Below are 111,516 nucleotides of genomic sequence, written 5' to 3' on the forward strand. Positions count from 1 at the left end.
CTTCCCGGCCGGCGCCGCAGGCGTCCGGCAGGGACCGGGTGACGGGTGTCACGGCCGCATGCGCCCGCGGGTTCTCATCGGTGCCGGATACCATCGGGCACCGATGGACACCGCAGCCCAGCGATCGGAACGCGACCGTTCCCCCCACCGACCGGCCACCGGACCCGTTCCGGAGCCGGAGGACCCGGGGGAGCGGTCGCGTTCCGTTTCCCCCGAACCCGTCGACCCCCCGGGTGCTCCCGCCCCAGAGGCCGAAGGGACAGGACCCGGCGACCGCCGCCCACCGCTCGCCGAGTGGCTGCCCGGCGGCCGGCTCACCCTCGCCGTGCTGATCCTGTTGGCCCTCCTGCTGCTGGTCACCACCTTCGTCCTGAAGCCCTTCGCGATCCCCAGCTCCTCCATGGAGCCCGGATTGCGCTCCGGGGACCGCGTCCTCGTCAACAAGTTGGCCTACCTGGGCTCGGAGCCGCAGCGCGGGGACGTGGTCGTCTTCGACGGCACCGGGTACTTCGGCGACGCCGACTACATCAAGCGGGTCATCGGCACCGGGGGCGACCGCGTCGTCTGCTGCGACCGGACGGGTCGGATCGAGGTCAACGGCCGGGCCGTGGACGAGCCCTACCTCCGTCCCGGCGACCGCCCCTCCCGGGTCCCCTTCGACGTGGTCGTGCCGCCCGAGCGGCTCTTCCTGCTCGGTGACCACCGCTCGGCCTCCAGCGACTCCCGCGACCACCTCGGGCGCCCCGGCGGCGGCATGGTCCCGCAGGACGCGGTGATCGGGCGGGCCGAGTGGATCACCTGGCCGTTCGACCGGCTCACCGGAATCGACCGCCCGGACGGTTTCGCCCGGGTGCCCGCCCCGGCCGGCGACGGCCATGGGTAGACGGGGCCGCCCCCGCCGCGGCCCGGACGGCGACCCCCCGATACCCACCGGGCCGGGGGCGCCCGGCCCCGGCCGCGCCGAGCGGCGCCGGCTCGCCCGCAAGGTGCAGCGCCGTCGCCGTCGCTCCGCCCTCCGGGAGATACCGCTGCTGCTGGGGGCGGCGGCGTTGATCGCCCTGGTCCTGAAGACCTTCCTGGTCCAGGCGTTCGTCATCCCGTCCGGTTCCATGGAGCAGACCATCCGGATCGGGGACCGGGTGCTGGTCGACAAACTGACGCCCTGGTTCGGCGGCACCCCCGAACGCGGGGACGTCGTCGTGTTCGAGGACCCCGGGGGCTGGTTGGCCGACGAGGCGCCGCCCCCGGACGACGACCCGGTCGTCGTCAAACAGGTCAAGCGGGCCCTCGGCTGGATCGGACTGCTGCCCTCCAGCGACCAACAGGACCTGATCAAGCGGGTGGTCGCCATCGGAGGGGACACGGTGGTGTGCTGCGACGCGGACGGTCGGATCACCGTCAACGGCGCACCGCTCGACGAGCCCTATGTGAAGCCGGGGAACAAACCCTCCGAAATGACGTTCGAAGTGAAGGTTCCGCCGGGACGCCTGTGGGTCATGGGCGACCACCGCGCCAACTCCGCGGACTCCCGCTACCACCGTGCCGGCCCCGGCGACGGCACGATCCCGCAGGAGAGCGTGGTGGGTCGTGCCCTGGTCATCGCCTGGCCGGTCGGCAACTGGCGACGCCTGGCCGAACCGGGCGCCTTCGCCTCGGTGCCCGATCCGCCCGCGGCCTCCGGCGGCGACCGGGCCGGCGGCGGCACGGTGCCCGTACAGCCCGCGTCGCATAGGGTGTCCACCGCGGATCACAACGGAATGATCCCCCTCCCGACCCCTGCGGAACTCCCGCTCGTTATGGGAGTGATGGGCCTGCACCACGGATGGGGCGGGCACCGGTACGGACTGAGGAGTGGATGTGGGGGATGTGGCGGTCGGCGCACGTTCCGGTCACGGGGGCCCCGAGGAGCGCCCCGAGCGCTCGGGCGGACTCCCGCCGGCGGGCGCCCCGGGAGCTGAACCCACGGCGCAGCAGGACGGCGGGCCCGAGGGCGAGGAACTGACGGAGGGGACCGGAGGGCGCCGCGGTGGTCCGAAGAAGCAGCGTTCCTTCTGGAAGGAACTGCCCCTGCTCATCGGCATCGCCCTGGTGCTGGCACTGGTGATCAAGACCTTCCTGGTGCAGGCGTTCTCCATCCCCTCGGCGTCCATGCAGAACACCCTCCAGGAGGGCGACCGGGTCCTGGTGGACAAGCTGACGCCGTGGTTCGGTTCCGAACCGGAGCGCGGCGAGGTCATCGTCTTCCACGACCCCGCCGGCTGGCTGGACGGCGAGCCCATCCCGCAGGCCAACTTCCTCCAGACCTGGCTGGGCAGGATCGGCCTGATGCCCTCCGTCGAGGAGAAGGACCTGATCAAGCGGGTCATCGGCGTCGCCGGCGACACCGTCGAGTGCAAGGGCACCGGCCCCCTCCTGCTCAACGGCAAGCCCCTGGACGAGCCCTACGTCTTCCCCGGCAACACCCCGTGCAGCGTGGACGAGGGCGGCGGCCAGTTCAAGAAGAAGGTGCCCGAGGGCAAGGTGTGGGTCATGGGCGACCACCGCCAGGACTCCCTCGACTCCCGCTACCACCAGCAGGACGAGAACCAGGGCTTCGTCCCGGTCAAGGAGGTCGTCGGTCGCGCCGTGGTGATCGCCTGGCCCCCCAGCCGCTGGTCCACGCTCCCGGTCCCCGAGACCTTCGACCAGCCCCATCTGAGCGCCGCCCTCGGCGCGGCCCCCGGCGCGCTGGGTCTCGCCGCTGCGCTGCCGATCGTCCTCTGGCGCCGCAGGGCGGCTGCCCGACGGTCCGCCGTCGGACCTCAGGCAGCGGCCCGACGGTCCGCTGTCTGAGTTCCGCTCGATCTCGGGCCCCGGTCACGGCAGTCGCCGTGGCCGGGGCCCGAGGCACGCGGGCCCACGGGCGGCTAGGGTGCCGTCCAGTCGGGCCGACCCGGGGGGCCTGCCGCATCGGTGCGCCAGGACACGGGAGCGGCGCGAACGGCGATCGGGGGCGACCGTGCACGGTGGGGAGCGGACGACGGGCGACAGCGGTCGGACGGCCCGGGACGTCCCGCGCCCGCCCAGGGCCCCCGGCGCCCTGGTCTCCGGCGCGGCAGTAGCCCTCGGCAGCGTGCTGTTCCTCGGCGCGGCAGTCTGGGGCGCCGTGGCCTACCGGCCCTACACCGTGCCCACCCCCTCCATGGCGCCGACCGTCGAGGCCGGGGACCGCCTGCTCGCCCAGCGCATCGACGGGGACCGGGTCCGCCGCGGGGACATCGTCGTCTTCTCCCACCCCGACTGGAGCGACCTGCCGCTGGTCAAACGGGTCGTCGCGGTCGGCGGCGACACGGTCGGCTGCTGTGCGGACGGCCGGCTCACCGTCAACGGAACCGCCCTGGACGAGCCCTACCTTCCCGCCGGCCGTCCGGCCGCGGTCACTTCCCTCCCGTCCACCGTCGTGCCCGCGGGCCGGTTGTTCCTGCTGGGGGACGCCCGGGGCGGCTCCCTGGACTCGGCCGCCCGGCTGCGGGACGGGGACGGCGGCACGGTGCCGGACGACGCCGTGGTGGCGCGGGTCGACGCGGTCGTCTGGCCGCCCGCGACGCTGGCCCGCCCGGCCGCCTTCGCCGCGCTGCCCGGCGGGGTCTCCGCACCCGGACCGCTGCGCTCCCTGACGGCGTCCGCGTTGGTGGGCGCGGTCCTGGTGTTCGGGGGCGCCGCCCACGGCCCGCTCGCCCGCCGGCTCGCGGCCCGTCGTACGGGGTGACTCCGGCGGCCGGGCGACGGAGCTATACGGTGGCCCCACCGGCAGGGAGGACGGGAACGCGGATGGGCGGAGCACCGAGGGACGCGCGGACCACCGACGAGCCCGCGGAGCCCGGGGCGGAGCCCCGGCGGGTGGCCCGGGTGGTGCTGCTCGACCCGCAGGACCGGGTGCTGCTGCTGCACGGCCATGAGCCCGACGATCCGGCCGAGCGCTGGTGGTTCACCCCCGGCGGGGGCGTGGAGGGCGAGGAGAGCCTGGAGCGGGCCGCGCTGCGGGAACTGGCCGAGGAGACGGGCATCACGGAGGTGGCCCTGGGACCCCTGCTGTGGCGCCGGACCTGCTCGTTCCCCTTCGCCGGCCGCCGCTGGGACCAGGACGAGTGGTACTACCTCGCCCGCACCGCCCAGCAGGCGACCGGGGGGACGGGACTCACCGAACTGGAACGCCGCAGCGTCTCGGGATCACGTTGGTGGACGTGCCGGGAACTGGCCGGTACGCATGAGACGGTGTACCCGACCAAACTCGCCGGGCTGCTGCGCAGGCTGCTCGACGAAGGCCCCCCGGCCGAGCCCGAGGTCCTGGACACCGAAATCGTCTAGGGCCCCGCGGGGCTGGCGCACAATGGGGGGACGCACGGCTGAAGGGGAACATGCCATGAGCGCCGAGGACCTCGAGAAGTACGAGACCGAGATGGAGCTGAAGCTCTACCGGGAGTACCGCGACGTCGTCGGGCTGTTCACGTACGTGATCGAGACCGAGCGGCGCTTCTACCTCACCAACGACTACGAGATGCAGGTGCACTCGGTCCAGGGCGAGGTGTTCTTCGAGGTGACCATGGCGGACGCCTGGGTGTGGGACATGTACCGCCCGGCCCGCTTCGTGAAGCAGGTCCGGGTCCTGACCTTCAAGGACGTCAACATCGAGGAGCTCAACAAGAGCGACCTGGAGCTGCCGGGCAGCTGACCCGGCGGGCGCCCCCGCCGCAGCCGCCCCGGGAACGGCCGACGCCCGGCCAAGCCCCTCCCTCCGCGAAACCCACTCGATCGAGTGACGCGGTTGTCCACAGGCACCGGGTTGTCCACCAAGATCCACGAGATGGCCGTCGCTGCCTCACCGTGGGTCGCGGAGGTGGTGCCGACATGAACGCACGGGGTGCGCTCGGCAGGTACGGGGAGGACGTGGCCGCCCGGCGGCTGACGGAGGAGGGCTGGACGGTCCTGGCGCGCAACTGGCGCTGCGGCCGGGTCGGGGAACTCGACATCGTGGCCCGGGACGGGGACGTCCTCGTGGTCTGCGAGGTGAAGACCCGACGGGAGCACTCCTTCCAGCAACCGTTGGCGGGGGTGACGCCTGAGAAGGCGGAGCGCTTGCGGGAGCTCGCCGACCGCTGGCTCCAGACGCACGGGGGCGTCCCGCCGGGCGGGGTGCGCATCGACGTGTTCGGGGTGCTGCTGCCCCGCCGCGGCGCGCCCCGGGTGGAGCACGTGCGGGGAGCGGTCTGATGGGCTTCGCACGGACGTGCTCGGTGGCGCTGGTGGGCGTCGAAGGGGTCGTGGTCGAGGTCCAGGCCGATCTGGAACCGGGCGTCGCGTCCTTCGCCCTGGTGGGCCTCCCGGACAAGAGCCTGGTCGAGAGCCGGGACCGGGTGCGGGCGGCGGTCTCCAACTCGGGCGCTCCCTGGCCCCAGCGGAAGCTGACGGTCGGGCTCAGCCCGGCTTCGGTGCCCAAGGCCGGCTCGGGCTTCGACCTCGCGGTGGCGAGCGCGGTGCTGGGCGCGGCGGAGTGCATCGACCCGCGGGTCCTGGCGGACCTGGTGATGGTCGGCGAGCTGGGCCTCGACGGTCGGGTGCGCCCGGTGCGGGGCGTTCTGCCGGCGGTGCTGGCGGCGGCGGACGCCGGGTACCGGCAGGTGGTCGTCCCGGAGTGTTCCGCCGCCGAGGCGTCCCTGGTGCCCGGCGTCGCGGTCCTCGGGGTGCGCAGCCTGCGCCAACTCATCGCGGTCCTCACCGACGCACCGGTGCCGGAGGAGGAGCCGGACGACCCGGGCCGTCCGGAGCCGGCGCTCGCCGGGCTCCTGCTGCCCGGGGAGGGCTTCGTCGGCGGACTCACGGCCCGGCCCGGTCACCGGGAGCACCAGCCCGACCTGGCCGATGTGGTCGGTCAGCGCACGGCGCGCACCGCGATGGAGATCGCCGCGGCCGGGGGACACCACGTCTACCTCCAGGGCCCGCCGGGCGCGGGCAAGACGATGCTGGCCGAGCGGCTGCCCACCCTGCTGCCCCCGCTCACCCGTGCCGAGTCGCTGGAGGTCACCGCGATCCACTCGGTGGCCGGTGCGCTGCCCGCGGACCGTCCGCTGGTCGAGCACCCGCCCTACTGCGCCCCGCACCACTCCTCCACCATGCAGGCCCTGGTCGGCGGCGGGCGGGGCACCGCCCGACCGGGAGCGGTTTCCCTCGCTCATCGGGGAGTCCTTTTTCTAGACGAGTGATGTAAAACCAACGCGCGAGAGGCGCAAGGCGAAGCCCCCGTACCAGCACGGTGCGGGGGCTTCGCTGCGATGTAAAAGCGGCGGCGCGTGTTGTCCGCGGCCCCGCTCCGGCGGGGGAGTTGCGGGAGGTGGCCACGGGCGCCGCCGCTGACCAGACCTGAATTTACCGTATCTGGCGGATTTTGTGTGGGGGTTGGTGGAATTTCCGTGCCGCCTTGCATGAGGACGGCGGGGGCGCTACGTTCGTTCTCGGTCCCACGCGAGTGGGAGTCCCCCCGGGCCTGTTTTCGCCAGATCCGGTGGCCTCCGTTCGTGCGGAGCTTGTTTCCGCGCGAGTGGGAATCTCCCCGGGCCTGATGAAGGCAGGTCCGGGGGCCCCGCGTTAGCGGGGGTGGTCCATAGCCCTGCGTTGCCGCTCGGCGAGGGTTCGAGTGTGGTCCCGCGTTAGCGGGAATGGCCCGTCATGCAAGTCCTCCGACTCTGCCTAATTGACGAGGTCTGGACAGATAGTTGTCCCCGCGTGAGCGGGGGTGGTTCGCTTTTCCGTCTCGCCTGCTTCTGGGGCGCGGCGATTGACCCCGCGTCAGCGGGGGTGGGGCCCGACCGAGGTCGGGCCCCTTCGCTTTCACGGGATCTCGGGCGCGCGGCGCAGGTGCGCCCGCAGCTCCGCCGCCCGCCGCCGCTTCAGCACGGCGTACCGCTCCGCCTCCAGTCCGGTGGCGTGGCGGAGGGTCGGCGCGAGCGCTTCCCACGGGTCGCGGCCTGGGTGGACGAGGAGGGCCATCCCGTAGTACAGCGCCCGCACCTGGCCGACCCGGCCCGTCTCGGGGTCGTACGCGATGTCCCCGACCGCGGGCCGGTCCGGGGCCGTCACACCCACTCCACGGCGACCAGCAGCGCCACGAGCATCAGGGACCCCCACGCCAGTACCGCGAGGATGCCGCCCCACAGCTGTCCGTCGACGGTGAACCGCACCCGGCGGTGGCGGTTCACCGGGTGGTCCGGCGCTCGACGGCGGCCCGGGCCGTCAACGCCTCCGCGATGATCTCCGCCGTTCGCCCGTTGCACCACCCCAGGTAGACCAGCGGGGCCCGCTTGCCGTCCTCCAGCACCGACAGGGCGGGGAGGTCGACTCCGGCGGTGCGGGCGGCCAGGGCCAGGCGCTCTACTGCGAGGTCGGCGGCGAAGTCTCCGCCGGGCGGCGGGACGGGGCCGTGCGCGCCCGCACGAATCTCTGCAAGCGGGGGCGGCTCGATCCCGGAAGCGTCGGTGTGCATGTGTCTCCTCGTGTGGGTGATTGTCGCAACTGCGCACTGTCGTCAGGGTGTTGCGGGGACATACGCTGCACGAGTGATGAACCGCGGGCAAGCTTTCAGCGGGCACCCTCACCGAAAGGGCGTCGAACGCGTTCGCGGTCTTTCCCAGGGTGCGGAGAGGTCTTTCCCGGAGAGTGAAAGGGGTTGGCGGGGATGGGTAGATCAGTAGGTATGCAGCATCGCCAGGTGGGGCGGCAGCTTCGCTTACTGCGGGAGCGGGCGGGTGTCACCGTGCGCGCGGCGGCGGCGAAGATTCAGCGGGCGGAGGTGACGATCTGGCGGGCGGAGACCGGGAAGGCGGCTCTGCGTGAGGTCGAGGTGGCGGCGCTGTGCGCGCTCTACGGAGTGCCGCCCCGGAATGTGGACGCCCTGCTGAGCATGGCGCGGGAGCCTCAGGCGGTGCCGGCGTGGCAGGCGTACCGCGAGGATCTGCCGCCGGGCGTCGACCTATACGCCAGTCTGGAAGCGTCCGCCCACCGGATTGACACCTACGAAAGCGATGTGGTCCCCGGGCTGCTCCAGACCGCTGCATATGCCCGGGGGATTGTCCAAATTCACTACCCTGATATGGCGGAGGATGCGGCGGAAAGCCGTGTCCGCTTCAGGATGGAGCGGCAAGCGATCCTGCACCAGGCTTCGCCCCCCACGCTGCGGGTCGCACTGTCTGAGTCTGCCGTGGTGCGACCAGTGGGCGGCCCACTGGTGATGGCGGCTCAACTGGCCCACCTGGTCTACGTATCGGGACTTCCCGGGGTTACCCTTCGAGTGGTACCGCTGGCTGCTGCGCACGTCGGGCTGGTGTCGGGCGCCTTCGTCTCGATGAAGTTTCCCGCGTCCCCGACCGGCGTAGGTGATCAGCCCCCGACCGTGTACGGAGACAACTTCACGGGCGGGTGGCACGTCGACAAGATAGAGGACGTGGAGCGGTACGCAAGGGCTTTCGCGGCGATTTGGTCGGCCGCGCTCAGCCCGGAGGCATCAATTCACAGAATGGCTGAAATCGCACGGAGGTATGGCAATGGACAACACGTGGCGGAAATCGAGCTACTCCACGGGTGAGCTGGTGTGCGTGGAGGTGCGTGCGCACGATGGTCGCGCGGAGTTCCGGGACAGCAAGCGGGTCTGGGGTCCGGTCGTCCCGGTGTCGGCGGACGGCTGGTCCGCGTTCGTGGCCGGTATTCAGGACGGTGCCCTCGCCGAGTAGGGCCCGGGAACACGAAAAGCGCCCCCCGCACCGGCACTTGGCCGGGCGGGGGGCGCCGTGCTTCACGGGCGGGTGGCCATCTGCCACACGGTGAGGATCAGGCCGACCGCGCCCACCAGGGCGGCGATCGACGGGAGCGGCCACCGGGCCCGCTCCAGCGCGGTGACGCGCTCCTCCACGTCGGTCAGGGCGCGGTCGGTCTGGTCGTGGCGCTGCACGACCAGGGCGAGTGACCCGTCCACGCGGGCGAAGCCTTCGCCGATGGCGCCGCGGATTTCAGCGAGTGCGACGGCGACGACGACGGACTCGGGGGCGTCGTCGTGCGGGGGCGGTGTCACGCGGCCCCCTGGTCCTGGTCGTCGTCGACGATGCCGATACCGATCCGGTCGAGTAGCCGCTCCACGGTGGGGAGCTGCATGACCCGGGCGGTGCCGGCGGCGGCGGCGAGGGCTCCGGCCACCCACGGCAGGGTGTCGGGGATGCCGGCCGCGGCGACGATACCGGGGAGGGCGACGGCCAGGGCCACGATGGTCTGGAGGACGGTGCGAACGGTGCGCTTGGTCTGGGGGGTCACGGGGGTGCCTTCCGGGGGTGGGGGCCGGCCCGGCGCGGTGCGCGCGGGCCGGCTGGGCGGGGGGGGGGGGGGGGGGGGGGGGGGGGGGGGGGGGTGGTTCAGGTGAAGAGGCGGCGCCACGTCTCCGGGCCGGGGTAGCCGTCCGCGTCGGCGCCGGTCCAGCCCTGCGCGCGCTGGAAGGCGCGCACCGCGTTGCGGTCGGCGTCGGTCCAGCGGGGGCCGGGGCCGCGGCTGTAGTGCTGGCCGTACCCGCGCTGCACCAGGCGCTCACCGAGCCGGGTCACGTGCGCGTTGACCATGCCGGGGCGGAAGTAGCCGCGGCCGGGGAACGGCGGCGCGGACGGCTTCGGCTTCGGGGCCGGCTTCGGGCTGACGATGGCCGCGGCGCGCTGCACGATGTCGTCGAGCTGCGCGACGATCCGCCGGCCCGGGCAATCGGGGTGGTTGCCCCATGCCTTCCCGCCCATGCCGTGCCATCCCAACCCGCGGTCGGCGGGGCCGGACGCGACCTTCAGGGGCACGCCGTGCTTCTGGTGCGCCCACGCGAGGACGCGCGCGCACGCGTCGAGCTGGGCGGCGGTGAGCGCGTCGCCCCCGTGGCCCTCGTTCTCGACCGACAGCCACGTCCGGTTGCCGTCCGCCTGTGCCCATGCCCGGTCAGCGGTGTCCACCCACTGGCGGAGCGCGCCCGCGCGGGACGTGCCGAAGTGGCTCGACGCCTCCGCGGAGGGGTTGCGGAACCACGCGTCGGTGCCGGTGAGGGTGCCGGCCATGATGTGGACGACGACCCCGCGCACCTCCTCCTGGCCCCCGCGGCGGTAGTTGACGGTGATGGGGCGCCACTCGGCGCCGGGCATGCGTGCCATGGGTGTCTCCAGACGTGGGTGGGGCCCCGGCGCGGTGCGCACCGGGGCCCGGGGGCGAGGGTGGTTCAGGGGGTGATGACGGGGTCATTGCCGTACACGATGGTTCCGGCGGGGACGGACACGGGCCGGCCCCCAGTGATGCGCGTGAGATTCACGTTTGCGTGAGATCCGCCGTTGGTGATGATCAGTCCGTATCCGGCGCCCGATCGGGCCGCGCGGATGAAAGCCTGGTGAATTTGCGGGGCGTCCGCATCGATTCGCATTCCGTCCCCCGAGTATTGGGAGATGACGTTGACGGAGAAGACAAGTCCAGCGGAAAGGGACGCCCCGGCGAGGGTTTCTGCCTGAATGCTGCCGTACCCCACTCCACCGGCAGTCCGCAGAATGTTGTTCGCGACGGTGACGCCCTCGCACTTGTTCTTCCCGGCGGTGATCATAATCCCCGACCGATAGCCGGCGCGTGGCGAAGGGGTGGAGATCACGTTTCCGGAAATGATCGAGTCCCACCAGTCGTACGCGCGAATTCCGTAAACCAGGGAATCGGCGATCGTATTGTTCTCGACGGTGATGCGCTCATACGCGCCGGAGGCGGTGTTGGAGTGCGAGCCGACCAGGAGTCCCCAGGGCCCGCACTGCGGGGACGCCCCTGCGTAGCAGCGGGACACGGTGATATCCGTGCACGTCGTCCCGTCATACGGGAGCGCACCGGAAAGCGACCCGGAATCCACGGCGGCGTCAATCTGAATGGCTTCCGTGGTCTCGGGGGACGTGGGCTTGGGAACGCTCCCCTCGAAACGGCAATTGATCGCATTGCCGATCCTGACAGCGTTGAATTCGATCGCGTGATTGTTCGGCTGATTCAAGAACCGAACGTTCTCCACGGTGATGCGCTCCGCGTGAGCAAACGCCATCGCATTACCCGAGTCTGTGACCGTGGGCGCGCCGCCGTCCCAGGTGCCGCCGGAGATCCGGATGTCCGAATGCCCGGAGTATCCCGCGTTCGATTCGGTGCCGTTGAAATTCTGCACCATGCGGGCCATCAGACCGGGCGCGCGGCGGATCACGGCGGCCCCGTCCGCTTCCACGTCGGTGCCGCCCCGCACGTACAGCACCGGGGCCGGCCACGCGCCGAGGGCGGACGCCATCAGGTAGGTGCCGCGGGACACCCGGACCCGGCCCCCGCCGGCCGCGGCGGCGGCGTCGAGGGCCGCCCGGAAAGCCGGGGCGTCGTCGGTCACTCCGTCGCCGACCGCGCCGAAGGCGCGCACGTGGTACTCGAAGCGGCGGAAGCGGCTCTCGGGGAGCCGGCCGGCGGGGTCGAGATCGGCGACCCCACCCGGGGCGCCCACGGCGGCGGCGGGCACGGCCCCGACATCTGCGGCGGTGTACGCCGGCCGCTGCGCCGGCACGAGCACCCCGGCGGGGTCGAGCTGCGCGACGCCGGCCGGCTCCCCGAGAGCCGCGGCCGGCACCGCGCCGACGTCGACCGCGCCGAGGACGACGGCCGGCCCCTGCTGGCCGTTGACGGACGCGATCGGGCCGGCCGGCCCTTGCGGGCCCACCAGCGACGCGAGCCACTGCGCCGGCGTACCTACGAACCCCTCGCTGACCGCGATCTCATAAGCGGACGCCCCGCGGACGTAGTTGGGGGTGGTGGGGTTCGTGGGCGCCACGTCTGCGAGGTCGACGTGCGGGTGCACCGCGGGCAGCAGCAGGGCGTACGCCCGGTTCGCAGGGACTCCGACCAGCTGTTCCGTCACTGTGTACGTCCACCCCACCGGGTCCATGCCGGGGGCGTCCGTTGCGGGCAGCACCACGGCGATCTGCCCCGTGGGGTCGAGGGGCACCGTCACCGGGCCGGCCAGCATCACGTCCGCGCCGCCGAAGGTCAGCAGCGCGGGGGCCCGGAAGACGACCTGCCCGCGCAGGGGCTCACCGTGCGGCGACAGGTAGCGGGCGGTCACCGTGACGGTCGGAATTCCCTCGGGCAGCATCGCAGCAGTACTCCATTCGTAATCGCATCAGGTAGTAGGCGCCTCAGTTGACGTGAAGGTGTTTCGGGTGTAGACCCCGAGGCAATTCGTCATGATGGTCCCCGTGCCGGACCGGACCGAATGCCGAAGCCGGTAGTTGACGTGGTCCATAAACTTCCTTCGCACGGGCACGGTGATTTCCCGGGTCGTCCACCCGTCGGAATTCGTGGCAGTCCACGATTCGATAATCCCGTCACTGTCCGAGAATTCGACATCGGCAGTGACGCCCGGCGCGCACCACGTTTCGAAACCCGCCCAGAGGACGGCATTCATCAGCCGGCTCGACCCCATCCACGCGGTGGTGGTGGCGGTGCTGGTGGTGGTCTGTGTGGCGGTCGGCTGCATCGGAATGGGCATCGAGGGCCGGCCCAGGAAACCGGGCGCGTACGCGTCGTCCATCACGATGACTTCGCCCCCGCGGGACCACATGCGGATCATCTGCGCTTCGCTGCCGCCCGCGTCATCGCCCACGGTCAGCGCAGACGATCCGTCCTCCCGCGCGAGGGTCACACCCCAGTCGCCCTGGTTGGTCTGGCCGACTCCGAAGGTCCGGGCGCCGCCCGGGGTGCGGACGATGAATTGGCCGCCCTCGCCTACCACCACATCGCCCGCCAAAACCTCATCCAGGGCGGGGCGGATATGTGCGCGCCCCGACAATTGGCGCACCTGCCGTTCCAGGGACCGAATTCGGTCCAGAATGTCACGCGGAATGTTCGCCATTACAGGGACTCCAAATACAGCTGCGCGGTCTCGGGCTGTCCGCGCTCCGGCGGGGAGACCTTCATTCCCACCACGCGATAGCGGGCGTCGAGGGGGCTCGGGTTCAGTAGGTCGCGGATACGGATTCGGACCGTCGACCCCAGCAGGGCGGGGGTGATGTACTCCCCGAGGAGCACCGTGATTTCGGGGATCACGGCCGGTGTGCGGGCCCGGCGGGCGTCCGCGCGGGCCCGGGAGTTCAGCGTCGAGAGATTTTCGACGGTGGTGAAGTCGGATGAGCCGTCAAGGCGTGGCCACCCGTTTTCCATATCGTCCGCGGACACCAGCAAATCCGACATGAGCGGCACAGATTCCGCGGCCTGATTTCGGTTTGTTGATGCGCCCCGCGATTGCCAAACATTCGCCTTGCTTGTCGCGTCGGTGGGCCACGAGTACGACAGAATGGGCCCGGGGTGGTCGAGGACGATATCAGTGCTCCCCGATCGGATGATCGGATGCCCAAGCTGAAGCGTCTTCGTGCGGCGCCCGTCGAAATCGCGATGCGACCGGATATGCCACTCGAACCCGTCATCGAGTTCGGCGAGATCGTCGATCAGTTCGCCGATGGACGGGAGGTCATATCGGCTCGCAGACCAGTCCCGGCGCACCCCCGAAATGTCGGGGGTGTAGGTGATGCCGATATCGCCTCCGGCGGGCCGCTGCATATAGTCGACCAAGCCGCGCACGATATCGAATTGGTCGACCTGATTGGCGATTTGCCCATCGTGCAGGTCTCGGCGGTACAGGTACGACTCCCACGTGCCCGCCTGAATCTGTACGCTGAGCCGGCCGCGGGTGTCGGATACGGTGCGCGCGGTCCACAGCGGCCCGCCCCACCACAGGTCACGGCCCCGCTCCACCCACACCGCGGTTCGCCCCGGGTGGACGGCTGCCCGCACCCGCGCGGCCATATCCGCATTCGGTACGGGGATTGTTCCCGAGAGGGACCCGGGCTTTCCGATGTAGTGGTCCAGGCTCAGCCCGGTGACCGGTAGGGAGTCCAGCAGGGTATCCGGCAGGAGGTCACACAGAAGCACGCGGTACGGAGGGAACACGGGGCCCCCTTTCTACTGCACGAAAGTCGCCGAACAGCGCAAGTTGTTGTTCGTCGCGAGGATCACGTTCGGGGACCACGACCGCAGCGTCATAAGTCCGTCCGATTCCACGAGAACCGATCCGTGCCCGTGTCCGTCGCCCGCCATGGTTTCCATGTTGAATTCGGGCCGCCAATTCGCGGGAAGGCGCCCCAATTCGGTGTCGGGGATGTTGTCCTTGTCGCTGATCGGGGACCCGGTGCGCTTGATGTAGACCGTGGTCGTGACCACCCGCCCCGATTTGCGGGCGTAGAAGGAATTCAGGGACCACCCGGTAGCGAGGGTGAACCCGGAGTCGATCTGCGCGGGCGACTCCGCAGGCGCCCGGTACGTCGTCCAGCCCGACCCCGTCCACCGCTCCAGCACCCCGGACCGGTCCCGGTACTGCCCCGCGTACGATCCCGACCACGACGACGACCCGCCGGGCGGGACGATGCCGCCCACGGCGACGGTGTACCGGCGGCGGTCCGTCAGCGCGGTCGCCCAGGGGATGCCGCCCACGGCCGCGGACGCCCCCGCGGGGACGCGTATGTCCCAGAGCGGGAGCGTCGTCGGGGGCAGCACCGGAGACACCGGGGTCGCACCCGGCGTCCCCTTCACCACGACCAGGGCCGCGGCGGACTGGCCGGACGTGTCGTACAGCCCGTCGTAGACCCGGAGGGCGACCGTGTCCAGCCGCGGCATGCCCTCCCCGTCCTCCAGGGCCAGGGTTTCCGGTGCGGTCACGGCGACGGGGTAGGCGCCCTGCGCGGCGGTGCCCTGCACGAGGGCGCGGCCGACTCCGATGGTGACGGCCATCGCCCCGCCCGCCGATGCGGCGAACGGTGCCCCGCCGGGGATCACTCCGTCCCGGGACACGACGGGCCCGGTGGGCGTCATCGCCCCCACGGGGGCCGCGCGGGTGTCTTCGCGGGTCTGCCCGGTGGGCAGGAGCCATGCAGCCTGAACGGCCATGTGCGGGGCCTCACTTACTCACCAGTAGGCGTGTCGGTAGCGGATGGTGCAGGTGCCCCCGGCGCCGCTGGATGTGCGGAGCACGAGCGGGGTGGGGCCCGGCGGGAGCGTGAAGGTCTGCTCGGGGACGCTGCGGGCGGTGGCGGTGCCGATCCGGGACGCGGTGCCGTTGAGGGTGACCGTGCCGGCCCCGGTGTCGACTACGAGTACGTCGTCCTCGGTCAGTGGGAGGTCGTACTCCAGCGCGTCCCCGCGCGCCGTGTTGGTGAGCGTCGGCAGCACCATCGGCCCGCGGAAGGCGATCACTGGGTGGGTGGGGGCGTTGCCGCGGTTGGTGAGGGTGGCCGTGCCGGACGCGCCCGGCGTCCCGAAGTTCAGCGGCCACGTCAGCGGCCACACCAACCCCGATTCGGGCGCGGGGGGTTCGAGGGTCACTTCCTCGGCGTCGACCGCGTACCGGCGGGCGTCGCTCGCCTCCCACTCGATCGCCCCGCCCGTGATGAGGCCGACCGTGTACCCGAGGGTCGCGGGCACCAGGCGGCGCATCGCCCGCGCGTGCACGAGGAGCGGCCCCCGCTCGTCCAGCCACGCCACGAGCGGGATCTCGTCGTCCCGCGGCACGGTGGCGTCTTCGAGGGCCTGCACGGTGGCGCCGATCCGGGCCCGCGGCGCGCGCACCATCAGCCCGTCCAAGCCGATGGTGCGCGCCTGGGCGAGGAGCCGGCCCGGGTAGGCGCCGGGCGCGTCCGGCCGCGGCACCGTGCCCGAGTCGAGCCCGGGCAGGTCCCCCCACCCGGTGATCGCGCGCCACCGGTACGGGGTCCCCGGCCCCAGCAGGAAATCCCCGTACTGCACATGCCCGGGCCGGGTCACCTTCAGGTCGTCGACGAGGAGTTCCACGCTTCACCCCCTCGCCTTCGCAAGCCATTCCAGCGCGCGCGCATTGTCGTCGGGGCTGCCGTTTTCGGCGGCGTGCCAGTGCTCAATCTGCACGCGCGCCGCGCCCCCTTGCGGGGTGATTCCGGCACCGCCGTACGGCATTCCGTAGGCGCCACCAGCGACCGCCATAGCGGGCGCGGTCGGCAAGGTCGGAGCGGGCACCAGATTTTCCATAACCCGCGCCACAGCGGCGCGCCCGCGCTGCACGCCCTGAATCACGCCGGCGGGAATCCACCGGCCGATTTGATCGCGCATCAACTTCGAGGGGGACCCGATTCGGAGGGCCTTACTGATCGGGCCGGGGATAGCTGATTTCGCCCATGAGGTGAGCTGAGATTTCAGATATCCGCCCATGGATTTGATGCCATTCAAGAGGCCCTGAACAACATTTCGGCCCTTCTCCACCAGCAGACCGGAGAGATTACCGATCGCCGCAGAAATGCGGCCCGGTATTCCGCGCACCCAAGAAATGAGTTCGGACCCCTTGCGGGCCGATGCGTCCTTGAATGCTTGCCACGCGGACGATGCCCTCGTGGCAAGCGACGACCCCAGTGCGGAAAGCGCGGAGCTTGCCCGCCCGGGGAGTCCCTGCACGTACGAAATGAACGACCCGGCCGCGCGGGAGACGGGCCCCGAAATGTACCGGGACCAAAGCCCCCCGAACCAACCGCTGAACGTGTTTCCCAGGGACGAAAGCGCGTTGACCGCACCATTTACCATCCGGGTCACGAAGCCGACCATGATGGTAATGGCCGCTGCCGAGAATGCTGCGGCGACCAGCGCAGGGAGCGACACCACGGCGAGGGCCAGGGCGGCGCCGATAGCGGCTATCTTGAAAACCGAGGTAGGGTTCGCCATAACCCACTCAGCGGCACTCTGACCCGCAGAAGAAAGCCCCGAAGTGATCTTCGGAGCAAGGCCCTTCAGGGCCTCGAACACTCTCTCCCCGAGCATCGGGATGAAGGCGATGATCCGGTTGGCGAGCCCTTCGCCACCTGCGGAGGAGCCCGCCTGCTCCCACATGCGGCTGATAGCGCCGCCCACCCGATCAAAGCCGGGGATAACCTGGCTGTTCAGGAAATCGACTACGCTCGTCTGCAACCCGCGCTTGAATGCCTCAAATTTGGCCCCCGCGTTGTCCCGCAGGGAATTCCCCATCTTGTCGGCGGCCCCACCGGTCTCACCCAGAGCCTTGACCGCATTCGACGGGTCAAGTGCCATCAAAGCGCGCTGCGTGTCCTCCGACTTGGTTCCGAAAAGGTCCATGGCGACCGCGCTTCGCTCCGCCGGGTCCTTGATTCCGCGCAAGCCGTCAAAAACCTTGTCGAGCGCCTTCCCTGCTTCCGGACCGCCCTTAGTGAAGACGTCCCGCATCTTACTGCCGGAAAGGCCGATTTTCGCGAACGCGGCGCTAGCTTCCTCGCCCCCGTCCTGCGTGATGAGCAGGAATTCCTTCAGCGAGTCTGCGACCACGTCAGTATCGCGCGCACCGGCTTGCAAGCCCTGCGCCATGAGACCCGTGGACGTTTTCACGTCCAAGCCCAATTGCTGGAATTGGACGCCGTACTCGTTGAAGGTGTCCATCAGGTCATCGGCACGGGGGCCCATTTTCTGGAGTCCCCTGGTGAAAACGTCGAGCGCTTCCGCCCCGTCCTTCGCCAGGCCCGTTTTGATGGTCTGCCCGACCGCGTTCGCGGTCTGCCCCAGGTCAAGTTCAAAAGTCCCCGCAAGGTCGCTGACCTTCGTGGCGAGGGATTCGAGCTGCTTTTCCGTCGCGCCCGGCGGAGCGATACCCGCACGCATCACGGCGGATATCGTGTCCGCGGCCGACTGGAAATCCTCCGTCACCGCATCCGAGTAAAGCTTTCCGGCAATCTTGCCGTACTTCTGCGCCTCCGCCGGGGTCGCGCCAAGCTGCGCACCCAAACGGCCCGTGACCCGGCCCTTGTCGAAAGCCTGGGTGAATCCCTGCATCAGTAGAGCGCCCGCGGCGAGCCCGACCCCTGCGAGCCCCGCTTTCAGGGACTCCGACATCCGGCCGGCGACTTGCCCGCCCGCGGCGTCCGCGGCCTGACCCCCGGCGTCCCCGGCGGCCTCGGCCATCTCCCGCCCCGCCCGGGCCCCAGCCTCCTCGAACTGGGCGCCGACCCCGCGGAGCCCGCGGGCGGCGCCTTCCTCGACTCCGTCCCCGATCGCGCGCCCGGCCTGCTCGGCGCGGCGCTCCGCAGACCGGAGACCCGCTTCCATCGGCCGGGCGTCCACCTCGATCGTCGACAGGATCTCGCCGACCGTGAGCGTCACTGGATCACCTCCTCGGGTGGTCCGGCGGGCTGGCCGGTGATGCTGGCGATCTCAGCGGCGGACGCATGGCGCGGTGTGCGCTGCCACGCTCGGGGGAACCGGGCGTCGGGCCCGAGACTGCCGATCAGGACCAGGAACCGACGGGTCGACATGCCCGCCAACTCAGCCGCGGACACCCGGTGCTCGCGGCTGAGGTCCCCCTCGACTGCTGCCCAGTGGCGGGCTACCGCGTTCCAGAACGCCCGCGCTCCGCCTTCTTCTTCTTCGTGTTCGTGGTCGCCCGCCGGGCCGCCCGGTTCGGTGCCGGGCGCGGCGCTTCCCCCTCGGCGCTCCGCCGGGCCTGCTGCTCGTCGTACAGCTCCGCGGCCCGCGGCAGGGTCATGGACCCGGCCGCCGCGGTGTTGGCCGACGCGTACAGCAGGGTGATCCCGAACTGTCGGTCGGTCATGCCCGCGGCGGCCCAGGTGTCGAGCGCGTCGGCGCCCACCAGGGGGGCGAGCATGCGGCGGATGTCCGCCGGATCGGAGCTGTCGCGTAGCCGCTCCGACTGGAGCGTGAAGAGCAACGGCACGCTGTCGGGTAGGCGGTACTCGCGGCCGTACAGGGTGAAGCAGTGCCCGGGCCGCCGGGTCGCCTCCTCGGCGAAGAACGCGTCCAGGTCCTCACCGCCGCCGTCCGCGCCCGGGTCCGCAACCGGCTCGTACAGGTCTTCGTCGATCACGGGATGACCACCACCGGCATCGTCGTCGGCCATCCGCAGCGCTTGAAGGTTGCGCCCCACGTCGACTTGCTGTTGGTGTCGCCTCCCTGCTCACCCGGGGACACCGTGGCCTCCCACACGGTCCACGCGGTGGTCTGCGTCCGGTGGCGGAATCGCACCCGATTGCGGCTGCCCTCACCCACGCGGTCCGTCCACGGGCCATCCACATACGCCTGCCCCGGGTCCTGAGCGCCCGACCCCTTCAGCACGCGACGCAGACCCTCCACGGTGATGCTGGCGCCCCGCTGCATGGTGTCCTCTTCGTAGGCACCATCCGACTCGAAAGCGGCGGTTTCGGCCGTCTCCTCGTTCTCGGCCGGGTTCCAGGTGAAAGAGGTCAAGCCCGCGAGTGGGAGCCATGTTTCGGTGGCCGCTTCCTCGTCCTCGACTTCGAAAATCCATCCCCGGGCGTCTATGGCCTGGGTGGTGCCTGCCATTGCAGGGGCCTCCTAGGGGGTAGTGGGTGCCGCCACGTCCAAGGCGGCATTGGTGACGTGCTCGTGTCGGCCGGTGGCGTCCGGCCCGAGGGGTGAGGGGAGCGGCGCGGTCGCGAGGACAAGCCACACCCCGCCCGGGAGTTCGACTCCGGCCTGTCCGTGGAGGGCGTCGCGCAGGGCGCGGCACCGGGCCTCGGAGACCCGCGGGTCGGTCCCGCCGCGGACCCGGATCTGAAGCCGCACCCGGTGGTCGTCGTCGTCGGGCGCGGTCGGGGTGTCGGTGCCGTAGGCGGTGAGGGCGACGGCGGCATCCGGGCCGGCCGGCATGGTGCCGACGAAAAGATCACCGGTCCGGCCGGTGGGGTCGTAGGCGACCAGGCCGCGGGCGGCGAGGAAACGGGCGATCCCGTCGACCACGTCACCCACGGAGCGCCCGCCTGATCTCCGCGGCCACGATCTCCTGCATCGTGTCCGCCTCCTCCGCGGCCGGCCCTTCCAAGTACTTGGCGGTCCGGCCGGCGTCGTGGCGGAGGGTCATGTCCTCGTGCTGCCGGCGGGCGTACAGGGTGTCGTAGGAGACGCCTGCGATCAGGGCCCCCTCGTCGACGGACGCGACCCCGGACCGCTCCAGCGTGGCTTCTTCGATCGGGACCCGCCGCCGCGACTCGGCCAACAGGTGCTCGGCGGCGAGCCGTAGGCCGCGGACGGCCCCGGCGCGCGCTGCGCCCTGCACCGCCGGGCCGTTCCAGCGGACGCGTGTCCTACTCACAGATCACCTCCAGGTGCGCGGGCACCGGGAGCCCCGGCGCGGTGTGCTCGGCCACCGACAGGACGCGCGTCACGCGGCCGGACGGCAGGGTGATCCGGGACTCGGGCGGGCACACCGTGCCTACCTCCAGGACGACTTGGGCGGTGGAGACGACCTGGCGGCCTTCCTGGTCCCGGACCAGACGGCGGCCCTCGGCGACGGCGGCCCGCACGTCCGGCACGGGCGGCCCGTGCAGCGGCCCGTACGCCGAATCGCCCTCGTACGGCTCGATCGTGATCCGGTGGCGGAGTAGCCACCGGGGCACTCGGCGGGTCACCAGATCACCCCCGGGAGGAGTCCGGCGCGGCGCAGCGCACGGTGCGCGCGCGGCGCAAGATCAACTTCCCCCGCGGCCTGCGGGGCATCCCGCCGGTCGGACAGGGCGACAGAGCCGATGGAGACGGACCCCCACCGGCCCCCCGCGCCCGTGCCGTCGTCCCCGGACGCCTCCTGGTACTCGACCTGCGCGCACACGGCGTCAGCGAGGGCAGTGAGGACGTCCGGGTCCGTGGGCATGCCGAGTGCGTCGACCGCGTACACCGCGGTGAGGAGTGCGTCCTCCACGTCCTCGGACGCGCGGGCCAGCTGGCGGTGTATGTCCGGGGGTGGGGTGGTGTCCCCGGACCAGGCGGTGTACTGCTCGGGGGTGGCGTAGATCCGGGGCACGACTTCACCCCCCGTACTGCTCGATCAGCTCGGCCTTGGTGAGCCCGCTGTGGTCGGCGGGGTCTTGGCGGGCGGCGTAGGCGAGCCAGTCGGCCCGCGGTGCGGACCGGGCCGGGCGCTCGGTGTCGCCCGGCCCGGTGCCGTCCTCGTCGCCGCTCGGCGGCGGGTGCGGGGGCTCGTCCTCGCTGGTGTGGTACCTGCGCAGCAGCATCGCGCCCTCAGATGTTCGCGAGGGTGCCGACGCACACCCCGCGGTCGTTCAGCCGCTTGACGGCGTAGTGCAGGGTCGTGGTGATGACCGTGGACCGGGCGAGGATGTCGCGGTCGTCCTCCACCAGGGGGCGCCGCTTGTACAGCAGCCCGAGCACGCCCCGCTTCATCAGCAGGAACGTGCCGGCCCCGAGCCGGTTGGTGACGTACACGGGCACTCCGCCGATGCGGCCGATGCTGCCCGTGACGGCGGCGCTGGCGCCGCTCCCCAGCTTGGACGCGTCGATGAACTGCGGGTCGGCCATCGCTTCGCCCATCTGCGTGGAGTGGATGAAGAGTCCGGCGAAGTCGTCGGGCTCCCACTCGTCTCCGAACTGGCCGATGGCCGGGACCGCGGCGTCCAGCCACGTGAACTTGGTCTTGCCCGCGGCCGTGGTGAACTTCAGGGGGTTACTTCCGCCCTGGGCGGTCTCGTCGGCCTGCGCCTGCGCGATCAGGGCTGCGTCCACGTTGCGGGCGGCGAGGACTCCGAACTGCCTCCGGGCCTCGGCCTCGGGGTCGCCCAGACCGACGAGACGGGACTTGTCGGTGATCTCGACGGCCTTGCCGACTTCCTTGATTTCGGCGGTGGAGTCGTCCGTGGACATCTGCGTGGGGACCATTGCGACGGTCTCGGACAGCTCGTCCAGCTCGCTGAGGGCGCCCCACTTGGGGAAGTGGACGCGCTGACCGGGCGCGCCCTGAAGGGTGTTGTCCTCCAGGACGGCCGCCGATCCGGCCACGCGGACCCGCCCGAGGAAGGCGGCCTGGGCCATGTCCCCCCACACTTCGGGGACGATCATCTGCGCGGATGTGGTCTGGGGCACGGTGGTTGCTCGCTTTCTCCGGCCGGCGGCCGGGCGGTTGGGGCCCGGCGCGGTGGCCGGGGCGGGTTACGACCCGGCCAGTCGGCGGTAGGTCTCGGGGTCGGACTGGTGGAGTGCGACGCGCTCGGCGTAGGGCATGGCGGCGAATCGCTCGGCGGTGACCACCTGGGGGCCGGTGGTGGTGAAGTCGGCGCCGCCGATCGGGGGGCCGGCGTGCGCGCGGAGACGGGGGTTCGCCTGCACGGCGGCGGTGAGTGCCGCGGTGACGGCCGCCGGGTCGGCGGGGTCGACGGCGGCGAGGGCCGTCATGGCGGCGGTGCTGTCGAGCACGGCGGCGAGATCGGCCCCGGCGGCCGGTGCGGCGGCGATGACCGCGGACTGCACGCTGAGCTGGCGGGCGGCGTCCTGGCCTCCGGTGACGGCGGTCTGTGCCCATCGGGGGAGTCGGGACACGTCGCCCTCGGCGGCCGGCGCGGGCTGCACCGGGGCGGGGGTCGGGTCGGGTGGGGTCGGCGGCGCGGCGGGGGCCGGCTGCTGCGTCTGCTGGTAGCGGGTGCGCCAGTCCGCGGCCTCGGCGCGGGTCCCCTTGATGAGCTGCTGCGCCCACTGGGGCAGGGACTCGACGGTCTGCGGGTCGGGCGTCGGCGGGGTGGGGGCCGGCGGCGCGGTGGGCGGGGCCGGCTGCTGCGCCGGACTCGGGGCCGGGGCGGGTGCGGCCGGCGGGGTCGGCGGGGCGGCGGGGGCCGGCTGTCCGGTCGGGGCCGGCGGGCCGGCGGGGATCGGAGTCGTCATGGTGGGTGCCCTCCTGGGGCCTGGCCCGGGCCGCGCCTGGCGGACCGGGTGCGGACATGCGAACGGGGCCCCTGCGCCTGGCGGGGGCCCCGTTCGGGGTGGTGATGTGGGGGTGCTACTCGTCCGGCGCGGTGGCCGGGCGGGCGGCGGCGTACCCGCGTATCCACGCGGTCCGGAGGACGGACGTGGCCGGGTGCGGGCAGGTGGTGACCGGGTCGGCGCGCCTGGCGGCGGCCCGGCCTTCCTGTACGGCGGTGGCGATGTCGGCACGGGTGCCCACTGGGTCACCTCCGGTTCTGGTGGTCGCTCTCGTTCTTGCGGGCTCCGGCTGCCCATCGCTGGGTCTGGCCGGTGACCTGCTCGATGAACTCGGCCTGGGTGAGGCGGCCGTGCTGCGCCCACCACGCCTTCAGCTCGTCGGACGCCCGGGCGTACGCGATCCGGGCCGGCCCCGAGAACAGACCGACCGGGGCATGACCGGCGGCGGCGGCCTTCTTGGTGAGGAGGTAGCCGCTCAAGTCGGCCTCGGCCGCGAGGAATTGACGGTAGACGTACTCGTCGTACAGCTCCCTCGCCTCGCGGCGGGTGATGGTGTGCCGCTCATCCGTTGACTCCCCGGACTGCTCGGCGGCGGCGGCGAGGGCCGCAGCATCCGCAGCAAAATCCGCGTCGTCGGCCAGTCGGCCCCACCCGTCCGGGTCGGGCATCGGCGACATCGCGTCGGCGAGGGCATCCCGGTCGGCGAGCATGTCCGCCACCGGGTCACCGGTCGCGGCCGGCGTCGGCATCGGCACCGGGTCGCGACGGTCAAGTTCGTCCGCGGCGCGGTGCATCCCGCGCGCGTCCAGCCGCCCTGACCGGACAGCGGCCTCAATCGCCTCGGTGGGCATTTCGCCCAGGGTGCGTTCGTCTCCGGACCAGACGCGGGCGGTGGCGAGTCCGGCGGGGGTCGGGCTGCTCGGCGCGTCCGGCAGGTTCCCGGCGCCGATCCGTTCCCGGGCGGGGTTGCGGCGGAGCTGGGGGTGTTCGGCAAGGTGGTCGCGCTGCGCCTTCTGCCACGCGCGGACTTTGGCGGTCGCGGCGCGCTTGGCGGCGGGGTCGACGGCGGCGGCGGCGCGGTTCTTGTGCCGCCGGATATGCCGCTCGATCTCCCGCTGACGCTGCCCTGCCTCGTACCCCTCGGGGTCGGGTCGGGCGTCGTCGGTGCGGGTGATGCCGGGCGTGTACGCGCTCGTCGAGTGCCTACAGTTCGGGTGCTGGAGTCCGGCGCGGCGGGCTTCGTCGAGCGACCCGGCGACGCGCACCGGCAGCATCTCTCCGTCGCGGGTCGCGTGCTCGACCTCGATGGTGCGGGCCCCGGGCGGGCCGCCGATGGTGAGGATCTTCCGCTCCCACCGGCGGCACAGGGGGCACTCGCGCGGGGAGTCGGAGACGACCACCAGATCTACGCCGTGCTCGGTGAGGGTCCGGGTGTGCGCTTCGGTGGCGGCGCGGCCCACGGCGGTGCGCACGGCCATCTCGGCGTAGGAGGTGAGCGCCCATCGGCGGCCGGACCGGTCGGTGAAGCTCGTGACGCCCCGGTCTGCCCATCGGCGCATGGCGTCCTGGGTGGCGTGCCGGCGGGTGCCGGTACCGAGTAGCGGGGTCGACGCGACCTCGGCGACGACCCGCCGGTATCCGTCGTCGACGGCGCGGAGGATGCCGCGGTGCGTTGCGGTGACCACGTCGACGGTCTCCTGCGCGAGCCGGTCGACGGCCTGCGCCTGGGGCAGCACGTCGTCGACCTGGCGGCGGGTGTCGTCGTCGACGGCGCCCAGCTCGACCGCTGCGGCGCGGTGCCCCGCGTTGTAGGCGTCGGCGACGGCCTCGAACACCTCCAGGGCGGCGGCGCGGTCGAGTTCGGTGACGACGGCCTGCGCGGCACGCCGCATCTGCTGGATGGCGGAGAGCTTCTGCTCTGCCCACCCTGGGGCGTCGAGCCCCTGCCCCAACTGCCTGGCGATCAGGGCGAGTAGGCGTTCCTCGGCGCCCGCGTACAGGTCCCGGGTGCCGGCCGCGAGGACTTCGACCATGCCGGGGTGGATGGGCATGCTCCCCCTCTCTCCGGTAGGTAGGCTGGCTGTCCCGCGCTAGCGGGGGAGACCCGGAGAAGGGGGAAAGCTGTGCCTGTTGAACGGTGTCCCGACTGCCTGTGCTGGCGGTCGACGAGCGGTGCCAAGTGCCGCGGGTGCGTGTACTGGAGGCGGAGGGCGGCGGAGGTTGGGGACGGCTACCGGTGCAAGCACTGCTCGGTGCCGCTGCCCCCCGACCACGGGCATAGTCGGTGCGCGCGGTGCAGGGAGATCCGGCGGAAGACAGACTTCCGGGCACGGTGGGCTCGGTCGGCGGCGAAGTTCCCTGAGCCTGTGCGGGCGGATGTGCTGGAGCGGCTGACGGAGGGGGAGCACATCTCCGATGTGTGTGAGGCTCTGGAGATCACACACCAGCGGGTCCACGGTTACGGCGCCTTCAGTAAGCGGTGGGTAGAGGATCTGGACCGGGCCTTGATGGCGGGCCGGGCGCCGGAGTTGGACCATGGCACGTCGTCCGCGTACCGGCTCGGTCGGTGCCGGTGCCCGGAGTGCCGGGAGTGGAAGAACACGCCGCCGCTGTGGTGGCGTCAACACCGGCGCTGACTACATGGGGAAGTTGCCGACCGGGTCCGGTACTCCGGTCTCGGCGACGATCGCCGCTACCTCCGCGGCCACCTGCGTCTGGTCCCATTCCGGGTGCAGGTAGCGGACTTTCGTCTCGTGCGATGCGGCCTGCGCCCGGCCCATGAGTTCCACGGTGGTGGCCCGGGACTGCATGGATTCGCTGACGGCCGGCCCGAATTCGACGGCCGGCCTTTCCGCGGTGTGGGGGCGGCCGAAAAGTTTCGCGTCGGCCTCCAGCAGGGTCCCGAGAATCTGTGCGAGGGGCCCCCGGTTGTAACCCGCCTTCTGCGTGCGGGTGTCGAGCGACTTTCGGGCGCGGTCCTCGATCTCCGTGGCGGTGACCGCCGGCCCTTCCCTGTCGAGCCCGAAGGAGTGCGGGGAGTATCCGGCGCTACCGGTCGCTTGACGCACAATTGCCTCAGCGGTCCGCGCGTGCTCCTCCACCCGGATGGCGAATTGGGCGATGGTGATACCCGATCCGGGATCTCCCGGGGCGATTTTCAAGCCCTGGTAGACCTCGCGGTCGTCATCGAATCCGGCGCCCTGACCCGGCCCGAAATTCGTCAAGTAACCGTCCGGGACGACCAGTCGTGCGCGGGCAAGGCGGAGATCCCGAATCCAGCTCGTCCATGTCTCGTCGAGCGCGTCGAACAGGTCGTAGATCGGCGCGCTGAAGTCGGAGCGCCCGCACGGGCTGTTCCGGTTCAGCCGGTTCGGGAGGAGGTTCGGAATGTACACGGCGGTCATGCCGGAAAGCCCGGTCGAGACTACCCCGTCCGTGCCCGGCGCGGTCTTGTCCGCGGTCACCAGAGCGGCGGTATCGGGGTGCGCAGCGATCGGCAGGCGCGCCCCGAGATTATCTTTGGTGCCCTGGTACAGGGCGTGGGTGATGCGCCCTTTCTCGTGGCGCTCCAGGTGCCGCCACACGGTCCCCGGGCCGGAGCCCGGGAGTTCACGCCAGAAAGTCACAGCCCACAAATCCCCGAAGAGGAATTCGGGGATCGCCTGATCCGGCTGCTGCACGGTCAGTAGGGGCCGGTCGTACCGGTCCCGATTCCACGTGACCCGCAGGAAAACGCCGGACATGGCCGCGGACTGCTCCGCGGCGTGCATGAGCGTCTGGTGCACGCCGCATTCGTCGAGGAGGGTTTCCAGCCGCGCTTGGGCCGGCGCGTTGGTGACGGTGATGGCGGGCATCTTCGCGTACAGCAGACGCGCGGACGTGGCCGCGATGTCCCCTGCGAGGGGAATGTGCAGCCGGCCGTCTCGGGGCCGGCTCTGGTCGGCGGGGCGCCGGTCCCAGAGTCGGCGGAGGAACCCCCGGCGGCGCTGCTCGGCGGCGTCCTGGTGCACGCTGATGAGCCGTGCCCGGTCACCGGAGTACCAAGCGTCGTCGACGCGCATGCGGGCGTACGTATCCGCCCACTCGGGGGGTGGCCAGGGGGAGTTGGGGTCAGGTAGGGCCATCGGTGGTCACCTCCTGGCGCAGCTCGATGGGCAGGTGGACGTAGGCCACGAGCGCGGTGTGGTCGTGGGCGGCTATCCAGCGGCCGGAGCGGTCGCGCACGGCCAGGCCGACCGTCACCCCCGCCTCGGGGCCGTGGGCCTCAATGCGCAGTGAGCGGACGTTGCCCCTCGGGACTCCGAGGGCGTCGCACGCGTTCTGCATCTGCGCAAAGGTCACGGACTGAGGAAACCGGGCGTTCACGGCGCCTCCTACGCGGCAAGGGTGAGGTAGTGGCGCCACTCGTGCGCGGTGGAGTGCACCGCGTACCGGAGCGCGTCTACGCTGTGGTCATTCAGCTTGACGGGCTTGTCCTCGCCCTTTTCGGCGGCTTTCTCATCCCACACGTATCCGGGGAATTCTTCGATGAGCCCGGTGCAGGATCGGTGGATTTTCAGCCGGCCCGCGGCGAGGAGGGATGCGACATCGCGAATTCCGTCGCTGACCTCGTTTTTGCCCTTGGCAAGGTTGGGGAATCCGTCGTCGTACGCCTGGCGGATGAAGGATGCGGCGGACGGGTCGACGAAAGACCACTCCGGCACAACGTCAAGTTCGCGGAGCCATTCGCGGACGGCTGCCGAGTACTGCGCATCGGTCATCTGCCGCTGCGCTTTTCGGGAGTCGTGGCGCCATTCGGCTACCGCGTACATGCAGCCGTCGACGCCCTCACCGAAGAGGATGGCGGAGAATGGGTTGACGGTGCCGTAGTCGATGCCGAGCCAGTACCGGAGCATTTCCGGTAGTTCGTCGACGACGTGTACGGCTTCGTCGAAGGCTTCGTAAATGGCGCCTTCGGCCATCACCCACAGTCCGAGGATGTTCCGCTTGTAGAAGAGCCCTCGGTGTGCGGCGCGTTGGCGGGCCTTGTACGACTCGGACAATCCCGGGTTGTCGTCCATGGCGAAATGCCATGTGCGAAGCCGTTGTTCACGGGGGCGGAGTAGGTATTCCTTGCGCGCCCAGTGGTTCGGATTGTCGGGGTTGGTGGTGCCGAAGATCGCCGACCCTTGGACGCTGCACCGGGCGGTGAGCTGGTCGTAGAAACTCTTGGGCAGGGTGGTGAGTTCGTCGACGTACGCACCCGCGCACGTCAGGCCACGTACTTTCGGCTCGGCCTGCGCGTCATTCGCGCCCAAGGCGTGAACCACGCGCCCCAGGACGTTCGCGGTGGGGGCGCCGTTGGTGTAGGTGATATCCCGTGCGATCGATCCGAAAATGCTGGGGTCCGTGAGGGGCCCGAACACATTTCGGGCGAGGGAATCGCGGGTGCGCCCGACCATTACCAATTCCCCGCCTACGGGGCGGTCGGCCACGAAATCGAGCCATCGGAGGAGAGACGCAATTGTCTTCCCGGAGCGCACCGACCCTTCCCAGATGTTCTGGAAGGCGCGCGCTTCCATGATGCTGTCGATCTGCTTCGGGGAGAGGGCGAGGGCGGGTCGGTCACGCATCGGCCGGCTCGCTGTCGGGGGTGCCCTCGTCGGGTTCGGGCGGGGCCTGGCCGTGCCGGGCGACGTAGTCCCGGGCGAGACCGGCCATCAGGTCGCCGATGACGCTGCGGGATTCCTGCCCGCCGTCTTCCTTCGGCGGCACAAGCTTCAGGGACCGGTCGACGGCGGTGGCGATCGTCGCCATGATGCTGCGGCGGTCCGCGGCGTGCGGCTCCGGCTGCTCCCGCTGGTCGTAGTCGTGCTCCTTGCCGCCCCAGTCCCAGTAGACCGTGGGGGCGGTCAGCTTGTCGGCCTCGCGCTCGGCGATGTCCTGCAAGCGGGCCGCGAACGCGGTGCGGCGGGCGGACAGGTCGGCGGTGCGGACGGCGGTGGCGGCCTGCACCTGGGCGGCGCGGTCGAAAGTGAGGCCCAGATCGCGGGCGACCTTGGACACGGCTCCGTATGAGCGGCCCAAGACTCGCGCGATTTCGTTGCGGGGTAGGCCCTTGCCGTGGAGTTGCTTGACGCGTCGGCGCTCGGCGTCCGTGATCGGCCCGGTCGCCTTCTTGGGGGAGGTGGCCACTGGTCACCTCCCCGGGCGGTTCAGGGCTCGGAGTGCACGTGGTGCCGCACCTGCTCGGCGGCGATGGTCCACGCGGCGCGGATGCGGGTCGGGAGGTCGCCCCAAGCGGGGAGGGGATCACCGCTGACGCTGACGTTGTCGACGGCGGCGGCGTACGCCTGGTAGGCGGCCTCACCGAGTCGAGCCGGGGGCATGCGGTAGGCGATCACGGGGTCTCCTGGCGGGCGATCCCGGCGGTGGCCCAGAACATGGCCTCTTCGATCTTGGTGAGGGCGAGGGCCTGCTCACGGCCGGGCGGGCACAGGTCCATCACGGTGGCGGCGAGACCGTGGCAGGCGCCCCGCAGGGTGGCGTGGGTGGCGGCGCGGTCACCGGTCGGCGGGTGGTGGGTGAAGCGGTGCGCAAGGTCGGACACGGCGTCTCCGGGGTGTGGGCATGAGGAAAGCCCCCGCCGGGTGGTGGCGGGGGCTTCGGCCCGTTTCCGGGCACGGTGAGGTCACCCGGATTAGATCACGGAACGGTAACGGGCCGCAAGCGGGGGGACGGGCGCGCCCGGTTCGGTGACCGGGCGCGGCGCGGTACGCTGTGGGCGCCGTTTCAGGGCCCTGACTCGGTAGGCCCCGGCGGGCACGTGGTGTGTCCGCCGGGGCCGCTGTGTACCTGGGGTCAGTGCTGGTGGTCGGGGTGGCCGGTGGTCACGGTGGGCGGCGTGGTGGGCGGGGTGGGCGGGGTGGTGGGGTCGGTTCCGTCTGGGAGCACCCACACGTGCACGCAGAGACCCTGCTCTGCCCACGGGAGGGCGTCCTCGTGCTGCGCGTGGTGCTGCGCGTGGTGCTTCTCGGCCACCACGGCGGCGGGGCCGTGGTAGGCGCCGTGCTCCTGCTCCCGCTCCCTCCATGTGCCGTCGTCTGCCTCGGTGTAGCAGACCACGTATCCGGTCCAGGGGGTGTCGCGGATGAGGCGGTGCACGTAGGTGGTGCTGGTGCCTAGCTCGCCGGCGATTTCTGCGACGGGGCGTCCGTGGGCGCGGTCGCGGGCGACGAGTGTGGGGATGCGCGGCTCGGCGGCGCGGCCGGCGTCCCGGAGTGCGACGGCGGCGGCGAGGGTAGTGGGGGTGGTGGCCGGGTTCGCGGTGGGCGGGGCGTGGTCGGCGGTGAAGTCGTGCACGAAGTCGGCGATGGTGAGGAGGATGCCGCGGGCATACTGCGGGGTGTCGAGGGCGGTGCGCGTGATCTCGCGGGCAAGTTGGGGTCCGGTCCACAGTGCCCGGGTGCGGTCCTGGTAGGCGTCGTAGGTGGCGGGGTTGGGCTCGTCGTCCTGGTCGTGGTGCATCTGCTGCTCCTGCGGGTCGGGCCCGCCCTCGGGGTGAGGGCGGGCCGGTTGGGTTGGGTCAGTCGGTGTAGCACTCGGTGCACGTGGCGGCGGGTTGCTCGGCGTCGCGGTGGTCGATGCACATCGGATGCCATGTGTGCGTGGGGTCGTCGCCCGGGTGGTCGGTCTCCGCGTTGAGTTCGGCGGCCCGGTTGGCGGCCTGCACGGCGCAGTCGTACGCCTCGGTGCACCCCTCGTCGGTGAACACCCCCACGTCCTGGGTGGACTCTGCGCGGGCGCACGCCTTGATCGGGGCTCCGGACGCGTCGGGGTGGACGGCGATCCGGTGCAAGCACTCGGGCGCGGCCGGCTCGACGACGGCCGGCGCGTCGTCCTCGTCGGGGCGGTAGGCGAACACGCACCGCGAGGAACGCAGCATCGGGTCGACGGTCCAGCCGGCGCGCTCCATCGTCCATGCGAGGCAGTCGAGGCTCGCCCCGTACGCCTTGTCGTCGCGGCGGACGATGCGGCCCTCTTCGAGCCAGTACAGGGCGACGCGGCCCTGCCCGCGCGGGTCGAGTAGGTACCCGCGCACCGTGCGCTCGGTCTCGCTCGGCTCGGTCACGTCGTGGTGATCGGTCATGGTCGCCGCGGCAAGGCGGGCAAGGGGGACACGGGCGGCGGCGACGTCGGGGTGCGAGGCGTTGCTCGGGGTGCTTCCCTCGGCGGTGCCGACGTGCGCGACGACGACGCCCTCGACGACGCGCTGCTCGACGGCGGCCGGCTCGACGGCGGCGCGGTCGGCGAAAAGGGCACCCTGCTCGGTGTCGCGCTCGACGGGGAACAGGGTCTCGGCGTCGTCCTGCGCGCCGATCCACTCGCCGCGCCACGTGCCGGCGTTGGCCTCGGCGGCGTGCTCCGTGGCCGCGCGGTGGGCGGCGTTGGCCCGCTCGGCGGCGTCGGCAAGGGCGCGGCGGTGCGCGCGCTTCTCCGCGGCGGTGACGCAGGGGGCGCACAGCTCCGGGTGCCGCTTGTCGGGGCCGTCGGTGTATCCGGTGACCTCGCGCCCGCACAGGGTGTCGTCGTTGGGCGAGAGGTGGACCCGGCGGCCCTTCCCGACCAGGGCGTACCGGACTCCGGCGCGGTCGGTGAGGGTCGGGCGCCTGCTGGCCGCGGGCGGGGTGTCTGCGGGGGCGTGTCCGGCGCGGCTGAACCAGGCGCGGGCGGCGTCGTGCTGGGTGCGGGTGGCTCCGGGGGCGGTGCGCATCTGTTCGGCGGCGCGGCTGATCACGTGCAGCACGTGTGTGCTGGTGGGGACGATGACGAGGGTGCGGCCTCGGCCGCGGCGGGCGGCGTCGAGGGCGGCGGCGGTCTCAGCGTCGGTGGGCGGGGTGGTGGTGAGGTGGTCGGCGAGGGCGCCGGGGATGGTGATGGGCATGTGGTGCTCCTGCTGGGTGTGGTGTCGCCGTGTGGTGTCCGGCGTGGACGCGACGCTACACGACTGAACCCCGGTTCACAAGTTGAGTGAACCGGGGTTCATGGTGGGGGTTAGGCGGCATCCGCCGCGGCGAGGGCCTGGTGCAGCGCGGCAAGGTCGGCCCCCCGCCACGTGCGACGCCCGTCCTCCAGCGCCGCCGGCGCCGGGCAGGACGCCCACGTCCCGCACGTCACAAGCGGCTCACCCCCGGCGTACGCCCGGCCCGTCAGCTCCCCCCCGCACCACGGGCACGGCGACGGCAGCACCCCGAGCCGGCGCCCGTCGCGCCCGAGGGTCCGTTCCAGTCGGCGGCGGCACTGGGCGGCGACGGCGGCGATCCGGTCCACCAGATCGGGCGGCGGCGCGCAGCACTCCGGGTTCTCCCCGAGTACCACGCCCTCCAGCCACACTGCGGCCCAGTGGAGTCCGTGGGCGCGGCTGCCTGCACTGGCCACGCTGATGATGTCGGCATAGTGCCCGGGGCGGCGGCGGGCCGGCCGGCGGCCGTGCTTGGCGTACGCCTGGCGGTCCCGGGCGCTGCGGGTGTCGGGTCCGGTGAGGATCGGCCCGGCGGGGGCGGGGGCGGTGCGCACGGTGGGCAGGTGCCACCGGCCGGGGTGGTCGGGTATGTCCGGCCAGTGCTGCACCCGCTCGGCGGTCGCGTCCGCCTGCTCGAACAGGTCGCTCTCGATCTGCTCGGCGGCGTCGAGGGCGGTGAGGTTCAGGGGCGCGGGGTGCTCGCGGAGGGTGAGCGGGACCCGGCCGATCGTTTCTCCTGGCTCGGCCGGCTCGGGGGCGGCTCCGAGTGCGCGGGAGTCGCGCGGGGGCCACTCCCCGGGCGGGGGCGTCTCGATCGCGGCGAGGAGATCGCCCCACTGCTCGCGTAGCGCGGCCAGGTCGACGGCGGCGCGGCGGGCGGGCGGGGGGCTGGGGGTGGGCATGGCGCTGCTCCTGGTGGTCACTGGCAGGTGGTGGCGGGGGGAACGACAACGACGACCCCGCCGGGCTTGGCGGGCTTGGCGGGGGCCACGCGCGGCGCGGGAACGGGGGCCGGCCGGCCCCCTGCTGCGCACGCGGTCGAGCTGTCGCACGCGGCCAGGGCGAGGGCCGCGACGGCGGTTGCGGTGGCGGTGGCGATGGTGCGGTTCACGGGGCGCTGCTCCTGGTGGTGGGCGCCGCCCCGGGGCGGGTGCCCGGGGCGGCGGGGGTGGTCACTGGCAGTGCGGGCCGGCCGGCGCGGTGTCGGCGTCGTCGGGGGCCGGGCCGGGCTGCACGAGTGCTGCGGCGTGCGCCTGGAGCGCGTCCGCGGTGGGGCCGACGCCGGTACGGGCGGGCCCGGTCCAGCGGGGGGCGTGGAGGCAGTAGACGCAGACCCCGCCGGTGAGGGTCTGCATGAACGGGTGCCGGGGGCACCGGACCTGAGCTTCGGCGGCGGTCTCGGCGTGGATGCTGGCCCGGAGGCGGGCGGACTGCCACGCGAGGTTGTACCGGTCGGACTCGGCCTGCGCCTGGTGGGCGGCGCGCACCCACACGTCGCGCTGACGCTCGGCGCGGCGGGCGCGGCGCGTCAGGGTCTCGATCCCGGCGGCGATGGCCTCCGTGGTCTGGTCGCGGAGCTGAGCGATGCGATCCGACACCGTGTCGTCGGCAATGGCCTGCTGGCGCAGGGGCACGGCGATGCGCCCTGCGGGGTCCAGGGGCACCGTGACGGTCACCTGCCCGCGGAGGGGTTCACCGGCCGGCGACAGATATCGGGCGGTCACCACCGGGACGGCGCTGACCTCGTCGACGACGTGCAGGTCTGCGCGGGGCCCGCGCAGACTGCGGTCTTGGTCGGCCTCGGCCTCGCGTATCGCCTGTTCGGCGGCGGCGGTGCGCTCGTCGGCGCGGCGGGCGGCTCGCTGGTGGGCGGTGGACTGCTCGGCGTAGCGGTCGCGTTCCTGCTGCTCGGCGTGCACGGCGGCGGTGAGCGCGGTCACCTCGGCGGCGGTCGGTACGGTGCCGCGGGCGAGTCGGGCGAGGAGCACGGCGGTGGACGCGCGGCGGGCCTGCACGGCGGCGGTGCGCTGGGCCGCGGTGCGGCGGCGGCGGGCTCGGCTACTCAAGGATGTCTCCGATCAGGTCGCTCAGCCAGCGGGCGGCGGAGCGGATGGGACTGCGGGGTGCGGGCGTCGGCTTCGGCGGCGGTGCGGGCGGGGGGCCGTGGGGCCCGCGGTCATCGGTCGGGGCATGCGCCGCGGGTGGCGAGTCGGTGCAGGGCTCGGTCGGCGCGGCGGCGGCGCTGTCGGGCGGTGCCGAAGGGCACCCCGATTTCGGTGAGGGCGGCGGAGGGGAGGATGCCGGCCCGGTGGCACCAGTGGCGCCACCGGGGCCGGTACTTGCGGGCGCTGGTCACGGGGAGCGGTGCAATTCGAGTGCGTGGTCGATACCGCTCCAGTTGTCGACCCCGGCGCTCTCCAGCGCGGTCAGCCACGCGTCCCGCTGCTCCAGCTCGGCGATGCGGGCGCGGAGCCGGGCGGCTTCGGTGCGGGCGTCGTCCCGCTCGATCGCGGTCCGCGCGTACAAGTGGACCGCGTGGTCGGCGCGGGCGGCCCACGTGAGTCCGGCCGGCTGCTCGGCGGTGGTGTAGTGGTCGGCGAGCCGGCGGAATCGGTCGGAGAGCCCTTCCAGTGCTCCGCGGGCGGCGGCGAACTCCGCGGGGGTGGTGAAGCGTAGGGCGGCCTCGGCGGCGGTGCGGGCGGCCTCCAGCCAGGCGGCGCGGCGGATGCTCGCTTCGGTGAAGTGGTCGGCGCCGGGGCCGAGTGGGGTGCTCATCGGTCGCTCTCGATCTGCTCGGCGGTGTCCTGCTCGCGGGCGAGGGCGTCGGCGTGGCGGTCGAGGGCGCGGCGGGCGCTGCTGTACCCGGTGAGGAGTCCGCGCGTGGAGCGGGACAGGCCGTGGGCGGCTTCGGCGCGGTCGTGCTCGGCGGCGATCAGCGCGGCAAGCTGCCGGGTGTGTGCTTCGAGGATGATGCGGGCGGCGGCGAGGGCCTGGGCGGGGGTGCGGGTCAGGCCGCGGTCGAGGACGACATCGCGGAGTGTGGTCAGGGCCGGGTCGGGGTCGGCCGCGTTGAAGTCGAGCGCTTCGCGGACGGTGGCGGCGTCGAGGGCGCCCGGGGCGCTGGTCTGGTCGGTGAATCCGGCGCGGTCCTCACAGCTGCGGGCGATCTTGCGCAGCAGGGCCGCCGCGTCGTCGGGGCTCAAGTTCGAGGAGATGTGGACCAACCCGTCGTTCTGGATGGTCAGCATGAGGCGGTGCGTGTCGAGCGAGGCGACGGCGACGGCGTCGGGTATGCGGGCCATGTGCATGGGCTCCTGTCGGGTGGGCCCGGGGCGGTGGTGGCCCCGGGCCGGTTACGGGGTGGTCAGCGGGGGGTCTTGGCGCCGCACTCGGTGCACCTGTACCCGGGCGGGGGCGCGTCGTCGCAGTGGTCGCACGCGGCCATGGGCTGCATGAACTCGTGCGGGAGCACGGCGAAGGTGGCCATCACGCGGGCGATGCGGTCGGCGGTCCACGTGCGGCGGCCGTGGCCGCGCTCCAGCGCTCCCCACTGGTCGAGGGAGATCGTCTGGCCGGTGGCGGTCTGCCACGCGGCGAGGGCGTCGGTCCGAGTCCAGCCGCGCGCGCGGCGGAGGACGCGAAGGTTCCGCCCGAGGGTGCGCGCGAGCCAGGCGAACGGGTCGTCGTCGTCGGGCGCCGGGGCGGTGTCCTCGTCAACGTGCCGGACGGTGCCGTCCCCACGGCCGGCGTGGTCCCGGACGGCGGCCACGATCGCGGGCGCCTTCTCCGGCTCGACCAGGCCGACCGTGCGGGCGTGCTCGATGACCTCGGCGTCCGTGGGGGCGGTGGTGGTGGTGTCGGTGTGCATGGGGTTCCTTTCGGGTGCGCGCGCCCGGTTCGGTGACCGGGCGCGCGGTGGTCATGGGGTGGTCGTGGGGTGGTTCAGGCCCAGGGGTCGGTGCCGGGGGCGGTGCGTCCGGGGATGCCCCCGCTGCGCTTGGTGACAGTGGCGGTGGCACGGAGGAGGCTCGGGCCGATTTCGTCGGCGTCGATCTCGTAAACCGTGCGTTTGACACCCTCACGGTCTTCGTAGGACCTCTGCTTCAGCCGGCCTTGGACGATGACGCGCGTGCCGCGGTGAAGCGACTCGGTGACGTTCTCGGCGGCCTGGCGCCAGACGCTTACGGTGAGGAACAGGCTCTCGCCGTCCTGCCATTCGTTGGTCTGGCGGTCGAAGGTGCGGGGGGTGGACGCGATGCGGAACTTGGCGACGGCGGCGCCGGAGGGGGTGTGCCGGAGTTCGGGGTCGTCGACGAGATTGCCGACGATGGTGATGACGGTTTCGCCTGCCATCAGGCGGCCTCCTTGGTGGTGGTGCGGGCGGCGCGGTAGGCACGGGCTTGGGCGCGGGTGCATGTGAGGCACCGGCGGTATCCCTCGGTGGTCCGCGTGTTGTCGGGGGTGAAGGGGTGGCCGTGCGCGCAGTGGGTTTTGCGCGCGTTGATGGCCGAGGGGCCGCCCGACCGGAGCGTGTTGGTGCGGTGGTCGACGGCCTGCATGTGGGCGGGGTTGACGCAATCGCGGCGGCGGCACAGGTGGTCGATCTCCAGCCCAGTGGGGATGGGGCCGTGGGCCTGCTCGTAGGCGTAGCTGTGGGCGCGGACGGTGCGGGTGCCGTCCCAGAAGGCGCCGTAGTACTCGCCGAACTGCCCGGCGTCGTGGGGGCGTTTGCTGCGGGCTCCGCCGGTCCAGATGTGGCAGGGGCCGGGGGCGCCGCGGTAGAGGCTGACGGGCCCGGCGGTGTTGACCATGGCGGCGAATCGCTCGGCGGCGGTGGCGGTGGCCATGGGCACTCTCCTTCGAGTGGGTCTGCCATGCACGAACGTCTGTCGTGCATGGCAGACAGTAGCAGGGTGTGCGGGGTTCCGGGGTCCGAGGGTCCGGACCCCTACGTGGGCGGCTGTGCGTCCGTCTCCGGGCCTATCTCGGCGTCGGTGGGGGCGAGATGCCATCCCGCCTCTTCGAACGCGTGTGCGAGCCGCTGAGCCACCCTGGCGGGGTGGTGTAGAAGCTCGTCGACGGTGGCGTCGGCGAGGGCGTCCGCGATCACGGGCACGGCGGCCCGCGGCACGGCGGGGATCACGGCCGGCCGCCGGAGGTGTGCCGGGCGCGGCCGGTGCGTGCGGGCGCCTGCTGGCCGCGGGGGACCGGAGGGCGGGTCATCAGCCGCTCCACGGCGGCCCGGTTCTGCTCGTCGGCCTCGGCCTCGCGGATGCGGCGCTGGGCGGACTCGGCGGCGTGGCGCGCCCACTCGGCGGCCTCGCGCTCCGCGCGGCGGGCGTCGTCCGCGCGGGCCGCCTCGGCGAGGGTGTCGTACACCGCGACCTCCCGCCATGCGTAGCCGGCGCGGCGGTGCAGGGTCACCCGGGCGCCCTGGTTGGCGAAGATCCTCGCGGAGCGCTCCAGTCGGGGGCGGTCCTGGCCGGTGAGGACCGTGGGCTGCTCGGCGCGGCCGGGCCACGTGATGACGACCTGGTACGAGCGGGTGTTGCGGGTGCGGTCCCCGCTGGCCGGCTTCCGGTGGTAGCTGCGGGCGCTCTTGGGGGTCGGGCTCATCGCGGGGTCTCCTCGGTGGTGGTGGTGTGGGCGGCGAGGGCGGCTTCGGTGCGGGCGGCGTGCGGTTCGGACCGCACCCGTCGGCGGGTGCCCGTGCACGGCCGGCGCGGGCGGGCACGGCAGTACGGGTCCGGGCACGGGACGGCGAGGACATCGGGCAGTCCAGCGGCGGCCAGGGCCTCCCGCCGGGCGCGGTCCGGCCGGTACTGGCGCAGCTCGTCGTCGACGCTGCGGACGCTGTAGGTCCCGAGCACGCGGCGGCGGTGCTCGGCCTCCAGCGCGGCCGGCCCGGTGCTGGTGATCTCCCGGACGGTGAGGGGCGCGTGCTGGCCGGTGGCGATGGCGTCGCGGTCGGCCCGGAGGGCGGCTACGTAGGCGTCACCGTCGTCCGGGTCGATCTCGGGGTGGTCGTAGGGCTCGAACGTGTGCGTGGCGCCGCGGATGGCGGCGGTGCGGTGCGCCCACCAGGGGCGGGACACGTCGGACGCCTGGATGCGCCAGGGGGAGCGGGCGATGTGGTCGCGGACGGTGCGGGAGGCGTCCCACCCGCCCGGCGCGGTGCCCGGCACGTCGCTGAGGAGATCGCACCACGCCTCCAGCCGGTCAGCGGTGGCCCCGGGGTCGTCGAGGGTCAGCCGCGGGTCGAGACGAACCGCGTAGGCCAGCAGCGCGGCGACCTCGCGCGGCGTCATCGTCCGGCCTCGCGGGCCTCGATGGCGGCGAGGGCGGCGGCAAGGTGGTCGTGCGTGCGCTCGACGGGCGTCCGGCGGGCGGCGTCGAGGGGGATGACGTCGGCACCGACGGCGGGCCGGCGGTCGCGGACGGCCTGAAGGCGCAGGGTGTCGTACTGCTTCCTGAGCTTGACCATCGACAGGATGTTGGCGCGCCAGAAGTCGGAGTCCTGGCACCAGTCGATGGCCGCGTGGACCTGGTCCTCGGTGCGGCCGTCGCGGTCCAGCAGCAAGCGGGCCGCGGTGCGCCAGGTCTTCGTGATCGTCGGCCTCTTGCTGCCGTTCTGCTCGATGCGGTCGGCAAGGTGTGCGCAGACGCGCTCCACGTCGTCTCGTTGGGGCTCCGGATCGGGCGTGGTTTGTGCGCCAGTCGACGCGTCGTCGACGTTCGCATTACTTCCGTAGGAAGTAATTAGGGGACGGGTAGGGGACGGGGCAGCGTGACTCACGCCGTGACGCTCGTCGCTGACCTGCGGGTTTTGCGATTCCTTGGGGTCGGTTTCGTGCGCCGTCGTGTCGCCGTCGTGCTCGCGTCGTGTCGCCGTCGTGTCAATTGGCCCCTCGGGGGCGTCATCCGTCACGCCGTGACGGGGGGCGTGATCGTCGCCGTGACGAACGCCGTGACGCTCGGTCTTCTTCGCCCGCTGGCGCTCCCGGTATGCGGCGGCCCGGGCGGCGGCACCGGCCCGCTCCTCCTTCACCCGGGCGCGGGACGGGTTGTACTCCAAGTAGTCGTGGATCGCCCATCCGTCGTCGGCGGGGTCCCACAGACCCGCGGACTCCAGCTCCGCGGCGGCGGAGCGGGGGTTGCGTACCCGGGCGACGAGGGGGAGTTCGCGGGCGCTGATGCGCCCCTCGGTCAGCCCCTCGGCGGACCAGCAGAGGGCGGAGACGTACAGGCGGAAGGCGCGGTCGCTGAGTAGGGCCACCTTGCGGTGACTGGGGAATCGGTCGTCGATGCGGACCCATGGCATGTGCTTCCTGCTCCTGGTGGTGTGGGGCCCGGGGGCGAGGGTGGGTGGTCACCTCGCCCCCGGGCGGTACGGGGGGGTTACAGGCGGGCGGCGGTCAGCAGGAGGCGCACGGCGGCGGAGCCCTGCTGGACTACGACCCCGTTGCCCAGTGCGCGGAGCTGGGCGGTGCGGGAGAGTCCGGGGACAGCCGTGACGTGCCCGGATGGCAGTCCCATCAGCCACTCCACGAAAGCGGAGCTCAGGCGATTTCGATCCTCAGTTGCCCGGGGTGCGCGTCGGCCCGTGACCGCCTCCCACCTGGCGATGGCGGGGGCGTATCGGCCCCAATGCGGGCCGCCGTCGATGGCAGGGTCAGGTCGCCCTTGCTGCCGCGCGGGTTCGGGCCGCCCTTCTCCCCGTCCGAGGCGCGCGGTGTCGGCAGCAGGTGCCGAGTGGCGTCCGTGAGCGTCCGTCCGTACCCCTGCCTGTACGGCGTCCCGTCCGGCCGGAAGTTCGCCGTGTCGCGTGAGTCCGCCACGACTGGCGTCGGCAGCAGAGGGGCGAGGGAGTTGAGTGATGGCCGCACAGTGGCCCCGGGACTGTCTGACTGATTGCTCCCGTAGGCCGTCGCGGTCGGTGTTGGCAGCAGTGCCGCCACACTCGGCAGTCCGTCCGGGAATCCCCTCCCCCGGGAGTCCCTCGCCCTGGGTGTGGGCAGGCCAGGCGAGGAGGAAGAGCCTCCTGCGCTGGTGTGGGGCGCCGACGTCCGACGCGCGGACAGTGCACCACTCCGCATCGAACCCGAGGGCGGCAAGATCACTGAGGACGATGTCGAATCCGAGTCGAAGGTGCCCTGAGACGTTCTCAAAGAGTGCGATTTGGGGTCGTAGTACGCGAAGGGCACGGGCAATGTGGGGCCAGATGTGGCGTTCATCGGCGGTTCCTTTCCGGTGGCCGGCGGTGGAGAAGGGCTGGCAGGGGTAGCCGGCGGTGACGACGTCGACGGGCGGGACGGTGGTCCAGTCGACGGCCGTGAGGTCGCTGAGGTTGGGCACCTGCGGGTGGTGGTGAGCCAGGATGCGGGTAGCTCCCGGATCGGGGTCCGCCACCCACGCGAGGGTTCCCCCGACCACGCTCGTCACGGCCATGTCCAGCCCGCCGTACCCCGTGCACAGTGAACCGATCCGTAGTGGCACGTCCTCGACGGCCATCTGCCCGGGCAGCGGGGCCGGCGGCGAGGAGTCGAGCCGGCGGCGGGCCGCGTCGAGTCGGGCACTCATCACTGGCCCTCCTCGGTGCCGGCCGGCGCGGGCGGCCCGGCGGGGGCGGGGGCGAGGGCCGGCAGCACCACCGGGGCCAGGGCCCCGGACCGCCACGCCTCGGCGACCAGCTCCCGCCCGTCCACGGGAGTCCGCTTCGACTTGCGGGTGTAGGTCATGCGCATGCCCGCGGCCCGCGCGGGCTTCAGCTTCACCCCGGGCACGTCGTGCAACTCTCCGGTCGCGGGGTCCGCGTACCGGGCGACCCCCGCGGCCGTCGCCTGCGCGAGGACCTGCGCGAGAAAGGCGGGCTGCACGGCGGTCTCGATCCGGGCGGGCACGACCTTGACGGTGTGCTCGGAGGGGAAGTGGTCCCGCACCCACGCGCGGAACGCCTCGGCGTCGACGACGGCGGCCTCCGCCTCGCCGCCGGTGCGGGAGATCGACCCGACCCGGCCCGCGCCCGGCACCACGGCGTCCACCGTGGTGGTCCCCACGGCCCTGTGCTGCTGGTCGAGCATGTGCTGTACGTCGGTGCGCGCCGTCGTGTACGCGGCCTTGACCTCGTCGAGTAGGGCCCCGAGTGCGGCGACCCTGGTGACTGCGTCCCGCATCTCGGCGGGGTCCGGGCCGGCGGGCGGCGCGGTGGCCTGCTGCTGCTCGTCGCTCACGGTGCGGCCTTCTCAATCTGGGCTGCCATGCTGACCAAGAGGGCGGTCGGCGCCTTCTCGATCGTCACGCCGTACGCCTGCTGGAACTGCGCGTCGAGCCCCACCAACCCCGCGCACTCGGCGGCGGTCCTGAGCCGCTGCACGGCCTGGTCGCGGGCGGACTGCTGCTGCTGCCACGCCGACCCGGCCGGCGGCTGCTCGTACTGTGCGGCCATGGCGGCGTCGACGGTGTGCGGCGTCGCCCCGCGGGCCTCGGCCGCGGCCCGCGCCTGGCGGGCGGGCTCGCTCTGCCAGGACGCCTCACCCGCGGCGTCGGTCACCTCGTCGACGGGGGTCGGCGGCGCGGGGGCCGCGGGCGGCAAGGCGGGCCGCGCGGTCTTCTGCTGCACCTCCGCCCGTCCGGCGGGCCGCTGCTGGGCGGCGGCCCGCTTCTCCGCGGCGACCGCGTCAAGGCGGGCGAGGAAGGCGGCTGGGGCGCCGTTCTCGGCGGCGGCGGCCCGGATCTTGGCGAACTGGTGCGGGTTGTCCGCGCGGGCCGCCTCGGCGAGGTAGTCGCGGCGCGGTGCCGGCTGCTGCCGGGGCTGCTGCCGGGGCTGCTGCCGGGGCTGCTGCTCCCACGGGCCCGGCTCGGCGCGCTGCGCTTGGCGCGGCTGCTGCTGGCCCCCGCCCTTCTGCCGGCCCGCCCGGCGCTGCTCCCGCTCGGAGTTCCGCTGCTCCCGCTCGGCGCGGTGCTCCTCCGTGGGCTCCGAGTGGTGCCGGTCCCCGTCGTCGATACTGCGCCCATCCACGGGGATCATGAACAGGGTGAACAACAGGTACTTCAAGGCCGCGCTCTGGGCCTTGTTGGTGGCCTTGTCTGCGAAGTCGTTTGCTTCGCCTGGCACTTCGGCGGTGAGGCAGTCACCCGCGGGTCCGTAGACGTGGTAGCGCATGGTGATGTTGACGTGCGTCATTTTCTCGCCGCGGCGCTCGGCGCGGTGGTCGGCGATGCTCGGCAGGATGAACAAACCGTGGGCCCGCATCGGCCCGGCCATCGCCGACATGGCGTCGTCGACTCCGCGGAAGCGGTATCGCTGCTGTTGGTTCTCCTTCTCCTTGGCAACGGGCATCACGTCGCGCATGACGGCGGCGATGGCGGCGAACACGCGGGGCGTGTCGGTCGGGGTGCCCGCCGGGGCGGGCTGGTAGATCGGGGACGCAACCGCAGGGGTCAGGGCCGGGGGGTTGGGCAGGGGGAGGGGGAGGGTGGTGACGGTCATGTCGTTCTCCGGGGTGTGACCCGGAGGGGGCCGGAACGCCCCCTCCGGGGGCGGGCTACGGGGTGGTCTTGTGACGGATCAGGGCGGCGAGCCGCATCAGGCGGGTCGCGAGGGTGACCGCCTCATCGGCGGTCACGATGTCGTCGACTCCGCCCACCGGCGGCGCCAGGGCGGCGAGGGCGTCGCGGGTGCCGTCCGCCTCCGCGGCGCGCATCGCCCGGATGTGGTCCGGGGTCGTCGGGCACACGACGGCCATGTCCAGGCACAGGACGGTGCCGGCATGCGCGGACAGCAGGGCCCCGACGATGCCCGGGTTCTCCGCGTAGGCGATGGCGAGGGCGTCCAGGGTCTCGTCGACGGCCCGGCCGTGGGGGATGCGGACGGCGTCGTCGCCGTGGGTGAGCTGTACCGGGGGGATCATGCGGCCACCTCATCGGGGAGGTCGACGGCGGCGGCGGGGCGCAGGGTGCCGGTGCGGGCGTCGTACGTCGTCGGGCGCGTCCAGTCGGCGTCGGGCCGGAAGCGCTTGATGAACCGGCCGGCGGCGGTGAACTCCTCGGCGGACGCGCTGATCGGGGCTCCCTCGGCGCCGATCAGGTACACCCACCACCCGCGGCGGGGCCGGCCGGTGCCGTCGTCCAGGACGACGGGGGCGAGGGTGATGCCGCGGGTGCCGGGCACGATCGCGTCGAGCTGACGGGCGATCACCCCCGCCCGCAGGGTGGCCTTCTGGTCGGCGGCGGACGGCGCGGTGCGCACCGGGGCAACCGCGGTGGGGAGTTGCAAGGTAGGCTGGTCGTCGTGCATGGCAGTCTCCTTCGGGGTCTGCTGGGGCCGTCCGGGTCGTGTCCGGGCGGCCCTGTTTTCGTGTCAGGCGGCGGCCGGCGCGGTGCGCGCGGCCTGGTCGAGTCGGCGGACGATGTCCTCGTGCTCGGGGGAGAGTCGGCCGGCGGCGCGGTCGCGGGCGATCCGAAGCCGGGCCGCGTCGAGCACGGCGCGCGCCTCCCGGATCGCGCGGTCCCGGGGGATCACGTCGTCGCTCGTCACGGGCAGTCGCAGGTGGGCGTGGGGATGAGCAAGTCTTCGGGGGGCAGTCCGTAGGCGGCGCGCACGGCGGCGGCGACCCGGAGGGACGGGGCGCGGCGCCCGGTCACAAGTCGGTGGGCGGTGGAGACGGACACCCCGAGGCGTGCGGCGACGGCGGTGTAGTGGGTGTCCCCGTGGCCGGCGGCGGCGGCGAGGAGGCGGGTTCGGTCGTATCTGGGCATGGCGGTGGTTCCTGTCCCTCTCGACAGTCTGTCGTGCATGGCAGACATTACCACCAGTCTGTCATGCATGACAGACCCGGAAGGGGAGGCGCCCTCCGCTCCACGCCGCTACCCCGTTGACACCGTGCGTAGAGGGGCGCAGAATCGCAAGCCCGTTCGACATGCAAAGGTGCAGGTCAGGAGCGGGCGAGCCGAAGGGGGCCCGGTAGAGGTGTGCTCTGTCACGTCTGAAAGTCGCTCTGCCATGACAGACAGGCGCCGGATACTCTGCTGTCATGTCATCTGTGAAAAAGAGCCCCCCCGGCCCCGATGCCGCGAGCTTCGCCGCCTGGCTCTCCGGCGCCCTCGCCGACCGCGGCTTCGACATGACCCCCCAGGGAAGCGGGCGCCGTCGCTTCGCCGCCCTCGCGGGCATCAGCGAGTCCACGGTGGGCCGCATCCTCCGAGCGGCCCAGACCCCCCACCCCGGAAGCTTCCGCGCCATCGCCGAAGCCCTGTCGGCGACCGGCCGGCCCGTCACCATCGGGCATGTCATGGTCGCCGCAGGTTGGGCCACCGCCGAAGAGCTGGGAGCAGTCGAAGCCCCCCGGGGCCGCCTGACCTTCGACGAAGCAGCCGACGAACTTGGCATTCCTCGCACGCCGCGCGCCCGCGCGGCCCTCAGATCGATGACAGAAGCGCTCCGCGACCCCCACGAGGGAGAAGCGGAGCAGTAGCCACAGGAGGTCACCATGCCCGCGCGCACCGCCGTATCCCCCGTCCGCTACTGGATCACCGCCGCGGCCCTGGCCATCGGAGTGGCGCTCACCCTCGTGGGGGTAGCACGGGCCAGTGCAGGGGTCGCGTGGACAGGTCCCCCCCTGATCGTCGCCACCCTCACCCCCCTGTGCCTCTGGCACATCCGGCACGAGCGTGCCGCCGCGTGGGCCATCGCCGTCGACCACCTCGCCCGCGGACTCCGCACCGCGCCGACCGTCCCGCCCGACCCGCACCGCGCCGACTGCATCGTCCACGGCGCCGACTGCACCACGACCACCACGTCCACACAGGAGAAGAGGAAAGCATGACCGCAGACGAGGTCCCGGCCACGCTCCGGGGCTCATACGACGACCCCGAAAATTGGGAGCCGTGGATTGCGTACATCAGAGTATCGACGTGGAAAGAGGAGAAAATTAGCCCGGAATTGCAGGAATCCGCAATACGGGCATGGGCCAAGCGTACGCGCCGCCGAATCATCGACGTGGTCACAGACCCAGACGCGACGGGCCGAAACTTCAAACGCAAAATCATGGTCTGTATTCACCGTGTGGAAGCGCGGGAAGCGTACGGGATCGCAGTATGGAAATTCTCGCGCTTCGGACGACATGATCACGGCATCGCCATCAACCTGGCGCGCCTTGAGAATGCCGGAGGCCAACTGGCCTCGGCAACGGAAGACGTAGACGTAAGCACGGCCGTAGGCCGCTTCAATCGCGGAATCCTATTCAAGCTCGCCGTATTCGAATCCGAACGAGCGGGGGAAATGTGGAAGGACACACATCAATGGCGCCGGGCACACGGCCTCCCCGCCACCGGAGGAAAGCGCATGGGCTACATCTGGCATCCACGGCGGATACCGGACCCCAATTCCCCCGGACGCTGGATTATCCAGGATGAGCGATACCAGATAGAAGAAAGCGCCCGACCGCACATAGAAGCCCTATACGACAGGAAAATTGGCCTATCGACCGGGGTCCCCGAAGGGTATGGCTCGCTTTCCGGGTGGCTAAATCGACTCGGATACCGTACCGGCACCGGGGCAATGCTCCAGGCCAACACCCTGCGCGCCTACATGCTCGCGGGCTTCGCTGCTGGACTCCTTCGAGTACACGACCCCTCATGCGGCTGTGAATACTCCGCAAACGGAAGCACCTGCACGAATTGGATACACATTGACGGAGCGCATGAGGGGATCATTACCCCCGAGACCTTTGAGAGATTCCAAGAACACGCGCAATCCCGCCGAAAAATGCCCGTGCGCGCCCGAAGTCCGAAATACACACTCACTGGTCTCGTGCGTTGTGGCGAATGCCGCGGCGAAGGCGGGATCACATCCGTAAAGCGGGCCGCCGGACGGGTATACGGCTACGCATACCAGTGCTCTACCCGTAGCCGATCGGGCGGCACCGTGTGTAGCTCTGGGATGTGGATACACCGGTACGTCGTCGAGGACGAAGTACTCGCCTGGCTCCGCCGCAAGGTGGCCGACGACATCGACGCCGCCCCGGCCACCCCGATCGAAACCCCGACCTGGGACGGCGAGCGCGAGCGCGAGCGCGCGGCACGCGAGCGGGACCGCCTCCAGGCCGAGCACACGCAGATCGAAGGCGCCCTCGCGCGCCTCGCCGCTGACAAAGCGCTCAAACCAACCTCGTATCCGGCAGGAACCTTCGAAGCCGCGCAGGGACACCTACTCAGGCAGCACCAGGAGATAAAGGAAGCGCTCGAAGCCGCGGCGGCCGTCGCCGCGGCACCCCGGCGCGCCGACTACGCACCGATCGCTGGCCGGCTTGTTGAGCTGTGGGAGGTGATGAGCGACGCAGAGAGGAACTTCCTGCTGCGGAAGGTCGTGCGCCGCGTCGTCTGCACCCGCGGAGCGATGGGCACCAAGGGGGTAGCAGGGAGCGGGCAGACCAGGGTGGCCGTGCACGCAGTCTGGGACCCCGACCCGTGGGCCGCGGAGTCCTGAGGGACGATGCTTACTGAGCGTATCCATTGGTTTTACAGCATTTGTTGCTGGACGAGTGCGCCGAGTTCGGCGGGCACGTCCTCGACGCCCTGCGGCAACCGCTGGAGTCCGGCCGGGTGGTCATCGCCCGTAGCGCGGGGGCGGTCCGCATGCCGGCGACGTTCACCATGGTGCTCGCCGCCAACCCCTGCCCCTGCGGACGGTTCGGCCAGCGGGGCGCCGGCTGCGAGTGCCCCTCGTCCGTCGTCCGGCGCTACCAGGCCCGGTTGTCCGGGCCGCTGCTGGACCGGGTCGACCTGCGGGTCCGGGTCGAGGCGGTGACCCGGGCCGAACTCGCCGCCGTGGGGGAACGCGGCGAGTCCACCCGGACGGTCGCCGAGCGGGTGCGCGGGGCCAGGGAGCGGGCCGCCGCCCGGTACGCGGACACCCCCTGGCGGACCAACGGGCAGGTTCCCGGCCATGAGCTGCGCACCCGGTGGCGGGCCGGGCCGGGTGCCCTGGACGAGGCCGAGCAGCGGTTGGAGCAGGGGCTGCTCACCGCCCGCGGCCTCGACCGGGTGCTCCGGGTCGCTTGGACCGTGGCCGACCTCGCGGGCCACGACCGGCCGGACGCCGCCGACACGGCGCTCGCGCTCCAGCTGCGCACCGGCACCGCGGTCGGCCGCCCCCGCGTCCTCGGGGGCCGGTGATGACGGCGGACGCCGAGCGACGGGCACGGGCGGCCCTGACCCGGGCGATCGAACCGGGCGACGAGGTCGGCGGCGGTTGGCTGCGGCGGTACGGAGCGGTGGAGGTCGCCCGCCGGCTCGCCGGCACCGGCGACCCCCTGCCCGGGGTCTCGGCCCGGCGCTGGACCGGGTTGCGGTCCCGGGCCGAACGGATGTCCCCCGAGGCGGACCTGGCCCTGGCCCGGGGAGCTGGCATCCGCTTCCTGTGCCCCGGCGACCCGGAATGGCCCGCCCAACTCGACGACCTCGGGGACGCCCGCCCGATCGGCCTCTGGGTGCGCGGTACGCCGGACCTCCGGCTGTGGGCCCTGCGTTCGGTGGCCGTGGTGGGTGCCCGGGCCTGCACCGAGTACGGCGCGCACGTCGCCGCCGGGCTCGCCGCCGACCTCGCGGCCCGGGGCTGGATCGTCGTCTCCGGCGGGGCTTACGGCATCGACGGCGCCGCCCACCGGGGCACCCTCGGCCGCGGCGGCGCCACCGTGGCGGTGTTGGCCTGCGGCCTCGACCGGACCTACCCGCCGGGGCACCGCGCCCTGCTCGACCGGATCGCCGAACAGGGTTTGCTGGTGGGCGAGTTGCCGCCGGGCGACCATCCCACCGCCCGTCGTTTCGTCCTGCGCAACCGGGTGATCGCCGCGCTCACCCGGGGCACCGTCGTCGTCGAGGCCGCCGTCCGCAGCGGGGCCCTGGCCACGGCCCGCCGCGCCGGACGGCTCGGCCGGGCGGTGATGGGCGTACCGGGTCCGGTGACGAGCGCGCTGTCCGAAGGCGTCCACGAACTCCTGCGGGACCAGGCCGTTCTGGTCAACGACGCGGCCGAGGTGATCGAACTCGTCGGTGCCATGGGCGAACTCGCGCCCCCGCGGCGCGGTCCCGTGGTGCCCAGGGACCTGCTGGCCTCCGCCGCGGAGCAGGTCCTCGCCGTCCTGCCGGCCCAGGGCGCCCGCCATCCGCGGGACATCGCCCGGGCCGCGGCGACCACCGAGGACGAGGCGATCGGCCGGTTGTACGAGCTTCACTCCCTGGGGTTCGTCGAACGACACGGCGACGGCTGGCAGTTGACACGCCGAATGCGGGACGGTCCCGATCGCGCCCGGCACGGAGCGTGAGGGCCGGGCCGGGGATCACCCACAGGCGTGCCGTGACCATGTGAATCAAGGACGGAGGAGGAAGACCGAGCGTCACCCAGAGCGACGCTCGCGCCCCGCTCGGGCCACCAACGGAACGTATCTGCGCACAGATGATCCCAGAGCCTTCGCACACCGCGACACTCCAGTCACGCTACGCTCACAAGGATTCCCACCCAGTTCACGGCAGAACGGCACAAGGCGACGAATGCCCCAGCACACTTCTGGGTCCGACCGGGCAGCTGCTCCCCCCGCTGCCCACGGGAGCGTGCGGCCTCCCGCCCCTTCGACGCTCGACGAGTTGTGGAGGTCGTACAAGGAGACGGGGGACGACCGGCTGCGCGAGCAGCTGATCCTGCACTACTCGCCGCTGGTCAAGTACGTCGCCGGCCGGGTGAGCGTGGGATTGCCGTCCAACGTGGAGCAGGCGGACTTCGTGTCCTCCGGGGTCTTCGGGCTGATCGACGCGATCGAGAAGTTCGACATCGAACGGTCGATCAAGTTCGAGACCTATGCGATCACCCGCATCCGTGGCGCGATGATCGACGAGTTGCGCGCCCTGGACTGGATCCCCCGGTCGGTCCGGCAGAAGTTCCGCAACGTGGAACGCGCCTACGCCGCCCTGGAGGCCCAACTCCGGCGCACCCCCACCGAAGGCGAGGTGGCCGCCGAGATGGGCATCCCCCTGGAGGAACTGCACGGCGTCTTCAGTCAGTTGTCCCTCGCCAATGTGGTCGCCCTGGAGGAACTGCTGCACGTCGGCGGCGAGGGCGGCGGCAGCCTCAGCTTCATGGACACCCTGGAGGACACGGCAGCCGACAACCCGGTCGAGATCGCCGAGGACCGCGAGCTGCGCCGCTTCCTCGCCCGTGCCATCAACACCTTGCCCGACCGCGAGAAGACGGTCGTCACCCTCTACTACTACGAGGGCCTCACCCTGGCCGAGATCGGTCTGGTGCTCGGAGTCACCGAGAGCAGGGTCAGCCAGATCCACACCAAGTCCGTCCTCCAGCTCCGCGCCAAACTGGCCGGATTCGGTCGCTGACCGCGCCCCCGTCCCCGCCCGCCGCCACGAGGCCCCCGGGGGGCCTCGGCGACGTGCCGAAGGGGGACACGGACTCCCCTGTCGGCCGGGGCGTCCGTAGAGTGGAGGGGTGCCAAGGATTCGAGCGGCCTCCGTGGCCGAGCACCGTTCGATGCAGCGTGCCGCCCTGCTGGACGCCGCGCGGTCCCTGTTGTCCGAAGGGGGAACGGAAGCCCTGACCTTCCCCGCCCTCGCCGAGCGCACCGGACTCGCCCGGTCCTCGGTGTACGAGTACTTCAAGTCGCGCGCGGCCGTGGTCGAGGAACTGTGCGCGGTGGACTTCCCGGTCTGGGCCGCCGAGGTCGAGGGCGCGATGGCGCTCGCCGAGGGCCCCGAGGGCAAGATCGAGGCGTATGTGCGCCGCCAGCTCGACCTGGTCGGGGACCGGCGGCACCGGGCCGTCGTCGCGATCTCCGCGAGCGAGCTCGACGACGGGGCGCGGGAGAAGATCCGCGCCGCCCACGGCGGGCTGGTGACGATGCTCGCCGAAGCCCTGCGCGACACAGGCCACGACCAGCCGCGGCTCGCGGCGATGCTCCTCCAGGGCATCGTCGACGCGGCGGCCCGCCGGGTCGAGTTCGGCGCGGTGGAGGACCCCACCGAGATCGCGGACGCCGCGGTCGCCATGGCCCTGCGCGGCATCCGGGGCTGACCCCCTCCGGCGCCCGGGCCCGTCCCGGGCGGCGCTGCCGGTCACCCCGCGGGCCGGGAGGCGACGGGCACCGGCGGAGCCAGGGGCAGCAGCCGCGGCGCGGCCCCGCGCAGCAGGTGCGGCGCGAGGATCGACAGCGGGTCGAGGTAGCTCCGCTCCCGGCGCAGCCCCCAGTGCAGGCACGGATCGGGGCAGTGCGAACCGGTCGGCTCCAGGCGCCCGAGGACGTCCCCGGGCGCCACGCGGTCACCGCGCCGCACCTCGGGCCGCACCGGTTCGTGGGTGAGGCGCAGCGGCGGGGTGCCCGTGCCGCTCAGCTCCACGACGACCACGCCCCGGCCCGCGACCGGCCCGGCGTGCACCACCCGACCCGGGGCCACGGCCCGCACCGCCGCACCCGCCGCCGCGGAGAGGTCCACCCCGCGATGGCCCGCCGCGTACGGGGTGGGCGGCGGCTCCCAGCCCCGCACGACCCGGGGGCGCGGCGCCAGCGCCCAGGCCACCGCCACCACGGGCACCCCGGCCGCCGCCGGGCTCCCGGCGGGCCCGTCCCCGGAACCCGCCGCCCGCCCGTCGTGGGTCGGGCCCGCCGACCCCGGGGCGTCCGTGGTGCCGGCGAGGCCGAAGGCCCCGGTAGGCGGCGCGGGCGGCGGCCCCGTGACCACTCCCGCCCCGACCGGGACGAGCAGGACCGCCAGTGCCGACGCGGCGAGCGCTCCCCTCCCGATCCGCCCCGCCCCAGCCGTGAACCGCGGCCGTGCCCCTCGATCACCGCTCCGTCGCCCGCACCGACGCATGCCCCTACCCCCGATCCGCCGTGCCCGACACGCCCGTGCCGCGTGCTCCGTGGGCCCGCCGCCCGAACAGGGCACCCGTGCCGAAGAGGGCGCCGGGCCGCCCCTTCACGGTGCCGCTTCGACACGTTCCGTGGGGCGACGGCGGACGATCTGTGGACAACCCGCCGGTTGTGGACAGGGGCGTCACCCGGAAGGTTCAGGGTCCCGTACACTTTCTGTGGCGACCCGGGTCACCGGGTCGACTTCGCACGCCCCGACATCCGCCCCCGCAGTGTGGCGGTGTCCGCGCCCCTCGGTCCTTCGTGGCACGGCGCACCGGGGCGTCAGGCGCGTCCGCCGTCCGGCGGACGCGACAACCGAGTACCAAGGAGAACACGGCCATGGCCGTCGTCACGATGCGGGAGCTGCTGGAGAGCGGCGTCCACTTCGGTCACCAGACCCGTCGCTGGAACCCGAAGATGAAGCGCTTCATCTTCACCGAGCGCAACGGCATCTACATCATCGACCTGCTCCAGTCGCTGTCGTACATCGACCGCGCCTTCGAGTTCGTCAAGGAGACCGTCGCCCACGGCGGCACGGTCATGTTCGTCGGCACCAAGAAGCAGGCGCAGGAGGCCATCGCCGAGCAGGCCACCCGCGTCGGCATGCCCTTCGTCAACCAGCGCTGGCTGGGCGGCATGCTCACCAACTTCTCGACCGTCTACAAGCGTCTGCAGCGGCTCAAGGAGCTGGAGCAGATCGACTTCGAGGACGTCGCCGCGTCCGGTCTGACCAAGAAGGAACTCCTCGTGCTCTCGCGCGAGAAGGCCAAGCTGGAGAAGACCCTCGGCGGTATCCGCGAGATGCAGAAGGTGCCCAGCGCCGTCTGGATCGTGGACACCAAGAAGGAGCACATCGCCGTCGGCGAGGCCCGCAAGCTGAACATCCCGGTCGTCGCGATCCTGGACACCAACTGCGACCCCGACGAGGTCGACTACAAGATCCCGGGCAACGACGACGCGATCCGCTCCGTCACGCTGCTCACCCGGGTGATCGCCGATGCCGTCGCCGAGGGCCTCATCGCCCGCTCCGGCGTCGCCACCGGTGACTCGAAGCCGGGCGACAAGGCCGCCGGCGAGCCGCTCGCCGAGTGGGAGCGCGACCTGCTCGAGGGCGAGAAGAAGGCCGACGAGGCCGCTCCGGCCGAGGCCCCCGCCGCCGAGCCGGCCGCGGAGACCCCCGTCGCCGAGGCCCCCGCCACCGAGGCGCCGGCCGCCGAGGCCCCCGCCGCCGAGCAGGGCTGACCCACCCGGCCGAGGATCTGAAGGGCGCACGGCGGGGCGGGAGGGCACACCTCCGCCCCGCCGTCACCCGCCCTCCGGATCCGGACCCGCGCGGCGGTCCCGACCCCTCGGCCGTCGACCGTCCGCAGGTCCTCGATCTCCCAGACTTCGAGAAAGATTTCAGACTCATGGCGAACTACACCGCCGCCGACGTCAAGAAGCTCCGCGAGCTCACCGGCGCCGGCATGATGGACTGCAAGAAGGCTCTCGACGAGGCCGACGGCAACGTCGAGAAGGCCGTGGAACTGCTCCGCGTCAAGGGCCAGAAGGGCGTCGCCAAGCGTGAGGGCCGCTCCGCCGAGAACGGCGCCGTGGTCTCCGTCATCGCCGACGACAACACCTCCGGGGTCATCCTGGAGCTGAAGTGCGAGACGGACTTCGTCGCCAAGGGCGAGAAGTTCCAGGCCGTCGCCAACGCGCTGGCCGCACACGTCGCCGCCACCTCGCCGGCCGACATCGAGGCCCTGCTGGCCTCCGAGATCGAGCCCGGCAAGACCGTGCAGGCGTACGTGGACGAGGCCAACGCCAACCTCGGCGAGAAGATCGTCCTCGACCGCTTCGCGCAGTTCTCCGGCGCCTACGTCACCGCGTACATGCACCGCACCATGCCCGACCTGCCCCCGCAGATCGGCGTCCTGGTCGAGCTGGACGCGCCGAACGCCGAGGTCGCCAAGGGCATCGCGCAGCACATCGCCGCCTTCGCGCCGAAGTACCTCGCCCGCGAGGACGTCCCGGCCGAGGTCGTCGAGGCCGAGCGCCGCGTCGCCGAGGAGACCACCCGCAACGAGGGCAAGCCCGAGGCGGCCATCCCGAAGATCGTCGAGGGTCGCGTCAACGGCTTCTACAAGGAGGCCACCCTCCTGGGGCAGTCGTACGCGCTCGACGCCAAGAAGTCCGTCCAGCAGGTCCTGAACGAGGCCGGTGTCACCCTGAAGCGCTTCTCGCGCATCAAGGTCGGCATCTGAGTCCCTACCGCGATCGCCCGTAGACCCCGCTAGGGTCTACGGGGTCGCCCGCGTACGAACCGCGTACGCGACGGAGGACCGCAGATCTGACGAGGAGGCCATTGCCGCGCACGGGTTGCCACCACACCCACCGGCAATGGCCTTCTTCGCATGTGCACCACGAGGAGAACCCATGACCACCCAGGCCGGGACCGGCGAGAAGGACGCGAAGAGCGCGAGAAGCGACGGCGGCACGGCCGCCGGGCGGTTCATGTTGAAGCTTTCCGGCGAGGCGTTCGCCGGCGGCGGGGGGCTGGGCGTCGACCCCGACGTGGTGCACAAGATCGCCCGGGAGATCGCCGCGGTGGTCCGTGACGGCTTCCAGATCGCCGTCGTCATCGGCGGCGGCAACTTCTTCCGGGGCGCGGAACTCCAGCAGCGCGGGATGGACCGTGCCCGTTCGGACTACATGGGCATGCTGGGCACCGTGATGAACTGCCTCGCCCTCCAGGACTTCCTGGAGAAGGAGGGCATCGACTCCCGGGTGCAGACCGCCATCACCATGGCGCAGGTGGCCGAGCCGTACATCCCGCTGCGGGCCGTGCGCCACCTGGAGAAGGGCCGGGTCGTCATCTTCGGCGCCGGCATGGGCATGCCGTACTTCTCCACCGACACCACGGCCGCCCAGCGGGCCCTGGAGATCGACGCCGAGGCCCTGCTCATGGGGAAGAACGGCGTGGACGGGGTCTACGACTCCGACCCGAAGGCCAACGCGGACGCGGTGAAGTTCGACTCCCTCGGCTACGGCGAGGTCATCACCCGGGACCTGAAGGTCGCCGACGCCACCGCGATCACCCTGTGCCGCGACAACCGGCTGCCCATCCTCGTGTTCGAGTTGCTCGCGGAGGGCAATATCGCACGCGCGGTCAAGGGTGAGAAGATCGGCACCCTGGTCGGCGAGCAGCACGCCGGAGCCTGACCGCCCCCGAGCCGACCCCCGGTCCGTGCCCACCGAGGGCGCCGCCACCGGGTTCCCCTCGGGGGGCGAGTGGCACGGACAGGGGATGGACAAAGCCCTGACGGTCGGACACCGTGCAGGGGACAGACGCGACGCGGCCGGCCCCACCACCGGAGCTGGGCCTACTCAAGACACGCAGGAGCAAGTGGTGATCGAAGAGACCCTCCTCGAAGCCGAGGAGAAGATGGAGAAGGCCGTCGTGGTCGCCAAGGAGGACTTCGCCGCGATCCGCACCGGGCGTGCGCACCCGGCGATGTTCAACAAGATCGTGGCGGACTACTACGGCGCGATGACGCCGATCAACCAGCTCGCCTCGTTCTCGGTGCCCGAACCGCGCATGGCCATCGTGACCCCGTTCGACAAGAGCGCGCTGCGCAACATCGAGCAGGCGATCCGGGACTCGGACCTCGGCGTCAACCCGAGCAACGACGGCAACATCATCCGGGTGACCTTCCCGGAGCTCACCGAGGAGCGCCGCCGCGACTACATCAAGGTCGCCAAGGGCAAGGCGGAGGACTCCAAGATCTCGATCCGCTCCGTGCGCCGCAAGGCCAAGGAAGCGATCGACAAGTTCGTCAAGGACGGCGAGGTCGGCGAGGACGAGGGCCGCCGCGCCGAGAAGGACCTGGACGACACCACCTCCAAGTACGTCGCCCAGGTGGACGAGCTGCTGAAGCACAAGGAAGCCGAGCTGCTCGAAGTCTGATGAACGACTCTTCCTGGGGAGCGTCCTCGCGGGCCGGGCACGCGGGACCGGGGCTCCCGACCGATCAGCGACCCGGCCACGGGCCGTCCCAGGACCACGGGTCCGGCCAGGGGTACGGCAGCGGTGTCCTCCCGCCGCGGGCCGCCCCCGCGGGACCCGTCGCGGACGCCCGGGGAGCGGCCCTGCTGCCCCCCGAGGCGCCCGCCGCCCCCCGCCCCGCCCCGGTCTCCGGCCCGCCGTCCCCCGTCGGTGGCGGTCGAGCGGCGGCGCCGGCCGTCCCTGCGTACGATGCGCATGACCTCGTGCGGTCGGGGCGGACCCAGCCCATGCCGGTCGTGCCCGTCGACGACGCGGGGTCACAGGGCCGGGGCACCGCTTCGCCGGGCGGCGTCCCGCAGGAACCCGGTGCCGACCGGGGCCAGCACCGGACGGCGCCGCGGATGCCACAGGAGCCCATGCCCAACGCCCCCCAGACGCCCCCCGCCCCGCAGAAGAAGAGCGCGGGACGGGACCTGGGCGCCGCCATAGGGGTCGGGCTGGGGCTCGGTGCGGTGATCGCCGCCTCGCTGTTCGTGGTGAAGGCCGTGTTCGTCGGGGTGCTCGTCGTCGCGGTCGTCGTCGGCCTGTGGGAGCTGACCAGCCGGCTGAAGGAACGCAAGGGCATCGACGCCCCGCTCGTTCCGCTCGTGGCCGGAGGCACCGCGATGGTCGTCGCCGGGTACGCGGGCGGTGCCCGGGGAGCCTGGGCGGCTACCGCGCTCACCGCGCTCGCGGTCCTGGTGTGGCGGATGGCCCGGCCTCCGGACGGCTACCTCAGGGACGTGACGGCGGGGGTCTTCGCGACCTTCTACGTCCCGTTCCTGGCGACGTTCGTGGCGCTGCTCCTCACCGCGGACGACGGGGCCTGGCGGGTGCTGACCTTCCTGGTGCTGACCGTCGTCAGCGACACCGGCGCCTACGCGGTCGGCTGGCGGTTCGGCACGCACAAGCTCGCACCGCGGATCAGCCCGGGAAAGACCCGCGAGGGGCTCTTCGGGGCCATCGGCTTCGCGACGGTCGCGGGTGCGCTGTGCATGGAGTTCCTGATCGACGGCGGCTCCTGGTGGCAGGGACTGCTGCTGGGCCTCGCGGTGGCGGTCAGCGCCACCCTGGGCGACCTCGGCGAGTCCATGATCAAGCGGGACCTCGGCATCAAGGACATGGGCACCCTGCTGCCCGGTCACGGCGGCATCATGGACCGGCTGGACTCGCTGCTGCCCACCGCCCCGGTGGTGTGGCTGCTGCTGGTGGTTTTCGTCGGATCGGGCTGATGCCCGGATGCACAGCATCCGACCTGCGGGAACGAAGTGAAGGGGCCCGCCGTCCTCCGGACGGCGGGCCCCTTCGTCGTTCGTGTTCCTGCGCCACCGGCACGAGCCGGGTTCAGCGCTTCTTGGTCTTCCGCCGTTGTCGCGGCGTCCAGTCCCCGCGGTGCAACTGGCACCGGGAGTAGCCGACCATCGCGGGGTTCCCACAGGGCCTTCCCGTCGTGGTCCGTGTCGATCCGCATCTGACCTGATAGCCCACGGTCCTCTCCCGTTCCTCTCGCGAGCGCTGCGGACGAAGTGAGACGGACACATCCTTGCCCGTGCCGCGCGGGGTACGGGGGAGGAAGGCCCCGATCGTCCGGTTCCCGGGCCTTTGCGGCCGGATCCGGCGGGGCGCAGCGGGGCTCGCGGGCGGGCGGGGGAGGCCGTCGCGACTGCGCCCCGGGCCACCCCCGCCGGTCTGCGACACTGGATGCACCATGCCCAAGCCCGGAGAACTCACTTTCGTCGCGCCCCGCGGAGCCAAGCGGCCCCCGCGGCACCTCGCCGACCTCTCGCCCACCGAGCGCAAGGAAGCCGTCGCCGCCATCGGCGAGAAGCCGTTCCGCGCCAAGCAGCTCTCGCAGCACTACTTCGCGCGGTACGCGCACGACCCCGCGCAGTGGACGGACATCCCCAGCGGCGCCCGCGACCGCCTCCGGGACGCGCTGCTGCCGGAGCTGATGTCCGTGGTGCGCCACATCAGCTGCGACGACGACACCACCCGCAAGACCCTGTGGCGCCTGTTCGACGGGACCCTGGTCGAGTCGGTGCTGATGCGGTACCCGGACCGGGTCACCATGTGCATCAGCTCCCAGGCGGGGTGCGGGATGAACTGCCCGTTCTGCGCCACCGGCCAGGCCGGGCTGGACCGCAACCTGTCGACCGCCGAGATCGTGCACCAGATCGTGGACGGGGTGCGCGCGCTGCGCGACGGGGAGATCCCGGGCGGGCCCGCCCGGCTGTCCAACATCGTCTTCATGGGCATGGGCGAACCGCTGGCCAACTACAACCGGGTCGTCGGCGCGATCCGCCGGCTGACCGACCCGGAGCCGGACGGACTCGGGCTCTCCCAGCGCGGGATCACCGTCTCCACGGTCGGCCTGGTCCCGGCGATCCACCGGTTCGCCGACGAGGGCTTCAAGTGCCGCCTCGCGATCTCCCTGCACGCCCCCGACGACGAGCTGCGGGACACCCTGGTGCCGGTCAACACCCGGTGGAAGGTCCGCGAGGTCCTCGACGCGGGCTGGGAGTACGCCGAGAAGTCCGGTCGTCGCGTCTCCATCGAGTACGCCCTGATCAGGGACATCAACGACCAGGCGTGGCGCGGCGACCGGCTCGGTCGACTGCTCAAGGGCAAGCGGGTGCACGTCAACCTGATCCCGCTGAACCCGACGCCCGGTTCGAAGTGGACGGCCTCCCGCCCCGAGGACGAGAAGGCCTTCGTGGAGGCGATCGCCGCCCACGGCGTGCCGGTCACCGTCCGGGACACCCGCGGCCAGGAGATCGACGGTGCCTGCGGGCAGCTGGCCGCATCCGAACGTTAGAGCGGTAGTCTTGTCCCGTACGCCCGCATAGCGGACCGTACGGGCGAGCCGTTCGCGCCAACCGCGGTCCGGTTCGTGCGTGGTCCCGTCGGGTCCGTACGCCCCGTTCACGACGACAACTGCATTTTCCGACAGGGGAGCGCCACAGCGCTGAGAGTGCGGCAGCCGGTTCCACCGGTGGGCCGCAGACCCTCTGAACCTCGCCCGGGTCATTCCGGGTAGGAAGTTCGGTCACCACTCAAGCTGTTGCGCCCTGCCCGCGCCCCGCCCCGGGGCGGCGGGCGGGGCCGCGTCTCTTCCTGGTCCCGCTCCAGGAGGAACATCACGTGAGCACCACCAAGAAGGCCACCGCCGCCGCCCTCGCGGCCGGACTGGGGCTCGTCACCCTCACCGCCTGTGCCGAGAGCGGCACCGACGCCCACGGCGGCGGTGCGAAGACGGTCACCCTGGTCAGCCACAGCTCCTTCGCCGTCTCCAAGGAGGTCTGGGAGGAGTTCGAGAAGGAGTCCGGGTACCGGGTGAAGGTCCTGGAGGACGGCGACGCGGGCGTCGCCGTCAACAAGGCGATCCTCACCAAGGGCAACCCGCAGGGCGACGTCTTCTTCGGCATCGACAACACCCTGCTCTCGCGCGGCCTGGACAACGACCTCTTCGAGGCGTACGAGGCCAGCGGCGCGGACAGCGTGCTCCTCGCCAAGCGCCCGCTGCTCGACAAGCAGGACCGGGTCACCCTCGTGGACACCGGCGAGGTCTGCGTCAACTACGACAAGAAGTACTTCGCGGAGAAGGGCATCGAACCGCCGCAGACCTTCGACGACCTGGTCGAACCCGCCTACGAGGACCTCCTGGTGGTGGAGAACCCGGCCACCTCCTCGCCGGGCCTCGGCTTCCTGATGGGCACCGTCGCCCAGCAGGGCGGCGACCGGTGGCCCGACTACTGGAAGAAGCTGAAGGACAACGGCGTCAAGGTCGTCGACGGCTGGGACCAGGCGTACAACGAGGAGTTCTCCGGCTCCGCCGGCGGCAAGAAGGCCGGCGGGGACCGCCCGCTCGTGGTCTCCTACGCCTCCTCCCCGCCGGCCGAGGCCATCTACTCCGAGCCGCAGCCCGCCGATGCCCCCACCGGCGTCTCCACCGGCACCTGCTTCCAGCAGGCCGAGTACGCGGGGCTGCTCACCAACGCCGAGAACCCCGAGGGCGGCAAGGCCCTGCTGGACTTCCTCAGCGAGCGCACCTTCCAGGAGGACATGCCGCTGAACATGTTCGTCGACCCCGTGCACAAGGACGCCAAGGCCCCCGAGGACTTCGCCCGGTACGCGGTGGAGGTCCCCTCGCCGCACACCATGGACCCCGAGCGCATCGCCGACAACCGTGACCAGTGGGTCAAGCAGTGGACCTCGCTCGTGGTGAAGTGAGCACCGTGACCGAGCCGGCCCCCGGCGCCCCGCTCGACGGCGCCGTGCCCGGTGCCCCCCTGCCCGGGGGCACCGGCCCGTCCGCCCGGCCCCGCCCGGACCGGCGGGCCGCGGCGGTCCGGTGCGCGCTGATGGCCGTCCCGGTCGGGTTCTTCGCCCTGTTCTTCGCCTACCCGGTGACCGCGATCGTGACCCGGGGCCTGCGCCCGGACGGCGCCTGGCACCTCGGCGGCATCGGGGAGGTGCTGGGCCGGCCGGAGATCCGCGAGGTGCTGTGGTTCACCGGCTGGCAGGCCTTCGCCTCCACGGCCCTGACCCTGCTGATCGCGCTGCCCGGCGCCTACGTCTTCGCCCGGCTCGACTTCCCCGGCAAGCAGCTGCTGCGGGCCGTGGTCACCGTGCCCTTCGTCCTGCCCACCGTGGTCGCCGGCTCGGCGTTCCTGGCCCTGCTGGGACGCGACGGATTGCTGGAGCGCACGCTCGGACTGCGGCTCGACACCACCGTCTGGGCGATCCTGCTGGCGCACGTCTTCTTCAACTACGCGGTGGTGGTGCGCACCGTCGGCGGGCTCTGGGCCCAGCTCGACCCCCGACAGGAGGAGGCCGCCCGGGTGCTCGGCGCCTCCCGCTTCACGGCCTGGCGCACCGTCACCCTGCCGGCGCTGCGCCCCGCGGTCGCGGGCGCGGCCCTGATGGTCTTCCTCTTCACCTTCACCTCCTTCGGGGTCGTCCAGATCCTCGGCGGCCCTGGGTACGCCACCCTGGAGGTGGAGGTCTACCGCCAGACCTCCCAGCTCTTCGACCTCCCGGCCGCCGCCGTGCTCACCCTGGTGCAGTTCGCCGCGGTCGGACTGGTCCTCGCGGTGCACGCCTGGACGGTGCGCCGCCGGGAGAGCGGGCTGCGACTGGTCGACCCGGCCACCACCGCCCGCCGCCCACGGGGCGCCGGGCAACGGGCCCTGCTCACCGGGGTGCTCGCCACGGTCGCCGTGCTGGTGGTGCTCCCGCTCGGGGTGCTGGTGGCCCGTTCCTTCCAGGACTCCGAGGGCGCCTTCACCCTCGCCTACTACCGGGCGCTCACCTCGGCGGAGGGCGGCACCTTCCTGGTGCCGCCGATCAACGCCGTCGGCAACTCGCTGCTGTACGCGCTCGCCGCCACCGGCATCGCCCTGGTCGTCGGAGGGCTCGCCGCCGCGGCGCTGACCCGCCGGGCGGGGCGCCTGGTGCGCGGCTTCGACGCCCTGCTGATGCTGCCGCTGGGGGTGTCCGCGGTCACCGTCGGCTTCGGCTTCCTGATCACCCTCGACGAGCCGCCGCTCGACCTGCGGTCCTCCTGGTGGCTGGTGCCGCTGGCGCAGGCGCTGGTCGGGGTGCCGTTCGTGGTGCGCACCATGCTGCCCGTGCTGCGCTCCGTCGACGAACGGCTGCGGGAGGCCGCGGCCGTCCTCGGCGCCTCCCCGCTGCGCGCCTGGCGCGAGGTGGACCTGCCGCTGGTACGCCGCGCCCTGTTGATTGCCGCCGGCTTCGCCTTCGCCGTCTCGCTGGGCGAGTTCGGGGCCACCGTCTTCATCGCCCGCCCCGACGAACCGACCCTGCCGGTGGCCGTGGCCCGACTGCTGGGCCGCGCCGGTGAACTCAACTACGGCCAGGCCATGGCCCTCTCGACCCTGCTGATGGTGGTGTGTGCCGTGTCGCTGCTGCTCCTGGAACGCCTGCGGACCTCTTCTGCGGGGGAGTTCTGATGACGAAGGCCACGCCGTCCCCCGGACCGCACGCGGACCCGGCCGCCCTGCGACTGGACGGGGCCGGTGTGCGCTTCGGCGCGCGGACCGCACTGGACGCGGTCTCCCTCGACGTCGCCGAGCGCGAGATCGTCTGCGTCCTCGGCCCCAGCGGCAGCGGCAAGTCCACCCTGCTGCGGGCGGTCGCCGGGCTCCAGGAGCTGCACGCCGGGCGGGTGCTGTTCGGTGGCCGGGACCGCACCGGCACCCCCGCTCACCAGCGCGGGGTGGGCCTGATGTTCCAGGACCACCAACTCTTCGCCCATCGGGACGTCGGCGGCAACGTGGCCTTCGGGCTGCGCATGCACGGCGTCGGCCGCGAGGAACAGCGGTCCCGGGTGGCCGAACTGCTGTCCCTGGTGGGGCTGCCCGGGGCCGAGCGCCGGGCGGTCGCCTCGCTGTCGGGCGGTGAGCAGCAGCGGGTGGCCCTGGCCCGGGCCCTCGCCCCGAGCCCCCGACTCCTCCTGCTCGACGAGCCCTTGGGCCAGCTCGACCGCACCCTGCGCGAACGCCTGGTGGAGGAGCTCCGGGAGCTGTTCGCCGCCCTGGGCACCACGGTGCTCGCGGTGACCCACGACCAGGGGGAGGCGTTCGCCCTCGCCGACCGTGTGGTGGTGATGCGGGACGGCCGGGTGGCCCAGACCGGTACGCCGTCCGAGGTGTGGCAGCGTCCGGCGGACGCGTTCGTGGCCCGGTTCCTCGGGTTCGGCAACCTCGTCGAGGGGACGGTGTCCGGCACCGTCGCGGACACCCCCTGGGGCCGGGTGCCGGTGGCGGCGGGCGGCGCGCAGGGTCGGCGGACGGTCCTGGTCCGCCCCGCCGGGGTGCGGCTGGTTGCTCCCGGGACCGGGCTGGGCTGCGAGGTGGCCGCCCGTAGTTTCCGCGGCACCCACGTGGTGCTGCGGCTGAAGCCGGCGGACGCGCCCCCGTTGGAGGCGGTGTGCGGGGTGCGGGACGCGCCGGAGCCCGGCCGCCGGGTCGGGGTGGAGTTCGACCCGGCGGAGACCGTCGTCCTGGGCTGACCGCGCCCCGCCCCGGGCGTCAGCCCGTGACGGCGGCGGGGTCCATCCAGATGACCTCCCAGGTGTGGCCGTCGGGGTCGTCGAAGGAGCGGCCGTACATGGTCCCGTAGTCCTGGGGTTCGCCGGCCGGGGTGCCGCCGAGGGAGAGCGCGGTGTCGACGAGCCGGTCGACGTCGGCGCGGCTCTCGGCGCTCAGGCCCAGCAGGGCCTGGCTGGTCCGGTGGGCGTCGGCGATCTCCTTCTTGGTGAACTGGGCGTACCGCTCGTGGTCCAGGAGCATCAGCACGATGGCGTCGCTGATGACCACGCAGGCCGTGTGCTCGTCGGAGAACGTGGGGTTCAGCGAGTAGCCGAGGCCGGTGTAGAAGGTCTTCGACGCCTCCAGGTCCTTGACCGGAAGGTTGGGGAAGATCATCTGCTGGTACATGGTGTCCCTTTCCTGTGCCCCGAGGGGCGCTTCCGTGGTCGTGTGCGCCCTGTGCGGGAGCCTTGCGAGCCGTTCAAGGGGTAGACGGGGATGGCGGAGAGAACTCATCGCTCCGTGGCGAACTTCTTCGCGCCGGCGCGTGAGGAGCCATCCACCACCCGCGTACGAGCCGCGCGCCGGTGCCCTTCCACGGGCGTACCGACACGCCGGCCGCCCGTTCGTCAGCGGGCCAGGGGAGCCGCGGCGAGTTCCGCGATGACCCAGGTCAACGGCGCGAACAGGGCGCACAGGGCGGCGGCGCGCAGCGCGGCGGCCGTGCGCAGGGCCGCCACCGGCGCCCCCTGCCGCAGCAGGGCCGCGGTCACCGGCGCCCGGTCCTGTCGGGCCTCGACCGCGGCGAGGGCGAGCGCGGCCAGGGTGCACCCCACCACCAGCCCCGCGCCGAGGGCGCTCAACGGACCGGTGTCGGGCTCCGACCCGGTGTACAGGGTCGCCGCGGCGAAGGCGCCGGCGACGACCGCGCACACCACCCCGAGCGGACGGCCCACGCGCTGCGCCTCCCGTTGCAGCACCCGCCCCGCCAGCAGCCGGACGGCGCCCGGTCGCAGCGACTGGAGGGCCCGCCCGCAGAGGTGGACCAGACCGGGGCCGGCCAGCGCCAGCCCCACTGCGGTGAGCGCCCAGCCGACCAGCACGCTCAGCGAGCCGCCGACCAGCCCGCCGGGCAGTCGCAGCCCGGGGGAGGGCGCCGATCCGCCGGCGTACGCCTCGACGGCCAGGCCCGCTGCGAGCAGGGCCACGCCCCAGGGCAGGTCGCCGGGGGACCCGGCGTCGGGTGCGGCGCCCTCGGTGCCGTCGTCGTCATCGGCGTCGTTCGGGGCGCCCGCGTAGCTGGCCGGGCGCAGCAGCAGCGCGGCCGTGGTGGAGGCGGCGGCGGGCACCAGGGCGAGCAGGGTCAGCGTCCCGGCGAGGGGGAGGTCCCAGCCTGCGGCGAGCAACCCGGCGGCGGCGCCGGCGAACGGGAGGAGGTCGAGGTCCCCGCGCAGGTACAGGAAGAGGAGCAGGGCGAGGAGCGAGCCCGTGGTGGTGGCCGCGGCGGTGGACACCGCGGCGAGCGCCGCGCGACGGCCCGGGCCGAGCCCCACGGCGTCCAGTCCGGCGCGCGGGCGGGTCGCCGGATCGGTGCGGGCCACCGCCACTGCGAGGTACACGGTGGCGGCGAGCGGCGCGGCGCACCAGGCCAGCCGGAGCGAGGAGCCGAGGGCGGCGGCGGGGTGCCCCAGTGCGTAGCCGAAGGTGCACAGCAGCAGGAGCCCGGTGCCGGTGGCCGCGACGGTGACCAGGAGCCGGCGGGCCCAGACCGCGGGCCGGGCGCCCCGGGCTAGACGGAGAGCGAGCACGCGGCCCGGCCTTCCGTGCTGTCGGGCGCCGTGCGGGCGCTCCGGGACAGCCGTCCGTCGACCAGCAGCACGGACCGGTCGGCGAGGGCCGCGGTGTCCGGATCGTGGGTGGCGAGGACGACGGTGATGCCGTGCGAGCGGGCGGCGGCGGTCAGGGTGCGCAGGACGTGCGCGCGGTCGGCGCGGTGCAGGGGCGCGGTCGGCTCGTCCGCGAACACCACGGACGGTTCGCCGATCAGGGCCCGGGCGAACGCCACCCGCTGGCGTTGGGCCCGGTGCAGGGCGTGCGGCCGTTTGCGGGCGAGGTCGGCGATGTCCAGCCGGGCCAGCCACTCCAGGGCGGCGGCCTTCGCCGCCCGCCGGGGGACCTTGGCCAGCAACAGCGGCAGGGCGGTGTTCTCCCAGGCGTTCAGTTCGGGGACGAGGCCGGGGCGCGGGTCGATCCAGCCGAACCGGTCGCGGCGCAGCCGCTCCCGGGCGAGGGCGCTCATGGTGTGCACGGGGGTGCTGTTGAACCACACCTCGCCGCCCTGCTCGGGGAGCACCTGGCCGGAGAGCAGGCGCAGCAGGGTGGTCTTGCCGCTGCCGCGGAGCCCGGTGACGGCGAGCACCTCCCCCTCGCGCACCCCGAGGGAGACGCCGGCGAGGGCGGGCGAGCCGTCGTGGGCGTAGCTGAGCGAGCGGGCCCAGAGCACGTCGTTGTCCGGTGGGGCGGACGAGCCCGAGGGGGGCGACGGGGGTGACGGGGAGGACAGGGCCGCCATGGTGTGCACCTCGGTTCAGTTCGGTTCCGTTCCCCCGTACGAGGGAACGAAGCCGGGGCCGATCGGTCACTGGGCACCGTAGGCGGGGCCGCCGCCGCTCTCCGTCCAGCACGCGGCCCGGGTGCCCCCTTCTCACTCGGAAGGGGGCACCCGGGCCGTATGACGTGCAGCTCATCGGAGGAGTGCGCCGATGGCGGGGCGGTGAAACGAGTCATCGGTTGCGGGGGCCGCGCCTACAGCAGGGTCCACGCCTCCTGGAGGACACCGCGGATGATCTGCTCCATCTCGTCGAAGGTGGACTGGTCGGAGGTGAGCGGCGGCGAGAGCTGGATGACCGGGTCGCCGCGGTCGTCGGCGCGGCAGTACAGGCCGTTCTCGAAGAGCTTCTTGGAGACGTGGCCGTACAGGATGCGCTCGGACTCCTCGTCGTCGAAGGACTCCTTGGTGGCTTTGTCCTTGACGAGTTCGATGCCGTAGAAGTAGCCGTTGCCGCGGACGTCGCCGACGATCGGCAGGTCGTTGAGCTTCTGGAGGGTGGCGAGGAACGCGCTCTCGTTGTCCAGGACGTGCTGGTTGAGCTTCTCCCGCTCGAACAGGTCGAGGTTGGCGAGGGCGACGGCGGCGGAGACCGGGTGCCCGCCGAAGGTGTAGCCGTGCAGGAAGGTGTTGTCGCCCTTGTAGAACGGCTCGGCGATCCGGTCGGAGACGATGCAGGCGCCGATCGGGGAGTAGCCCGAGGTCATGCCCTTGGCGCAGGTGATCATGTCCGGGACGTAGCCGAACTTCTCGCAGCCGAACATCGTGCCCAGTCGGCCGAAGGCGCAGATGACCTCGTCCGAGACGAGCAGTACGTCGTACTGGTCGCAGATCTCGCGCACCCGCTGGAAGTAGCCGGGCGGCGGCGGGAAGCAGCCGCCCGCGTTCTGGACCGGCTCCAGGAAGACCGCGGCCACGGTCTCCGGCCCCTCGAAGAGGATCTGCTGCTCGATCTGGTCGGCGGCCCAGCGGCCGAAGGCCTCGGGGTCGACCCCCGAGCCGTCGTCGAGGAACGAGGGCGCCCGGTAGATGTTGGTGTTCGGCACCTTGTGGGCGCCGGGCACCAGCGGCTCGAAGGGGGCCTTCAGGGCGGGCAGGCCGGTGATGGACAGGGCGCCCTGCGGGGTGCCGTGGTAGGCGACCGCACGGGAGATGACCTTGTGCTTGGTGGGCTGGCCCCGGAGCTTGAAGTACTGCTTGGCGAGCTTCCAGGCGGTCTCGACGGCCTCGCCGCCGCCGGTGGTGAAGAAGACCTTGTTGAGGTCGCCGGGGGCGTGGTGGGCGATGCGCTCCGCCAGTTCGACGGCCGCGGGGTGGGCGTAGGACCACACGGGGAAGAAGGCCAGCTCGCGGGCCTGCTTGAAGGCGGTCTCCGCCAGTTCCGTGCGGCCGTGGCCGGCCTGGACGACGAACAGACCCGCGAGACCGTCCAGGTAGCGCTTGCCCTTGTCGTCGTAGATGTAGGTGCCCTCGCCCCGCACGATGGTGGGAACGGGCGCGTTCTCGTACGACGACATGCGCGTGAAGTGCATCCAGAGGTGGTCGTACGCGGTTCGGCTGAGGTCCTTGCTCACGGTTATCGGGTTCCCCACATGTATGTCTGCTTCTTGAGCTTCAGGTAGACGAAGCTTTCGGTGGAGCGCACCGCGGGAAGGGCCCGGATGCGTTTGTTGATCACTTCGAGCAGGTGGTCGTCGTCCTCGCAGACGACCTCCACCAGGAGGTCGAACGAGCCCGCGGTCATCACCACGTACTCGACCTCGGGCATCTCGCCGAGCGCGTCCGCCACCGGGTCCAGGTCGCCCTCGACGGTGATGCCCACCATCGCCTGCCTGCGGAAGCCCACGGTGAGCGGGTCCGTGACGGCGACGATCTGCATCACGCCCTGGTCGAGCAGCTTCTGCACCCGCTGGCGCACGGCCGCCTCCGACAGGCCCACGGCCTTGCCGATCGCGGCGTACGGCCTGCGGCCGTCCTGCTGGAGCTGTTCGATGATGGCGAGGGAGACGGCGTCCAGAGCGGGAGAACCGTTTCCGCTCCGGGGGTCCCTGGGATCTGCGCTACGACTGGCCACGCCCCCACTGTGCATGGGTCTCGTCGGTTCCGCAAGGCTGAATCGATGAAATTCGTTGCGAACAGCTTTTCGTCTCACGGATTTCGTAGCCAGTGGCCGGTAGGCATGTGGAAAGCGATAGTCACCGGTTAGCATCGGACATAGGTGGGCGTCTCACCCACCGGACATGTGAGCACCTGACTGGAGGGCCTGGCAGTGAGCACCGAACTGCGTCGTCTGCGCAACTACATCGACGGAGCGTTCCGGGACGCCGCCGACGGACGCACCACCGACGTGGTCAACCCCGCCACCGGCGAGACGTACGCGACCGCCCCGCTGTCCGGGCAGGCGGACGTGGACGCCGCGATGGCCGCCGCCGCGGCGGCCTTCCCCGCCTGGCGCGACCTCACGCCCGGCGAGCGCCAGCGGGCCATCCTCAAGATCGCCGACGCGATCGAGGAGCGCGCCGAGGAACTGATCGCCGCCGAGGTGGAGAACACCGGCAAGCCGATCGGCCTCACGCGCACCGAGGAGATCCCGCCGATGGTCGACCAGATCCGGTTCTTCGCCGGTGCGGCCCGGATGCTCGAAGGCCGCTCCGCCGGCGAGTACATGGAGGGCCTGACCTCCATCATCCGCCGCGAGCCCATCGGCGTCTGTGCCCAGGTCGCCCCCTGGAACTACCCGATGATGATGGCCGTGTGGAAGTTCGCGCCGGCGCTCGCCGCGGGCAACACGGTGGTGCTCAAGCCGTCCGACACCACCCCCGCGTCGACCGTGCTGCTCGCCGAGATCATCGGCTCGATCGTGCCCAAGGGCGTGTTCAACGTCGTCTGCGGCGACCGGGACACCGGCCGGGCCATGGTCGAGCACCCGACCCCGGCCATGGCGTCGATCACCGGCTCGGTGCGCGCCGGCATGTCCGTCGCCGAGTCCGCCTCGAAGGACCTCAAGCGCGTCCACCTAGAGCTGGGCGGCAAGGCGCCCGTCGTGGTCTTCGAGGACACCGACATCGCCAGCGCCGTCGAGGGCATCTCCACCGCCGGCTACTTCAACGCCGGCCAGGACTGCACGGCGGCCACCCGGGTCCTGGTCCACGAGTCCATCCACGACGAGTTCGTCACCGAACTGGCCAAGGCCGCGGCGGCGATCAAGACCGGCCAGCCGGACGACGAGGACGTGCTGTACGGCCCGCTGAACAACCCCAACCAGCTGAAGCAGGTCGCCGGGTTCATCGAGCGGCTGCCCGCGCACGCCAAGGTCGAGGCCGGCGGCGAACGGGTCGGCGACCAGGGCTACTTCTACGCGCCCACCGTGGTCTCCGGCCTCAAGCAGGACGACGAGATCATCCAGAACGAGGTCTTCGGCCCCGTCATCACCGTCCAGTCCTTCACCGACGAGGCCCAGGCCATCGCCTACGCCAACGGGGTGGAGTACGCCCTCGCCTCCTCCGTGTGGACCAAGGACCACGCCCGCGCCATGCGGATGTCCAAGGCCCTCGACTTCGGCTGCGTGTGGATCAACACCCACATCCCGCTGGTCGCCGAGATGCCGCACGGCGGCTTCAAGAAGTCCGGCTACGGCAAGGACCTCTCCGCCTACGGCTTCGAGGACTACACCCGCATCAAGCACGTGATGACCTCGCTGGAGGGCTGAGAGCGTCACCACACCCCGTGGTGCGGGAGGGGCGGCGCGGTCCGGGAACGGACCGGCGTCGCCCCTCCGGCGTTCCCGCCGCCCTTCGCAGTCCCCGGCGTCCCGGACCGGACGCCCCCCGGCGTCACAGGCCGAAGGTCGCCTTGAGGGCTGCCTCGCCCACCCGGTCCATCCCCGGGCCCTTGGCGTCGGTGCTGGTGACCGCGTACGCCAGGGAGCGGCGGTGGTCCTCGCCCACCGCGAGCGCGCAGTGGTAGCCGTACCGGCTCCCCGTCTTCACCCACACCACCCGCCCGGTGGTGGGGCTCACGTACCGCTGGAGGCCCGCGCTCATCGTGGCGCCCGCGGGATCGCCCACCTCCGGCACGGTGAACATCTCCTGCACCTGGGGCCTGGGGACCACCTCGCCCCGCACCAGCCCGCGGACCAGTCGTTCCAGGTCGGCGGTCGTGGAGATCATGTCGCCGGCGGCGAACCGGTCGTACTGGTTCCACCGGGTCACGTCGACGTGCTCGACGGCTCCGTCCGCTCCCCGCACCACCTGGTAACCACGGTTGTGCGGACCGGGGACCTCCGGGTCGGTGCCGGGGAAGGAGGTGTGCCGCATGCCCAGCGGGCGGAGGACCAGTCGCTCCGCTTCCCGGGCGTACGGCCGGCCCGTGACCTCCTCGACGAGCATGCCGAGGATCGTGTAGTGGATGTTGGAGTACCGCTGTGCGTACCCCGGTTCGTGCGCGGGCCCCAGGGCGATGCCGGCGGCCACGTGCTCGCGGTAGTCGACGGTGTGCAGCCGTTGCGCGTACTCCTGCGCCCAGGGTTTGCCGCCCGCGGACCGGATGCCGCTGGTGTAGGTGAGTAGGTGCCGGACGGCCACCGGACTGAACCTCGGGGACAACAGTCCCGGCAGGTACTCCTGGACGGGCGCGTCGAGATCGATGCGCCCGTCGGCGACGAGCCGGAGCACCAGTGCACTGGTGACGACCTTCGTCGTGGACCCCGCGCGGAACCGGCCGCCGGACAGGGCGGGCCGGCCGGTCGCCAGGTCCCGGACGCCGGACGAGCCGTGCCACACCGCGTCCCCGCCCATCCGCACCGCGGCGGACGTCGCGTGGGCCGCGGGCAGCCCCGCGACGGCCGCCCGCAGCGCCGTGCGGTCCGGCCCGTCCCCGCCCGCCGGTCCACCACGGGCCGGGGCGGCGGCGCAGGGCAGTGCCAGCGGTCCCGCGGACAGGGCGATGCCGACCAGCGACGCGAGGTGGTTCCTACGGTTCACGGTGTCCTCCGGAGACGGTCCGACGCAGCCGTGGCCATGCTCTCCGGACGACGATGCGGTGCGCGTCCTCGTGGTGGAGGAGTCCGCCCCCGGTTCGCATAGGGGGCGGACGCGAGGTGACGGGAGGTCAGCTCCGGGTTTCCCCTGACGGACGGCGGCCGGGGCGGGTACGGCCTGACGCACCGCGGTGCTCACGGCCGCCCACCGGCCCCCGGTCCGCTCCGGCGGCCACCGTCAGGGCGTCAGCCACTGCGCGGTGTAGGCGTCGATCTCCGCGGCCAGCAGGCTCTTGCCCGCGGGGTCGAGGAACGACGCCTCGACGGCGTTCTTGGCGAGCCCGGCGATGCCCTGCTCGTCGAGTCCCAGCAGCCGGGCGGCCACCGCGTACTCGCCGTTCAGGTCGGTGCCGAACATCGGCGGGTCGTCGGAGTTGATCGTGACGAGGACCCCGGCCTCCACCATGGCCGCCAGGGGGTGCTCGTCCAGACTGGGCACCGCCCGGGTGGCGACGTTCGAGGTCGGGCACACCTCCAGGGGGATCCGGTGCTCGGCGAGGTGCGCGAGGAGCCGCGGGTCCCGCACCGCGCTGGTGCCGTGTCCGATCCGTTCGGCGCGCAACTCGCGCAGCGCGTCCCAGATGGTGTCGGGGCCGGTGGTCTCCCCGGCGTGCGGCACCGAGCGCAGACCGGCCGCGATGGCCCGGTCGAAGTACGGCTTGAACTGGGGCCGCGGCACGCCGATCTCGGGCCCGCCGAGCCCGAACGACACCAGGCCCTCCGGCCGCAGCCCGTCGGTGACGGCGAGACGGAGGGTCTCCGCGGCGGACTCCAGCCCGGCCTCCCCCGGGATGTCGAAGCACCAGCGCAGCACCACGCCGAACTCGGTCTCGGCGGCCTTGCGGGCGTCCTCGATCGCCGTCATGAAGCCGCGCTCGTCGATGCCGCGCCGCACCGAGGAGTACGGGGTGACGGTGAGCTCGGCGTACCGGACGTTCTGCCGCTGGAGGTCGCGGGCCACCTCGTAGGTGAGGAGCCGGACGTCCTCGGGGGTGCGGATCAGGTCCACGACCGAGAGGTAGACGTCGATGAAGTGGGCGAAGTCGGTGAAGCAGAAGTAGTCCGCGAGGGCCTCGGGGTCGGTGGGGACCTTGGAGTCCGGGTGCCGGGCGGCCAGTTCGGAGACGATCCGGGGAGTGGCGGAGCCCACGTGGTGGACGTGGAGTTCGGCCTTCGGCAAACCCGCGATGAAGGCGTGTGGAACGGTCAAGGGTCTCTCCCCGGGACGGGCGCCGCCACGGGCGCGGTGATCGGCTGATCGGTGGTAGGCGGCCATCGTAGGCGGCGCCGGGGGGCGGGTGCGGCGGGCCGTAGCATGGCACCACCGAGGACGAAGGGGGACGGCATGACCGGGGAACGGTACGCCGCGGGGGAGGGGAACGGGCCCGAGGAGGGGCGCGCGGCTCGGGAGCCGCAGGCCCCCGCGCCCGACCCCTGGGCCCCGCCCGCGGGCGGGCAACCGCCCTCCCTGCACACCCAGCCGACCCTGGCCGGCCTCCCGCTGGCGCCCGGCCCGGGCCACCCGACGGGTCCCCCTTCGCCGTTCGCCCCTCCGCCGTCGCTGGTGAAGAGCCCGGTCCCCCCGCCGCCGGTGGGCCCCGAGGGCCCGGGCCCGCAAGCGCCCGCACCGTACCCGATGCACCCGATGCACGTCGCGCACATGCACGGGGCCCACCCGACGCATCCGGGGCATCCGCATCCGGGGTATCCGGTGCCCGGGGGCGCTCCGTACCCGGTCCCCGGGTGGGGCGGCCATCCGCTGCCCCCGCAGAACGGGCTCGGCGTGGCCTCGATGGTGCTCGGGATCGTCGCCCTGGTCCTCTTCTGCGCCTGGCCGCTGGCCATCGTGGTCGGCATCCTCGCCGTGGTCCTCGGCGGGGTGGGGCGCTCCCGGGCGAACCGGGGCCTGGCCTCGAACCCGGGCCAGGCGCTCGCCGGAATCATCTGCGGGGCCGCCGGCACGGTCCTCGCGGTCGCGCTGCTGGTCGTGCTCGTCGTCAGCCCCGGCACGTTCCCCGACGACGCGACCGAGGACACCCCGGACACTCCGTCCGTGCGGGCTTCCGCCGCCCGTTGACCGGGGGCGCCCGACCCGAGCGAGGGCGCGGCCGCCGAGGGCTCGCGCGCCGGTGCGCCGCCGGGGGTCGCGGCTCTCGCGCCCGGCGCGCGCACCCCGGCCTCCCCCTGCACGTCACCGGGCCGCGCACCACGGGCATTCCGTCCCGGGTTTCCTCCCGGAACTCGACACCTGGTCGACAGATTCCGTCGCGTAACCAAAAGGCAACAACGGAATCCCTTGTTGGAGTCGGGACCCCATGTCAGGATCTGCACTCAAATCCAGCCGAAGCTACGCCACATCCCCCGGTCGGGGAGTGGGCGGAGGAGAGTGCCGATGCACCACCCGGGTCACCGCTTCGCGGCACAGGACCGTTTCGCCGACGGCGCCCAGTACATCGGGGGCCGCCTCACCGCCGGCACCTCCGGGCGCACCCACACGGTCGTCGACCCGGCGACCGGCGACCCGGTGTACACGTACGAACTGGCGGGCGCCGAGGACGTCGACGCCGCGGTCGGGGCCGCCGCCCGGGCACGGCCGCAGTGGGCCGGGGCCACCCCGGGCGAGCGCTCCGACGCGCTCCACCGGTTCTCGGCCGTACTCGCCGAACGCGCCGACGAGTTGGCCCGCGCCGAGTCCCTCCAGTGCGGCAAGCCGATCAAGCTCAGCCGGGAGTTCGACGTGCCCGGCACCATCGACAACACGGCCTTCTTCGCCGGCGCGGCCCGTCACCTCCAGGGCCAGTCGGCGGGCGAGTACTCCGGCGACCACACCTCCTACGTGCGCCGGGAACCCATCGGCGTCGTCGGCTCGATCGCCCCCTGGAACTACCCCCTCCAGATGGCGGCCTGGAAGGTCCTGCCGGCGATCGCCGCCGGCAACACCATCGTGCTGAAGCCCGCCGAACTGACCCCGTTGACCTCGCTGATGTTCGCCTCCGCGGCGACCGAGGCCGGCATCCCGGACGGGGTCGTCAACGTCGTCACGGGCACCGGCCCGGCGGCGGGAGAGCACCTGGTGGGCCACCCGGGCGTGGCGATGACCTCGTTCACCGGCTCCACCGCGGTCGGCAGGCGGGTCGCGGAGATCGCCACCGCCACCGTGAAGCGGCTCCACCTGGAACTGGGCGGCAAGGCGCCCTTCGTGGTCTTCGACGACGCCGACCCGGAGGCCGCCGTGCACGGCGCCGTCGCCGGGGCGCTCATCAACTCCGGCCAGGACTGCACCGCCGTCACCCGCGCCTACGTCCAGCGCCCCCTGTACGAGGCGTTCGTCGCCGGGGTCGCCGACCTGATGGCGACGGTCCGCCTCGGCGATCCCTTCGACCGGGCCACCGACCTGGGCCCCCTGGTGTCCCACGCCCACCGCGACCGGGTCGCCGCCTTCGTGGACCGGGCCCGCGGCTACGCCCGCGTCGTCACCGGCGGCGAAGCCCCGGGCGGCGACCTGTCGAGCGGCGCCTTCTACCGGCCCACTCTGATCGTGGACGCCCCGCAGTCCAGCGAGGTGGTCCAGTCGGAGGTGTTCGGCCCGGTGCTGGTGGTGCTCCCCTTCGACACCGACGACGAGGGCCTCCGACTCGCCAACGACACCCCCTACGGCCTGGCCGCATCGGTCTGGACCCGGGACGTCTACCGGGCCGGCCGCGCCACCCGCGAACTGAGGGCCGGCTGCGTGTGGATCAACGACCACATCCCGATCATCAGCGAGATGCCGCACGGCGGACACCGGGCCTCCGGCTACGGCAAGGACATGTCCGCGTACTCCTTCGAGGAGTACACCCAGCTCAAGCACGTCATGTACGACAACACCGCGGTGGCCAGGAAGGACTGGCACCGCACCGTCTTCGGGGACCGCTGACCCGCCCGCCGGGTCCCGTCGCCCCGCCCCGTCGCCCCGCCCGACCGTCCGCCACCCGCGCCCGGTCCCCCTGCCGACCCCTGACGCCCCTGCGGGCCGTCATCCGCGCCCCTGCCGACGGGGCACCACCGAAAGGGCACCCCGCGCATGCCGTACCAGCCCGAACCCCTCTCCCCGGCGCAGGCGGCCGCCGCGCGGCGCAGCCTGCGCAACGGCCGGGGCGCCCTCTCCCGGCGCACCCTGCTGCGCGCCACCGCCGGGGGCGCGCTCGCGGTCGGCGGCGCCGCGGCGCTGGCCGGATGCGGCATCCCACCGGCCGCCAAGCCGCAGGGCGCCGGTTCGCAGGACCACTCGGACCGGGAGAAGCGCGTCGTCTTCTCCAACTGGACCGAGTACATGGACGTCGACGAGAGCGGCAAGCGCCGCCCCACCCTGGAGACCTTCACCGAGCGCACCGGGATAGCCGTCAAGTACACCGAGGACATCAACGACAACGTCGAGTTCTTCGGCAAGGTCAAACCCCAGCTCGCCGCCGGCCAGGACATCGGACGGGACCTGATCAACGTCACCGACTGGCTGGCCGCGCGGCTGATCCGGTTCGGCTGGGTGCAGAAGCTGGACCCGGCCCACCTGCCGCACGCCTACGCCAACCTCTCGCAGCAGTTCCGCAGCCCCGACTGGGACCCGGGGCGGGCGTACTCCTACCCGTGGACGGGCATCCCGGCGGTCATCGCGTACAACCGGAAGGCCCTCGACGGCGTGGAGGTGCGCTCCCTGGGCGACCTGCTGGACCGGCCGCAGCTGAAGGGACGGGTCTCGCTGCTGTCGGAGATGCGCGACACCATGGGGCTGACCCTGCTGGACCTGGGCAAGGACCCCGGCAAGGTCACCGGCGACGACTTCGACGCGGCGATCGCCCGGGTGCAGAAGGCCGTGGACCGGGGGCAGATCCGCCGCTTCACCGGCAACGACTACACCTCCGACCTCTCCAAGGGCGACATCGCCGCCTGCGTGGCCTGGGCCGGCGACGTCGTCCAACTCCAGGCCGACAACCCCGACATCGGCTTCGTCATCCCGGACAGCGGCTACATGATCGCCACCGACAACCTGCTGGTCCCCCACCGGGCCCGCCACAAGCGCAACGCCGAACGGCTCATCGACTACTACTACGAGCCGGGCCCGGCCGCCCGCCTCGCCGCGTACATCAACTACGTCTGCCCCGTCGACGGGGTCAAGGCGGAGCTGGCGAAGCTCGACGCGGACGCCGCCGCCAACCCGTTGATCATCCCCGACCGGGAGATGGCCGCCAAGTCCCACGCCTTCCGCTCGCTCTCCGCCAAGGAGGAGACCGCGTACGAGGCGAAGTTCGCCCAGCTCACCGGCGCCTGACCGGCACCGCACCCGGGGCGCCTCTCGCCGCACCGGGAGGCCGCCGGCCCCCCGCCCCGTCCCCACCCTCGACCCCCGGGACCCACCATGACGACCGAACACGGCGGCGACGTCCGCCTCACCGGGATCAGCAAGTCCTACGGTTCCTTCACCGCCGTCCACCCGCTCGACCTGACCGTGCCCGAGGGCTCCTTCTTCGCCCTGCTCGGCGCCTCCGGCTGCGGCAAGACCACCACCCTGCGGATGATCGCGGGCCTGGAAGAACCCACCACGGGCACCGTCGTCCTCGGCGACCAGGACGTCACCGCACTGCCGCCCTACAAGCGCCCGGTGAACACCGTCTTCCAGTCCTACGCGCTCTTCCCGCACCTCGACATCTTCGAGAACGTCGCCTTCGGGCTGCGCCGGCGGGGCATCCGCTCGGTGCAGAAGCAGGTGGGGGAGATGCTCGACCTGGTGCAGCTCGGGGACCTCGCCCGCCGCAAGCCGCACCAGCTCTCCGGCGGGCAGCAACAGCGGGTGGCGGTCGCCCGGGCGCTCATCAACCACCCGCGGGTGCTGCTCCTGGACGAGCCGCTGGGCGCCCTGGACCTGAAGCTGCGCCGGCAGATGCAACTCGAACTCAAACGCATCCAGACCGAGGTGGGCATCACCTTCGTGCACGTCACCCACGACCAGGAGGAGGCCATGACGATGGCCGACACGGTCGCGGTGATGAACGGCGGCCGGGTCGAGCAACTCGGTGCCCCCGCCGACCTGTACGAGCACCCGAGGACCACGTTCGTGGCGAACTTCCTCGGCACCTCCAACCTGATCGCCGGCTCGGTCACCGCCCGGGAGGGCGAGGACCTGGTCGTCGCCGCGGCCGGCGAGGTGCTGCGGCTGCCCGCGGCCCGCTGTCCGGACGGGCTCGCCCCGGGCGGGCGCCTGCTGGTGGGCATCCGACCGGAGAAGGTGTCGCTGACCCGCGCCGAGGACGCGGCGGACCTCCCGGCCGGCCGCAGCCGGGTCACCGGGACCGTCACCGCGACCAGCTTCATCGGCGTCTCCACCCAGTACCGGGTGAGCGGTCCGGCCGGGCCCGACCTGGAGGTGTACGTCCAGAACGTGGACCGGGACGCGCGGCTGGCGCCCGGCGCCCCGGTCGTCCTGCACTGGAACCCGGCGCACGCCTTCGGCCTCGACGCACCGCACGTCGGGGCCGAAGCGGGCACCGGGCCGACGGGGGAGGAGGCGGCATGACCGCCCTCACCGACCCGGCGCCGGCGCCCCCCGCCCCCGCGCCGACCACGGCGCCCGCCCCCGGGCGCCGGGTCCACCGGCGCGGCCGGCTCGTCCCCTACTGGCTGCTGCTGCCGGGCGTGCTGTGGCTGCTGGTGTTCTTCCTGCTGCCGCTGGTGTACCAGGCGTCGACCTCGGTGCAGACCGGCTCCCTCGAAGAGGGCTTCGAGGTCACCTGGCACTTCGCGACCTACACCGACGCGCTCGCCGCCTACTGGCCGCAGTTCGCCCGCTCGGTGCTGTACGCCGGCGCCGCCACCCTGCTGTGCCTGCTGCTCGGCTATCCGCTGGCGTACCTGATCGCGTTCCGCGCCGGGCGCTGGCGCGGACTGATCCTGGTCCTGGTGATCGCCCCGTTCTTCACCAGCTTCCTGATCCGCACCCTGGCCTGGAAGACGATCCTCGCCGACAGCGGGCCGCTGGTCGAACTCCTCGGCACCCTGCACGTCCTGGACGTGACCGCCTGGCTCGGCATGACCGACGGGGACCGGGTGCTGGCCACCCCGCTCGCCGTGGTCTGCGGCCTGACCTACAACTTCCTGCCGTTCATGGTCCTCCCGCTCTACACCTCGCTGGAACGGATCGACGGACGGCTGCACGAGGCCGCCGGCGACCTGTACGCGTCCCCCTCCACCGCCTTCCGCAAGGTGACCCTCCCGCTGTCGCTGCCGGGCGTCGTCGCCGGCACCCTGCTCACCTTCATCCCCGCCTCGGGCGACTACGTCAACGCCGACCTGCTGGGCTCCACCGACACCCGGATGATCGGCAGCGTCATCCAGACGCAGTTCCTACGCGTCCTCGACTACCCGACCGCCGCGGCCCTGTCGTTCCTGCTGATGGCCGCCATCCTGCTGATGGTCACCTTCTACATCCGCAAGTCCGGGACGGAGGAACTGGTCTGATGGCCCTGCTGCGCTGGATCCGCCGTCGTCTCGTCGTCATCGCGGGACTGCTGACGCTCGCCTACCTGCTGCTGCCGAACATCGTCGTCACCGTCTTCTCGTTCAACGAACCGAAGGGCCGCTTCAACTACGAGTGGCAGAACTTCTCCACCGAGGCGTGGCGCGACCCGTGCGGGGTCGCCGACCTGTGCGGCTCGCTGGCGCTCAGCCTCCAACTCGCCGGCTGGGCCACCCTCGGGGCCACCGTGCTCGGCACGATGATCGCGTTCGCCCTGGTCCGGTACCGGTTCCGGGCCCGGGGCGCGGTGAACTCGCTGATCTTCCTGCCGATGGCGATGCCCGAGGTGGTGATGGCGGCCTCGCTGCTGACCCTGTTCCTCAACATGGGTGCCGAACTCGGCTTCCGGACGGTGCTGATCGCCCACGTCATGTTCTGCCTGAGCTTCGTGGTGACCGCGGTCAAGGCCCGGGTCATGTCCATGGACCCGCGGCTGGAGCAGGCCGCGCAGGACCTGTACGCGGGACCGGTGCAGACCTTCCTCCGGGTGACGCTGCCCATCGCGGCCCCCGGCATCGCGGCCGGGGCGCTGCTCGCCTTCGCCCTGTCCTTCGACGACTTCATCATCACCAACTTCAACGCGGGGTCCACCGTCACCTTCCCCATGTTCGTCTGGGGCTCGGCCCAGCGCGGAACGCCCGTTCAGATCAATGTCATCGGCACGGCGATGTTCCTGTTCGCCGTAGTGTTCGTGCTGATCGTCACGGTGCTGGGCCACCGCCGCAGGAAGCAGCGGGCCTGACGGCCCCCGCTGGACACCGGCCGCACCGATCCGGGCGGCCGCACCCCGGTACGACCCTGGTAGGGAGTTGACATCATGGCCCCAGGCGCCATGAACCGCTGGACCGCGTCCCTCGCCGACGCCCGCCCCCTCTCCTTCTGGCTGGACGACCCCGACCGGCCCCCGGCGCTGCCGGCGCTGACCGGCACCGAGCAGTGCGACCTGCTGGTGGTCGGCGGCGGCTACAGCGGGTTGTGGACCGCGCTGATCGCCAAGGAACGCGACCCGGACCGGGACGTGCTCCTGATCGAGGGGCGCGAGGTGGGATGGGCGGCCTCCGGCCGCAACGGGGGCTTCTGCGACGCCTCGCTCACCCACGGCCTCGACAACGGCCTCTCCCGCTGGCCGCGGGAGATCGGCCGGTTGGAGGAACTGGGCGCCCGCAACCTCGACGCGATCGAGGAGGCCGTCGCCCGCTACGGCATCGACTGCGCCTTCGAACGCACCGGCGGCATCGACGTGGCCACCGAGCCCTACCAGGTCGAGGAGTTGCGCACCCGACACCGCGAGGCGCAACGGCTCGGCCTCGACGGGGGCGTCGAGTTCCTCGACGAGGACGAGGTGCGCGCCGTGGTGCGCTCACCGCTGTTCCGGGCCGGGCTCCGGGACCGGCACGGGGTGGCGATGCTGAACCCCGCCCAGCTCGCCTGGGGACTCAAGGCCGCCTGCCTGGAGCGGGGCGTGCGCATCCACGAGCGCACCCCCGCCCTGTCCCTGGTGCGCCGGGGCACGGGCATGGGGGTGCGCACCCCGTACGGCAGGGTGTCGGCCCGGCACGTGGCCCTGGGGACCAACGTCTTCCCCTCCCTGGTCAAGCGGGTCCGCCCGTACACGGTGCCGGTGTACGACTACGCGCTGATGACCGAGCCGCTGACCGCCGAGCAGCGCGCCGCGATCGGCTGGCACGGCCGGGAGGGCCTCAGCGACACCGCCAACCGGTTCCACTACTTCCGCCTCACCGCGGACGACCGCATCCTGTGGGGCGGCTACGACGCGGTCTACCCGTACGGCGGCCGGGTCCGGGCCGAGCACGACGACCGCCCGGAGACCTACGCCCGGCTCGCCGAGCACTTCTTCCGGTACTTCCCCGCACTCGAAGGGCTGCGCTTCAGCCATGCCTGGGGCGGTGCGATCGACACCTGCTCCCGGTTCTCCGCCTTCTTCGGCACCGCGCACCGGGGGAGGGTCGCCTACGCGGCCGGCTACACCGGGCTCGGCGTGGGGGCCACCCGGTTCGGTGCCGAAGTGATGCTTGACCTGCTCTCCGGCGAGCAGACCGAGCGGACCGCGCTGGAGATGGTGCGCAGCAAGCCGCTGCCCTTCCCGCCGGAGCCCTTCGCCTGGGCGGGGATCTCCCTGACCAAGTGGTCGCTGGCCCGGGCCGACGAGAACCGGGGGCACCGCAACCCGTGGCTGCGGACGCTGGACCGGTTGGGGCTCGGGTTCGACAGCTGAACCGCCGTGAGGGGGGGGCGGGCCGCCGGCCCGCCCCCCGATCAGCGCCTGTGACGCAGTTCACTACCGGCTGGTAGCGTCAACCCGCGTAATGCTCCGTCCGCTCCCCTCCTCTCCCCAGTGAACCGCACCCGCGGTTCCTGAGAGACGGAGGACACGACATGACCGGGCCTTGGGCCGCGGCGGCGGAATGGCTGCTGGCTGCGGCGCCCCAACCCGACGCCACCCGCTGGGAGTGGGAACGCAACCCGTTCGGGGTCGTCCTGCTCCCGGCGGGCCGCATGTGGGACGTGCTCATCCTGCCGGGCGAACTCGGCCACCCCACCCTCGACGTACTGCTGCGCCTGATCGACCGCCCCGGTCCCGTCCTCACCGACTTCGGTGACGGGCGGATCGGCTTCTTCGTGCCGCCCGGCACGGTCGGCCGCTGGCTCGGCACCGGGGTGCGCGGCGTGGGCCGGGGCGCCTGGATCGTGGTGCCCTACCCCGGTCGGGTGGCGGGACGGGTGCGGTGGCTGGTCCCGCCGGACGGCACCGGCACCCTCACCGACCCGATCCTGCTCGAACTCGCCCTGCACGAGGCGGCGGCCGACCTGGCCCGCGGGAACGGGGGCTGACGGAGCGTCGGCTCCGTCGCGGGGCGGGTCGGCTCCGGACCCCGTCCCGCGGCGGAGCGACCCCCTCGCACGGTCGCCGAAGGCGACGGATGCGTGCGGGGGGTCTTGACAAGCGAATTGGTCTGAACCAGGTTGAGCGCGCTCCACGACACCGTCCTGCTTCACCTTCCCCCATGTTCGGAGGATGTAGTGGAACGCACCAGACGACACGTCCGTCCCCCCGCACGAGGAGTCCGCGCCCGACTCCTCGCCGTGCTCGCGGCCACCGCCCTGGCCGTCCTGCCCGGCCTCACCGCCACCGCCACCGCGGCCCCCGCCGTCGACGCCGACCTGGTCCGCAACGGCGGATTCGAGGCCGGCCTCGACGGCTGGACCTGCTCCGCCGGCAGCGGAGCCGCCGTCACCACCCCGGTGCGCACCGGCACCTCGGCGCTGCGCGCCACCCCCTCGGGCGGCGACAACGCCCGCTGTACCCAGAGCGTCACCGTCAAACCCGACGCCCAGTACACTCTCACCGGCCACGTCCGGGGCACGTACACCTACCTCGGCGTCACCGGCACCGGGACCAGCGACGGCTACGACTGGACCCAGTCCGCCGCCGACTGGAAGCGGCTGAGCACCACCTTCCGCACCGGCCCCACCACCACCAGGGTCACCCTCTACGCCCACGGCTGGTACGGCACGCCCGCCTACCACGTCGACGACGTCACCCTCGTCGGCCCCGCCGTCGACCCCGGCCAGCCGCCGGTCAAGCCCACCGGCCTGCGCACCGATTCGGTCGGCCCGCACAACGCCACGGTCGCCTGGGACCCGGTGCCCGGAGCCACCGGCTACACCGTCCAGGTCGACGGCGCGCGGGCCTGGACCGGCAGCGCGACCAGCGCCTACCTGGCCGGCCTCAGCCCCGGCAAGCAGTACCGGGTCGAGGTCGCCGCCACCAACGACGCCGGCACGTCCCCCCTCTCGGCCGCCCTCCTGGTCACCACCCCGCTCGGCGAGGGGGACCCGCTCCCGCCGAAGGCCCTCGTCGGCTACCTCCACGCCAGCTTCGCCAACGGCTCCGGCTACACCCGGATGGCCGACGTGCCCAACAGCTGGGACGTCATCCACCTCGCCTTCGGCGAACCCACCTCCGTCACCTCCGGGGACATCCGCTTCACCCGCTGCCCGGTCACCGAGTGCCCGAACGTGGAGAGCGACGCCGAGTTCAAGGCGGCGATCAAGGCCAAGCAGGCGCAGGGCAAGAAGGTGCTGATCTCCATCGGCGGCCAGAACGGCCAGGTCCAGCTGAACTCCACCGGCGCCCGCGACGCCTTCGTCACCTCCGTCTCGAAGATCATCGACGAGTACGGGCTCGACGGCCTCGACATCGACTTCGAGGGCCACTCCCTGTCCCTGAACGCCAACGACACCGACTTCAAGAACCCCACCACCCCGGTGATCGTCAACCTCATCCAGGCCGTCAAGACCCTCAAGGCCGCGTACGGCCCCCGGTTCATGCTGACCATGGCGCCGGAGACCTTCTTCGTGCAACTCGGCTACCAGTACTACGGCACCGGCCGCTGGGGCGGCCAGGACCCGCGCGCCGGCGCCTACCTGCCGGTCATCCACGCCCTGCGCAACGACCTCACGCTGCTGCACGTCCAGGACTACAACTCCGGCTCCATCATGGGCCTGGACAACCAGTACCACTCGATGGGCGGCGCGGACTTCCACATCGCCATGACGGACATGCTGCTCACCGGGTTCCCGGTCGCCGGCGACGCCAGCAACGTGTTCCCCGCGCTCCGCCCCGAACAGGTCGCCATCGGCATGCCCGCCTCCACCAACGCCGGCAACGGCCACGTCTCCGGCACCGAGGTCAACAAGGCCCTCGACTGCCTCACCAAGGGCACCGGCTGCGGCACCTACCGGACCCACGGCGTCTGGCCGGCACTCCGCGGTCTGATGAGCTGGTCCATCAACTGGGACCGGCACAACAACACCGACTTCTCCCGCAACTTCGACACCTGGCGCCGCTGACCGTCCGCCCCGGGCCCCTCGACGAGCGGGCCCGGGGCACCCCCGGCCTCAGCCGCCCGGGGCGCCCCGCCCGCCCCACCGGTGCAGGAACAGCACGTACCCCACCCACAGCGCCCCGAACAGCGCCGCGCTGGCCACCACGTCCAAGGGCCAGTGGTAGCCGCGGCGCACCAGCCCGTACCCGGTGCCCGCGACCAGCACGACCCCGGCGCACCCCAGCGACCACCGCAGCCAGGTGCTCCGCACCCGGCACCACAGCAAGGCCACCGCCGCCCCGTACGCCACCACGGCCGTCGCCGTGTGCCCCGAGGGGTAGTACCCGGTGCCCGGCATCGGCGGCGGCCCCGGCCGGGCGAGCCACGCCTTCAACGGCACCACCAGCAGTGGCACCAGCACCAACAGCACCCCCGCCCCCGCCGCCCCGGCCCACCACCGGGGCACCCCCGTCCGCCGCGCCCACCAGGTGCAGACCCCCGCCACCACCGCCAGCGCCGGCACCGCGACCACCACCGCACCGAGATCGGCGAGCACCTCGGCGACCCCGTCCGGCAGGCCGCCGGAGCGCAGCCGCGCGGACAGGGCGACGTCCCGCTCCAGCAGCGGGCCCCGCACCGCGACCTGCCAGGTCACCAGGGCGAACACGAGCGAGGCCAGCGCGACCAGGACCGCCGGGAACGCGTACGGCCGCCTCGGAACAGGGGGGGTGGTTCCGAGGCGGCCGGGGGGACCGGCGGACCGCGGGCCCCGGGAGATGCGGGGCGGTCGGTCGGCCGGTCGGTGAGGAGTTCCGGGGCCAGGGGCTCCGGGGGAACGGGCGAAGCCACCACCGGCACCCGACCGGGGAAGCCGAGGACCGGACTCGTCCGGGGACCGCCCCGGACGGGGTGTTTCGCTCATCTGCCGCCGAACCTACGTCAGGGAATGCCGCCGGGACAGCGCGAACGGTACCCCGACATGGGCCCCGCACAGCTTCTTCACAGCCTCTGCGACGGGTGGCGGGGGAGCGCCTCGCGCGCCCCCGCCACCGGGTGCGGTTCGGGGCGGGCCCGACCGTCAGATGCGGCCGAACGCGTCCTCGATGATGTCGAGGCCCTCGTTCAGCAGGTCCTCGCCGATGACCAGCGGCGGCAGGAACCGCAGCACGTTGCCGTAGGTGCCGCAGGTCAGCACGAGCAGGCCCTGCGCGTGGCACGCCTTCGCCAGGGCGGCGGTGGCCTCGGCGTGCGGCTCCTTGGTGGTGCGGTCCTTGACCAGCTCGATCGCGATCATCGCACCGCGTCCGCGGACCTCGCCGATGACCTCGAACTTCTCGGCCATCGCGGTCAGCCGGGCCTTCATGACCTCCTCGATGCGCCGGGCCCGCGCGTTGAGGTCCAGCTCCTTCATCGTCTCGATCGCGCCGAGCGCACCCGCGCACGCCACCGGGTTGCCGCCGTAGGTGCCGCCGAGGCCGCCCGCGTGCGCGGCGTCCATGATCTCGGCGCGGCCGGTCACGGCGGCCAGCGGCAGTCCGCCGGCGATGCCCTTCGCGGTGGTGATCAGGTCCGGGACGATGCCCTCGTCCTCACAGGCGAACCACTGGCCGGTGCGGCAGAAGCCGGACTGGATCTCGTCCGCCACGAACACGATGCCGTTCTCGGCGGCGAACGCGCGGATCGCCGGCAGGAAGCCCTTCGCCGGCTCGATGAAGCCGCCCTCGCCGAGCACCGGCTCGATGATGATCGCCGCGACGTTGTCGGCGCCGATCTGCTTGGTGATCCGGTCGACGGCCTCGGCCGCGGCCTCCGGGCCGGCGTTCTCCGGGCCGGTCGGCCAGCGGTACGCGTAGGCCACCGGCACCCGGTACACCTCGGGGGCGAACGGGCCGAAGCCGTTCTTGTACGGCATGTTCTTCGCGGTCAGCGCCATCGTCAGGTTGGTCCGGCCGTGGTAGCCGTGGTCGAAGACCACCACCGCCTGGCGCTTGGTGTACGCCCGGGCGATCTTGACGGCGTTCTCCACGGCCTCGGCGCCCGAGTTGAACAGGGCGGACTTCTTCGCGTGGTCGCCCGGGGTCAGCTCGGCGAGCGCCTCCGCCACGGCCACGTACCCCTCGTAGGGCGTGACCATGAAACAGGTGTGCGTGAAGTCGGCGAGCTGGGCCGAGGCCCGGCGCACCACGGCCTCGGCGGAGGCGCCCACGCTGGTCACGGCGATGCCGGAACCGAAGTCGATCAGCCGGTTGCCGTCGACGTCCTCGATGATGCCGCCACCGGCCCGGGCAGTGAACACCGGGAGCGTGGAGCCCACGCCCGCCGCGACCACGGCGGTGCGCCGGGCCTGCAGTTCCTGGGACTTCGGGCCGGGAATGGCGGTGACGACGCGGCGCTCCTGCGGCAGTGCGGTCATGGCGGGCTCCTGTGGGGTGTCACGGGCGCACGGGGGCGGCGGTGCCGTGCCCGGGCCGCGCGGCGCGACCCGATCGGCCACCTGTTCCGCACCGGGCGTACGGGCCGGTGGGCGGGGGATTCCCGGGGTTCTTCGGGGTGTCCTTCGCAGGCTAGGGCCGGTGTGGGAAGGTGGGCATGCTCCACCGGGGAGTTGTTCGAGCGGGCGTTTGTCCGCCATGGACATACTGCCCCGACCCGCCCGCCGGGGCGCGTCGGACACCTCGCACGGGCTCCCCGCGGGCGCGGTGAGCGGTGAAGTGCCCCCGCCGGGGCACTAGATTGACGCCCGGAACGCAGGGGACCGGCAGGCGCAGGGGGCAGAGGGTCCATGAATCGCGACGGACACGACGGCGGCGAGACCGCACAGGACGCCCGCGGCACGCACGCGGCACCACTGCCGCATCCGACCCCGCCGGCCCCCGCCGGCCCGCCCGCGCGGCCCCCGGTGCCGCCGCGCCCGAGCGCCGCGCCCGGTACCACCCCCGCCCCGGCCGGCCCGCCGCCGCCCCCGGACGGCGGCGCCTTCCTGCGCTGGCTGCGCACCCCCCGCCCCGAGGCGCCCCCCGGCGTGTGGCGGTACGGCCACGTGCCCCGCCCCGACGAGGAACCCGAACTGACGCCCGCCCGGCAACTCTTCACCGGAGCGCTGATCGCCCTCCTGGTGGGCTGGCTGTTCTGGTCGCTGCTGTGGAACGGATACCTCGGCGACTACTGGATGTGGCCCTACTACGCGCTCACGCCGGAGGCGTGGAGCCTGCCGAGCACCGTCGACGAGGAGCGGGCCGGATTCGTCGCCTCCACCGCGTACTACCTGCTGGTCGGCGGCGGCATCCTGGCCGCCGTGGCCCGGCTGGGCCGGTGGGCGGAGATCGGGCGCCGCTACGTCGTCCCCCGGCTGCGGCGTCCCGCGCCCGCGCCCGGCGCCGCCCCGGCCACCGCCGAGGAGGACCCCGCCCAGTGGCCGCAGTTGCGGGAGGCCGGACTCACCGGGGCCGCCGACCGGCTCGCCGCCGACGCGCGGGCCGGACTGATGCGCGACGTGGACCACGCCCGGATCGCCCGCGCCTGGCAGGGGGTGCGCGGCGGCCGGCACGGCATGGCCGACTTCTCCGCCGCCGTCGCGCAACGCGGTGCCGCCGCCTGCCCGCACCCCTCCGGCGTCCGCGACCTGCCCGGCCGGGCCGCCCGCCACGACCTGCTCACCGGACAGGTCAGGATCGGCACCGCGGCCGACGACCCCCGCAACCCGTACCGCTTCCGCGGCGTCGGCCTCGGCCTCGGCACCGACCTGCTCGGCACCTCCCTGCTCGCCGTCGGCCCCGCCGGTGCCGGCAAGACCGGCCACCTGGTGTGGCCGGTCGCCGAGTCGCTGTGCCTCCAGGCGCTGGCCGGCCGGGCCGCCGTGGTGGTGGTCGGGGGCGCGGGCGCCGGGCTGGGCGCCATTGACGCCTACGACGTGGTGATCCGCGTCGGCCAGCCCGACTCCGTCCACGACCTCGACCTCTACGGCGGCACCACCGATCCCGACGAGGCCGCCGCGGTGCTCGCCGAAGCCCTCGTCGGCGACCTCGCCGCACCGCACTCCGGCGGAGACACCCGCCGGGCCACCACCGTCCTGGCCCAACTGCTCGGCCCGTTCCGTGCCGTCCACGGCCGCTTCCCCGCCGTGCCCGAACTGCGCGGACTGCTGGACGGCGCCCCCGGCCCGCTCGCCGAGCTGCGCCGTGCGCTGACCGCCGCCGGGCAGGAGGCGATGCTGCGGGAACTGGACGCCCGGGAACGCCAGACGGCCCATCCGGGGGACGTGGGCGGCACCCTCGCCGACCGGATCGCGCTGTTGGACCGGCCCGCCTTCGCTTCCTTCTTCGACACCCGGGGCGAGGGCCGGCCGTTCTCCTTGCGCGCCCTCGACCATCCGGTGCGGGTGCGCATCGACCTGCCGCAGCGCGGCCACGCCGACGCCTCGCAGATCATCGCCCGCTTGGTGCTCGCCCAGTTCACCGCCGCCGTCGCCGCCCGCGAGGACCGTTCCCTGTTCGCCTGCCTCGTCCTCGACGACGCCACCGGTGCGGTCACCCCCGAGGCCGTGCGCGCCCTCCAACGGCTGCGCTCCGCGCACGCCGGCGTGGTCCTCACCCTGCGCACCCTCGACGACGTGCCCCGCCCGCTGCGGGGCCCGCTGCTCGGCGCGATCGGTTGCCGGATGGCCCTCTCCGGGCTCACCCCCTGGGACGGCCAGGACTTCGCCGAGGTCTGGGGGAAGGAGTGGACCGAGGCCCGGGACGTCACCGACCGCCAGATCATCGCCGAGACCCCGCTCGGCAAGGGCGCCCACGCCCTGCGGCGGGTGATCACCGGCCGGGCCCCGACCGCCCGTGCGGTCACCGTCCGGCAGGTGGAACGCGAACGCTGGTCCGCCTCCGAACTCGCCCACGCCGTCCCCCCGGGGCACGCGGTGCTCTCCCTGACCACCGTCCGCGGGGAGCACGCCCCCCCGCTCCTGGTGGACCTGCGCAGATGAGCCCGTCGCCGCGGTGAGGCAGAATCGAGGGTGACCGTCCCGTCACGGCGGGCGCCCGCCCGCCCCTCGCGCGGGCGACGCCGCCGCTTGAAGGTCCCATGTCCCTCACCCTCGCCTCCCTCGTCCAGCACTCGGCGCTCCGGCTCACCGTCCGCGCCGGCGCGGACCGGTTGGACGCCCCGGTCCGCTGGGCCCACGTCAGCGAACTCGCCGACCCGGTGCCCTACCTGGAGGGCGGCGAGCTGCTGCTGATCACCGCGTTGAAGCTGGACGCGGAGGACCCCGACGAAATGCGCCGGTACGTGCGCCGACTGGCCCGCGCCGGGGTCGTCGGCCTCGGCTTCGCCCTCGGCGTCCACTACGACGACATCCCCGAGGCCCTCGTCGACGCGGCCCGCACCGCCCGCTTCCCGCTGCTCGCCGTACCCCGGCGCACCCCGTTCATCGCCATCAGCAAGGCGGTGTCCGAGGCCAACGCCCGCGAGCAGTACCGCGCCGTCACCGCCGGGTTCGCGGCCCAGCGCGAACTCACCCGGCGGGCCCTCGCCGACGGCCCCGAGGGCGTCCTCGCCTCCCTCGCCGCCCAGGTCGACGGCTGGGCCGCGCTCTACGACGCCACCGGTGCGCCCGCCGCCACCGCCCCCGCCTGGGCCGTCCGCCGGGCCGGCCGGCTCAGCCCCGAGGTGGAACGCCTGCGCCAGGGCACCGCCACCGCCAGCGCGGTCGTGGAGGGCGCCGGGGACCGGGTGGAACTGCACGCCCTGGGCACCGGCCGCGGCCCCCGCCCGGCCCTCGCCGTGGGCACCGCAGCCCCGCTCGGCACCGCCGACCGGTACGCCGTCCACGCGGCGATCGCCCTGCTCACCCTCACCACCGAACGCTCCCGGGCCCTGCACGCCGCCGAGCAGCGGATCGGGGCGGCCGTCTGGCGGATGCTGCTCGCCGGGGAGCCCGAGCACGCCCGGGCGGTCGCCGGGGACCTGTACGGGGCCCTGCTGGACGCCCCGTTCCGTATCGTCCTCGTCGAACCGGACACCCCGCCGGAGCCCGCCCCGCCCGGGCCCGCGGCGTCCGCCGGGCTCTCCACGCTCTCCGAGGACGTGGAGACCGCGGCCGCCCGGGTCGGGGAGACCGTGCTGGTCGTCCCGGAGGAACACCGACTGGTCCTGCTCGTCGTCGACGGCGGGGCCGCCGCCGCGGCCTGCGTCGCCCGCGCCGACGGCTCCCCTCCGGACGGCCCCGGAGAGGAGGACGGACCGACCGGCTCCACGGAGGGGCGCCCGGTCGCCGGGGTGTCCGCGCCCACCGGCCCCGCCGGAGCGGTGGAGGCCCACCGACAGGCCGAACGGGCCCTGGCCGTCGCCCGCCGGCTCGGCCGGGAGCGGGTCGCGTTCGACGAGATGACCACCGGGACGCTGGCGGCCCTGCTCTCCGACGACGCGGTGCGGGCGTTCGCCGAAGGGCTGCTGCGCGGCCTGCGGGCCCACGACGCCACCGGCCGGGGCGACCTCGTCGCCTCGCTGCACGCCTGGCTCTCCCGACACGGCCAGTGGGACGCCGCCGCGGCCGACCTCGGGGTGCACCGCCACACCCTGCGCTACCGGATGCGGCGGGTCGAGGAGATCCTGGGCCGCTCCCTCGACGACCCCGACGTCCGCGCCGAGCTGTGGCTGGCGCTCAAGGCCACCGAAGCGTCCGACTGACCGGCCCCGCCCGCGAGCGCGGTTGCGACGAAGTGGTGTGCGACGGATTCCGCTTCATACGCGGCGGACAAACGACCCGCCGGGTGCCGCGCCCTACCGTGGGGAGCGACACCGCACCCCGACAGGGAAGGGCCGGACTCCGGACATGACCTCCACCCACGCCTTCTGGCTGGCCGGCCGGCCGGCCACCGGCGACAGCACCTTCGACGTCACCTCCCCGTGGGACGGCCGCCCGGTCGGCACCGTGAGCGTGCCCACCGAGGCCCAGGTCGAGGAGGCCGTCTCCGCGGCCCACTCCTCCCTGGAGCGGTTCGCCGCCACCCCCGCCCACACCCGCGCCGCGGCCCTGCTGCACGTCTCGGAGCGGCTCGTCGAGCGCACCGAGGAGATCGCACGGCTCATCTCCGCGGAGAACGGCAAGCCCGTCAAGTGGGCCCGCGGCGAGGTCGGCCGCGCCGCCTCCGTCTTCCGCTTCGCCGCCGAGGAGGCCCGCCGCTTCAACGGCGGCGAGGCCCAGCGCCTCGACACCGACGCCGGCGGCCAGGGACGGCTGGCGCTCACCCGCCGCTTCCCCAAGGGCGTGGTGCTCGGCATCGCCCCGTTCAACTTCCCGCTGAACCTGTGCGCCCACAAGATCGCCCCGGCCATCGCCGCCGGCGTCCCGATCGTCCTCAAGCCCGCCCCGGCCACCCCGCTCTCCGGGCTGCTCCTGGGCGAACTGCTCGCCGAGACCGAGCTGCCCGAGGGCTCCTGGTCGATCCTCCCGGTGCCCAACGACCGCATGCCCGCCCTCGTCCAGGACGAGCGGCTGCCGGTGATCTCCTTCACCGGCTCCGAGACCGTCGGCTACGCGATCATGGACTCGGTGCCGCGCAAGCACTGCACCCTGGAGCTGGGCGGCAACGGCGCCGCGGTCGTCCTCGCCGACTGGTCCAGCGACGCCGACCTCGACCTGGCCGCCCAGCGCATCGCCACCTTCTCCAACTACCAGGGCGGCCAGTCCTGCATCTCGGTGCAGCGCGTGATCGCCGACGCCAGCGTCTACGACCGGCTGGTCCCGCGGATCGTGGCCGCCGTCGAGGCCCAGGTCACCGGTGACCCCTCCGACGCCGCCACCGACGTGGGCCCGCTGGTCAACGAGGCCGCGGCCATCCGCGTGGGGTCCTGGGTCGAGGAGGCCGCCGCGGCCGGCGGCCGGGTCCTCACCGGCGGCGAGCGCGACGGGGCCAGCTACGCCCCGACCGTCCTCGCCGAGGTCCCCGAGCAGGTCACCATCGCCCGCGAAGAGGTCTTCGGACCGGTCCTGCTGGTCCAGAAGGTCGACGGCGAGGAAGCGGCCTTCGCCGCCGTCAACTCCTCCAAGTACGGACTCCAGGCCGGCGTCTTCACCCACGACGTGCAGACCGCCTTCCGCGCCCACCGCGCCCTGGAGGTCGGCGGCGTGATCATCGGTGACGTGCCCTCCTACCGTGCCGACCAGATGCCCTACGGCGGCGCCAAGCTGTCCGGCGTCGGCCGCGAGGGCGTCCGCTACGCGATGGACGACTACACCTACGAGCGGGTCCTGGTCCTCACCGGCCTGGCCCTGTGACCTGACCCCGGGCGGCCCACCCACGCCGCCCCTCCCCACCGGACCCACCCCGTCGGCGGACGGGCGAGGTCCGGTCCGACGGCCGGAGCCCCGTGCGGGGGCTCCGGCCGTCGCCGCACGCCCGCCCGGGCCCCGTGGGCGTGCGGCCGGCCCCGTCGGGGCGCACGGTGGGTACGGCCCGACGCGTGCGCGTCGGGCACCCGTGCCCGTGCTCCACCGACCCGCGGCGAGGTGTCCCGCATGACCGCATCACCCACCCGACCGGCCGTCACCGCCCGCGAGGCCCGCCAGGTGGCGGAGGCCGCGCGCGAGCAGGACTGGCGGGGCCCCAGCTTCGCCCGGGAACTCTTCCTCGGCCGCTTCCGGCTCGACCTGATCCACCCGCACCCGGTCCCCGGCGAGGACGCCGTCCGGCGCGGCGAACAGTTCCTCGCCCGGCTCCGCGACTTCTGCGCCCACGAGGTCGACTCCGCCCGCATCGAGCGGGAGGCCCGCATCCCCGACGGGACGATCGCCCGGCTCCGCGAACTCGGCGCCTTCGGCATGAAGATCGACACCCGGTACGGCGGCCTCGGCCTCACCCAGCTGTACTACAACAAGGCGCTCGCCCTCCTCGGCACCGCCAACCCCGCGATCGGGGCACTGCTCTCGGCCCACCAGTCGATCGGCGTACCGCAGCCGCTGAAGCTGTTCGGCACCCCGGAACAGCGCGAGGAGTTCCTGCCCCGCTGCGCCCGCGGCGAGATCTCGGCGTTCCTGCTCACCGAACCCGACGTCGGCTCCGACCCGGCCCGGCTCGCCACCGCCGCGGTGCCCGACGGCGACGACTACGTCCTGGACGGGGTGAAGCTGTGGACCACCAACGGGGTGGTCGCCGACCTGTTGGTGGTGATGGCCCGGGTGCCGCGGTCCGAGGGCCACCCGGGCGGCATCACCGCCTTCGTGGTGGAGGCGTCCAGCGAGGGCGTCACCGTGGAGAACCGCAACGCGTTCATGGGACTGCGGGGCATCGAGAACGGCGTCACCCGCTTCCACCGGGTGCGGGTGCCGGCCGCCCACCGGATCGGCGCCGAGGGCGCCGGTCTGAAGATCGCCCTGACCACCCTGAACACCGGCCGCCTCTCGCTGCCCGCGATGTGCGTCGGCGCCGGCAAGTGGTGCCTGAAAATCGCCCGGGAGTGGTCGTCCGTCCGTGAGCAGTGGGGCGGTCCGATCGCCCGGCACGAGGCGGTCGGCGAGAAGATCGCCTTCATCGCCGCGACCACCTTCGCCTTGGAGGCCGTCCTGGACCTGTCGTCCCAGTTGGCCGACGAGAACCGCAACGACATCCGCATCGAGGCCGCCCTCGCCAAGCTGTACGGCTCCGAGATGGCCTGGCGGATGGCCGACGACCTGGTCCAGATCCGCGGCGGGCGCGGCTACGAGACCGCCGAGTCGCTGGCCGCCCGCGGGGAGCGGGCCGTCCCCGCCGAACAGCTCCTGCGCGACCTGCGGATCAACCGGATCTTCGAGGGCTCCACCGAGATCATGCACCTGTTGATCGCGCGGGAGGCCGTCGACGCCCACCTCTCCGTCGCCGGCGACCTGATCGACCCGGACACCTCGCTGCCCGACAAGGCGCGGGCCGGGGCGCGGGCCGGCGGCTTCTACGCCCGCTGGCTGCCCGGGTTGTTCGCCGGCCCGGGGCAGCTCCCCACCTCCTTCGCGGCCTTCCACCCCACCGGCCACGCCGACCTCTCCGGCCACCTGCGGTACGTGGAGCGCACCTCCCGGCGGCTGGCGCGGTCGGTGTTCTACGGGATGTCCCGCTGGCAGGGCCGGTTGGAGAAGAAGCAGGGCTTCCTGGGGCGGATCGTGGACATCGGCGCCGAACTGTTCGCGATGAGCGCGGCCTGCGTGCGCGCCGAGCACCTGCGGGCCGGCGGGGACCGGGGCCGGGAGGCGTACGAGCTCGCCGACGCCTTCTGCCGACAGGCCCGGGTCCGTGCCGACGAGCTGTTCCGCCGGCTGTGGACCAACGCCGACGCCTCCGACCGCCGTCTCCTGGGCGCGGTGCTGGACGGCGCCCACGCCTGGCTGGAGGACGGGATCGTGGACCCCAGCGGCGAGGGCCCCTGGATCGCGGACTCCACCCCGGGTGCCGGCACCCGGCCCGACCTGCGCCGGCCCGTCCCCTGAGCGGCCCCGCCCCCCGGACCCCGGCCGGTATCCGCCCCCGGCGCCCGACGGCCGGGGTCCGGGCACGCACACCCCCCGCGACCCGTAAGAATGGGGGAATGACCGACAGCCCCGCCCCCCTCGCAGACCCGCACGTCGTCTTCGACGCCGGCCCGGACCACGGCCGCAGGGACATCGTGATCCTCGGCTCCACGGGATCGATCGGCACCCAGGCCATCGACCTGGTCCGACGCCACCCCGACCGCTTCCGGGTCACCGCCCTGTCCGCCGCGGGCGGCAACGTGGGGCTCCTCGCCGAACAGGCCCACGAACTCGACGTGGCCACCGTGGCGGTGGCCCGCGAGGACGCGGTGCCGGCGCTGCGCGAGGCGCTGACCGTGCGCTACGGGGCGGGGCGAACGCTGCCTGCGGTCCTCGCCGGTCCGTCCGCCGCGGCCGAACTCGCCGCCTCCGCGTGCCACACCGTGCTCAACGGCATCACCGGCTCGATCGGGCTGGCCCCGACCCTGGCCGCCCTGGAGGCGGGGCGCACCCTGGCGCTCGCCAACAAGGAGTCCCTGATCGTCGGCGGTCCCCTGGTCAAGGCGCTGGCGAAGCCGGGACAGATCATCCCCGTCGACTCCGAGCACGCCGCCCTCTTCCAGGCGCTGGCCGCCGGCACCCGGGCCGAGGTCCGCAAGCTGGTCGTCACCGCCTCGGGCGGGCCGTTCCGGGGCCGCACCCAGGCCGAACTGGCGGGCGTCACCCCTGCGGACGCGCTCGCCCACCCCACCTGGGCGATGGGCCCGGTCATCACGGTGAACTCCGCGACCCTGGTCAACAAGGGCCTGGAGGTGATCGAGGCCCACCTGCTCTACGACATCCCGTTCGACCGGATCGAGGTGGTGGTGCACCCCCAGTCGTACGTGCACTCCATGGTCGAGTTCACGGACGGCTCCACGCTCGCCCAGGCCACCCCGCCCGACATGCGCGGCCCCATCGCCATCGGCCTGGGGTGGCCGGCCCGGGTGCCGGACGCCGCGCCCGCCTTCGACTGGAGCACCGCCTCGACCTGGGAGTTCTTCCCCCTGGACACCGAGGCGTTCCCCTCGGTGGGCCTGGCCCGGCAGGTGGGGGCGCTCGGCGGTACGGCCCCGGCGGTCTTCAACGCCGCCAACGAGGAGTGCGTGGACGCGTTCCTGAACGGCGCCCTGCCCTTCAACGGCATCATGGAGACGGTCACCGAGGTCGTCGCCGAGCACGGCGCCCCCCGCGCGGGAACTTCCCTCACGGTGACGGACGTCCTGGAAGCGGAGACCTGGGCCCGGGCCCGGGCCCGTGAGCTGACGGCCCGGGCGACCACCACAGCGAAGCAGATCGCGGAGGCGCGTGCATGACCCTGCTGATGACCGTTCTCGGGATAGTGGTCTTCGCCATCGGCCTGCTGATCTCGATCGCGTGGCACGAACTCGGTCACCTGTCGACCGCCAAGCTCTTCGGCATCCGCGTTCCGCAGTACATGGTCGGCTTCGGCCCGACGCTGTGGTCCCGCAAGAAGGGGGAGACGGAGTACGGCATCAAGGCGATCCCGCTCGGCGGGTACATCCGCATGATCGGGATGTTCCCGCCCGGCGCGGACGGCCGGGTGGAGGCCCGCTCCACCTCGCCGTGGCGCGGCATGATCGAGGACGCCCGCTCCGCCGCGTACGAGGAGCTGGAGCCGGGCGACGAGAAGCGCCTGTTCTACACGCGCAAGCCGTGGAAGCGCGTCGTCGTCATGTTCGCCGGGCCGTTCATGAACCTGGTGCTGGCGGTGGCCATCTTCCTCGGGGTGCTGATGACCTTCGGCATCGAGCAGCAGACCACCACCGTGGGCGCGGTCTCCGACTGCGTGATCCAACAGAGCGAGAACCGCAGCAAGTGCGCGGCGGGCGACCCGGCGGCCCCGGCCAAGCAGGCGGGGCTGGAGCCCCGCGACAAGATCGTCGCCTTCGACGGGGTGCCGGTCGACGACTGGTCCACGCTCCAGTCGCGCATCCGCGACACGGTGGGCCCGGCCACTCTCACCGTGGAGCGCGACGGGCGGCCCGTCGAGCTGAAGGCCACCCTGATCGAGAACCAGGTGGGCAAGACGGACGGCGAGGGCGGCTACGTCGAGGGCGAGTACGTGACCGCCGGCTTCCTCGGCTTCACCCCGGCCAGCGGCATCGTGGAGCAGTCCTTCACCCAGTCCGTGGACCGGATGGGCGACATGATGGTCAGCGGCGTGGAGTCGCTGGTGGCCCTGCCCTCCAAGGTGCCGGCGCTGTGGGACGCGGCCTTCGGCGACGGGCCCCGCGAGGCGGACTCCCCGATGGGCGTGGTGGGCGCGGCCCGGGTGGGCGGCGAGGTGCTGAACCTCGACATCCCCCCGGAGAACCAGGTGGCGATGATGCTGTTCCTGGTCGCGGGCTTCAACCTCTCGCTGTTCCTGTTCAACATGCTGCCGCTGCTGCCGCTGGACGGCGGGCACATCGCCGGCGCGCTGTGGGAGTCCGTACGGCGGACCACCGCCCGGGTGTTCAAGCGGCCCGATCCCGGTCCGTTCGACGTCGCCAAGCTGATGCCCGTCGCCTACGTGGTGGCCGGCGTGTTCGTGTGCTTCACGATCCTCGTGCTGATCGCGGACCTGGTGAACCCCGTCAGGATCTCCTGACCCACGCGTCAACGGGCGGTCGGACGGCACAGGTGTCCGGCCGCCCACTCGCGCGGTGGCGCGATGTGCTTGGCACGGCGGGCGTACCGTAATCTCGGAAACGGAGCCCGCTGATGACGGGACCTCGATCCACACCTTGGGGTTGCACAGCAGATGACTGCGATTTCGCTCGGCATGCCGTCCGTTCCGATCAAGCTCGCCGAGCGCCGGAAAAGCCGGCAGATCCAGGTCGGGACCGTTGCCGTGGGCGGCGAGGCGCCGGTTTCGGTGCAGTCCATGACGACCACGCGCACCTCCGACATCGGGGCCACGCTCCAGCAGATCGCCGAGTTGACGGCGTCCGGCTGCCAGATCGTCCGGGTCGCCTGTCCCACCCAGGACGACGCCGACGCGCTCTCCGTCATCGCCCGGAAGTCACAGATTCCGGTCATCGCGGACATCCACTTCCAGCCGAAGTACGTCTTCGCGGCGATCGACGCCGGCTGCGCGGCGGTCCGGGTGAACCCGGGCAACATCAAGCAGTTCGACGACAAGGTCAAGGAGATCGCCAAGGCGGCCGGTGACGCCGGCACCCCCATCCGGATCGGCGTCAACGCCGGCTCCCTGGACCGTCGGCTGCTCCAGAAGTACGGCAAGGCGACCCCCGAGGCCCTCGTCGAGTCCGCCCTGTGGGAGGCGTCGCTCTTCGAGGAGCACGGCTTCCACGACATCAAGATCTCCGTCAAGCACAACGACCCCGTGGTCATGGTGAACGCCTACCGGCAGCTCGCCGCCCAGTGCGACTACCCCCTGCACCTGGGCGTCACCGAGGCGGGTCCGGCCTTCCAGGGCACCATCAAGTCGGCCGTCGCGTTCGGCGCCCTGCTCGCCGAGGGCATCGGCGACACCATCCGGGTCTCGCTCTCCGCACCGCCGGCCGAGGAGATCAAGGTCGGCATCCAGATCCTGGAGTCGCTCAACCTGCGCCAGCGCAGGCTGGAGATCGTCTCCTGCCCCTCGTGCGGACGCGCCCAGGTGGACGTCTACAAGCTCGCCGAGGAGGTCACCGCCGGTCTGGAGGGCATGGAGGTCCCGCTGCGGGTCGCCGTGATGGGCTGTGTGGTGAACGGTCCCGGTGAGGCCCGCGAGGCCGACCTCGGCGTGGCCTCCGGCAACGGCAAGGGCCAGATCTTCGTGAAGGGCGAGGTCATCAAGACCGTCCCGGAGTCCCAGATCGTGGAGACCCTGATCGACGAGGCCATGAAGATCGCCGAGCAGATGGAGAAGGACGGCGTCCCCTCCGGCGAGCCGACGGTCGCGGTCGCCGGCTGAGCCGTGCGACCCGTTCCCCGGGGGCGGGGGAGGGCCGCCGCGGCGGCCCCGGACCCTGCTACGTAAGGTGTGCCTTACTTACCGAGGGGGCTCCGCGTCGACGCCGGGGGCGGGCGCGGGGCACCCGGGAGAAAGGGCGCACCTTCGTGATCCACGCCGAACTGCGCGTGACCGCGGTGACCGACGTCACCCCCGGCATGCGGCGCATCACCCTCACCGGCGAGGGGCTGGCGGACTTCGTCCCCCTCGCCCCCGACCAGCAGGTCAAGCTGTTCTTCGGGCGCGACGGGCGGGCGCCCCGGATGCCCGAACCGCCCGCCGACCGGGACCCGGTCACCTGGTACCAGCGGTACCTGGCCATCCCCGCACCCGAGCGGCCCTGGATGCGCACCTACTCGGTGCGCCACCACCGGCCCGCCCGGCGGGAGATCGACGTGGACTTCGTGCTGCACGGTCCGCGGGGCGGCGAGGGCCCCGCCGCGCGCTGGGCGTACGCGGCCGGGCCCGGGGACGTGATCGGCCTGGTCGGCCCGGCCCTCAGCAACCTGCGCACCGCCGGGGCCCCGGACTGGAAGCTGTTCGTCGGGGACGAGACCGCGCTGCCCGCGATCGGCGCCCTGCTGGAGGACCTCGGCCCGGACGAGCACGCCCTGGTCATCGCGGAGGTCGCGGACGCCGGCGAGGAGCAGCCCTGGAGCAGCCCGGCCCGGGTGGACGCCCACTGGGTGCACCGAGGAAACGTTTCCCCGGGCCGGTCCACCGTGCTGGTCGACGCGGTGCGCCGGGCCGTCTTCCCCCCGGGCGAGGTCTTCGCCTGGGTGTCCGGCGAGGCAGGGGCGGTCCGCGCCGTCCGCCGCCACCTGGTGGCCGACCGCGGCGTCGACAAGCGGCACATCGCCTTCACCGGCTACTGGCGCCTCGCCCTCGCCCAGGACGACGGCCTCACCACCGAGGACACCGCCGAACGCGAGGAGCTCCAGCGGGAGCTCGCCGAGGAACGCGGGGCCTGAGCCCGCCCCCGCCACCGGCCCGGAAGGGCCCCGGCCGCCGCACCGCCGCGCCGGGTACAGTGCGAAGACCAGCAGCCCACCCGGTGAGGCCCTCACGCCCGTGTTGACGCAACCATCCACCCGGGTCCTCGAACCGAGCGACCTCGCAGCCGCCCTCGCGGTCCTCGACCGGGACCCGGTGGCGAACGCCTTCGTCATCTCCCGGGTCCAGGTCGCCGGCCTCGACCCCTGGCGCCTGGGCGGCGAGATGTGGGGCTGGTACGAGAACGGCGCGCTGGAGTCCCTCTGCTACGCGGGCGCCAACCTGGTGCCCCTGTGCGCGACCCCCCGCGCGGTGCGGGCCTTCGCCGACCGGGCCCGCCGCGCAGGCCGCCGCTGCTCCTCCATCGTCGGCCCGGCGGAGACCACCGCCACCCTGTGGCAACTGCTCGAACCGGCCTGGGGGCCGGCCCGCGAGGTCCGCCCCCACCAGCCCCTGATGGTCACCGACCGGCTCCCCGGGGACGTCGTCCCCGACCCGTACGTCCGACGCGTCCGCAAGGACGAGATGGACACGATCATGCCGGCCTGCGTGGCCATGTTCACCGAGGAGGTCGGCGTCTCCCCGCTCGCCGGCGACGGCGGCCTCCTCTACCAGGCCAGGGTCGCCGAACTGGTCGGATCCGGCCGCGCCTTCGCCCGGATCGACCCGGACGGCAAGGTCGTCTTCAAGGCCGAGATCGGCGCCGCCACCCCCCGCGCCTGCCAGATCCAGGGCGTGTGGGTGGCCCCCGAGTACCGGGGCCGGGGGCACGCGGCCCCCGGCATGGCCGCGGTGCTCCGCTACGCCCTCGCCGACGTCGCCCCCCTGGTGAGCCTCTACGTCAACGACTACAACACCGCCGCCCGGGCCACCTACCGCCGGGTCGGCTTCCAGGAGACCGGCGCCTTCATGAGCGTCCTCTTCTGACCCGGTTCCGGAGCGGTCCGATCCGGGCGACGCGGGGGCGCGCGCCGTGATCCGCGCAGGACGGACATGCGTCGTACGGACTCGACCCCGGACGTATGCTGCTGCCGAAGATCGAGGGGGAGACGATGAGCGACGAGCGCAAGACGACCGTGCCCGTGTGGACGCTGGCGACCTCGGACGTCCGCGTGCCGGGGTTGACCGCGGGCGAGTCGATGACGGGCGAGCGCCTGGCCGAACTGCGCGGAGTGCTGGCCGCCCTGGCCGAGGAGCCGATCGTCACGCTCGAAGTGCATCCGTTGCCCGACCGGATCGACCGCGGCCGTGGCATCCCGCTCGACGCCGCGAGTCCTCTGGCGCAGCACCTGTCACAGTTCGTCGCGCAATCGGCCCGAAGCTCCCTCACCGCGGCCAGGGCGACCGCTTCCGGCGAGAACCTGTACCGCATGGTGATCCCGGCGAAGGTCGCCGCCCAACTCGGGCAGGGCGTCATCCGCCCGATGGTGCCGAACGCGGCGGCAACCGGTTGCGTGTTCGGGGACTTCGTGAACACCACGACGGGCAGGCTCGCTTCCAAAGCGACGTTCGTGCCGGTCGGAGGCGCGGCTGCGGCGGGCACCGCCGGCGGGGCGGGTGCGACCGCCGGTGTCGCGGCCGCCGGTGGCACGGCGCTGACCGTGGCCGCTCCGCTCGTGCTCATGGCCGTGGCGGTGGGGGCGAGCGCGCACGCCGACCACAAGCGCCAGCAGGCCATCGAGCACATCACGGAACTGTTGGAGCAACTCCAGGAGGACAAGCTCGACGACGAGCGCAGCGCACTCGACGGCTGCCGCGGCGCCATCGACAAGGCCACGGCCGTCCTGCTCGACCAGGGCAGGCTCGGCGTCTCGCTGGGACTCGACTCGGCGGTGCACGCCATCGACACGGCGCTGAGCAAGGCGGAAGGCCGTCTCGACCGATGGCGGAGCGCGTTGGACGGAGTGCCCGAGGGCGAGGCCGTCGAACTCGGCACCTTGACCAAGTCGTTCCCCGGCGTCGACGGCCACGGGGGAGCCTTCCGCACCCACCTCGAACTCGCTGCCCTGGCCGTCGCGCTGAAGCGGCGGGTGGTCGTCCTCCAGGCCGTCGAGCAGGCCCAGGGCGACCCCGGCAATCCGTTCGAGAACTTCACTCGGGCACTCAAGCGCGATCAGCACCACCTCGACGCACTGGAGTCGGGCATCGCCGGCGTCCTGGTCCGGCTGTCGGCCCTGGAGCTGGCGCGCCCGAACGGTCGGCGCCCCGTCTTCACGACCAGCGAAGTCGATCGCCTCATGAGCGCGGCGCATCGGATCCACCAACTGGGCAGCGGCGTCACGGTCCACCACCGCGCCACTGACGTGGCGATCGAGATCGCCCGCGACGAGGACGGCTCGGTGGTCGTGTTCCCCGCACTGCCCGTCTAGGCCGGCGGTCGAGCCCGCACGGCCCCGCCCCCGCCCGCGGGAGCACCTCCCGACCGGCGCGCGTACCCGGGGTACGCTCGCCCCATGCTGCGGATTCCCGGGTTCGGCGCGCGCACCCCCGACGACGTCACCATCGGGCCCCTCGACCTCGCGACCCGGGTGGACGAGGCGCTCGCCGTCCAGGCGGACGCCTTCGGACTGGGGCGGGACGAGATCAACGTCCGCCGACAGATCGTCCAGCGCCACATGAACCAGCCCGGGGCCCGGGCCTTCGGCGCCACCCTCCCCGGCGGCCGACTGGTCGGATTCGTCTACGGGATGCCCAACGACCGCACCCACTGGTGGTCCAGCGTCGTCCAGCCCTACCTGCGGCTCCAGGGCAACGACGGCTGGCTCGACGACTCGTTCGTGATCACCGAACTGCACGTGCGCACCCGCCACCAGAACCGGGGCATCGGCAGATCGCTGATCACCGCCCTCACCGACACCGCCGCCGAACCCCGCTCGATCCTCTCCGCGATCGACACCGACAGCCCCGCCCGCGCCCTCTACCAGGCGCTCGGCTACCGGGACCTGGCCCGCCGCGTCCACTTCCCCAGCGCCCCCCGTCCGTACGCGATCATGGGTGCCGCGCTGCCGCTGCTCCGCCGCGCACCGGCCCCCTGAGGCCCGGCCCGGCCCCGGCCGGGCGCACCGCGGATTTCCGCGGGCCCGCAGGGCCCGGCTAACCTCCTGCCACCACCCTTTCCACGCAGGAGTTCACCATGGCCCAGGTCCAGCGCATGTCCCGATTGATGCTCAAGACACTGCGCGACGACCCGGCGGACGCCGAGACGCTCAGCCACAAGCTGCTGGTCCGCGCCGGATACGTGCGCCGCAACTCGGCGGGCATCTGGACCTGGCTGCCGCTCGGCAAGAAGGTCCTCGACAACGTCTCGCGGGTGGTCCGCGAGGAGATGGACGCCATCGGCGCCCAGGAGGTGCTGCTCCCCGCCCTGCTGCCCAAGGAGCCCTACGAGGCGTCCGCCCGCTGGGAGGAGTACGGCGACCTGCTGTTCCGCCTCAAGGACCGCAAGGGCGCCGAGTACCTGCTCGGCCCCACCCACGAGGAGATCTTCACCCTCGTGGTCAAGGACCAGGCCGCGTCCTACAAGGACCTGCCGATCATGCTCTACCAGATCCAGACCAAGTACCGCGACGAGGCCCGCCCCCGCTCCGGCGTGCTGCGCGGACGCGAGTTCCAGATGAAGGACTCGTACTCCTTCGACACCACCGACGAGGGCCTCGCCGAGTCCTACCGGCTGCACCGCGAGGCGTACCAGAAGATCTTCCAGCGGCTCGGCCTCGACTACCGGATCGTCTCCGCGGTCTCCGGCGCGATGGGCGGCTCCGCCTCCGAGGAGTTCCTGGCGCCCGCCGCCGCCGGCGAGGACACCTTCGTGGACTGCCCCTCCTGCTCCTACGCCGCCAACACCGAGGCCGTCACCTTCGCGCTGACCCCGGTCACCGACCAGGAGCACGGCCCGGTCGAGGAACTGGACACCCCCGACACCCCGACCATCGAGACGCTCGCCGAGCACCTGGGCGTCCCCGCCGCCGCGACCCTCAAGAACCTCCTGGTGAAGGTGGACGGCGAGATCGTCGCCGTCGGGGTGCCCGGCAACCGCGAGGTCGACCTCGGCAAGCTCGGCGAGCACCTCGCCCCGGCCGTGGTCGAACTGGTCACCGCCGAGGACTTCGAGGGCCGCCCCGAACTGGTCCGCGGCTACGTCGGCCCCCAGGGCCTGGAGAAGGTCCGCTACCTCGCCGACCCCCGGGTCGCCCCCGGCACCGCCTGGATCACCGGCGCCAACAAGCCCGGCACCCACGCCCGCAACGTCGTCGCCGGCCGCGACTTCACGGTGGACGAGTACCTCGACGTGGTCGTCGTCGAGGCCGGCGACCCCTGCCCCAACTGCGGGGCGGGCCTGAAGCTGGACCGCGCCATCGAGATCGGCCACATCTTCCAGCTCGGCCGCAAGTACGCCGACACCTTCCAGCTCGACGTGCTCGGCCAGCAGGGCAAGCCGGTCCGGGTCACCATGGGCTCCTACGGCATCGGCGTCTCCCGCGCGGTCGCCGCCCTCGCCGAGCAGTCCGCCGACGAGAAGGGCCTGTGCTGGTCGCCGGAGGTCGCCCCCGCCGACGTCCACGTGGTCGCTGCGGGCAAGGCCGCCCAGACCGAGCTGGCGCTCGACGTCGCCGAGCAGCTCGCCGCGCGGGGCGTGCGGGTCCTCGTCGACGACCGGGCCGGGGTCTCGCCCGGGGTCAAGTTCACCGACGCCGAACTGATCGGCGTGCCCACCATCGTGGTCGCCGGGCGGCGCACCGCCGAGGGCGTGGTGGAGATCAAGGACCGTCGCACCGGCGAGCGCGAGGAACTCCCCGTCGCCGAGGCGATCGCCCGCCTCACCGCCTGACCGGTCTCCGGGGGCTCCCGCCGAGGGAGCCCCCGGACCGCCTCACAACCAGGTCGCGTACTCCATCAACAACTCCGCCTCCGACCGCTGCCCCCGGGCCAGCGACCGCCGCGCGGACTCGACGGCCCGGAACAGCGCCCACCCCCGCACCCGCTCGGCGTCCACCTCCAGCGACTCCGCCAGCCGCCGCACCCGACGCCGGGCCGCGCTCGCCCCGGACGCCGTCGCCACCAGGTCCTCGACCCGGTCCCGCACCAGCCGGGCCAGGTCGTACGCGGGATCGCCCACCACCGGCTCCGGCCCCACCGCCAGCCACGGCGTCCGCTCGCCGGCCAGCGCCTTGCTCTGGCGAAACGTTCCGTGCAGCAGCCGTTCCTGGACCGGCACCGCCACCAGCCCCTCCCGTGCCTCCAGTGCCGCCGTCACCAGGGCGTCGAACCCCTCCGCCCCCGCGTCCGCCCCGGCCGCCAGCACCGCCGCCTGCCGCCCGGTCACCTCGGTGACGGTCTCGAACGGGTGCTCGGGGGGCGGCGCGACCCACAGTCGGCGCAGCACCCCCGCCGCCTCCAGCATCGCCTTCGCCTCCGGCAGCGAACGCACCGACACGTCGGGCCGCAACCGCTCCAGCAGCATCCCGCCCCCGGCCGGGCCCCCGGCGAGCACTCGGACCGCACCCGTGCCGCCCCAGTGCTCCAGGGCCGCCCGCTCCCGCTCCGGGCGCGCCCCCGGCGGGGCCAGCTTGCACACCGCCGGCGATCCGTCCGCGAGGGTCACCAACACCACCAGGGAACTGCGCCCACCGGGCACCCGCACCCGCTCCACCGTCAGCCCGGCGCCGTCCACCGCCTCCTTGAGGAGCGCGGGCAACGCCCCGAGCCACGCCTCGTCGGCCGCCGCCTGCGGAGCACCGTCCGCAGGTGCCCCGGCCAGCGCCCGGACCAACCGTTCCGGCGCTTCGAAAACCATGAGCGGGGGTGTCCTTCCCTCGGAGACGTCGGCGGCGTCGGCCTACCGGGGTGCCCGGGAAGCCGCCGACGCGCCGCCCGGCGCCGCGGCCCGCTCGGCGAGCCCAGGGAAGGCTACGCTGCCGCCCCGCCAGCGCGCGGCGCGGACCGCCGCCTCCCGCAAGGCGTCCACCGCCGCGCGCCGCCGGGCGCCCCCGCTGGCCCGCACCAGGTCCGCGTACGCCCCGGCCAGCCCGTCCTCCAACCGGGCGGCGAGCCGGACCGCGCCCGCGGTGTCCGCGACCGGGAAGGGCAGGGCGTAGGCGGGCGCCGCGGCCTCCGGCTCGCCGCCCAGGTCTCGCACCGTGCGCACCAGTTCGTCGCGACGGGCCCGATGCGCCTCGTACGCGGTGCGGGCCTCGCCGCGCCGGTCCTCGTGCACCCGGCCGCCCACCACGCCGTACCCGTACACCGCGGCGTGCTCGGCGGCCAGCGCCGCCCGCAGCGCCGTCAACTCCGCGGCCTCGGCCCGCTGTTCCGTCACTTCTCGCCCTCCGTCAACAGATACACGTGCGCGGCGCCGGCCGCCGCTACCGAGGCGAGCAGCCGGGCCAGTTCGCCGGGCGCCTCCAGGGACCGCTCGGTCCGTGCTCCGGCCAGCTTCCGCTCCCGCTCGGCGAGCGCCGCGAGCGCGCCCCGCGGATCGTCCGGCACCGCCGGCGGGGCGGCCGGGGCCGATGCGGTCGACGAGGGGGACGCGGTGGGGGAGGGGGAGGCCCCGCCGCGGGCGAAGGCCGCTTCGTGGCGGGCCACCTCCGCCCGCAACGGGGCCAGCCGCTCGGCCAGGGCCGGGTGCGCGGTGCCCACCCGGTCGTAGAGGGCGCCCAGGGCCCGGCTCTCCTCGGCGGTGGACCGCCGCGCCCGCTCCGCCGCGGACGACTGCTTCCTCGCCGCACCCGCCGGGCCGTCGTCCCCGTCCCCCGTGCAGCCGGTGAGCAGCACGGCGCCCGCGGCGCCGGCGAGCAGGCTCCTCCGGCGTGGTCCGGACCGGGCGCGCGACGGCAGGGGGAACGGCATGGCGGACGTCCTCGGGGGCTCGCGGTGGCGGAACGGGAAGGGGGCGCACGGCGCGCCTTGATCACCGTACCCGTCCGGGGCCGGGCCGCGGACGGCAACACCCTTCGGGAGCGGATACCCTGTGGACCGGACACAGGACCATCCCACAACAGCACACGCGGCCGAGGAGTCACCCGGATGAGCACCACCCAGAGCGAGAGGCTGCGAGAGCTGCTGGAACCGCTCGTGACCGCCCAGGACCTCGACCTGGAGGAGGTCAGCGTCTCTCCGGCAGGCAAGCGGCGGGTGCTGCGGGTGGTGGTGGACTCGGACGAGGGCGTGCTCCTGGACACCTGCGCGGAGCTGAGCCGCGCGATCTCGGACACCCTCGACAGCACCGACGCCATGGGCGCGGGCGAGTACGTCCTGGAGGTCACCTCCCCCGGCGCGGACCGTCCGCTGACCCGGCACCGGCACTACGTGCGGGCGACCGGCCGGCTGGTCCGCTTCCAGCTCGTGGCGGGCGGCGAGCTGACCGCCCGGGTGCTCGCGGTGGACGAGGAGGGGCTGGACCTCCAGGTCCCCGGCGTCAAGGGCCGCAAGCCCACCGCCCGCCGGCTCGCCTTCGACGAGGTCGCCAAGGCCCGGGTGGAGATCGAGTTCAACCGCAAGGCCGGCGAGGCCGACCACGGCGACGACAACAACGGCAACAAGAGCGACAACAGCACGGAAGAAGAGGAGGCGTAGTCGTGGACATCGACATGAGTGCCCTGCGGGGGCTGGTGCGCGAGAAGGAGATCTCCTTCTCGCTGCTGGTCGAGGCGATCGAGTCGGCCCTCCTCATCGCCTACCACCGCACCGAGGGGAGCCGCCGCCGGGCGCGCGTCCAACTCGACCGGGAGAGCGGTCACGTGACCGTCTGGGCGAAGGAGGACCCCGAGGACCTGGAGGAGGGGCAGGAGCCCCGCGAGTTCGACGACACCCCCTCGGACTTCGGGCGCATCGCCGCCACCACGGCCAAGCAGGTGATCCTCCAGCGGCTGCGGGACGCCGAGGACGACGCCACCCTCGGTGAGTACGCCGGCCGGGAGGGCGACATCGTCACCGGCGTGGTCCAGCAGGGCCGCGACCCGCGCAACGTCCTGGTGGACATCGGCAAGCTGGAAGCCATCCTGCCGACGCAGGAGCAGGTCCCCGGCGAGGAGTACCCGCACGGGATGCGGCTGCGGTCCTACGTCGTCCGGGTGGCCAAGGGCGTGCGCGGCCCGTCCGTCACGCTCTCGCGCACCCACCCCAACCTGGTGAAGAAGCTGTTCGCGCTGGAGGTCCCGGAGATCGCCGACGGGTCCGTCGAGATCGCCGCCATCGCCCGCGAGGCCGGTCACCGCTCCAAGATCGCGGTCCGCTCCGCCCGTTCCGGACTCAACGCCAAGGGCGCCTGCATCGGCCCCATGGGCGGCCGGGTCCGCAACGTCATGGCCGAGCTCAACGGCGAGAAGATCGACATCGTCGACTGGTCCGACGACCCCGCCGAGATGGTGGCCAACGCCCTGTCGCCCGCGCGGGTGACCAAGGTCGAGGTCGTGGACCTCGCGGCGCGCTCCGCCCGGGTCACGGTGCCCGATTACCAGCTCTCCCTGGCGATCGGCAAGGAGGGCCAGAACGCCCGCCTCGCCGCCCGCCTCACCGGCTGGCGCATCGACATCCGCCCGGACACCGAGCCGCAGCAGGAGTCGGGCGACTGACCCGGCGGCGCCCGCGCGCCGGCGGGCGAGGAAAAGCATCAGGTGAGTGGCCCGCCCCACGGGTATGGGGCCGGTACGGGGAGGTAGACTAGAGCGTGTCTGGCCGGACGCATGCCCGCGCGTGCCCTGAGCGCACCTGTGTGGGGTGCCGGGAGCGAGCGGCCAAGACCGAGCTGTTGCGCATCGTGCGGGAAGGGGACGCCTGCGTCCCCGATCCACGCGGTACGCTGCCCGGTCGGGGTGCCTACCTGCATCCCGTTCCGGCCTGTCTCGATCTGGCGGTGCGCCGTCGCGCTCTCGTCCGGGCCCTGAAGGCCCGGGGTCAGCTCGACACCGAGGCGCTGAGCCGGATGGTCACGGGTGGGCCCGCCGCACCAGGCGAAGCACGCAACACGTAAGAAGAGGCGGCCGCACGACCCCGTGCGGCCCCGTACCTCGCGAGTGGGAAGTAGGTCGAGATTGCGATGAGCACTCGATGAGTACGCGATGAGTACGCCCATGAAGTAGCGACGGTCCGGCGTAACCCGGACCTCAAAGGAGCGAAGTGGCTAAGGTCCGGGTATACGAGCTCGCCAAGGAGTTCGGTGTGGAGAGCAAGGTCGTCATGGCCAAGCTCCAGGAACTCGGTGAATTCGTCCGTTCGGCGTCCTCGACGATCGAGGCGCCCGTAGTACGCAAACTGACCGACGCCTTCCAGGGCGGCGGCTCCGGCAGGTCCGGCGCCAAGCCCTCGGCACCCAGGAAGGCCACGCCGCGGCCCCCGATGCCCGCGGCGCCTTCGGCGACCCCGGGTGCGGCCGGTCAGACGGCCCCGGCGCCGGCGGCCCGTCCGGGCCCGCCGCGCCCCGCGGCGCCCAAGCCGCCCGCGGCGGAGCGTCCCGCCCCGCCGGCTGCCGGCCCGCGGCCCACCCCGGGCCCCAAGGCCGCGCCGCGCCCCGGCCCGGCGACGCCCGCCCCGGGCGTTCCGGAGTTCACCGCTCCGCCGGCCGCGCCCGCGCGTCCCGCGGACGGTCCGCGTCCCGGTGGCCCCCGTCCCGACGGTCCGCGTCCCGGTGGGCGTCCGGGCGGTCAGGGCCAGGGCGGCCAGCAGCGCGGCGGCGACCGCTCCGGCGGTCCGCGTCCCGGTGGCCAGGCGCCCCGTCCCGGCGGTCAGGCCCCGCGTCCCGGTGCCCGCCCCGCGGGCCCGCGTCCGGGCAACAACCCGTTCACCTCCGGCGGTTCCACCGGCATGGCGCGCCCGCAGGCGCCCCGTCCCGGCGGTGCCCCGCGTCCCGGCGGCCCCGGTGCCCCCGGCGGCGCTCCGCGTCCGCAGGGCGCCGGTCAGGGCGGCCCCCGCCCGCCGGCCGGTCCCGGCGGTGCGCGTCCGACTCCGGGCGGCATGCCCCGTCCGCAGGCCCCGCGTCCCGGCGGCGGCCCCGGCGGCAACCGTCCGAACCCCGGCATGATGCCGCAGCGTCCGGCTGCCGGCCCCCGCCCCGGCGGCGGCCCCGGCGGTCGCGGTCCCGGCGGCGGTGCCCGTCCGGGCGGCGGCGGCGGTCGTCCCGGTGGCGGCGGCGGCTTCGCCGGTCGTCCCGGTGGTGGCGGCGGTGCCCGTCCCGGTGGCGGCGGCGGCTTCGCCGGTCGTCCCGGTGGTGGCGGCGGCTTCGGTGGCGGCGGTGGCCGTCCCGGCTTCGGCGGTCGTCCCGGCGGCCCCGGCGGTCGCGGTGGCACGCAGGGCGCCTTCGGTCGTCCCGGCGGTCCGGCGCGTCGCGGGCGCAAGTCGAAGCGGCAGCGGCGCCAGGAGTACGAGGCCATGCAGGCCCCGTCGGTCGGCGGCGTGATGCTGCCCCGCGGCAACGGCGAGACCATCCGCCTGTCGCGCGGTGCCTCGCTCACCGACTTCGCCGAGAAGATCGGCGCCAACCCGGCGTCCCTCGTCGCGGTCATGATGAACCTGGGCGAAATGGTCACCGCGACCCAGTCGGTGTCCGACGACACCCTGGTCATGCTGGCCGAGGAGATGAACTACACCGTCCAGGTCGTCTCCCCCGAGGAGGAGGACCGCGAGCTCCTGGAGTCCTTCGACCTGGAGTTCGGCGAGGACGAGGGCGGCGAGGAGTACCTGGTCTCGCGTCCGCCGGTCGTCACCGTCATGGGCCACGTCGACCACGGAAAGACCCGACTGCTCGACGCCATCCGCAAGACCAACGTCATCGCGGGCGAGGCCGGCGGCATCACCCAGCACATCGGTGCCTACCAGGTCGCGGCCGAGGTCAACGGTGAAGACCGCAAGATCACCTTCATCGACACCCCGGGTCACGAGGCGTTCACCGCCATGCGTGCCCGCGGTGCCAAGTCGACCGACATCGCGATCCTCGTGGTGGCGGCCAACGACGGTGTGATGCCCCAGACGATCGAGGCGCTGAACCACGCCAAGGCGGCCGACGTGCCGATCGTGGTCGCGGTCAACAAGATCGACGTCGAGGGCGCGGACCCGACCAAGGTGCGCGGCCAGCTCACCGAGTTCGGTCTGGTGGCCGAGGAGTACGGCGGCGACACCATGTTCGTCGACATCTCCGCCAAGCAGGGCCTGCACATCGACAGCCTGCTGGAGGCCGTCGTCCTCACCGCCGACGCCTCCCTCGACCTGCGGGCCAACCCGGAGCAGGACGCACAGGGCATCGCGATCGAGGCCCGCCTCGACCGGGGCCGCGGTGCCACCGCGACCGTCCTGGTCCAGCGCGGAACGCTGCGGGTCGGCGACACCATGGTCGTCGGCGACGCCTACGGTCGGGTCCGTGCCATGCACGACGACCAGGGCAACGTCGTCGCCGAGGCCGGCCCCTCCACGCCGGTCCAGGTCCTGGGTCTCACCAACGTCCCGGGCGCCGGCGACAACTTCATCGTCGTCGACGAGGACCGCACGGCCCGTCAGATCGCGGAGAAGCGCGCGGCGCGCGAGCGCAACGCGGCCTTCGCCAAGCGGGTCCGTCGGGTCTCCCTGGAGGACCTGGACAAGGTGCTCAAGGCCGGCGAGATCCAGCAGCTCAACCTCATCATCAAGGGCGACGCGTCCGGTTCGGTCGAGGCTCTGGAGTCCTCGCTGCTCCAGCTCGACGTCGGCGAAGAGGTCGACATCCGGGTCCTGCACCGCGGCGTCGGTGCGGTCACGGAGTCCGACATCGACCTGGCGATGGGCTCGGACGCCATCGTGATCGGCTTCAACGTGCGCGCCGCCGGGCGCGCGCAGCAGATGGCCGAGCGCGAGGGCGTGGACGTCCGCTACTACTCGGTCATCTACCAGGCGATCGAGGAGATCGAGGCGGCCCTCAAGGGCATGCTCAAGCCGGAGTTCGAAGAGGTCGAGCTGGGTACGGCGGAGATCCGCGAGGTCTTCCGCTCGTCCAAGCTGGGCAACATCGCGGGTGTCCTCATCCGCTCCGGTGAGGTCAAGCGGAACACCAAGGCCCGTCTGCTGCGCGACGGCAAGGTCATCGCGGAGAACCTCAACATCGAGGGCCTGCGCCGCTTCAAGGACGACGTCACCGAGATCCGCGAAGGCTTCGAGGGCGGTATCAACCTCGGCAACTTCAACGACATCAAGGTCGACGACGTCATCGCGACGTACGAGATGCGCGAGAAGCCGCGCGCCTAGTGCGCACGGTGGCCGCCCGGCACCCCGCCGGGCGGCCCGCGCGTTCCGGTCCGGGGTCGGTCGGCGGGGGAAATCCCGTCGAGCGGCCCCGGCCGTCGCGTGTACGGTTTCAGGTGCCCCCGCCGTGCGATCGGCGGGGTCGCCGGGCCGGTCGCACGGCCCACGAACCCGAACCGGCGGGACATCCGGACGCACATGTACGTGGGGACGCTCTCCTTCGACCTGCTCCTCGGCGACGTCCGCTCGCTCAAGGAGAAACGCTCACTCGTCCGGCCGATCGTCGCGGAGCTCCAGCGCAAGTACGCGGTGAGCGTCGCCGAGACCGGCAATCAGAACCTCCACCGCAGGGCCGAGATCGGCCTCGCGGTCGTGTCCGGGGACACCGGGCACCTGTCCGACGTCCTCGACAGCTGCGAGCGGCTGGTTGCGGGACGGCCGGAAGTGGAACTGCTGTCCGTACGACGCAGGCTCCACCGGGACGACGACTGAAGGGTCGCCGGCGTCCCAGCGGCCCGGTCGACCGGCGCCGCACCCACCCAGCACACGCAGTACAGCGAGTTCTCACGAAGGAGACGGACCAGTGGCCGACAACGCGCGGGCCAAGAGGCTGGCGGACCTCATCCGGGAGGTGGTGGCCCAGAAGCTCCAGCGCGGGATCAAGGACCCCCGACTGGGCAGCCATGTCACCATCACCGACACCCGGGTCACCGGTGACCTGCGGGAGGCGACCGTCTTCTACACCGTGTACGGGGACGACGAGGAGCGGGCCGCCGCGGCGGCCGGGCTGGAGAGCGCCAAGGGCGTCCTGCGCTCCGAGGTGGGCCGCGCCGCGGGCGTGAAGTTCACCCCCACCCTGACCTTCGTCGCCGACGCCCTCCCCGACACCGCCCGGACCATCGAGGACCTCCTCGACAAGGCGCGGACCTCCGACGCCAAGGTCCGCGAGGCCTCCGCCGGGGCCCGCTACGCCGGCGAGGCCGATCCGTACCGCAAGCCCGGGGACGAGGAGGCCGCCGACGCCGAAGGCACCGACGCCGACGAGCAGAACGGCGGCGGCTCCCGGGCATGACCAGCAAGCACCCCGTGCCCGACGGCCTCGTCATCGTCGACAAGCCGTCGGGCTTCACCTCCCACGACGTGGTCGCCAAGATGCGCGGCATCGCCCGCACCCGGCGGATCGGCCACGCCGGAACCCTCGACCCCATGGCCACCGGGGTCCTGGTGCTCGGCGTCGAGCGGGCGACCAAGCTCCTGGGCCACCTGGCGCTCACCGAGAAGGAGTACCTCGGCACCATCCGGCTCGGCCAGGACACCGTCACCGACGACGCCGAGGGCGAGACCACCCGGACCGCCCCGGCCGACGCGGTGACCCGGGACGCCATCGACACCGCCGTCGAGGCGCTCACCGGGGACATCATGCAGGTCCCCTCCAAGGTCAGCGCCATCAAGATCGACGGCAAGCGCTCCTACAAGCGGGCCCGCGAGGGCGAGGACTTCGAGATCCCGGCCCGCCCGGTGACCGTCTCCTCGTTCACCGTGTACGACGTGCGGGAGGCCGTCGCCGAGGACGGCACGCCGGTCCGGGACGTCGTGGTCTCGGTGGTGTGCTCCTCCGGCACGTACGTCAGGGCGCTCGCCCGGGACCTGGGCGCCGCCCTCGGCGTCGGCGGCCACCTCACGGCGCTCCGCCGCACCCGGGTCGGCCCGTACAAGCTGGACGCGGCCAAGACCCTGGACGACCTCCAGCGCGAGCTGACCGTGATGCCGGTCGCCGAAGCCGCGGACGCGGCGTTCCCCCGCTGGGACGTCGACGCCCGTCGCGCCAAGCTGCTGCTGAACGGAGTGCGGGTGGAGATGCCCGACGAGTACACCGGCACCGGTGCGGTCGGGGTGTACGGCCCCGACGGCCGGTTCCTGGTGCTCGTCGAGGAGTCCCGGGGCAAGGCCAAGAG

The 111,516-nt window shown here is 72.8% G+C and carries 114 protein-coding genes and 7 pseudogenes (1 of these 121 only partly in view); 55 read left to right on the forward strand and 66 right to left on the reverse strand.

Features of this window, described 5'->3' with window-relative positions:
- Positions 1-103 precede the first annotated feature (103 nt).
- From lepB (ACSMX9_RS22450) to ACSMX9_RS22485, 8 genes and pseudogenes are all read left to right on the forward strand, one after another.
- Positions 104-883 carry a signal peptidase I gene (lepB, locus tag ACSMX9_RS22450; protein ID WP_445396398.1) on the forward strand — a complete coding sequence of 260 codons (780 nt, stop codon included), beginning with the start codon at positions 104-106 and terminating at the stop codon, positions 881-883.
- The gene (gene lepB, locus ACSMX9_RS22455; protein WP_445396400.1) at positions 876-1,958 is read left to right on the forward strand and encodes a signal peptidase I; all 1,083 of its coding nucleotides are present in this window, start codon (positions 876-878) and stop codon (positions 1,956-1,958) included. Before lepB (ACSMX9_RS22450) ends, lepB (ACSMX9_RS22455) begins: the two co-directional genes overlap by 8 nt.
- Positions 1,858-2,832, forward strand: coding sequence for a signal peptidase I (gene lepB, locus ACSMX9_RS22460; RefSeq protein WP_445396402.1), 975 nt, complete (start codon positions 1,858-1,860; stop codon positions 2,830-2,832). The genes lepB (ACSMX9_RS22455) and lepB (ACSMX9_RS22460) overlap by 101 nt, the downstream gene beginning before the upstream one ends.
- Positions 2,833-2,998: 166 nt before the next feature.
- Positions 2,999-3,748, forward strand: coding sequence for a signal peptidase I (lepB, locus tag ACSMX9_RS22465; protein WP_445396404.1), 750 nt, complete (start codon positions 2,999-3,001; stop codon positions 3,746-3,748).
- 62 nt (positions 3,749-3,810) lie between these two features.
- Complete coding sequence (locus ACSMX9_RS22470) at positions 3,811-4,347, forward strand: NUDIX hydrolase (RefSeq protein WP_445396406.1); 537 nt, start codon at positions 3,811-3,813, stop codon at positions 4,345-4,347.
- Positions 4,348-4,402: 55 nt separating this feature from the next.
- The gene (locus tag ACSMX9_RS22475) at positions 4,403-4,711 is read left to right on the forward strand and encodes a DUF2469 domain-containing protein (RefSeq protein ID WP_073793326.1); all 309 of its coding nucleotides are present in this window, start codon (positions 4,403-4,405) and stop codon (positions 4,709-4,711) included.
- 176 nt (positions 4,712-4,887) lie between these two features.
- Positions 4,888-5,250, forward strand: a complete 363-nt coding sequence (locus tag ACSMX9_RS22480) for a YraN family protein (protein WP_351248852.1) — start codon at positions 4,888-4,890, stop codon at positions 5,248-5,250.
- Positions 5,250-6,236: pseudogene (locus ACSMX9_RS22485) on the forward strand (YifB family Mg chelatase-like AAA ATPase); the annotation flags it as partial. The gene ACSMX9_RS22480 and the pseudogene ACSMX9_RS22485, both read left to right, overlap by 1 nt.
- A 628-nt stretch (positions 6,237-6,864) precedes the next feature.
- On the opposite strand, the gene ACSMX9_RS22490 reads toward ACSMX9_RS22485, so the two are convergent.
- From ACSMX9_RS22490 to ACSMX9_RS22500, 3 genes are read right to left on the reverse strand one after another with little or no spacing between them, the layout of a single operon-like run.
- A complete protein-coding gene (locus ACSMX9_RS22490) occupies positions 6,865-7,113 on the reverse strand; it encodes a hypothetical protein (protein WP_445396408.1) in 249 nt (82 codons plus the stop codon).
- Positions 7,110-7,232 carry a hypothetical protein gene (locus ACSMX9_RS22495; RefSeq protein WP_445396410.1) on the reverse strand — a complete coding sequence of 41 codons (123 nt, stop codon included), beginning with the start codon at positions 7,230-7,232 and terminating at the stop codon, positions 7,110-7,112. The genes ACSMX9_RS22490 and ACSMX9_RS22495 overlap by 4 nt, the downstream gene beginning before the upstream one ends.
- Positions 7,229-7,516 (reverse strand): hypothetical protein, encoded by a 288-nt coding sequence (locus ACSMX9_RS22500; protein WP_445396412.1) that lies wholly within the window; start codon positions 7,514-7,516, stop codon positions 7,229-7,231. Before ACSMX9_RS22500 ends, ACSMX9_RS22495 begins: the two co-directional genes overlap by 4 nt.
- Positions 7,517-7,741: 225 nt before the next feature.
- Between ACSMX9_RS22500 and ACSMX9_RS22505 the strand changes: the two genes are divergently transcribed.
- On the forward strand, positions 7,742-8,614 hold the full coding sequence (locus ACSMX9_RS22505) for a helix-turn-helix domain-containing protein (RefSeq protein ID WP_445396414.1): 873 nt from the start codon (positions 7,742-7,744) through the stop codon (positions 8,612-8,614).
- A gap of 16 nt (positions 8,615-8,630) precedes the next feature.
- Complete coding sequence (locus tag ACSMX9_RS22510; RefSeq protein WP_445396416.1) at positions 8,631-8,759, forward strand: DUF397 domain-containing protein; 129 nt, start codon at positions 8,631-8,633, stop codon at positions 8,757-8,759.
- A gap of 62 nt (positions 8,760-8,821) precedes the next feature.
- On the opposite strand, the gene ACSMX9_RS22515 is transcribed toward ACSMX9_RS22510, so the two are convergent.
- From ACSMX9_RS22515 to ACSMX9_RS22760, 50 genes and pseudogenes are all read right to left on the reverse strand, one after another.
- A complete protein-coding gene (locus ACSMX9_RS22515; protein ID WP_445396418.1) occupies positions 8,822-9,097 on the reverse strand; it encodes a hypothetical protein in 276 nt (91 codons plus the stop codon).
- A complete protein-coding gene (locus tag ACSMX9_RS22520) occupies positions 9,094-9,333 on the reverse strand; it encodes a hypothetical protein (RefSeq protein ID WP_445396420.1) in 240 nt (79 codons plus the stop codon). Before ACSMX9_RS22520 ends, ACSMX9_RS22515 begins: the two co-directional genes overlap by 4 nt.
- Before the next feature lie 98 nt (positions 9,334-9,431).
- A pseudogene (locus ACSMX9_RS22525) lies at positions 9,432-9,674 on the reverse strand (peptidoglycan-binding protein); the annotation flags it as partial.
- Positions 9,675-9,770: 96 nt separating this feature from the next.
- Positions 9,771-10,199 (reverse strand): annotated as a pseudogene (locus ACSMX9_RS22530) (N-acetylmuramoyl-L-alanine amidase); the annotation flags it as partial.
- A 65-nt stretch (positions 10,200-10,264) separates the two neighbouring features.
- Positions 10,265-12,193 (reverse strand): right-handed parallel beta-helix repeat-containing protein, encoded by a 1,929-nt coding sequence (locus ACSMX9_RS22535; protein WP_445396422.1) that lies wholly within the window; start codon positions 12,191-12,193, stop codon positions 10,265-10,267.
- Positions 12,194-12,220: 27 nt separating this feature from the next.
- Positions 12,221-12,952 (reverse strand): hypothetical protein, encoded by a 732-nt coding sequence (locus ACSMX9_RS22540; protein WP_445396423.1) that lies wholly within the window; start codon positions 12,950-12,952, stop codon positions 12,221-12,223.
- Positions 12,952-14,046 (reverse strand): hypothetical protein, encoded by a 1,095-nt coding sequence (locus tag ACSMX9_RS22545; protein WP_445396425.1) that lies wholly within the window; start codon positions 14,044-14,046, stop codon positions 12,952-12,954. Before ACSMX9_RS22545 ends, ACSMX9_RS22540 begins: the two co-directional genes overlap by 1 nt.
- A 12-nt stretch (positions 14,047-14,058) precedes the next feature.
- Positions 14,059-15,039: a hypothetical protein gene (locus tag ACSMX9_RS22550; protein ID WP_445396426.1), complete on the reverse strand. Its 981-nt coding sequence runs from the start codon at positions 15,037-15,039 to the stop codon at positions 14,059-14,061.
- An 18-nt stretch (positions 15,040-15,057) separates the two neighbouring features.
- Entirely contained in the window at positions 15,058-15,939 is an 882-nt protein-coding gene (locus tag ACSMX9_RS22555) for a phage distal tail protein (protein ID WP_445396428.1), read from the reverse strand.
- 3 nt (positions 15,940-15,942) lie between these two features.
- Positions 15,943-18,279, reverse strand: coding sequence for a phage tail tape measure protein (locus tag ACSMX9_RS22560; protein WP_445396430.1), 2,337 nt, complete (start codon positions 18,277-18,279; stop codon positions 15,943-15,945).
- Entirely contained in the window at positions 18,276-18,431 is a 156-nt protein-coding gene (locus ACSMX9_RS22565; RefSeq protein ID WP_445396432.1) for a hypothetical protein, read from the reverse strand. Before ACSMX9_RS22565 ends, ACSMX9_RS22560 begins: the two co-directional genes overlap by 4 nt.
- Before the next feature lie 71 nt (positions 18,432-18,502).
- Entirely contained in the window at positions 18,503-19,000 is a 498-nt protein-coding gene (locus ACSMX9_RS22570; RefSeq protein WP_445396434.1) for a hypothetical protein, read from the reverse strand.
- Positions 18,997-19,476: a phage tail tube protein gene (locus ACSMX9_RS22575; protein WP_445396436.1), complete on the reverse strand. Its 480-nt coding sequence runs from the start codon at positions 19,474-19,476 to the stop codon at positions 18,997-18,999. The genes ACSMX9_RS22570 and ACSMX9_RS22575 overlap by 4 nt, the downstream gene beginning before the upstream one ends.
- Positions 19,477-19,488: 12 nt before the next feature.
- Positions 19,489-19,902 (reverse strand): minor capsid protein, encoded by a 414-nt coding sequence (locus ACSMX9_RS22580; protein WP_445396438.1) that lies wholly within the window; start codon positions 19,900-19,902, stop codon positions 19,489-19,491.
- Positions 19,895-20,245, reverse strand: a complete 351-nt coding sequence (locus ACSMX9_RS22585) for a hypothetical protein (RefSeq protein ID WP_445396440.1) — start codon at positions 20,243-20,245, stop codon at positions 19,895-19,897. The genes ACSMX9_RS22580 and ACSMX9_RS22585 overlap by 8 nt, the downstream gene beginning before the upstream one ends.
- The gene (locus ACSMX9_RS22590) at positions 20,238-20,561 is read right to left on the reverse strand and encodes a hypothetical protein (RefSeq protein WP_445396442.1); all 324 of its coding nucleotides are present in this window, start codon (positions 20,559-20,561) and stop codon (positions 20,238-20,240) included. Before ACSMX9_RS22590 ends, ACSMX9_RS22585 begins: the two co-directional genes overlap by 8 nt.
- Complete coding sequence (locus ACSMX9_RS22595; protein WP_445396444.1) at positions 20,558-20,950, reverse strand: hypothetical protein; 393 nt, start codon at positions 20,948-20,950, stop codon at positions 20,558-20,560. The genes ACSMX9_RS22590 and ACSMX9_RS22595 overlap by 4 nt, the downstream gene beginning before the upstream one ends.
- Before the next feature lie 4 nt (positions 20,951-20,954).
- Positions 20,955-21,161 carry a hypothetical protein gene (locus ACSMX9_RS22600; RefSeq protein WP_445396445.1) on the reverse strand — a complete coding sequence of 69 codons (207 nt, stop codon included), beginning with the start codon at positions 21,159-21,161 and terminating at the stop codon, positions 20,955-20,957.
- 7 nt (positions 21,162-21,168) lie between these two features.
- A complete protein-coding gene (locus ACSMX9_RS22605) occupies positions 21,169-22,026 on the reverse strand; it encodes a phage major capsid protein (RefSeq protein WP_445396447.1) in 858 nt (285 codons plus the stop codon).
- Between the two features lie 66 nt (positions 22,027-22,092).
- Positions 22,093-22,818, reverse strand: coding sequence for a hypothetical protein (locus tag ACSMX9_RS22610; protein ID WP_445396449.1), 726 nt, complete (start codon positions 22,816-22,818; stop codon positions 22,093-22,095).
- Positions 22,819-22,933: 115 nt separating this feature from the next.
- Positions 22,934-23,098 carry an Rmf/CrpP fold protein gene (locus tag ACSMX9_RS22615; RefSeq protein WP_445396451.1) on the reverse strand — a complete coding sequence of 55 codons (165 nt, stop codon included), beginning with the start codon at positions 23,096-23,098 and terminating at the stop codon, positions 22,934-22,936.
- A 4-nt stretch (positions 23,099-23,102) separates the two neighbouring features.
- A complete protein-coding gene (locus ACSMX9_RS22620; RefSeq protein ID WP_445396452.1) occupies positions 23,103-24,908 on the reverse strand; it encodes a phage minor capsid protein in 1,806 nt (601 codons plus the stop codon).
- A gap of 585 nt (positions 24,909-25,493) precedes the next feature.
- Positions 25,494-26,918 (reverse strand): phage capsid protein, encoded by a 1,425-nt coding sequence (locus tag ACSMX9_RS22625; RefSeq protein WP_445396454.1) that lies wholly within the window; start codon positions 26,916-26,918, stop codon positions 25,494-25,496.
- Between the two features lie 49 nt (positions 26,919-26,967).
- Complete coding sequence (locus tag ACSMX9_RS22630) at positions 26,968-27,198, reverse strand: hypothetical protein (protein ID WP_445396456.1); 231 nt, start codon at positions 27,196-27,198, stop codon at positions 26,968-26,970.
- Positions 27,199-27,230: 32 nt separating this feature from the next.
- Positions 27,231-28,469 carry a PBSX family phage terminase large subunit gene (locus ACSMX9_RS22635; protein WP_445396458.1) on the reverse strand — a complete coding sequence of 413 codons (1,239 nt, stop codon included), beginning with the start codon at positions 28,467-28,469 and terminating at the stop codon, positions 27,231-27,233.
- Positions 28,462-29,031, reverse strand: coding sequence for a helix-turn-helix domain-containing protein (locus tag ACSMX9_RS22640; protein WP_445396459.1), 570 nt, complete (start codon positions 29,029-29,031; stop codon positions 28,462-28,464). Before ACSMX9_RS22640 ends, ACSMX9_RS22635 begins: the two co-directional genes overlap by 8 nt.
- A gap of 20 nt (positions 29,032-29,051) precedes the next feature.
- Positions 29,052-29,240 (reverse strand): hypothetical protein, encoded by a 189-nt coding sequence (locus tag ACSMX9_RS22645; RefSeq protein ID WP_445396461.1) that lies wholly within the window; start codon positions 29,238-29,240, stop codon positions 29,052-29,054.
- Positions 29,237-29,446: an Acb2/Tad1 domain-containing protein gene (locus ACSMX9_RS22650; RefSeq protein WP_445396463.1), complete on the reverse strand. Its 210-nt coding sequence runs from the start codon at positions 29,444-29,446 to the stop codon at positions 29,237-29,239. Before ACSMX9_RS22650 ends, ACSMX9_RS22645 begins: the two co-directional genes overlap by 4 nt.
- 251 nt (positions 29,447-29,697) lie before the next feature.
- Positions 29,698-30,363 (reverse strand): hypothetical protein, encoded by a 666-nt coding sequence (locus tag ACSMX9_RS22655; protein WP_445396465.1) that lies wholly within the window; start codon positions 30,361-30,363, stop codon positions 29,698-29,700.
- A 58-nt stretch (positions 30,364-30,421) separates the two neighbouring features.
- Positions 30,422-31,780: a hypothetical protein gene (locus tag ACSMX9_RS22660; protein WP_445396467.1), complete on the reverse strand. Its 1,359-nt coding sequence runs from the start codon at positions 31,778-31,780 to the stop codon at positions 30,422-30,424.
- 110 nt (positions 31,781-31,890) lie between these two features.
- Positions 31,891-32,760 (reverse strand): hypothetical protein, encoded by an 870-nt coding sequence (locus tag ACSMX9_RS22665; protein WP_445396469.1) that lies wholly within the window; start codon positions 32,758-32,760, stop codon positions 31,891-31,893.
- Positions 32,761-32,777: 17 nt separating this feature from the next.
- A complete protein-coding gene (locus ACSMX9_RS22670) occupies positions 32,778-32,969 on the reverse strand; it encodes a hypothetical protein (RefSeq protein WP_445396471.1) in 192 nt (63 codons plus the stop codon).
- Between the two features lie 61 nt (positions 32,970-33,030).
- Positions 33,031-33,924, reverse strand: a complete 894-nt coding sequence (locus ACSMX9_RS22675; protein WP_445396473.1) for a hypothetical protein — start codon at positions 33,922-33,924, stop codon at positions 33,031-33,033.
- A 110-nt stretch (positions 33,925-34,034) separates the two neighbouring features.
- Positions 34,035-34,214: a hypothetical protein gene (locus tag ACSMX9_RS22680; RefSeq protein ID WP_445396475.1), complete on the reverse strand. Its 180-nt coding sequence runs from the start codon at positions 34,212-34,214 to the stop codon at positions 34,035-34,037.
- Positions 34,211-34,633: a hypothetical protein gene (locus ACSMX9_RS22685; RefSeq protein WP_445396477.1), complete on the reverse strand. Its 423-nt coding sequence runs from the start codon at positions 34,631-34,633 to the stop codon at positions 34,211-34,213. Before ACSMX9_RS22685 ends, ACSMX9_RS22680 begins: the two co-directional genes overlap by 4 nt.
- The gene (locus ACSMX9_RS22690) at positions 34,630-35,160 is read right to left on the reverse strand and encodes a hypothetical protein (protein WP_445396478.1); all 531 of its coding nucleotides are present in this window, start codon (positions 35,158-35,160) and stop codon (positions 34,630-34,632) included. Before ACSMX9_RS22690 ends, ACSMX9_RS22685 begins: the two co-directional genes overlap by 4 nt.
- Before the next feature lie 62 nt (positions 35,161-35,222).
- Positions 35,223-35,726, reverse strand: a complete 504-nt coding sequence (locus ACSMX9_RS22695; protein ID WP_445396480.1) for a hypothetical protein — start codon at positions 35,724-35,726, stop codon at positions 35,223-35,225.
- A 107-nt stretch (positions 35,727-35,833) separates the two neighbouring features.
- Positions 35,834-36,211: pseudogene (locus tag ACSMX9_RS22700) on the reverse strand (single-stranded DNA-binding protein); the annotation flags it as partial.
- On the reverse strand, positions 36,211-36,705 hold the full coding sequence (locus ACSMX9_RS22705) for an HNH endonuclease signature motif containing protein (protein ID WP_445396482.1): 495 nt from the start codon (positions 36,703-36,705) through the stop codon (positions 36,211-36,213). The gene ACSMX9_RS22705 and the pseudogene ACSMX9_RS22700, both read right to left, overlap by 1 nt.
- A gap of 292 nt (positions 36,706-36,997) precedes the next feature.
- Positions 36,998-37,474: a hypothetical protein gene (locus tag ACSMX9_RS22710; protein WP_445396484.1), complete on the reverse strand. Its 477-nt coding sequence runs from the start codon at positions 37,472-37,474 to the stop codon at positions 36,998-37,000.
- Positions 37,471-38,166: a zinc finger domain-containing protein gene (locus tag ACSMX9_RS22715; RefSeq protein WP_445396486.1), complete on the reverse strand. Its 696-nt coding sequence runs from the start codon at positions 38,164-38,166 to the stop codon at positions 37,471-37,473. Before ACSMX9_RS22715 ends, ACSMX9_RS22710 begins: the two co-directional genes overlap by 4 nt.
- Positions 38,163-39,179 (reverse strand): hypothetical protein, encoded by a 1,017-nt coding sequence (locus ACSMX9_RS22720; RefSeq protein ID WP_445396488.1) that lies wholly within the window; start codon positions 39,177-39,179, stop codon positions 38,163-38,165. Before ACSMX9_RS22720 ends, ACSMX9_RS22715 begins: the two co-directional genes overlap by 4 nt.
- A 77-nt stretch (positions 39,180-39,256) precedes the next feature.
- Positions 39,257-39,394, reverse strand: a complete 138-nt coding sequence (locus tag ACSMX9_RS22725) for a hypothetical protein (RefSeq protein ID WP_445403141.1) — start codon at positions 39,392-39,394, stop codon at positions 39,257-39,259.
- Between the two features lie 546 nt (positions 39,395-39,940).
- Positions 39,941-40,438: pseudogene (locus tag ACSMX9_RS22730) on the reverse strand (DNA cytosine methyltransferase); the annotation flags it as partial.
- Entirely contained in the window at positions 40,438-41,088 is a 651-nt protein-coding gene (locus ACSMX9_RS22735) for a hypothetical protein (RefSeq protein WP_445396490.1), read from the reverse strand. The gene ACSMX9_RS22735 and the pseudogene ACSMX9_RS22730, both read right to left, overlap by 1 nt.
- The gene (locus ACSMX9_RS22740) at positions 41,085-42,347 is read right to left on the reverse strand and encodes an ERF family protein (RefSeq protein ID WP_445396491.1); all 1,263 of its coding nucleotides are present in this window, start codon (positions 42,345-42,347) and stop codon (positions 41,085-41,087) included. The genes ACSMX9_RS22735 and ACSMX9_RS22740 overlap by 4 nt, the downstream gene beginning before the upstream one ends.
- A gap of 55 nt (positions 42,348-42,402) precedes the next feature.
- Complete coding sequence (locus ACSMX9_RS22745; RefSeq protein ID WP_445396493.1) at positions 42,403-42,768, reverse strand: hypothetical protein; 366 nt, start codon at positions 42,766-42,768, stop codon at positions 42,403-42,405.
- Entirely contained in the window at positions 42,765-43,154 is a 390-nt protein-coding gene (locus ACSMX9_RS22750) for a hypothetical protein (protein ID WP_445396495.1), read from the reverse strand. The genes ACSMX9_RS22745 and ACSMX9_RS22750 overlap by 4 nt, the downstream gene beginning before the upstream one ends.
- 63 nt (positions 43,155-43,217) lie before the next feature.
- Positions 43,218-43,394: a hypothetical protein gene (locus ACSMX9_RS22755; RefSeq protein ID WP_445396497.1), complete on the reverse strand. Its 177-nt coding sequence runs from the start codon at positions 43,392-43,394 to the stop codon at positions 43,218-43,220.
- Positions 43,391-43,615, reverse strand: coding sequence for a helix-turn-helix domain-containing protein (locus ACSMX9_RS22760; protein ID WP_445396499.1), 225 nt, complete (start codon positions 43,613-43,615; stop codon positions 43,391-43,393). Before ACSMX9_RS22760 ends, ACSMX9_RS22755 begins: the two co-directional genes overlap by 4 nt.
- A gap of 275 nt (positions 43,616-43,890) precedes the next feature.
- Between ACSMX9_RS22760 and ACSMX9_RS22765 the strand changes: the two genes are divergently transcribed.
- From ACSMX9_RS22765 to ACSMX9_RS22795, 7 genes and pseudogenes are all read left to right on the forward strand, one after another.
- Complete coding sequence (locus tag ACSMX9_RS22765; RefSeq protein WP_445396501.1) at positions 43,891-44,331, forward strand: hypothetical protein; 441 nt, start codon at positions 43,891-43,893, stop codon at positions 44,329-44,331.
- 15 nt (positions 44,332-44,346) lie between these two features.
- Positions 44,347-44,682, forward strand: a complete 336-nt coding sequence (locus ACSMX9_RS22770; RefSeq protein WP_445396503.1) for a hypothetical protein — start codon at positions 44,347-44,349, stop codon at positions 44,680-44,682.
- Positions 44,679-46,343 carry a recombinase family protein gene (locus ACSMX9_RS22775; RefSeq protein WP_445396505.1) on the forward strand — a complete coding sequence of 555 codons (1,665 nt, stop codon included), beginning with the start codon at positions 44,679-44,681 and terminating at the stop codon, positions 46,341-46,343. Before ACSMX9_RS22770 ends, ACSMX9_RS22775 begins: the two co-directional genes overlap by 4 nt.
- 41 nt (positions 46,344-46,384) lie before the next feature.
- Positions 46,385-47,032 (forward strand): annotated as a pseudogene (locus ACSMX9_RS22780) (ATP-binding protein); the annotation flags it as partial.
- A complete protein-coding gene (gene dprA / locus ACSMX9_RS22785; RefSeq protein ID WP_445396507.1) occupies positions 47,032-48,180 on the forward strand; it encodes a DNA-processing protein DprA in 1,149 nt (382 codons plus the stop codon). The pseudogene ACSMX9_RS22780 and the gene dprA, both read left to right, overlap by 1 nt.
- Before the next feature lie 226 nt (positions 48,181-48,406).
- Positions 48,407-49,243, forward strand: coding sequence for an RNA polymerase sigma factor WhiG (gene whiG / locus ACSMX9_RS22790; protein ID WP_351248846.1), 837 nt, complete (start codon positions 48,407-48,409; stop codon positions 49,241-49,243).
- A gap of 133 nt (positions 49,244-49,376) precedes the next feature.
- Entirely contained in the window at positions 49,377-49,934 is a 558-nt protein-coding gene (locus ACSMX9_RS22795; RefSeq protein WP_445396509.1) for a TetR/AcrR family transcriptional regulator, read from the forward strand.
- Between the two features lie 41 nt (positions 49,935-49,975).
- On the opposite strand, the gene ACSMX9_RS22800 is transcribed toward ACSMX9_RS22795, so the two are convergent.
- Positions 49,976-50,599 carry a peptidoglycan DD-metalloendopeptidase family protein gene (locus ACSMX9_RS22800; RefSeq protein WP_445396511.1) on the reverse strand — a complete coding sequence of 208 codons (624 nt, stop codon included), beginning with the start codon at positions 50,597-50,599 and terminating at the stop codon, positions 49,976-49,978.
- A 512-nt stretch (positions 50,600-51,111) separates the two neighbouring features.
- Here ACSMX9_RS22800 and rpsB point away from each other — a divergent pair.
- The 9 genes from rpsB (at position 51,112) to ACSMX9_RS22845 (ending at position 61,832) form a co-directional block, all read left to right on the forward strand.
- On the forward strand, positions 51,112-52,014 hold the full coding sequence (gene rpsB, locus ACSMX9_RS22805) for a 30S ribosomal protein S2 (RefSeq protein ID WP_445396513.1): 903 nt from the start codon (positions 51,112-51,114) through the stop codon (positions 52,012-52,014).
- Between the two features lie 167 nt (positions 52,015-52,181).
- Complete coding sequence (gene tsf / locus ACSMX9_RS22810) at positions 52,182-53,018, forward strand: translation elongation factor Ts (RefSeq protein WP_445396516.1); 837 nt, start codon at positions 52,182-52,184, stop codon at positions 53,016-53,018.
- A 172-nt stretch (positions 53,019-53,190) separates the two neighbouring features.
- Positions 53,191-53,976 carry a UMP kinase gene (pyrH, locus tag ACSMX9_RS22815; RefSeq protein ID WP_445396518.1) on the forward strand — a complete coding sequence of 262 codons (786 nt, stop codon included), beginning with the start codon at positions 53,191-53,193 and terminating at the stop codon, positions 53,974-53,976.
- A gap of 187 nt (positions 53,977-54,163) precedes the next feature.
- Positions 54,164-54,721, forward strand: a complete 558-nt coding sequence (frr, locus tag ACSMX9_RS22820; RefSeq protein ID WP_445396520.1) for a ribosome recycling factor — start codon at positions 54,164-54,166, stop codon at positions 54,719-54,721.
- Positions 54,721-56,031 carry a phosphatidate cytidylyltransferase gene (locus tag ACSMX9_RS22825; RefSeq protein WP_445396522.1) on the forward strand — a complete coding sequence of 437 codons (1,311 nt, stop codon included), beginning with the start codon at positions 54,721-54,723 and terminating at the stop codon, positions 56,029-56,031. Before frr ends, ACSMX9_RS22825 begins: the two co-directional genes overlap by 1 nt.
- A 476-nt stretch (positions 56,032-56,507) precedes the next feature.
- Positions 56,508-57,614 (forward strand): 23S rRNA (adenine(2503)-C(2))-methyltransferase RlmN, encoded by a 1,107-nt coding sequence (rlmN, locus tag ACSMX9_RS22830; RefSeq protein WP_351246614.1) that lies wholly within the window; start codon positions 56,508-56,510, stop codon positions 57,612-57,614.
- 326 nt (positions 57,615-57,940) lie between these two features.
- Positions 57,941-59,029: a thiamine ABC transporter substrate-binding protein gene (locus tag ACSMX9_RS22835; RefSeq protein ID WP_445396524.1), complete on the forward strand. Its 1,089-nt coding sequence runs from the start codon at positions 57,941-57,943 to the stop codon at positions 59,027-59,029.
- Positions 59,030-59,160: 131 nt separating this feature from the next.
- Positions 59,161-60,771, forward strand: a complete 1,611-nt coding sequence (locus tag ACSMX9_RS22840; RefSeq protein ID WP_445403066.1) for an ABC transporter permease — start codon at positions 59,161-59,163, stop codon at positions 60,769-60,771.
- Positions 60,771-61,832, forward strand: coding sequence for an ABC transporter ATP-binding protein (locus tag ACSMX9_RS22845; protein WP_445396526.1), 1,062 nt, complete (start codon positions 60,771-60,773; stop codon positions 61,830-61,832). Before ACSMX9_RS22840 ends, ACSMX9_RS22845 begins: the two co-directional genes overlap by 1 nt.
- 19 nt (positions 61,833-61,851) lie before the next feature.
- Here ACSMX9_RS22845 and ACSMX9_RS22850 read toward each other — a convergent pair whose 3' ends face one another.
- The 5 genes from ACSMX9_RS22850 to ACSMX9_RS22870 all read right to left on the reverse strand — a co-directional run bounded on the left by ACSMX9_RS22850 (position 61,852) and on the right by ACSMX9_RS22870 (position 66,548).
- Positions 61,852-62,259, reverse strand: a complete 408-nt coding sequence (locus ACSMX9_RS22850) for a VOC family protein (RefSeq protein WP_351246608.1) — start codon at positions 62,257-62,259, stop codon at positions 61,852-61,854.
- Between the two features lie 221 nt (positions 62,260-62,480).
- Positions 62,481-63,659, reverse strand: a complete 1,179-nt coding sequence (locus ACSMX9_RS22855) for a hypothetical protein (protein WP_445396528.1) — start codon at positions 63,657-63,659, stop codon at positions 62,481-62,483.
- Entirely contained in the window at positions 63,641-64,423 is a 783-nt protein-coding gene (locus ACSMX9_RS22860) for an ABC transporter ATP-binding protein (protein ID WP_445396530.1), read from the reverse strand. Before ACSMX9_RS22860 ends, ACSMX9_RS22855 begins: the two co-directional genes overlap by 19 nt.
- Positions 64,424-64,656: 233 nt before the next feature.
- Positions 64,657-66,051, reverse strand: coding sequence for an aspartate aminotransferase family protein (locus ACSMX9_RS22865; RefSeq protein ID WP_445396532.1), 1,395 nt, complete (start codon positions 66,049-66,051; stop codon positions 64,657-64,659).
- The gene (locus tag ACSMX9_RS22870) at positions 66,036-66,548 is read right to left on the reverse strand and encodes an Lrp/AsnC family transcriptional regulator (RefSeq protein ID WP_351246600.1); all 513 of its coding nucleotides are present in this window, start codon (positions 66,546-66,548) and stop codon (positions 66,036-66,038) included. The genes ACSMX9_RS22865 and ACSMX9_RS22870 overlap by 16 nt, the downstream gene beginning before the upstream one ends.
- A gap of 180 nt (positions 66,549-66,728) precedes the next feature.
- Between ACSMX9_RS22870 and ACSMX9_RS22875 the strand changes: the two genes are divergently transcribed.
- Positions 66,729-68,168, forward strand: coding sequence for a gamma-aminobutyraldehyde dehydrogenase (locus tag ACSMX9_RS22875; protein WP_351246598.1), 1,440 nt, complete (start codon positions 66,729-66,731; stop codon positions 68,166-68,168).
- A gap of 124 nt (positions 68,169-68,292) precedes the next feature.
- Here ACSMX9_RS22875 and ACSMX9_RS22880 read toward each other — a convergent pair whose 3' ends face one another.
- Both ACSMX9_RS22880 and ACSMX9_RS22885 read right to left on the reverse strand, forming a co-directional pair.
- Entirely contained in the window at positions 68,293-69,441 is a 1,149-nt protein-coding gene (locus tag ACSMX9_RS22880; protein WP_445396534.1) for a serine hydrolase domain-containing protein, read from the reverse strand.
- Between the two features lie 234 nt (positions 69,442-69,675).
- Positions 69,676-70,814: pseudogene (locus tag ACSMX9_RS22885) on the reverse strand (adenosine deaminase).
- A gap of 28 nt (positions 70,815-70,842) precedes the next feature.
- Here ACSMX9_RS22885 and ACSMX9_RS22890 point away from each other — a divergent pair.
- The 9 genes from ACSMX9_RS22890 to ACSMX9_RS22930 all read left to right on the forward strand — a co-directional run bounded on the left by ACSMX9_RS22890 (position 70,843) and on the right by ACSMX9_RS22930 (position 81,918).
- Entirely contained in the window at positions 70,843-71,574 is a 732-nt protein-coding gene (locus ACSMX9_RS22890; RefSeq protein WP_445396536.1) for a DUF4190 domain-containing protein, read from the forward strand.
- 315 nt (positions 71,575-71,889) lie between these two features.
- Positions 71,890-73,413 (forward strand): gamma-aminobutyraldehyde dehydrogenase, encoded by a 1,524-nt coding sequence (locus tag ACSMX9_RS22895; protein WP_445396538.1) that lies wholly within the window; start codon positions 71,890-71,892, stop codon positions 73,411-73,413.
- Positions 73,414-73,560: 147 nt separating this feature from the next.
- A complete protein-coding gene (locus ACSMX9_RS22900) occupies positions 73,561-74,802 on the forward strand; it encodes a polyamine ABC transporter substrate-binding protein (protein WP_445396540.1) in 1,242 nt (413 codons plus the stop codon).
- Between the two features lie 87 nt (positions 74,803-74,889).
- The gene (locus ACSMX9_RS22905) at positions 74,890-76,044 is read left to right on the forward strand and encodes an ABC transporter ATP-binding protein (protein WP_445396542.1); all 1,155 of its coding nucleotides are present in this window, start codon (positions 74,890-74,892) and stop codon (positions 76,042-76,044) included.
- Positions 76,041-76,985, forward strand: a complete 945-nt coding sequence (locus ACSMX9_RS22910) for an ABC transporter permease (RefSeq protein WP_445396544.1) — start codon at positions 76,041-76,043, stop codon at positions 76,983-76,985. Before ACSMX9_RS22905 ends, ACSMX9_RS22910 begins: the two co-directional genes overlap by 4 nt.
- Complete coding sequence (locus ACSMX9_RS22915) at positions 76,985-77,785, forward strand: ABC transporter permease (RefSeq protein WP_445396546.1); 801 nt, start codon at positions 76,985-76,987, stop codon at positions 77,783-77,785. Before ACSMX9_RS22910 ends, ACSMX9_RS22915 begins: the two co-directional genes overlap by 1 nt.
- 75 nt (positions 77,786-77,860) lie before the next feature.
- Positions 77,861-79,279 (forward strand): NAD(P)/FAD-dependent oxidoreductase, encoded by a 1,419-nt coding sequence (locus ACSMX9_RS22920; RefSeq protein ID WP_445396548.1) that lies wholly within the window; start codon positions 77,861-77,863, stop codon positions 79,277-79,279.
- Positions 79,280-79,440: 161 nt separating this feature from the next.
- On the forward strand, positions 79,441-79,896 hold the full coding sequence (locus tag ACSMX9_RS22925; protein ID WP_445396550.1) for a hypothetical protein: 456 nt from the start codon (positions 79,441-79,443) through the stop codon (positions 79,894-79,896).
- A 189-nt stretch (positions 79,897-80,085) separates the two neighbouring features.
- Positions 80,086-81,918, forward strand: coding sequence for a chitinase (locus ACSMX9_RS22930; RefSeq protein ID WP_445396552.1), 1,833 nt, complete (start codon positions 80,086-80,088; stop codon positions 81,916-81,918).
- Between the two features lie 48 nt (positions 81,919-81,966).
- On the opposite strand, the gene ACSMX9_RS22935 is transcribed toward ACSMX9_RS22930, so the two are convergent.
- Both ACSMX9_RS22935 and gabT read right to left on the reverse strand, forming a co-directional pair.
- Positions 81,967-82,548, reverse strand: coding sequence for a phosphatase PAP2 family protein (locus ACSMX9_RS22935; RefSeq protein WP_445396554.1), 582 nt, complete (start codon positions 82,546-82,548; stop codon positions 81,967-81,969).
- A 423-nt stretch (positions 82,549-82,971) separates the two neighbouring features.
- A complete protein-coding gene (gene gabT / locus ACSMX9_RS22940) occupies positions 82,972-84,306 on the reverse strand; it encodes a 4-aminobutyrate--2-oxoglutarate transaminase (RefSeq protein ID WP_351246572.1) in 1,335 nt (444 codons plus the stop codon).
- A 369-nt stretch (positions 84,307-84,675) separates the two neighbouring features.
- On the opposite strand from gabT, the gene ACSMX9_RS22945 reads away from it, so the two are divergent.
- The 12 genes from ACSMX9_RS22945 to ACSMX9_RS23000 all read left to right on the forward strand — a co-directional run bounded on the left by ACSMX9_RS22945 (position 84,676) and on the right by ACSMX9_RS23000 (position 102,185).
- Entirely contained in the window at positions 84,676-86,868 is a 2,193-nt protein-coding gene (locus ACSMX9_RS22945) for an ATP-binding protein (protein WP_445396556.1), read from the forward strand.
- Positions 86,869-86,966: 98 nt separating this feature from the next.
- Complete coding sequence (locus ACSMX9_RS22950) at positions 86,967-88,571, forward strand: PucR family transcriptional regulator (protein WP_445396558.1); 1,605 nt, start codon at positions 86,967-86,969, stop codon at positions 88,569-88,571.
- A gap of 145 nt (positions 88,572-88,716) precedes the next feature.
- A complete protein-coding gene (locus tag ACSMX9_RS22955) occupies positions 88,717-90,162 on the forward strand; it encodes an aldehyde dehydrogenase family protein (RefSeq protein ID WP_445396560.1) in 1,446 nt (481 codons plus the stop codon).
- Between the two features lie 240 nt (positions 90,163-90,402).
- Positions 90,403-92,340, forward strand: coding sequence for an acyl-CoA dehydrogenase family protein (locus ACSMX9_RS22960; protein ID WP_445396562.1), 1,938 nt, complete (start codon positions 90,403-90,405; stop codon positions 92,338-92,340).
- 98 nt (positions 92,341-92,438) lie between these two features.
- A complete protein-coding gene (gene dxr / locus ACSMX9_RS22965; RefSeq protein ID WP_445396564.1) occupies positions 92,439-93,716 on the forward strand; it encodes a 1-deoxy-D-xylulose-5-phosphate reductoisomerase in 1,278 nt (425 codons plus the stop codon).
- Positions 93,713-95,014: a M50 family metallopeptidase gene (locus ACSMX9_RS22970; protein WP_445396566.1), complete on the forward strand. Its 1,302-nt coding sequence runs from the start codon at positions 93,713-93,715 to the stop codon at positions 95,012-95,014. Before dxr ends, ACSMX9_RS22970 begins: the two co-directional genes overlap by 4 nt.
- Before the next feature lie 153 nt (positions 95,015-95,167).
- Entirely contained in the window at positions 95,168-96,325 is a 1,158-nt protein-coding gene (gene ispG, locus ACSMX9_RS22975; RefSeq protein ID WP_445396568.1) for a flavodoxin-dependent (E)-4-hydroxy-3-methylbut-2-enyl-diphosphate synthase, read from the forward strand.
- A gap of 146 nt (positions 96,326-96,471) precedes the next feature.
- A complete protein-coding gene (locus ACSMX9_RS22980) occupies positions 96,472-97,335 on the forward strand; it encodes a siderophore-interacting protein (protein WP_445396570.1) in 864 nt (287 codons plus the stop codon).
- Positions 97,336-97,435: 100 nt separating this feature from the next.
- Positions 97,436-98,284 carry a GNAT family N-acetyltransferase gene (locus ACSMX9_RS22985; protein ID WP_445396572.1) on the forward strand — a complete coding sequence of 283 codons (849 nt, stop codon included), beginning with the start codon at positions 97,436-97,438 and terminating at the stop codon, positions 98,282-98,284.
- A 125-nt stretch (positions 98,285-98,409) separates the two neighbouring features.
- Positions 98,410-99,726 carry a hypothetical protein gene (locus tag ACSMX9_RS22990; protein ID WP_445403067.1) on the forward strand — a complete coding sequence of 439 codons (1,317 nt, stop codon included), beginning with the start codon at positions 98,410-98,412 and terminating at the stop codon, positions 99,724-99,726.
- Between the two features lie 84 nt (positions 99,727-99,810).
- Positions 99,811-100,392, forward strand: a complete 582-nt coding sequence (locus ACSMX9_RS22995) for a GNAT family N-acetyltransferase (protein ID WP_351246552.1) — start codon at positions 99,811-99,813, stop codon at positions 100,390-100,392.
- 98 nt (positions 100,393-100,490) lie between these two features.
- The gene (locus ACSMX9_RS23000; protein WP_445396574.1) at positions 100,491-102,185 is read left to right on the forward strand and encodes a proline--tRNA ligase; all 1,695 of its coding nucleotides are present in this window, start codon (positions 100,491-100,493) and stop codon (positions 102,183-102,185) included.
- Positions 102,186-102,227: 42 nt separating this feature from the next.
- On the opposite strand, the gene ACSMX9_RS23005 is transcribed toward ACSMX9_RS23000, so the two are convergent.
- Genes ACSMX9_RS23005 through ACSMX9_RS23015 form a run of 3 tightly spaced genes read right to left on the reverse strand, consistent with a single transcriptional unit; the run spans position 102,228 to position 104,206 of the window.
- On the reverse strand, positions 102,228-103,151 hold the full coding sequence (locus ACSMX9_RS23005; protein ID WP_445396576.1) for an aminoglycoside phosphotransferase family protein: 924 nt from the start codon (positions 103,149-103,151) through the stop codon (positions 102,228-102,230).
- 42 nt (positions 103,152-103,193) lie between these two features.
- On the reverse strand, positions 103,194-103,673 hold the full coding sequence (locus ACSMX9_RS23010; protein WP_445396578.1) for a ferritin-like domain-containing protein: 480 nt from the start codon (positions 103,671-103,673) through the stop codon (positions 103,194-103,196).
- Positions 103,670-104,206, reverse strand: coding sequence for a hypothetical protein (locus tag ACSMX9_RS23015; protein ID WP_445396580.1), 537 nt, complete (start codon positions 104,204-104,206; stop codon positions 103,670-103,672). Before ACSMX9_RS23015 ends, ACSMX9_RS23010 begins: the two co-directional genes overlap by 4 nt.
- 177 nt (positions 104,207-104,383) lie before the next feature.
- Between ACSMX9_RS23015 and rimP the strand changes: the two genes are divergently transcribed.
- The 7 genes from rimP to truB all read left to right on the forward strand — a co-directional run.
- On the forward strand, positions 104,384-104,932 hold the full coding sequence (rimP, locus tag ACSMX9_RS23020) for a ribosome maturation factor RimP (protein WP_445396582.1): 549 nt from the start codon (positions 104,384-104,386) through the stop codon (positions 104,930-104,932).
- Positions 104,933-104,934: 2 nt separating this feature from the next.
- Positions 104,935-105,930 carry a transcription termination factor NusA gene (gene nusA / locus ACSMX9_RS23025; RefSeq protein ID WP_445396584.1) on the forward strand — a complete coding sequence of 332 codons (996 nt, stop codon included), beginning with the start codon at positions 104,935-104,937 and terminating at the stop codon, positions 105,928-105,930.
- A gap of 95 nt (positions 105,931-106,025) precedes the next feature.
- Complete coding sequence (locus tag ACSMX9_RS23030; protein WP_351246538.1) at positions 106,026-106,328, forward strand: YlxR family protein; 303 nt, start codon at positions 106,026-106,028, stop codon at positions 106,326-106,328.
- A 146-nt stretch (positions 106,329-106,474) separates the two neighbouring features.
- Positions 106,475-109,564, forward strand: coding sequence for a translation initiation factor IF-2 (gene infB / locus ACSMX9_RS23035; RefSeq protein ID WP_445396586.1), 3,090 nt, complete (start codon positions 106,475-106,477; stop codon positions 109,562-109,564).
- A 195-nt stretch (positions 109,565-109,759) separates the two neighbouring features.
- Positions 109,760-110,053 (forward strand): DUF503 domain-containing protein, encoded by a 294-nt coding sequence (locus tag ACSMX9_RS23040; protein ID WP_351246534.1) that lies wholly within the window; start codon positions 109,760-109,762, stop codon positions 110,051-110,053.
- 91 nt (positions 110,054-110,144) lie between these two features.
- Positions 110,145-110,633: a 30S ribosome-binding factor RbfA gene (gene rbfA / locus ACSMX9_RS23045; protein ID WP_445396588.1), complete on the forward strand. Its 489-nt coding sequence runs from the start codon at positions 110,145-110,147 to the stop codon at positions 110,631-110,633.
- Positions 110,630-111,516, forward strand: the 5' portion of a protein-coding gene (gene truB, locus ACSMX9_RS23050; protein WP_351246530.1) for a tRNA pseudouridine(55) synthase TruB. 19 nt of this gene lie beyond the right edge of the window; only the first 887 of its 906 coding nucleotides appear in the window; its start codon is at positions 110,630-110,632; its stop codon lies beyond the right edge, outside the window. The genes rbfA and truB overlap by 4 nt, the downstream gene beginning before the upstream one ends.

This window comes from Streptomyces sp. LE64 (genome assembly GCF_052606915.1).

What these genes read in the sequence shown, in the direction of transcription:
- rimP (WP_445396582.1), top strand. Translation starts at nt 104,384, where the DNA reads ATGAGCACCACCCAGAGCGAGAGGCTGCGAGAGCTGCTGGAACCGCTC.
- ACSMX9_RS22745 (WP_445396493.1), bottom strand. Translation starts at nt 42,768, where the DNA reads ATGATCCCCCCGGTACAGCTCACCCACGGCGACGACGCCGTCCGCATC.
- ACSMX9_RS22690 (WP_445396478.1), bottom strand. Translation starts at nt 35,160, where the DNA reads ATGGCCCGCATACCCGACGCCGTCGCCGTCGCCTCGCTCGACACGCAC.
- ACSMX9_RS22955 (WP_445396560.1), top strand. Translation starts at nt 88,717, where the DNA reads ATGACCTCCACCCACGCCTTCTGGCTGGCCGGCCGGCCGGCCACCGGC.
- ACSMX9_RS22910 (WP_445396544.1), top strand. Translation starts at nt 76,041, where the DNA reads ATGACCGCCCTCACCGACCCGGCGCCGGCGCCCCCCGCCCCCGCGCCG.
- ACSMX9_RS22480 (WP_351248852.1), top strand. Translation starts at nt 4,888, where the DNA reads ATGAACGCACGGGGTGCGCTCGGCAGGTACGGGGAGGACGTGGCCGCC.
- ACSMX9_RS22620 (WP_445396452.1), bottom strand. Translation starts at nt 24,908, where the DNA reads ATGCCCATCCACCCCGGCATGGTCGAAGTCCTCGCGGCCGGCACCCGG.
- ACSMX9_RS23015 (WP_445396580.1), bottom strand. Translation starts at nt 104,206, where the DNA reads ATGCCGTTCCCCCTGCCGTCGCGCGCCCGGTCCGGACCACGCCGGAGG.
- ACSMX9_RS22870 (WP_351246600.1), bottom strand. Translation starts at nt 66,548, where the DNA reads ATGCACAGTGGGGGCGTGGCCAGTCGTAGCGCAGATCCCAGGGACCCC.
- ACSMX9_RS22915 (WP_445396546.1), top strand. Translation starts at nt 76,985, where the DNA reads ATGGCCCTGCTGCGCTGGATCCGCCGTCGTCTCGTCGTCATCGCGGGA.
- ACSMX9_RS23000 (WP_445396574.1), top strand. Translation starts at nt 100,491, where the DNA reads ATGGCCCAGGTCCAGCGCATGTCCCGATTGATGCTCAAGACACTGCGC.
- rlmN (WP_351246614.1), top strand. Translation starts at nt 56,508, where the DNA reads ATGCCCAAGCCCGGAGAACTCACTTTCGTCGCGCCCCGCGGAGCCAAG.
- lepB (WP_445396400.1), top strand. Translation starts at nt 876, where the DNA reads ATGGGTAGACGGGGCCGCCCCCGCCGCGGCCCGGACGGCGACCCCCCG.
- ACSMX9_RS22765 (WP_445396501.1), top strand. Translation starts at nt 43,891, where the DNA reads ATGTCATCTGTGAAAAAGAGCCCCCCCGGCCCCGATGCCGCGAGCTTC.
- ACSMX9_RS22950 (WP_445396558.1), top strand. Translation starts at nt 86,967, where the DNA reads ATGTCCCTCACCCTCGCCTCCCTCGTCCAGCACTCGGCGCTCCGGCTC.
- ACSMX9_RS22860 (WP_445396530.1), bottom strand. Translation starts at nt 64,423, where the DNA reads ATGGCGGCCCTGTCCTCCCCGTCACCCCCGTCGCCCCCCTCGGGCTCG.
- ACSMX9_RS22900 (WP_445396540.1), top strand. Translation starts at nt 73,561, where the DNA reads ATGCCGTACCAGCCCGAACCCCTCTCCCCGGCGCAGGCGGCCGCCGCG.
- ACSMX9_RS22695 (WP_445396480.1), bottom strand. Translation starts at nt 35,726, where the DNA reads ATGCACACCGACACCACCACCACCGCCCCCACGGACGCCGAGGTCATC.
- ACSMX9_RS22575 (WP_445396436.1), bottom strand. Translation starts at nt 19,476, where the DNA reads ATGGCAGGCACCACCCAGGCCATAGACGCCCGGGGATGGATTTTCGAA.
- ACSMX9_RS22470 (WP_445396406.1), top strand. Translation starts at nt 3,811, where the DNA reads ATGGGCGGAGCACCGAGGGACGCGCGGACCACCGACGAGCCCGCGGAG.
- ACSMX9_RS22665 (WP_445396469.1), bottom strand. Translation starts at nt 32,760, where the DNA reads ATGCCCACCCCCAGCCCCCCGCCCGCCCGCCGCGCCGCCGTCGACCTG.
- ACSMX9_RS22500 (WP_445396412.1), bottom strand. Translation starts at nt 7,516, where the DNA reads ATGCACACCGACGCTTCCGGGATCGAGCCGCCCCCGCTTGCAGAGATT.
- ACSMX9_RS22960 (WP_445396562.1), top strand. Translation starts at nt 90,403, where the DNA reads ATGACCGCATCACCCACCCGACCGGCCGTCACCGCCCGCGAGGCCCGC.
- ACSMX9_RS22600 (WP_445396445.1), bottom strand. Translation starts at nt 21,161, where the DNA reads ATGCTGCTGCGCAGGTACCACACCAGCGAGGACGAGCCCCCGCACCCG.
- ACSMX9_RS22970 (WP_445396566.1), top strand. Translation starts at nt 93,713, where the DNA reads ATGACCCTGCTGATGACCGTTCTCGGGATAGTGGTCTTCGCCATCGGC.
- ACSMX9_RS22750 (WP_445396495.1), bottom strand. Translation starts at nt 43,154, where the DNA reads ATGCACGACGACCAGCCTACCTTGCAACTCCCCACCGCGGTTGCCCCG.
- ACSMX9_RS22850 (WP_351246608.1), bottom strand. Translation starts at nt 62,259, where the DNA reads ATGTACCAGCAGATGATCTTCCCCAACCTTCCGGTCAAGGACCTGGAG.
- ACSMX9_RS22715 (WP_445396486.1), bottom strand. Translation starts at nt 38,166, where the DNA reads ATGACGCCGCGCGAGGTCGCCGCGCTGCTGGCCTACGCGGTTCGTCTC.
- ACSMX9_RS22905 (WP_445396542.1), top strand. Translation starts at nt 74,890, where the DNA reads ATGACGACCGAACACGGCGGCGACGTCCGCCTCACCGGGATCAGCAAG.
- ACSMX9_RS22890 (WP_445396536.1), top strand. Translation starts at nt 70,843, where the DNA reads ATGACCGGGGAACGGTACGCCGCGGGGGAGGGGAACGGGCCCGAGGAG.
- ACSMX9_RS22565 (WP_445396432.1), bottom strand. Translation starts at nt 18,431, where the DNA reads ATGTCGACCCGTCGGTTCCTGGTCCTGATCGGCAGTCTCGGGCCCGAC.
- ACSMX9_RS22550 (WP_445396426.1), bottom strand. Translation starts at nt 15,039, where the DNA reads ATGGCCGTTCAGGCTGCATGGCTCCTGCCCACCGGGCAGACCCGCGAA.
- ACSMX9_RS22685 (WP_445396477.1), bottom strand. Translation starts at nt 34,633, where the DNA reads ATGAGCACCCCACTCGGCCCCGGCGCCGACCACTTCACCGAAGCGAGC.
- ACSMX9_RS22720 (WP_445396488.1), bottom strand. Translation starts at nt 39,179, where the DNA reads ATGCCATGGGTCCGCATCGACGACCGATTCCCCAGTCACCGCAAGGTG.
- ACSMX9_RS22895 (WP_445396538.1), top strand. Translation starts at nt 71,890, where the DNA reads ATGCACCACCCGGGTCACCGCTTCGCGGCACAGGACCGTTTCGCCGAC.
- whiG (WP_351248846.1), top strand. Translation starts at nt 48,407, where the DNA reads ATGCCCCAGCACACTTCTGGGTCCGACCGGGCAGCTGCTCCCCCCGCT.
- ACSMX9_RS22475 (WP_073793326.1), top strand. Translation starts at nt 4,403, where the DNA reads ATGAGCGCCGAGGACCTCGAGAAGTACGAGACCGAGATGGAGCTGAAG.
- ACSMX9_RS22740 (WP_445396491.1), bottom strand. Translation starts at nt 42,347, where the DNA reads ATGACCGTCACCACCCTCCCCCTCCCCCTGCCCAACCCCCCGGCCCTG.
- ACSMX9_RS22610 (WP_445396449.1), bottom strand. Translation starts at nt 22,818, where the DNA reads ATGACGACTCCGATCCCCGCCGGCCCGCCGGCCCCGACCGGACAGCCG.
- ACSMX9_RS22920 (WP_445396548.1), top strand. Translation starts at nt 77,861, where the DNA reads ATGGCCCCAGGCGCCATGAACCGCTGGACCGCGTCCCTCGCCGACGCC.
- ACSMX9_RS22990 (WP_445403067.1), top strand. Translation starts at nt 98,410, where the DNA reads ATGAGCGACGAGCGCAAGACGACCGTGCCCGTGTGGACGCTGGCGACC.
- ACSMX9_RS22840 (WP_445403066.1), top strand. Translation starts at nt 59,161, where the DNA reads ATGGCCGTCCCGGTCGGGTTCTTCGCCCTGTTCTTCGCCTACCCGGTG.
- ACSMX9_RS23005 (WP_445396576.1), bottom strand. Translation starts at nt 103,151, where the DNA reads ATGGTTTTCGAAGCGCCGGAACGGTTGGTCCGGGCGCTGGCCGGGGCA.
- ACSMX9_RS22775 (WP_445396505.1), top strand. Translation starts at nt 44,679, where the DNA reads ATGACCGCAGACGAGGTCCCGGCCACGCTCCGGGGCTCATACGACGAC.
- rpsB (WP_445396513.1), top strand. Translation starts at nt 51,112, where the DNA reads ATGGCCGTCGTCACGATGCGGGAGCTGCTGGAGAGCGGCGTCCACTTC.
- ACSMX9_RS22725 (WP_445403141.1), bottom strand. Translation starts at nt 39,394, where the DNA reads ATGGGACTGCCATCCGGGCACGTCACGGCTGTCCCCGGACTCTCCCGC.
- ACSMX9_RS22635 (WP_445396458.1), bottom strand. Translation starts at nt 28,469, where the DNA reads ATGCGTGACCGACCCGCCCTCGCCCTCTCCCCGAAGCAGATCGACAGC.
- ACSMX9_RS22945 (WP_445396556.1), top strand. Translation starts at nt 84,676, where the DNA reads ATGAATCGCGACGGACACGACGGCGGCGAGACCGCACAGGACGCCCGC.
- ACSMX9_RS22770 (WP_445396503.1), top strand. Translation starts at nt 44,347, where the DNA reads ATGCCCGCGCGCACCGCCGTATCCCCCGTCCGCTACTGGATCACCGCC.
- pyrH (WP_445396518.1), top strand. Translation starts at nt 53,191, where the DNA reads ATGACCACCCAGGCCGGGACCGGCGAGAAGGACGCGAAGAGCGCGAGA.
- ACSMX9_RS22535 (WP_445396422.1), bottom strand. Translation starts at nt 12,193, where the DNA reads ATGCTGCCCGAGGGAATTCCGACCGTCACGGTGACCGCCCGCTACCTG.
- ACSMX9_RS22660 (WP_445396467.1), bottom strand. Translation starts at nt 31,780, where the DNA reads ATGCCCATCACCATCCCCGGCGCCCTCGCCGACCACCTCACCACCACC.
- tsf (WP_445396516.1), top strand. Translation starts at nt 52,182, where the DNA reads ATGGCGAACTACACCGCCGCCGACGTCAAGAAGCTCCGCGAGCTCACC.
- dxr (WP_445396564.1), top strand. Translation starts at nt 92,439, where the DNA reads ATGACCGACAGCCCCGCCCCCCTCGCAGACCCGCACGTCGTCTTCGAC.
- lepB (WP_445396398.1), top strand. Translation starts at nt 104, where the DNA reads ATGGACACCGCAGCCCAGCGATCGGAACGCGACCGTTCCCCCCACCGA.
- ACSMX9_RS22825 (WP_445396522.1), top strand. Translation starts at nt 54,721, where the DNA reads ATGAACGACTCTTCCTGGGGAGCGTCCTCGCGGGCCGGGCACGCGGGA.
- gabT (WP_351246572.1), bottom strand. Translation starts at nt 84,306, where the DNA reads ATGACCGCACTGCCGCAGGAGCGCCGCGTCGTCACCGCCATTCCCGGC.
- ACSMX9_RS23040 (WP_351246534.1), top strand. Translation starts at nt 109,760, where the DNA reads ATGTACGTGGGGACGCTCTCCTTCGACCTGCTCCTCGGCGACGTCCGC.
- ACSMX9_RS22925 (WP_445396550.1), top strand. Translation starts at nt 79,441, where the DNA reads ATGACCGGGCCTTGGGCCGCGGCGGCGGAATGGCTGCTGGCTGCGGCG.
- dprA (WP_445396507.1), top strand. Translation starts at nt 47,032, where the DNA reads ATGACGGCGGACGCCGAGCGACGGGCACGGGCGGCCCTGACCCGGGCG.
- ACSMX9_RS22625 (WP_445396454.1), bottom strand. Translation starts at nt 26,918, where the DNA reads ATGCGCGTCGACGACGCTTGGTACTCCGGTGACCGGGCACGGCTCATC.
- ACSMX9_RS22710 (WP_445396484.1), bottom strand. Translation starts at nt 37,474, where the DNA reads ATGAGCCCGACCCCCAAGAGCGCCCGCAGCTACCACCGGAAGCCGGCC.
- ACSMX9_RS22655 (WP_445396465.1), bottom strand. Translation starts at nt 30,363, where the DNA reads ATGCACCACGACCAGGACGACGAGCCCAACCCCGCCACCTACGACGCC.
- ACSMX9_RS22995 (WP_351246552.1), top strand. Translation starts at nt 99,811, where the DNA reads ATGCTGCGGATTCCCGGGTTCGGCGCGCGCACCCCCGACGACGTCACC.
- ACSMX9_RS22845 (WP_445396526.1), top strand. Translation starts at nt 60,771, where the DNA reads ATGACGAAGGCCACGCCGTCCCCCGGACCGCACGCGGACCCGGCCGCC.
- ACSMX9_RS22760 (WP_445396499.1), bottom strand. Translation starts at nt 43,615, where the DNA reads ATGCCCAGATACGACCGAACCCGCCTCCTCGCCGCCGCCGCCGGCCAC.
- ACSMX9_RS22540 (WP_445396423.1), bottom strand. Translation starts at nt 12,952, where the DNA reads ATGGCGAACATTCCGCGTGACATTCTGGACCGAATTCGGTCCCTGGAA.
- ispG (WP_445396568.1), top strand. Translation starts at nt 95,168, where the DNA reads ATGACTGCGATTTCGCTCGGCATGCCGTCCGTTCCGATCAAGCTCGCC.
- ACSMX9_RS22705 (WP_445396482.1), bottom strand. Translation starts at nt 36,705, where the DNA reads ATGGCCACCGCCACCGCCGCCGAGCGATTCGCCGCCATGGTCAACACC.